107 protein-coding genes, 1 tRNA gene, 1 pseudogene and 1 riboswitch (2 of these 110 only partly in view) are annotated in these 115,343 nt (G+C 38.6%); of the genes and pseudogenes, 23 read left to right on the top strand and 86 right to left on the bottom strand.

Going from position 1 to position 115,343, the window contains the following annotated elements; all coding sequences use genetic code 11:
- Nucleotides 1-565, bottom strand: partial view of a DNA cytosine methyltransferase gene (locus EUBELI_RS08625; RefSeq protein WP_012740016.1) — the 5' portion only. 371 nt of this gene lie to the left of the window's left edge; only the first 565 of its 936 coding nucleotides appear in the window; it begins with the start codon at nt 563-565; its stop codon lies off the left edge, out of view.
- On the bottom strand, nt 566-763 hold the full coding sequence (locus EUBELI_RS08630; protein WP_012740017.1) for a hypothetical protein: 198 nt from the start codon (nt 761-763) through the stop codon (nt 566-568). It lies immediately after the preceding gene.
- 139 nt (nt 764-902) lie between these two features.
- On the opposite strand from EUBELI_RS08630, the gene EUBELI_RS13715 reads away from it, so the two are divergent.
- Nucleotides 903-2,063, top strand: coding sequence for an HNH endonuclease (locus EUBELI_RS13715; protein WP_012740018.1), 1,161 nt, complete (start codon nt 903-905; stop codon nt 2,061-2,063).
- Nucleotides 2,064-2,105: 42 nt separating this feature from the next.
- On the opposite strand, the gene EUBELI_RS08640 is transcribed toward EUBELI_RS13715, so the two are convergent.
- The 7 genes from EUBELI_RS08640 to EUBELI_RS08670 all read right to left on the bottom strand — a co-directional run bounded on the left by EUBELI_RS08640 (nt 2,106) and on the right by EUBELI_RS08670 (nt 7,110).
- Nucleotides 2,106-3,932, bottom strand: a complete 1,827-nt coding sequence (locus tag EUBELI_RS08640; protein ID WP_012740019.1) for a relaxase/mobilization nuclease domain-containing protein — start codon at nt 3,930-3,932, stop codon at nt 2,106-2,108.
- On the bottom strand, nt 3,911-4,273 hold the full coding sequence (locus EUBELI_RS08645; RefSeq protein ID WP_012740020.1) for a plasmid mobilization protein: 363 nt from the start codon (nt 4,271-4,273) through the stop codon (nt 3,911-3,913). The genes EUBELI_RS08640 and EUBELI_RS08645 overlap by 22 nt, the downstream gene beginning before the upstream one ends.
- Nucleotides 4,274-4,540: 267 nt before the next feature.
- A complete protein-coding gene (locus EUBELI_RS14390; protein ID WP_165437526.1) occupies nt 4,541-4,795 on the bottom strand; it encodes a hypothetical protein in 255 nt (84 codons plus the stop codon).
- A 27-nt stretch (nt 4,796-4,822) separates the two neighbouring features.
- Nucleotides 4,823-5,197 (bottom strand): TnpV protein, encoded by a 375-nt coding sequence (locus tag EUBELI_RS08655; RefSeq protein WP_012740023.1) that lies wholly within the window; start codon nt 5,195-5,197, stop codon nt 4,823-4,825.
- On the bottom strand, nt 5,190-5,531 hold the full coding sequence (locus EUBELI_RS08660; RefSeq protein WP_012740024.1) for a plasmid mobilization protein: 342 nt from the start codon (nt 5,529-5,531) through the stop codon (nt 5,190-5,192). The genes EUBELI_RS08655 and EUBELI_RS08660 overlap by 8 nt, the downstream gene beginning before the upstream one ends.
- Nucleotides 5,532-5,635: 104 nt before the next feature.
- Nucleotides 5,636-6,832: a site-specific integrase gene (locus tag EUBELI_RS08665; protein WP_015560979.1), complete on the bottom strand. Its 1,197-nt coding sequence runs from the start codon at nt 6,830-6,832 to the stop codon at nt 5,636-5,638.
- A 92-nt stretch (nt 6,833-6,924) separates the two neighbouring features.
- On the bottom strand, nt 6,925-7,110 hold the full coding sequence (locus tag EUBELI_RS08670; RefSeq protein ID WP_012740026.1) for a MarR family transcriptional regulator: 186 nt from the start codon (nt 7,108-7,110) through the stop codon (nt 6,925-6,927).
- A 395-nt stretch (nt 7,111-7,505) separates the two neighbouring features.
- Between EUBELI_RS08670 and EUBELI_RS08675 the strand changes: the two genes are divergently transcribed.
- Entirely contained in the window at nt 7,506-8,054 is a 549-nt protein-coding gene (locus EUBELI_RS08675) for a helix-turn-helix domain-containing protein (RefSeq protein ID WP_012740027.1), read from the top strand.
- Nucleotides 8,055-8,159: 105 nt separating this feature from the next.
- Here the strand turns inward: EUBELI_RS08675 and guaA are convergent, their stop codons facing one another.
- The 10 genes from guaA to EUBELI_RS08725 form a co-directional block, all read right to left on the bottom strand.
- A complete protein-coding gene (guaA, locus tag EUBELI_RS08680) occupies nt 8,160-9,734 on the bottom strand; it encodes a glutamine-hydrolyzing GMP synthase (RefSeq protein ID WP_012740028.1) in 1,575 nt (524 codons plus the stop codon).
- Between the two features lie 116 nt (nt 9,735-9,850).
- Nucleotides 9,851-11,425: an HAD-IA family hydrolase gene (locus EUBELI_RS13960; protein WP_165437542.1), complete on the bottom strand. Its 1,575-nt coding sequence runs from the start codon at nt 11,423-11,425 to the stop codon at nt 9,851-9,853.
- Between the two features lie 85 nt (nt 11,426-11,510).
- On the bottom strand, nt 11,511-14,381 hold the full coding sequence (gene uvrA, locus EUBELI_RS08690) for an excinuclease ABC subunit UvrA (RefSeq protein WP_049777985.1): 2,871 nt from the start codon (nt 14,379-14,381) through the stop codon (nt 11,511-11,513).
- Nucleotides 14,374-16,374 (bottom strand): excinuclease ABC subunit UvrB, encoded by a 2,001-nt coding sequence (uvrB, locus tag EUBELI_RS08695; protein ID WP_041688279.1) that lies wholly within the window; start codon nt 16,372-16,374, stop codon nt 14,374-14,376. Before uvrB ends, uvrA begins: the two co-directional genes overlap by 8 nt.
- Nucleotides 16,375-16,482: 108 nt before the next feature.
- The gene (locus EUBELI_RS08700) at nt 16,483-17,775 is read right to left on the bottom strand and encodes a S41 family peptidase (protein ID WP_012740032.1); all 1,293 of its coding nucleotides are present in this window, start codon (nt 17,773-17,775) and stop codon (nt 16,483-16,485) included.
- A 26-nt stretch (nt 17,776-17,801) separates the two neighbouring features.
- On the bottom strand, nt 17,802-19,013 hold the full coding sequence (locus EUBELI_RS08705; protein WP_012740033.1) for a murein hydrolase activator EnvC family protein: 1,212 nt from the start codon (nt 19,011-19,013) through the stop codon (nt 17,802-17,804).
- A 92-nt stretch (nt 19,014-19,105) separates the two neighbouring features.
- Nucleotides 19,106-20,014, bottom strand: a complete 909-nt coding sequence (gene ftsX, locus EUBELI_RS08710) for a permease-like cell division protein FtsX (protein WP_012740034.1) — start codon at nt 20,012-20,014, stop codon at nt 19,106-19,108.
- A complete protein-coding gene (gene ftsE, locus EUBELI_RS08715; RefSeq protein WP_012740035.1) occupies nt 20,004-20,690 on the bottom strand; it encodes a cell division ATP-binding protein FtsE in 687 nt (228 codons plus the stop codon). Before ftsE ends, ftsX begins: the two co-directional genes overlap by 11 nt.
- A gap of 22 nt (nt 20,691-20,712) precedes the next feature.
- Nucleotides 20,713-21,804, bottom strand: coding sequence for a PucR family transcriptional regulator (locus EUBELI_RS08720; RefSeq protein WP_012740036.1), 1,092 nt, complete (start codon nt 21,802-21,804; stop codon nt 20,713-20,715).
- 135 nt (nt 21,805-21,939) lie between these two features.
- Nucleotides 21,940-23,055: an ABC transporter ATP-binding protein gene (locus EUBELI_RS08725; protein ID WP_012740037.1), complete on the bottom strand. Its 1,116-nt coding sequence runs from the start codon at nt 23,053-23,055 to the stop codon at nt 21,940-21,942.
- Between the two features lie 286 nt (nt 23,056-23,341).
- Between EUBELI_RS08725 and EUBELI_RS13965 the strand changes: the two genes are divergently transcribed.
- A complete protein-coding gene (locus tag EUBELI_RS13965; protein ID WP_012740038.1) occupies nt 23,342-23,518 on the top strand; it encodes a YjfB family protein in 177 nt (58 codons plus the stop codon).
- Between the two features lie 83 nt (nt 23,519-23,601).
- On the opposite strand, the gene EUBELI_RS08730 is transcribed toward EUBELI_RS13965, so the two are convergent.
- From EUBELI_RS08730 to EUBELI_RS08750, 5 genes are all read right to left on the bottom strand, one after another.
- Nucleotides 23,602-24,555: a CPBP family intramembrane glutamic endopeptidase gene (locus EUBELI_RS08730; protein WP_012740039.1), complete on the bottom strand. Its 954-nt coding sequence runs from the start codon at nt 24,553-24,555 to the stop codon at nt 23,602-23,604.
- The gene (locus EUBELI_RS08735) at nt 24,546-24,923 is read right to left on the bottom strand and encodes a RidA family protein (RefSeq protein WP_012740040.1); all 378 of its coding nucleotides are present in this window, start codon (nt 24,921-24,923) and stop codon (nt 24,546-24,548) included. Before EUBELI_RS08735 ends, EUBELI_RS08730 begins: the two co-directional genes overlap by 10 nt.
- An 82-nt stretch (nt 24,924-25,005) precedes the next feature.
- Nucleotides 25,006-25,833 carry a CvfB family protein gene (locus tag EUBELI_RS08740; protein ID WP_041688798.1) on the bottom strand — a complete coding sequence of 276 codons (828 nt, stop codon included), beginning with the start codon at nt 25,831-25,833 and terminating at the stop codon, nt 25,006-25,008.
- A gap of 126 nt (nt 25,834-25,959) precedes the next feature.
- A tRNA-Gln gene (locus tag EUBELI_RS08745) sits at nt 25,960-26,032 on the bottom strand.
- Between the two features lie 90 nt (nt 26,033-26,122).
- A complete protein-coding gene (locus tag EUBELI_RS08750) occupies nt 26,123-26,533 on the bottom strand; it encodes a hypothetical protein (RefSeq protein ID WP_148231348.1) in 411 nt (136 codons plus the stop codon).
- A 211-nt stretch (nt 26,534-26,744) separates the two neighbouring features.
- On the opposite strand from EUBELI_RS08750, the gene EUBELI_RS08755 reads away from it, so the two are divergent.
- Nucleotides 26,745-27,287: a hypothetical protein gene (locus EUBELI_RS08755; RefSeq protein WP_012740043.1), complete on the top strand. Its 543-nt coding sequence runs from the start codon at nt 26,745-26,747 to the stop codon at nt 27,285-27,287.
- A gap of 123 nt (nt 27,288-27,410) precedes the next feature.
- On the top strand, nt 27,411-27,749 hold the full coding sequence (locus tag EUBELI_RS08760; RefSeq protein WP_012740044.1) for a P-II family nitrogen regulator: 339 nt from the start codon (nt 27,411-27,413) through the stop codon (nt 27,747-27,749).
- Nucleotides 27,750-27,915: 166 nt separating this feature from the next.
- Here the strand turns inward: EUBELI_RS08760 and EUBELI_RS08765 are convergent, their stop codons facing one another.
- From EUBELI_RS08765 to EUBELI_RS08775, 3 genes are read right to left on the bottom strand one after another with little or no spacing between them, the layout of a single operon-like run.
- The gene (locus EUBELI_RS08765) at nt 27,916-29,355 is read right to left on the bottom strand and encodes a DHHW family protein (protein ID WP_165437543.1); all 1,440 of its coding nucleotides are present in this window, start codon (nt 29,353-29,355) and stop codon (nt 27,916-27,918) included.
- Between the two features lie 39 nt (nt 29,356-29,394).
- On the bottom strand, nt 29,395-30,843 hold the full coding sequence (locus tag EUBELI_RS08770; RefSeq protein ID WP_012740046.1) for an MBOAT family O-acyltransferase: 1,449 nt from the start codon (nt 30,841-30,843) through the stop codon (nt 29,395-29,397).
- A gap of 2 nt (nt 30,844-30,845) precedes the next feature.
- Nucleotides 30,846-31,523, bottom strand: coding sequence for a YesL family protein (locus tag EUBELI_RS08775; protein ID WP_012740047.1), 678 nt, complete (start codon nt 31,521-31,523; stop codon nt 30,846-30,848).
- 165 nt (nt 31,524-31,688) lie between these two features.
- On the opposite strand from EUBELI_RS08775, the gene EUBELI_RS08780 reads away from it, so the two are divergent.
- On the top strand, nt 31,689-32,390 hold the full coding sequence (locus tag EUBELI_RS08780) for a hypothetical protein (protein WP_012740048.1): 702 nt from the start codon (nt 31,689-31,691) through the stop codon (nt 32,388-32,390).
- A 2-nt stretch (nt 32,391-32,392) separates the two neighbouring features.
- Here the strand turns inward: EUBELI_RS08780 and EUBELI_RS08785 are convergent, their stop codons facing one another.
- Complete coding sequence (locus EUBELI_RS08785; RefSeq protein WP_012740049.1) at nt 32,393-33,091, bottom strand: GNAT family N-acetyltransferase; 699 nt, start codon at nt 33,089-33,091, stop codon at nt 32,393-32,395.
- A gap of 128 nt (nt 33,092-33,219) precedes the next feature.
- On the opposite strand from EUBELI_RS08785, the gene EUBELI_RS08790 reads away from it, so the two are divergent.
- Nucleotides 33,220-33,738, top strand: a complete 519-nt coding sequence (locus EUBELI_RS08790) for a peptidylprolyl isomerase (protein ID WP_041688281.1) — start codon at nt 33,220-33,222, stop codon at nt 33,736-33,738.
- Between the two features lie 75 nt (nt 33,739-33,813).
- Here EUBELI_RS08790 and EUBELI_RS08795 read toward each other — a convergent pair whose 3' ends face one another.
- The 3 genes from EUBELI_RS08795 to EUBELI_RS08805 form a co-directional block, all read right to left on the bottom strand.
- Nucleotides 33,814-34,578 carry a TPM domain-containing protein gene (locus EUBELI_RS08795; protein ID WP_012740051.1) on the bottom strand — a complete coding sequence of 255 codons (765 nt, stop codon included), beginning with the start codon at nt 34,576-34,578 and terminating at the stop codon, nt 33,814-33,816.
- Complete coding sequence (locus tag EUBELI_RS08800) at nt 34,575-35,600, bottom strand: hypothetical protein (protein ID WP_012740052.1); 1,026 nt, start codon at nt 35,598-35,600, stop codon at nt 34,575-34,577. Before EUBELI_RS08800 ends, EUBELI_RS08795 begins: the two co-directional genes overlap by 4 nt.
- Before the next feature lie 223 nt (nt 35,601-35,823).
- Nucleotides 35,824-36,168 carry a DUF3899 domain-containing protein gene (locus tag EUBELI_RS08805; RefSeq protein ID WP_012740053.1) on the bottom strand — a complete coding sequence of 115 codons (345 nt, stop codon included), beginning with the start codon at nt 36,166-36,168 and terminating at the stop codon, nt 35,824-35,826.
- Nucleotides 36,169-36,328: 160 nt separating this feature from the next.
- Between EUBELI_RS08805 and fba the strand changes: the two genes are divergently transcribed.
- The 3 genes from fba to EUBELI_RS08820 all read left to right on the top strand — a co-directional run bounded on the left by fba (nt 36,329) and on the right by EUBELI_RS08820 (nt 40,466).
- Complete coding sequence (fba, locus tag EUBELI_RS08810) at nt 36,329-37,192, top strand: class II fructose-1,6-bisphosphate aldolase (protein ID WP_012740054.1); 864 nt, start codon at nt 36,329-36,331, stop codon at nt 37,190-37,192.
- 22 nt (nt 37,193-37,214) lie between these two features.
- Nucleotides 37,215-38,129: a class B sortase gene (locus tag EUBELI_RS08815; RefSeq protein WP_012740055.1), complete on the top strand. Its 915-nt coding sequence runs from the start codon at nt 37,215-37,217 to the stop codon at nt 38,127-38,129.
- 228 nt (nt 38,130-38,357) lie between these two features.
- Nucleotides 38,358-40,466, top strand: a complete 2,109-nt coding sequence (locus EUBELI_RS08820) for a glutamine synthetase III family protein (protein WP_012740056.1) — start codon at nt 38,358-38,360, stop codon at nt 40,464-40,466.
- Nucleotides 40,467-40,682: 216 nt separating this feature from the next.
- On the opposite strand, the gene EUBELI_RS08825 is transcribed toward EUBELI_RS08820, so the two are convergent.
- The 13 genes and pseudogenes from EUBELI_RS08825 to EUBELI_RS08885 all read right to left on the bottom strand — a co-directional run bounded on the left by EUBELI_RS08825 (nt 40,683) and on the right by EUBELI_RS08885 (nt 55,182).
- The gene (locus tag EUBELI_RS08825; RefSeq protein ID WP_012740057.1) at nt 40,683-41,168 is read right to left on the bottom strand and encodes an S-ribosylhomocysteine lyase; all 486 of its coding nucleotides are present in this window, start codon (nt 41,166-41,168) and stop codon (nt 40,683-40,685) included.
- The gene (locus EUBELI_RS08830; protein WP_012740058.1) at nt 41,168-42,124 is read right to left on the bottom strand and encodes an NYN domain-containing protein; all 957 of its coding nucleotides are present in this window, start codon (nt 42,122-42,124) and stop codon (nt 41,168-41,170) included. Before EUBELI_RS08830 ends, EUBELI_RS08825 begins: the two co-directional genes overlap by 1 nt.
- A gap of 22 nt (nt 42,125-42,146) precedes the next feature.
- Nucleotides 42,147-42,329 carry a DUF6472 family protein gene (locus EUBELI_RS08835; protein WP_012740059.1) on the bottom strand — a complete coding sequence of 61 codons (183 nt, stop codon included), beginning with the start codon at nt 42,327-42,329 and terminating at the stop codon, nt 42,147-42,149.
- A gap of 2 nt (nt 42,330-42,331) precedes the next feature.
- Nucleotides 42,332-43,570, bottom strand: a complete 1,239-nt coding sequence (locus EUBELI_RS08840) for an ATP-binding protein (RefSeq protein ID WP_012740060.1) — start codon at nt 43,568-43,570, stop codon at nt 42,332-42,334.
- Nucleotides 43,551-44,264 (bottom strand): P-II family nitrogen regulator, encoded by a 714-nt coding sequence (locus tag EUBELI_RS08845; RefSeq protein WP_041688282.1) that lies wholly within the window; start codon nt 44,262-44,264, stop codon nt 43,551-43,553. Before EUBELI_RS08845 ends, EUBELI_RS08840 begins: the two co-directional genes overlap by 20 nt.
- A 12-nt stretch (nt 44,265-44,276) precedes the next feature.
- Nucleotides 44,277-45,794 (bottom strand): DUF1538 domain-containing protein, encoded by a 1,518-nt coding sequence (locus tag EUBELI_RS08850; RefSeq protein ID WP_041688804.1) that lies wholly within the window; start codon nt 45,792-45,794, stop codon nt 44,277-44,279.
- A gap of 194 nt (nt 45,795-45,988) precedes the next feature.
- A complete protein-coding gene (locus EUBELI_RS08855; RefSeq protein ID WP_012740063.1) occupies nt 45,989-46,195 on the bottom strand; it encodes a helix-turn-helix domain-containing protein in 207 nt (68 codons plus the stop codon).
- A 222-nt stretch (nt 46,196-46,417) separates the two neighbouring features.
- A pseudogene (locus tag EUBELI_RS08860) lies at nt 46,418-46,630 on the bottom strand (DUF2992 family protein); the annotation flags it as partial.
- Nucleotides 46,631-46,632: 2 nt separating this feature from the next.
- Nucleotides 46,633-47,433: an AraC family transcriptional regulator gene (locus EUBELI_RS08865; RefSeq protein WP_012740065.1), complete on the bottom strand. Its 801-nt coding sequence runs from the start codon at nt 47,431-47,433 to the stop codon at nt 46,633-46,635.
- A 263-nt stretch (nt 47,434-47,696) separates the two neighbouring features.
- Nucleotides 47,697-49,187: a UDP-glucose--hexose-1-phosphate uridylyltransferase gene (gene galT / locus EUBELI_RS08870; RefSeq protein ID WP_012740066.1), complete on the bottom strand. Its 1,491-nt coding sequence runs from the start codon at nt 49,185-49,187 to the stop codon at nt 47,697-47,699.
- 27 nt (nt 49,188-49,214) lie between these two features.
- The gene (locus tag EUBELI_RS08875; protein WP_012740067.1) at nt 49,215-50,471 is read right to left on the bottom strand and encodes a galactokinase; all 1,257 of its coding nucleotides are present in this window, start codon (nt 50,469-50,471) and stop codon (nt 49,215-49,217) included.
- 105 nt (nt 50,472-50,576) lie between these two features.
- Entirely contained in the window at nt 50,577-51,971 is a 1,395-nt protein-coding gene (locus EUBELI_RS08880) for an MFS transporter (protein WP_041688284.1), read from the bottom strand.
- Nucleotides 51,972-52,140: 169 nt separating this feature from the next.
- Nucleotides 52,141-55,182 carry a glycoside hydrolase family 2 TIM barrel-domain containing protein gene (locus EUBELI_RS08885; RefSeq protein WP_041688286.1) on the bottom strand — a complete coding sequence of 1,014 codons (3,042 nt, stop codon included), beginning with the start codon at nt 55,180-55,182 and terminating at the stop codon, nt 52,141-52,143.
- Between the two features lie 210 nt (nt 55,183-55,392).
- Between EUBELI_RS08885 and EUBELI_RS08890 the strand changes: the two genes are divergently transcribed.
- Nucleotides 55,393-56,259: an AraC family transcriptional regulator gene (locus EUBELI_RS08890; protein ID WP_041688288.1), complete on the top strand. Its 867-nt coding sequence runs from the start codon at nt 55,393-55,395 to the stop codon at nt 56,257-56,259.
- A 269-nt stretch (nt 56,260-56,528) separates the two neighbouring features.
- Here EUBELI_RS08890 and rlmD read toward each other — a convergent pair whose 3' ends face one another.
- From rlmD to EUBELI_RS08905, 3 genes are read right to left on the bottom strand one after another with little or no spacing between them, the layout of a single operon-like run.
- A complete protein-coding gene (rlmD, locus tag EUBELI_RS08895) occupies nt 56,529-57,983 on the bottom strand; it encodes a 23S rRNA (uracil(1939)-C(5))-methyltransferase RlmD (RefSeq protein WP_012740071.1) in 1,455 nt (484 codons plus the stop codon).
- Nucleotides 57,973-58,917 carry a 3'-5' exoribonuclease YhaM family protein gene (locus EUBELI_RS08900; RefSeq protein WP_012740072.1) on the bottom strand — a complete coding sequence of 315 codons (945 nt, stop codon included), beginning with the start codon at nt 58,915-58,917 and terminating at the stop codon, nt 57,973-57,975. The genes rlmD and EUBELI_RS08900 overlap by 11 nt, the downstream gene beginning before the upstream one ends.
- Nucleotides 58,918-58,934: 17 nt before the next feature.
- The gene (locus EUBELI_RS08905; RefSeq protein WP_012740073.1) at nt 58,935-60,179 is read right to left on the bottom strand and encodes a S1C family serine protease; all 1,245 of its coding nucleotides are present in this window, start codon (nt 60,177-60,179) and stop codon (nt 58,935-58,937) included.
- Nucleotides 60,180-60,360: 181 nt separating this feature from the next.
- Between EUBELI_RS08905 and EUBELI_RS08910 the strand changes: the two genes are divergently transcribed.
- The 3 genes from EUBELI_RS08910 to EUBELI_RS08920 are packed head-to-tail and all read left to right on the top strand — an operon-like array spanning nt 60,361 to nt 64,901.
- Nucleotides 60,361-62,724, top strand: coding sequence for an endonuclease MutS2 (locus EUBELI_RS08910; protein ID WP_012740074.1), 2,364 nt, complete (start codon nt 60,361-60,363; stop codon nt 62,722-62,724).
- Between the two features lie 21 nt (nt 62,725-62,745).
- Entirely contained in the window at nt 62,746-63,447 is a 702-nt protein-coding gene (locus EUBELI_RS08915; RefSeq protein ID WP_012740075.1) for a response regulator transcription factor, read from the top strand.
- Between the two features lie 26 nt (nt 63,448-63,473).
- Nucleotides 63,474-64,901 carry a sensor histidine kinase gene (locus tag EUBELI_RS08920; protein ID WP_012740076.1) on the top strand — a complete coding sequence of 476 codons (1,428 nt, stop codon included), beginning with the start codon at nt 63,474-63,476 and terminating at the stop codon, nt 64,899-64,901.
- A 42-nt stretch (nt 64,902-64,943) separates the two neighbouring features.
- Here the strand turns inward: EUBELI_RS08920 and trmL are convergent, their stop codons facing one another.
- The 6 genes from trmL to EUBELI_RS14950 all read right to left on the bottom strand — a co-directional run bounded on the left by trmL (nt 64,944) and on the right by EUBELI_RS14950 (nt 68,733).
- The gene (gene trmL, locus EUBELI_RS08925) at nt 64,944-65,441 is read right to left on the bottom strand and encodes a tRNA (uridine(34)/cytosine(34)/5-carboxymethylaminomethyluridine(34)-2'-O)-methyltransferase TrmL (protein WP_012740077.1); all 498 of its coding nucleotides are present in this window, start codon (nt 65,439-65,441) and stop codon (nt 64,944-64,946) included.
- A gap of 14 nt (nt 65,442-65,455) precedes the next feature.
- A complete protein-coding gene (locus EUBELI_RS08930) occupies nt 65,456-65,929 on the bottom strand; it encodes a chemotaxis protein CheX (protein WP_012740078.1) in 474 nt (157 codons plus the stop codon).
- Between the two features lie 14 nt (nt 65,930-65,943).
- Nucleotides 65,944-67,104, bottom strand: coding sequence for a pyridoxal phosphate-dependent aminotransferase (locus EUBELI_RS08935; protein WP_012740079.1), 1,161 nt, complete (start codon nt 67,102-67,104; stop codon nt 65,944-65,946).
- Nucleotides 67,101-67,583, bottom strand: a complete 483-nt coding sequence (locus tag EUBELI_RS08940) for an Lrp/AsnC family transcriptional regulator (RefSeq protein ID WP_012740080.1) — start codon at nt 67,581-67,583, stop codon at nt 67,101-67,103. Before EUBELI_RS08940 ends, EUBELI_RS08935 begins: the two co-directional genes overlap by 4 nt.
- A gap of 19 nt (nt 67,584-67,602) precedes the next feature.
- Nucleotides 67,603-68,544, bottom strand: coding sequence for an AIR synthase-related protein (locus tag EUBELI_RS08945; protein WP_012740081.1), 942 nt, complete (start codon nt 68,542-68,544; stop codon nt 67,603-67,605).
- A gap of 81 nt (nt 68,545-68,625) precedes the next feature.
- Nucleotides 68,626-68,733 (bottom strand): synaptobrevin-B, encoded by a 108-nt coding sequence (locus EUBELI_RS14950; RefSeq protein WP_193359392.1) that lies wholly within the window; start codon nt 68,731-68,733, stop codon nt 68,626-68,628.
- A gap of 52 nt (nt 68,734-68,785) precedes the next feature.
- On the opposite strand from EUBELI_RS14950, the gene EUBELI_RS08950 reads away from it, so the two are divergent.
- The gene (locus EUBELI_RS08950) at nt 68,786-69,418 is read left to right on the top strand and encodes a hypothetical protein (protein WP_012740083.1); all 633 of its coding nucleotides are present in this window, start codon (nt 68,786-68,788) and stop codon (nt 69,416-69,418) included.
- Nucleotides 69,419-69,430: 12 nt separating this feature from the next.
- Here EUBELI_RS08950 and EUBELI_RS08955 read toward each other — a convergent pair whose 3' ends face one another.
- The 16 genes from EUBELI_RS08955 to EUBELI_RS09030 form a co-directional block, all read right to left on the bottom strand.
- On the bottom strand, nt 69,431-70,132 hold the full coding sequence (locus tag EUBELI_RS08955) for a 3'-5' exonuclease (RefSeq protein WP_012740084.1): 702 nt from the start codon (nt 70,130-70,132) through the stop codon (nt 69,431-69,433).
- Nucleotides 70,125-71,921 (bottom strand): sensor domain-containing diguanylate cyclase, encoded by a 1,797-nt coding sequence (locus EUBELI_RS08960; protein WP_012740085.1) that lies wholly within the window; start codon nt 71,919-71,921, stop codon nt 70,125-70,127. Before EUBELI_RS08960 ends, EUBELI_RS08955 begins: the two co-directional genes overlap by 8 nt.
- 43 nt (nt 71,922-71,964) lie before the next feature.
- Entirely contained in the window at nt 71,965-72,675 is a 711-nt protein-coding gene (gene trmD / locus EUBELI_RS08965) for a tRNA (guanosine(37)-N1)-methyltransferase TrmD (RefSeq protein ID WP_012740086.1), read from the bottom strand.
- Nucleotides 72,675-73,544 (bottom strand): GDSL-type esterase/lipase family protein, encoded by an 870-nt coding sequence (locus EUBELI_RS08970; protein ID WP_012740087.1) that lies wholly within the window; start codon nt 73,542-73,544, stop codon nt 72,675-72,677. The genes trmD and EUBELI_RS08970 overlap by 1 nt, the downstream gene beginning before the upstream one ends.
- Nucleotides 73,545-73,625: 81 nt before the next feature.
- Nucleotides 73,626-75,740 carry a glycoside hydrolase family 13 protein gene (locus EUBELI_RS08975; protein WP_012740088.1) on the bottom strand — a complete coding sequence of 705 codons (2,115 nt, stop codon included), beginning with the start codon at nt 75,738-75,740 and terminating at the stop codon, nt 73,626-73,628.
- A gap of 256 nt (nt 75,741-75,996) precedes the next feature.
- Complete coding sequence (gene ftsH / locus EUBELI_RS08980; protein ID WP_012740089.1) at nt 75,997-77,865, bottom strand: ATP-dependent zinc metalloprotease FtsH; 1,869 nt, start codon at nt 77,863-77,865, stop codon at nt 75,997-75,999.
- Nucleotides 77,866-77,882: 17 nt separating this feature from the next.
- Nucleotides 77,883-78,419 (bottom strand): hypoxanthine phosphoribosyltransferase, encoded by a 537-nt coding sequence (gene hpt / locus EUBELI_RS08985; protein WP_012740090.1) that lies wholly within the window; start codon nt 78,417-78,419, stop codon nt 77,883-77,885.
- Nucleotides 78,420-78,452: 33 nt separating this feature from the next.
- Nucleotides 78,453-79,913, bottom strand: a complete 1,461-nt coding sequence (gene tilS / locus EUBELI_RS08990; protein WP_012740091.1) for a tRNA lysidine(34) synthetase TilS — start codon at nt 79,911-79,913, stop codon at nt 78,453-78,455.
- 12 nt (nt 79,914-79,925) lie between these two features.
- Nucleotides 79,926-81,038: a PP2C family protein-serine/threonine phosphatase gene (locus EUBELI_RS08995; protein WP_012740092.1), complete on the bottom strand. Its 1,113-nt coding sequence runs from the start codon at nt 81,036-81,038 to the stop codon at nt 79,926-79,928.
- Between the two features lie 125 nt (nt 81,039-81,163).
- Nucleotides 81,164-81,493, bottom strand: coding sequence for an FtsB family cell division protein (locus EUBELI_RS09000; protein WP_012740093.1), 330 nt, complete (start codon nt 81,491-81,493; stop codon nt 81,164-81,166).
- Between the two features lie 7 nt (nt 81,494-81,500).
- On the bottom strand, nt 81,501-81,938 hold the full coding sequence (gene yabQ, locus EUBELI_RS09005) for a spore cortex biosynthesis protein YabQ (RefSeq protein WP_012740094.1): 438 nt from the start codon (nt 81,936-81,938) through the stop codon (nt 81,501-81,503).
- The gene (yabP, locus tag EUBELI_RS09010) at nt 81,935-82,219 is read right to left on the bottom strand and encodes a sporulation protein YabP (protein WP_012740095.1); all 285 of its coding nucleotides are present in this window, start codon (nt 82,217-82,219) and stop codon (nt 81,935-81,937) included. Before yabP ends, yabQ begins: the two co-directional genes overlap by 4 nt.
- Nucleotides 82,220-82,293: 74 nt before the next feature.
- Nucleotides 82,294-82,533 carry an RNA-binding S4 domain-containing protein gene (locus EUBELI_RS09015; RefSeq protein ID WP_012740096.1) on the bottom strand — a complete coding sequence of 80 codons (240 nt, stop codon included), beginning with the start codon at nt 82,531-82,533 and terminating at the stop codon, nt 82,294-82,296.
- A gap of 24 nt (nt 82,534-82,557) precedes the next feature.
- Entirely contained in the window at nt 82,558-83,100 is a 543-nt protein-coding gene (locus EUBELI_RS09020) for a stage V sporulation T C-terminal domain-containing protein (RefSeq protein ID WP_012740097.1), read from the bottom strand.
- 209 nt (nt 83,101-83,309) lie between these two features.
- Nucleotides 83,310-84,302: a hypothetical protein gene (locus EUBELI_RS09025; RefSeq protein WP_012740098.1), complete on the bottom strand. Its 993-nt coding sequence runs from the start codon at nt 84,300-84,302 to the stop codon at nt 83,310-83,312.
- Nucleotides 84,303-84,638 carry a PadR family transcriptional regulator gene (locus tag EUBELI_RS09030; protein WP_012740099.1) on the bottom strand — a complete coding sequence of 112 codons (336 nt, stop codon included), beginning with the start codon at nt 84,636-84,638 and terminating at the stop codon, nt 84,303-84,305.
- Nucleotides 84,639-84,829: 191 nt separating this feature from the next.
- Between EUBELI_RS09030 and EUBELI_RS09035 the strand changes: the two genes are divergently transcribed.
- A complete protein-coding gene (locus EUBELI_RS09035; RefSeq protein WP_012740100.1) occupies nt 84,830-85,333 on the top strand; it encodes a hypothetical protein in 504 nt (167 codons plus the stop codon).
- Nucleotides 85,334-85,376: 43 nt separating this feature from the next.
- Nucleotides 85,377-86,612 carry a glycoside hydrolase family 28 protein gene (locus EUBELI_RS09040; RefSeq protein ID WP_012740101.1) on the top strand — a complete coding sequence of 412 codons (1,236 nt, stop codon included), beginning with the start codon at nt 85,377-85,379 and terminating at the stop codon, nt 86,610-86,612.
- A 45-nt stretch (nt 86,613-86,657) separates the two neighbouring features.
- On the opposite strand, the gene EUBELI_RS09045 is transcribed toward EUBELI_RS09040, so the two are convergent.
- Nucleotides 86,658-88,397: a carbon starvation CstA family protein gene (locus tag EUBELI_RS09045; RefSeq protein ID WP_012740102.1), complete on the bottom strand. Its 1,740-nt coding sequence runs from the start codon at nt 88,395-88,397 to the stop codon at nt 86,658-86,660.
- A gap of 944 nt (nt 88,398-89,341) precedes the next feature.
- Here EUBELI_RS09045 and EUBELI_RS09050 point away from each other — a divergent pair.
- Nucleotides 89,342-91,453: a methyl-accepting chemotaxis protein gene (locus tag EUBELI_RS09050; RefSeq protein WP_012740103.1), complete on the top strand. Its 2,112-nt coding sequence runs from the start codon at nt 89,342-89,344 to the stop codon at nt 91,451-91,453.
- A 60-nt stretch (nt 91,454-91,513) separates the two neighbouring features.
- On the opposite strand, the gene EUBELI_RS09055 is transcribed toward EUBELI_RS09050, so the two are convergent.
- The 4 genes from EUBELI_RS09055 to EUBELI_RS09070 are packed head-to-tail and all read right to left on the bottom strand — an operon-like array spanning nt 91,514 to nt 94,594.
- Nucleotides 91,514-92,602, bottom strand: a complete 1,089-nt coding sequence (locus EUBELI_RS09055; protein ID WP_012740104.1) for an ABC transporter ATP-binding protein — start codon at nt 92,600-92,602, stop codon at nt 91,514-91,516.
- Between the two features lie 32 nt (nt 92,603-92,634).
- Nucleotides 92,635-93,480, bottom strand: a complete 846-nt coding sequence (cysW, locus tag EUBELI_RS09060) for a sulfate ABC transporter permease subunit CysW (protein ID WP_012740105.1) — start codon at nt 93,478-93,480, stop codon at nt 92,635-92,637.
- A gap of 14 nt (nt 93,481-93,494) precedes the next feature.
- Nucleotides 93,495-94,337, bottom strand: a complete 843-nt coding sequence (gene cysT / locus EUBELI_RS09065) for a sulfate ABC transporter permease subunit CysT (protein ID WP_041688819.1) — start codon at nt 94,335-94,337, stop codon at nt 93,495-93,497.
- Between the two features lie 23 nt (nt 94,338-94,360).
- A complete protein-coding gene (locus EUBELI_RS09070) occupies nt 94,361-94,594 on the bottom strand; it encodes a hypothetical protein (protein ID WP_012740107.1) in 234 nt (77 codons plus the stop codon).
- A 578-nt stretch (nt 94,595-95,172) separates the two neighbouring features.
- On the opposite strand from EUBELI_RS09070, the gene EUBELI_RS09080 reads away from it, so the two are divergent.
- Nucleotides 95,173-95,556, top strand: coding sequence for a GntR family transcriptional regulator (locus EUBELI_RS09080; RefSeq protein ID WP_012740109.1), 384 nt, complete (start codon nt 95,173-95,175; stop codon nt 95,554-95,556).
- A gap of 60 nt (nt 95,557-95,616) precedes the next feature.
- Nucleotides 95,617-97,020, top strand: a complete 1,404-nt coding sequence (locus tag EUBELI_RS09085; protein WP_012740110.1) for a PH domain-containing protein — start codon at nt 95,617-95,619, stop codon at nt 97,018-97,020.
- A gap of 59 nt (nt 97,021-97,079) precedes the next feature.
- Here the strand turns inward: EUBELI_RS09085 and EUBELI_RS09090 are convergent, their stop codons facing one another.
- Nucleotides 97,080-98,978 carry an AAA family ATPase gene (locus EUBELI_RS09090; protein WP_012740111.1) on the bottom strand — a complete coding sequence of 633 codons (1,899 nt, stop codon included), beginning with the start codon at nt 98,976-98,978 and terminating at the stop codon, nt 97,080-97,082.
- A 243-nt stretch (nt 98,979-99,221) separates the two neighbouring features.
- Nucleotides 99,222-99,294, top strand: a riboswitch (Fluoride riboswitch).
- Nucleotides 99,295-99,363: 69 nt separating this feature from the next.
- Here EUBELI_RS09090 and EUBELI_RS09095 point away from each other — a divergent pair.
- Nucleotides 99,364-100,569 (top strand): cation:proton antiporter, encoded by a 1,206-nt coding sequence (locus EUBELI_RS09095; protein WP_041688290.1) that lies wholly within the window; start codon nt 99,364-99,366, stop codon nt 100,567-100,569.
- A gap of 126 nt (nt 100,570-100,695) precedes the next feature.
- On the opposite strand, the gene EUBELI_RS09100 is transcribed toward EUBELI_RS09095, so the two are convergent.
- Genes EUBELI_RS09100 through EUBELI_RS09120 form a run of 5 tightly spaced genes read right to left on the bottom strand, consistent with a single transcriptional unit; the run spans nt 100,696 to nt 106,276 of the window.
- A complete protein-coding gene (locus EUBELI_RS09100; protein WP_012740113.1) occupies nt 100,696-101,751 on the bottom strand; it encodes a sulfate ABC transporter substrate-binding protein in 1,056 nt (351 codons plus the stop codon).
- A 24-nt stretch (nt 101,752-101,775) separates the two neighbouring features.
- On the bottom strand, nt 101,776-103,365 hold the full coding sequence (locus EUBELI_RS09105; protein WP_081458308.1) for a sulfate adenylyltransferase subunit 1: 1,590 nt from the start codon (nt 103,363-103,365) through the stop codon (nt 101,776-101,778).
- A 1-nt stretch (nt 103,366) separates the two neighbouring features.
- Nucleotides 103,367-104,266, bottom strand: coding sequence for a sulfate adenylyltransferase subunit CysD (cysD, locus tag EUBELI_RS09110; protein WP_012740115.1), 900 nt, complete (start codon nt 104,264-104,266; stop codon nt 103,367-103,369).
- Between the two features lie 11 nt (nt 104,267-104,277).
- Complete coding sequence (locus tag EUBELI_RS09115) at nt 104,278-104,592, bottom strand: 4Fe-4S dicluster domain-containing protein (protein WP_012740116.1); 315 nt, start codon at nt 104,590-104,592, stop codon at nt 104,278-104,280.
- Nucleotides 104,573-106,276, bottom strand: coding sequence for an adenylyl-sulfate reductase subunit alpha (locus EUBELI_RS09120; protein ID WP_041688292.1), 1,704 nt, complete (start codon nt 106,274-106,276; stop codon nt 104,573-104,575). The genes EUBELI_RS09115 and EUBELI_RS09120 overlap by 20 nt, the downstream gene beginning before the upstream one ends.
- Before the next feature lie 597 nt (nt 106,277-106,873).
- Between EUBELI_RS09120 and EUBELI_RS09125 the strand changes: the two genes are divergently transcribed.
- Nucleotides 106,874-107,701 carry an amidohydrolase family protein gene (locus tag EUBELI_RS09125; RefSeq protein ID WP_041688294.1) on the top strand — a complete coding sequence of 276 codons (828 nt, stop codon included), beginning with the start codon at nt 106,874-106,876 and terminating at the stop codon, nt 107,699-107,701.
- A gap of 153 nt (nt 107,702-107,854) precedes the next feature.
- Here the strand turns inward: EUBELI_RS09125 and EUBELI_RS09130 are convergent, their stop codons facing one another.
- Entirely contained in the window at nt 107,855-108,124 is a 270-nt protein-coding gene (locus tag EUBELI_RS09130) for a DUF1294 domain-containing protein (RefSeq protein ID WP_012740120.1), read from the bottom strand.
- Entirely contained in the window at nt 108,124-108,606 is a 483-nt protein-coding gene (locus EUBELI_RS09135) for a hypothetical protein (protein ID WP_012740121.1), read from the bottom strand. The genes EUBELI_RS09130 and EUBELI_RS09135 overlap by 1 nt, the downstream gene beginning before the upstream one ends.
- Before the next feature lie 229 nt (nt 108,607-108,835).
- Here EUBELI_RS09135 and EUBELI_RS09140 point away from each other — a divergent pair, with 229 nt between their 5' ends.
- On the top strand, nt 108,836-109,330 hold the full coding sequence (locus EUBELI_RS09140; RefSeq protein WP_012740122.1) for a QueT transporter family protein: 495 nt from the start codon (nt 108,836-108,838) through the stop codon (nt 109,328-109,330).
- 244 nt (nt 109,331-109,574) lie between these two features.
- On the opposite strand, the gene EUBELI_RS09145 is transcribed toward EUBELI_RS09140, so the two are convergent.
- The 4 genes from EUBELI_RS09145 to EUBELI_RS09160 form a co-directional block, all read right to left on the bottom strand.
- Nucleotides 109,575-111,716 carry a hypothetical protein gene (locus EUBELI_RS09145; protein WP_012740123.1) on the bottom strand — a complete coding sequence of 714 codons (2,142 nt, stop codon included), beginning with the start codon at nt 111,714-111,716 and terminating at the stop codon, nt 109,575-109,577.
- A 72-nt stretch (nt 111,717-111,788) separates the two neighbouring features.
- Nucleotides 111,789-113,171, bottom strand: coding sequence for an NHL repeat-containing protein (locus EUBELI_RS09150; RefSeq protein ID WP_041688296.1), 1,383 nt, complete (start codon nt 113,169-113,171; stop codon nt 111,789-111,791).
- A gap of 217 nt (nt 113,172-113,388) precedes the next feature.
- Entirely contained in the window at nt 113,389-114,693 is a 1,305-nt protein-coding gene (locus tag EUBELI_RS09155; protein ID WP_012740125.1) for a sensor histidine kinase, read from the bottom strand.
- A protein-coding gene (locus tag EUBELI_RS09160; RefSeq protein ID WP_012740126.1) for a LytR/AlgR family response regulator transcription factor crosses the window boundary here: on the bottom strand, nt 114,690-115,343 show its 3' portion. It continues 33 nt past the right edge of the window; 654 of the gene's 687 nt are visible here — the last part of the coding sequence; the start codon falls outside the window, past its right edge; it ends in the stop codon at nt 114,690-114,692. Before EUBELI_RS09160 ends, EUBELI_RS09155 begins: the two co-directional genes overlap by 4 nt.

The following is a 115,343-nucleotide window of genomic DNA, read 5'->3' on the forward strand; positions in this document are numbered from 1 at the left end:
AATCCTGCAATGTTTTATTAAGTTTTTTCTTTTCTGGAAATTCAAATCTTGCATTCTGATTATCAAAACATACAATATATGTTCTGTTTCGTGTCTGAGGTACTCCATAATCAGCTGAATTTAATATGTCACAGAACACATTATATCCAAGCACATCATGTAATATTCTGTATATTTCTTTATATGTTTCTCCATTATTATGTGTTCTCAAGGATCTTACATTTTCAAGAATAATTGCCTTCGGTTTCTTTCCTTTTTTTATTTTATCATCCACAATCTCTGCTATTCTGAAAAACAATGTTCCTCTTGCATCTTCAAACCCTTTTTGCTGCCCCATCATACTAAACGGCTGGCACGGAAAACCACCTATCAGTATATCGCAGTCTGGTATCTCCTCTAATGGAATTTCATTTATATCTCCAAGAACAATATGTTCTCCAAAATTAGCCTTATATGTCTGCACAGCATATTTATCAAAATCATTTGCCCATATTATATCATAGCCTGTATCTACAAACCCTTTATCAAGTCCACCAAGCCCACTGAAGAATGAAACTACTTTCATTTATTTTTCCTCCTCAAGCTTATTATTTTTTATGTAATCTCTGATCCACAATCCAATTTCCACAGAGGCAGTTTTCCCTTCATTACGCAATAATGTCATAAATTCATCTTTTACTGCCGGTTCAATTGAAATTTCTATTTTTGCAGTTTTTATTCTACCTGCCGGTCTTCCACAATTACTTTTCTTTTTATTAGTCATTGCATTCTCCTCCGTTTAATAAACATATTATATAATGTTTTTATCAGGGTGTAAATACATTCTTTATTAAAATTTATATATACACTTTCTTTTCTGCTTGATATAATAAATATAAATCTACAGAAGGGAATACAATTACATGTACAGACAAATCATTGATACATTAAACCAATTTCTAAATTACATACATATCCCTGGCACACCACTTAATCCAGATGCTTTTCAAGGAATATTGGTAAAGAAACTTTCAAACCAGAATATTATAAAAGATAAGCGAAGAATTAATGCCGGGGATACTTCTTCAACGGTAAACCAGACACATATTGATGTTACTGGTAAACAAGGCATGTTATTTTTCTTTGAAGAACTGAATAATGCAACAACCTCCGTACAAAGCATTGATATTGATATATACGATAACAATTTCAGATACCTTCATGAAATCGACCAGCCCTCTGCCAGGATGGATTTAAACGGAAACACTTACTATGTACGTTCCAATATCAATCTGCCACAATACTTAACAGATTTCAATTTTGCTCTTCACAGTTCTGCATATAAAAAATATGGTCATACTGGTGACCAGGTACAAATAAACATCCCAGATTCTGAAGAGGCTTTTACCCAGCTTCAGAGATTTGCATTCCAGGATGATGCTCTTGTTATGCTAAGATATGATTACTTGAGATATGTTGCTATTCTCATTCCGTGTGAATTATGTAACAACCTGTACTCTATTACAAACACACATGGTACCCATAATGTAAATTATGTAGCAATGAATCCTTCATATAACCCAGTATTAGCACATCAGATCCAGTATAATATTATTTCAAATGATGTAAGTTGCGATGATGTTGAAGCCATGACTTTGCAACGCACTCTAAATAATAACCCATGTGCCGGTACAGATGTTGAAAAGATTGTAAAAACCCGTGTTTCGCAAGGCTCTTTCCGCAGACTGTTACTTCTTGAACGCCATCACTGTAATCTTTGCGATATTTCCACCACATCTGTATTACGCGCAAGCCATATTAAAGAATGGGCTGAATCCTCCAAAGAAGAACGTATAGATGCAAACAATGGTTTGCTTTTATGCGCTAATCACGATGCCCTATTCGACAGACATCTAATATCTTTTGAACCTAATACAGGAAATATCTGCATTTCAGCATCAATTGACGATGATCAGCGAAATGCCTTAAATCTTTCTAAATCCGCCAGAATTTCTATGAATGATCGAATGAAGGCATACATGCAGATACACTACAAAAAATTTATTGAAAAAGAAAATCAGTAATTTTCCAATTGCGAGATGTACCTACATACATCTCGCAATGTTTTATCTCCGCATATCCCATATCTTGTCTTTTGCTTTTTCTGTATTAGTATCTCTACTAACTCTCTCATCATAAATCCTCTGAAACTCCTCATAAAGCTCATCTCCATCCTTTTTTATCCCCAGCCTTTTCATTACATCCGAGAACAACCTTATACTTCCACTCACATCAGCTATATCGAATCCGAATACATCTGCCTTAACTGAATCACTGATATTTTCATAACCGCCAAGCTCTGATATTCTCCTGACAATCCAACCAACTTTGTCCACAGGCTCAGTTTCTTTAGTTTCCACAAATTCACTTTTACCTGTTACATCAGTTGTACTTTCGTCCATTCTTGCCACATTCACATCAGACGAATTATGAACCTCTGGTATTCCTATACCCTCTAAACCAGTCTGTTGTTTTCTCGCACTATCTGTTTGCTCTTTCTGTCTGCCTATTTCATTCTGATTATTATTAGGATTCATTACCTCAACATTTGCATCAGGCTTAACAACTGCTGCCGCCACTTTCTCAACCTCAGTATTCTCTTCCATCCTCGGTATCTCAACATCCCTGTCAGCAACAATCTCCTCATTTCCCGACACCGCATAATAAGCCGTATACAAATCTTCTTTTATAATGTCATCAGCAAGCTGTATCTGTCTCTTAATTCCCTTTTTCTCCTGCTTAAGCTCATCCAGTTCTTCCTGCACTTCCATATGCCATATCTGATATTCCCGGTACTGCTCTTCATTCTTTATACTGCGTTTCCGGCTAGAGCTTTCTCTGTATATCTCCTTCTGCCTGTCCTCAATCTGCTGGATCTTTTCTTCCTGCTCACCTATGAAATCCACAAGATCCACAACACTTTTGATGTCATTATTTACAATCAGCAGATATTCGTCCTGTAACTGATGAAACCGCTTCAAATCCTCTGTATACTTTGCTCCACCAACCACAAAACGCTTTTGCTCTACAATCCTTAATCTGTATAGCTTTGCATAAAACTTCTTCTGGAATGGTGACAGCTTCGCCCTGTGTAACCCCCTGATATCCGACGAATAAAAGTAAGGCTTTGACATCCAGGGCATATCCACATAATGCCGTAACATATCTTCTGAAAACATCTCGTCCAGCTTTGCCAGTTTATGATAATACCGAAATCCCGGTGCCTGCACCTCCATCCATGCGTCTTTCTTAAATACATATCCAAGTCTTTTCATCAGATATTTAAAATGCTCCACATTCCCGGCTGCATATGCACACATCTTGGCATCCCTGAGAATTATCTCTTTCATGGACATTTCCTTTTCCCACTTGTCCCTGCTGATATTCTTTGGATTCTTGCTGTACTCTGCCGGCATTATGGAAAGTCCAAGTTCATCACAATATTTATTTGTAATCGGCTGCAGATGATTCTTCCAATTGCCTTTAGGTGAATTATATTTCTTGCCGGTTGTCATACTCACACTATTCCAGATCAGATGCCCATGCATATGTTCCCTGTCAGTATGAACTGCATACACCGCCTCATAATCATTACCAAGCACATCCTTTGCAAAGTGCTCCAGCACATACATTGCATGCTCTGCCGTCACTTTTTCTTCCGGTGAAAATGATATGATCACATGATAGCCCTGCCTTTTACCTGTCTTATGAAATATATTCTTCGTCTCCTCCATCTGCTCAAATGCCGTATCCGGCAGGCAGTTAATACTGCCCACCAGTACACATTCTTCTGTCTTATCCGGATTCTGTATATATTCCAAAGCATTCTTCAGGTGTGATGCCGGATTTCTGCCATCTGACTCCTGTATATTTAAGATCTTTGTAATCGCCATACTTCCAGCACCTCCCCAAACGTTTTCTTTACATCATCCAGACTGCTCTGCAGTTTATCAATATCGCTGTAATATAACTTTCCCTGTGAATTGCCAAGCTTTACCGTCTGATTAATATTATTTGCAATACCTGCTATGATACGGATTGCTTTTGCCCTGTCCTCAGGATAACTTGTATCTATGTTGCCGCCCGTCCGGATCAATTCTCTTATATAGGCACTTGCTGTCATTCCCGTCCGGTTAAGTGCCGCTTTTAGAATATCCATATCTTTCTCCGACAGCTTCACAGATACCTTATGATCTTTCCTGTCAGACTTGTATCTTCGCTTTCCATCTGCCATACGTTTCTCCCCTTTCGTAGTTTTCTAATGCTGTATCAAACCAATCTCTTTTTATCTGTACCATTGCTTTTTTCATCCTTTCCAAAAGTTCTGCTTATAGGTTTTGCAAGATGCGGAAAAGGTCGGACCTTTTCCCGAAAAAATATAAACGCCATCAGCGTTTACATAATTTTTCGTCTTGGCAGGAGCACCTGCACCCTGTATATAATATGTGGTGGTTAATGTACCACCACAATTACTGATATGGTGGCACTTTTTGCCATCACTTTACTGTTTTAGTGGCATTTTCCGCCACCACTTTTCCATTTTGATGGCACTTTCCGCCACCATGGCTTTTTTCTCGCTTATCTGAGTGGTGGCGCTTTTTGCCGTCACTTTGCTGTTTTGACGGCGCTTTTTGCCCCCACTTTTGCATTTTGACGGCACTTTTTGCCCCCACACTTTTTTCAGCTCTGATTTGTGCGGGGGCGCTTTCTGCCCCCACTTTGTGGTTTTGGGGGCGCTTTTTGCCCCCATTTTCATGTTTTGACGGCGCTTTTTGCCCCCACACTAATGAAACTGCATTACCACATCCATAATAACGATTTCCTCTGCCATCATCCTGGTCTGTGTTCTTAGCTGTAACTGTTCTGTAAAGGAATTTGGATTCTTTGGCTTATGCTTTTTCAGCCACTTAGCTTCAATATCATCGAGCAGCTCATATGCTGTATCATTGACTTCATCCGCTCTCTCTTCAAGCTCACCGAACCGCACCAGACTCTTATATCTCATTGGATATTCTTCCTTGATATATTTAATCCACATACGCCCATACTTTCCTACATCTATATCTGCCTTCTCTGTTCCTGCGACAAGCACCGGATAAAAGATTCCATCCCTTTCTTCATATGGGATACCTAGCTTTTCAAATGTTGTCTTACTCATAATGATTACCGCCTTTCTCATCACTCTGCAGAATATCAAGCACATGCTTTAATTGAACCAGCAGTTCTTCAACATCTATACCTCTGTCAGATTCATCTAATGTCTGTAATTCTTCCAGTATCGTATCAAGATGCACCTGTACTTTCTTTGCCACCTTCATTCCACCAACAACCCTGATTTCATGCTTCAGAAGACATTGGATGATATAATCCTGTTTTGAAAGTCCGCTGAGTGAAACCTTCACATTCAGCTCCTGCGCTTCCTCCGGTGACATACGAAACGCTACTACAACATTTCTCCATCTGTTCTTGGCATCCAGCCTTTTCTCGCTCATAATAATCTGCTCCTTCCGATATAAAATCTATTCTTTTAATTTCTGCTGCATATATCCAGCAAAACTTGTACCGGCATGATTCATAATGTTTTACATAGGCATTATCAGACTGCCTTGTACTTATCAATGCTTATAATTTTTTCCGCAGCCGCATCCATATCAATCATAGGTGCTGTTTCCTCTGTCTGCATGATTTCTACATCATCATCCTGATCTTCGCAATCCTCAAAGCTTGCATTGACAGCATCAAGTCTGTCCGCCATTGCCACCTGCTTTGACGGAAACAGATGCGAATAACGATATGTGATATCAATGCTCTCATGACCAACCCTGTCAGCTATTGCAACTGCGGAAAACCCGAGGTCGATCAGATGTGAAATGTGCGAATGCCTTAGATCATGGATTCTGATTTTCTTCACACCGGATAATTTGCAACCACGCTCCATCTCATGATGAAGAAAGCTCTTTGTTACCAGAAAAATCCTGTCTGTTGGTGTCTGGTCATATAACATTGCAAAATATTCCTGCATTTCTTCGGCAAGGAACTTCGGCAGCTTGATTGTTCTGTTGCTCTTAGGTGTTTTCGGTGTTGTAATAACATCCTGCCCCTGCAGCCGCTGATACGATTTATTTATTCTGACTGTGTTCTTTTCAAAATCAAAATCTTCCATCGTAAGTGCAAGCAGCTCACCTAATCTCATTCCCGTCCAGTACAGCATTTCAAATGCATAAAATGAAACCGGCTTATCAATCACCGCTTCTGAAAACTTCTTATATTCTTCAGTTGTCCAGAAAAGCATTTCCTTCTTTTCTTCCCTGCCCATATTTCCAGCCTGCCTTGCCGGATTTGATTTCAGATTATAAAACCTGCACGCATGATTGAATATCGCACTTAAGATGTTATGCATTGTCTTCTTATAAGTCTGGGAATAACATTTCCCATTCTCATAACGGAATGCTACCATCTCATTCTGCCACTTGCGTACATCTCCCGGTGTAATCTCATTCATCTTAAGATTCCTGAAATATGGAAGTATCTTTGTATCCACAATGTGTTCTTTTGTAAGCCACGTGTTGAGTTTGACATAATTTTTCACATCCTCTGTATACAACTTCCAGAACTCTCCAAATGTCATATCCAGATTATTCTCCTGCCGTATTTTGTAATTACGCTCATAATCAAGTGCTTCCCTCTTTGTTGCAAATCCTCTCTTCTTTATCTGTTTATTTTCCCCAGTCCAGTCCTTACAATAGAATTTGACAAACCAGGTGCCTGTCTTACTGTCTTTATAAGCTGGCATATTCATCATCTCCTTCTTTCCATATGAAGAAGCAGATGCCTAAGCCGTATCGCTTCTGCACCTGCCTCTATCACAATCTTCTTACCTGTTGCTTATCCTGCATCACTCATACCATAAATGCGTTCTTCAAAATATTTTCTGCTTACTTTTCCACGGATAACAATGTAACCCTTCTTTTCAAGTTCACTGTTGATCTGTCTCATAAGCTTGTATGCTGCTGATTTTGAAATTCCAAGAATCTGCATCACATCTCCTACTTCTAAAAACTTTTCGTTCATGCCCTTTCACCACCTTTCCATTAAAATTTGTTTTGGCGTTTCTCCATACCAGTTCTGCTGATGTCACAACCAGCCTCCTTACCTGAGATAATCTCCTGTAATACCGCCCGCTCCTGCTCGAGGTACTCGGTCCGCTTGGGGGAGTGTCTACATTCGCTCGATTCCTATGAATGTCTTGGCAAATGCCTGTTAGATTTCTGGTACCGCTCATTTAGTTATTTTTCAATACCATATCGTATAGATAATTGAATTGATATTATTCTATACCGTATAGTATTGAATTGTCAAGAAGTTTTTCTAATGTTCTCGTATAGAAAAACTTCCATTTTCATTTTTTCCGTGTTATACTGTCTTTAACAGTCCATCAGGGACAGATAAACGGAGGTGACTACACTATGACAATTGGTGAAAGAATAAAGAAAATACGGGTATTCCGTAAAATGACAATGGATGAACTGGGCGGTGCACTTGGATTTGAGGGCAAAAATATGTCGGTCCGCATATCCCAGTATGAAACCGGTGCACGCATTCCCGGTGAAGATATGATTCTAAAGCTTGCTGATGCATTGCACTGCAATTACAAGGCAATCTCTGATTACAGCCTTGGTACTGCTGAAGATATCATTGAAACACTTTTCTGGCTTGAAGAAAGTGCCACATCTCTCCCGGCACGTGGAAAAGGTACAAGATTCCCAGAGTACACAGCTCCCGGCAACCTGATTCATCTGACTGCAATGACACCTGCAAAATCTTCCGAGGCTGCCAGACCAACTTACAATGAAGATGATTATGAAAGTGCAGGCTCACCTGTCGCATTAACTTTTGAATATGGATTGGTAAATGATTTCCTTACGGAATGGTGTGAAATGAAAACGAAATTAAATAGTGGAGAGATTTCTCCTAATGAATATTTTGAGTGGAAAATAACATGGCCTCAGGCGTAAATGAAACTATTCACGCACAGCTCACTTTAGTACCATTTTAGTACCACAAGGCAAAAAACAAGCTCGCAAATGCCCATTTTACTAGGCTTTGCGAGCTTTTGAAAATTATTCAAACTCAATCGTTCCAGGTGGTTTACTAGTCAGATCATAGAATACTCTGTTGACCCCACGCACCTCATTTATAATTCTGCTCATGACTGTCTGGAGAACCTCAAATGGAATCTCTGCGCTCTCTGCTGTCATGAAATCAATTGTGTTGACTGCACGAAGTGCAACCGCATAATCGTAAGTTCTTTCGTCACCCATAACACCAACGGAACGCATGTTAGTGAGGGCTGCGAAATACTGGTTTGGCATCCATGCTGGAGCCTTGCCGTTAGCTTTCTTGTACTCAGCTACGGCCTTGTCAACCTCTGAACGGTAGATAAAGTCAGCATCCTGAACGATACGAACCTTATCAGCTGTTACCTCGCCGATAATTCTGATTCCAAGTCCCGGACCTGGGAATGGCTGACGGAATACAAGATGTTCTGGTATTCCAAGCTCAAGACCAGCCTTACGAACCTCATCCTTGAAAAGGTTGCGGAGTGGCTCAATGATTTCCTTGAAGTCAACGAAATCAGGAAGTCCTCCTACATTGTGGTGAGACTTGATTACGGCTGATTCACCGCCAAGTCCGCTTTCTACAACGTCTGGATATATAGTTCCCTGTGCAAGGAAGTCAACTGCACCAATCTTCTTGGCTTCTTCCTCAAATACACGGATAAACTCTTCCCCAATAATCTTTCTCTTAGCTTCTGGCTCTGTAACGCCTGCAAGCTTAGAGTAATATCTCTCCTGTGCATTAACTCTTATAAAGTTAAGGTCGAACTGTCCTTCTGGTCCAAATACGCTCTCAACTTCATCGCCTTCATCTTTACGGAGAAGACCGTGATCTACGAATACGCATGTAAGCTGCTTTCCAATAGCTCTTGAAAGAAGTCCGGCTGCAACAGATGAATCAACACCACCTGAAAGAGCAAGTAAAACCTTGCCACTGCCAACCTTCTCTCGGATTTCCTTAATTGTATTCTCAACAAATGCATCCATCTTCCATGTTCCGGCACATCCGCATACTCCACGAACAAAGTTGTGAAGCATCTTGGTTCCTTCCTGAGTATGAAGAACCTCTGGGTGGAACTGGATTGCATAAAGATTCTTCTCTGTACACTCTGCTGCTGCAACTGGGCAGTCTGCTGTGTGGGCAACAATCTTGAATCCTGGTGCAATCTGTGAGATGTAGTCAAAATGGCTCATCCACACAATAGTTTTCTCTGAGACATCTGAGAATAAAGCGCTGCTCTTATCTACAAATGTTTCTGTCTTTCCATACTCTCTTACTGGTGCCTTCTCAACCTTGCCACCAAGCACATGCTGCATAAGCTGTGCGCCATAGCAAAGACCAAGTACAGGTACACCAAGTTCGAAAAGTTCTTTAGTACATGTTGGCGCGCCATCTTCATAACAGCTGTTAGGACCACCCGTAAGGATAATTCCTTTAGGGTTCATGGCCTTAATCTGCGCCAGGTCTGTCTTGTAAGAATAGATCTCACAATATACATTACATTCACGGACACGGCGCGCAACCAGCTGGTTGTACTGACCACCGAAGTCAATGACAATAACTTTCTCCTGATCCATGATCAATCTCCAATCTTGTGTATTTATATATACATTATAGTTAAACTTGCCACTTATGACAAGCCTTAATTCTCCCCAATTCCTATCTTGCTAATTCTACTCCAGACAATCCTTATCTATGCATCTTTCTCCCCAATTCTCTTCTTCACATAAGAATCCATCTTCTCTCTGACCATCGCCATCTTTCTGTTGGTCTCCTCATTATCAGAATGAAAATGCATAAGCTTTGCAAGATAGCCCTGTTCCACAGTAATCCGCACACTCTCATCATACACAAGCTCATAAGCAAGTGATACATGACCAATAACAGTATCAGCCGGTGTGCGTCTTATTGCTTTGAGTATACAGTGTTCCTCATCAAACGCTTCTAACACTTCATCTGTAATATCACTCTTCATCAGTTCTTCAGTCGTAGTGTTATATATTTCTTCAAGTGGAGTATCAATATTAACCTTAAATATATCAACCTTATCAGCGTCACGAAGCACATTGCAGAATGCCTGCTCACGGCGATTAAGTCCCTGTGGAATTCTATACATATTGTGACACCTTATTGCAAGCTCAAGCATTTCAATGTCCGATTTATTCAATCTGTCATACAGAAATACTCCATCAGAACTATATCGATCCTCTAATGCTCCTGACTTGTAACCTGTACATTTGACCATACCTTTAAGAAAAGTACTGATAAGACCATCTTTGAACAACAGGTCTGCACCGAATTTTGCATGGTCAACAGAGTCCGCATCTGAAAATGTGTTATAACGCTTTATCTGTTCAAATCTTCCAACATCATGAAGCATTCCGGATAACCATGCCAGCTCAACATCATAGGCACACATTCCAGCTGCCTTTGCAATTCTTTCGCACAAAGCTGCAACTCTGTAAGTGTGGTCAATTTTTAATTTAATCTTAGGGTCATCTGCATTATAAGCTGCTGTGTATTCTGCAAATGCTTTCTTAACATGCACTCTGTCAACATACACACGGTTTATCTTGGCATTTTCATAATAACCTTCAACATCAGCCACCTTTCCCTCATTCCATGTGTCTATAATATCAGGCACATCAGATAAAGAATGGCACACAACTGAAGTCAGTCTTCGGATGTCATCGTTAATCTCAATAGTATCAGGTATATGAATCACCTTCATGCCTGCTGCATATCCTGCTTTAATGCCATTAATGCTGTCCTCAATGACTACACATTCTGATGGTTCACAGCCGATAAAACCTGCTGCCCTTAAGAATATGTCTGGCTCAGGCTTTCCATGCTCAACCTCATCTCCATATACAACACCAGAAAGATAATCCCACGCCCCTATTCTGTGAAGACTCTTTTCTGCACTGGACTTCTGTGTTGAAGTTGCTACGGCACATTTTAACCCGTTATCCTTAATATAATCAAGCAGCATATGAAGCCCCGGTTTAACTGGGACTTCCTCTGTTTCTCTGATTTGGTGAACATGGTCTGTCCGCATTGTACACATTTCCCAGTAATCCTGCGTTCCCTTATAATAGTCATCAAAAAAGCTCTGGCTAAGCTTTGCCGGTGCACCTTTAAAACTGTCGATAAGCCATAATGGCATTTCAACATTTTTCTGGGAAGCTGCCCACAGCCAGCCAAGATTAGACTGATTTTCCGTATCAATCATAACTCCGTCCATATCAAAGATAATCCCTTTTATCATAACTGCCTCCATTCAACTCCCCAAAATATTAAACCGACATACCTTGCATACTCTTCCCTGATATCAGTTGCTTCATTTCCTGTTCTTACTTCTCTTCCAGATACTTCTTAACATACTGTCCGGTATAAGACTTCTTAACCTTAACAATCTCCTCTGGTGTTCCTTTGGCAATAACAGTTCCGCCGCGGTCGCCGCCTTCCGGTCCCATATCTATAATATAATCTGCTGTCTTAATAACATCAAGATTGTGTTCAATAACAACTACAGTGTTGCCGCCCTCTGCAAGCCTGTGAAGAATATTGACAAGCTTGTGGACATCAGCAAAATGCAGACCGGTTGTAGGCTCATCAAGAATATATATAGTCTTTCCTGTGCTTCTTCTTGAAAGCTCTGTTGCAAGCTTGATTCTCTGTGCCTCACCACCTGAAAGCTCAGTTGATGGCTGTCCAAGCTTGACGTAAGACAAGCCAACCTCGTTGAGAGTCTCAATCTTTCTTCTTATACTTGGCACATTTTCAAAGAAATCAACTGCATCCTCAATAGTCATGTCAAGAACATCATATATACTCTTATCCTTGTATTTAACTTCAAGAGTTTCTCTGTTGTAACGCTTACCCTCGCAGACTTCACAAGGAACATACACATCCGGCAGGAAATGCATCTCTATCTTGATAATACCGTCACCGGAGCATGCCTCACATCTTCCACCTTTAACATTAAAGCTGAATCTACCCTTCGTATATCCTCGTTCCTTCGCGTCCTTAGTCGTTGCAAACAGGTCTCTTATCATGTCAAATACACCTGTATAGGTTGCCGGATTAGACCTTGGTGTTCGTCCAATTGGTGACTGGTCAATATTAATGACCTTATCAAGCTGCTCTATTCCGTCAATTCCATCATGGTCGCCTGCAATACATCTCGCCCTGTTAAGCGACTTTGCAAGGTGCTTGTAAAGAATCTCATTAACAAGTGAACTCTTGCCTGAGCCTGACACACCTGTTACGCATGTGACAACTCCAAGCGGAATATCTACATCAATATTCTTAAGATTATTCTCCCTTGCGCCTCTTACCTTAATCCAGCCAGCAGGCTTTCTACGCTCTGCCGGTACAGGTATCTTGATTCTTCCTGACAGATATGCGCCTGTAAGTGAGTCCTTGCACGCCATAATGTCCGCAGCAGTTCCTGTTGCGACAACTTCTCCACCATTTCTTCCTGCGCCTGGTCCGATATCCACAATATAATCGGCTGCAAACATAGTATCCTCATCATGTTCAACGACAATAACTGAGTTACCAAGATCGCGCAAATGTGTCAGAGTTCCCAGCAGCTTGTCATTATCCCTCTGGTGAAGGCCGATACTTGGCTCATCAAGAATATAAGCAACTCCTACAAGACCTGAACCAATCTGTGTAGCAAGCCTGATTCTCTGCGCTTCACCGCCTGACAGAGTTCCTGTAGCACGCGAAAGAGCCAGATAATCAAGCCCTACATCTACAAGGAACTTAATTCTCGCCTTGATTTCCTTAAGAATCTCTGCACCAATAAACAACTGTCTCTCTGATAGCTTCATATTCTCAAGGAATTCCTGAAGCTTTATAATAGACATGTTAGTAATCTCATATATGTTCTTATCTGCAATAGTAACAGCAAGTGAAGACGGCTTAAGTCTCTGTCCGTGACAGGCAGAACAAGGTCTTATTCTCATAAATTCCTCATACTGCTGCTTGGTATTATCAGAATATGTCTCTCTGTATCTTCTCTCCATATTCTTGATAAGACCTTCAAATGCGACATCATATACACCCTCTCCGCGCTGGCCTTTATATTTAACCTTTACAGAATGTCCCTTAGTACCATTGATAATAATATCCTTAATATCATCAGGATAATCCTTGAATGGTGTCTTTAATGAAAATCCATATTCCTCTGCAAGTGCATCAAGAACCGCCCTGCTAAAGCTGCCCTCATCCTTAGATGACTGCCATCCCATTCCGACAATAGCGCCTTCATCAATGCTGAGACTCTCATCCGGTATAAGCAGCTCTGCATCAAACTTCATTGTATAACCAAGTCCGAAACAGTCCGGGCATGCGCCAAATGGATTGTTGAACGAAAAGCTTCTTGGCTCAACCTCATCAATACTTATACCACAGTCTGGGCAGGAAAAGCTCTGGCTGAAATTAAGTGTCTCACCATCAATAACATCTACTGTCATAAGACCTTCGGCAAGCTTAAGAGCTGTCTCAATAGAATCTGTAAGTCGTTTCTGGATTCCGTCTCTTACAGAAAGTCTGTCTACAACAATCTCAATATTATGCTTCTTATTCTTATCAAGCTTAATCTCGTCTGTAAGCTCGTACATGCTTCCATCAGCAATAACACGCACAAATCCGCTCTTCTTTGCCTGTTCAAAAAGCTTTACATGTTCACCCTTTCGTCCACGGACAACAGGTGCAAGAATCTGAATCTTAGTTCTTTCAGGAAGTGCCATAATAACATCAACCATCTGGTCAACTGTCTGTTTGTTGATTTCGCGTCCACATTTTGGGCAGTGAGGAATACCAATTCTTGCATAGAGAAGTCGGAAATAATCATATATCTCTGTAACAGTTCCTACTGTAGAACGTGGATTCCTGTTAGTTGACTTCTGGTCTATAGAAATAGCCGGTGAAAGTCCTTCAATACTGTCAACATCAGGCTTTTCCATCTGTCCTAAGAACTGTCTTGCATATGAAGACAGTGATTCCATATACCTTCTCTGACCTTCTGCATATATTGTATCAAATGCCAGACTCGACTTTCCCGAACCTGAAAGTCCGGTAAGCACAACAAGCTTGTCTCTTGGAATATCAACGTCTATTCCCTTAAGATTATGCTCTCTTGCGCCCTTTATCCTTATACAGTTCTTATAACTGCCTCTTTCAATCTCTTTCTTTAACTTACTATCAGCCATGTTTCTTTCCTTCATAAATATATTTATTAATCTCAATCATCTTGTCACGAAGCTGTGCAGCCTCCTCAAAGTTAAGCTCTGCTGCTGCCTTACGCATGTTCTTCTCAACCTGCGTCTTAACTTTCTCAAGCTCTTTGATGCTCATAGATTCATAATCAACCTTAAGCTTTCCTGAAGCGTCACCCGGCTCCGCTGCCTTGCTTATGCTTATAAGATCTCTTACTGCCTTCTTGATTGTCTGTGGAGTAATTCCATGCTCATCATTATAATCCTGCTGAATCTTTCTTCTTCGTTCAGTCTCTGAAATAGCCTTTTCCATAGATTCAGTAATCTTGTCTGCATACATGATAACATGTCCCTCTGCATTTCTCGCAGCCCGGCCAATCGTCTGTATAAGCGATGTCTCTGTTCTTAAGAAGCCTTCCTTATCAGCATCAAGTATTGCAACAAGGCTGATTTCAGGAATATCCAGACCTTCTCGCAGCAGGTTGATTCCGACAAGAACATCAAAACCATCAAGACGCATATCTCTTATAATCTTCTGACGCTCAAGCGTATCAATATCTGCATGAAGATATTTAACCCGGATTCCTGCCTCTTTAAGATAATCAGTAAGGTCCTCCGCCATTCTCTTGGTAAGTGTAGTAACAAGCACCTTGTTCTTCTTGGCAGTTTCCTTGTTAATCTCAGATATAAGGTCATCAATCTGTCCTTCAATCGGCTTAACAGTTATCTCCGGGTCAAGAAGTCCGGTAGGTCTGATAACCTGCTCAGTTCTCATAAGCTCATGCTCTGCCTCGTATGTGCTTGGTGTTGCTGATACGAAAAGCATCTGTGAAATCTTGCTCTCAAACTCGCTGAAATTAAGCGGTCTGTTGTCCTTCGCAGATGGCAGTCTGAAGCCATAATCTACAAGCGTAGTCTTTCTTGACTGGTCACCGGCATACATGCCTCGAATCTGCGGAATAGTGATATGCGACTCATCCACAATAATAAGAAAATCATCTGGAAAATAATCCATCAGCGTATACGGAGGACACCCTGCCGGAAGTCCTGCCAGATGTCTTGAATAATTCTCTATTCCTGAACAAAAGCCTGTCTCCTGCATCATCTCTATATCAAAATTCGTTCTCTCTTCAATTCTCTGTGCCTCTAAAAGCTTATCCTCACTCTTGAAATACTTCACTCTCTCGGCAAGCTCTGCCTTGATGTTCTCAATAGCAGCGTCCATCTTCTCCTTCTCAACAACATAATGTGAGTTAGGGAATATCGCAATATGTTCAAGAACGCCTTTAACTTCGCCTGTAAGGGAATCTATCTCACTTATTCTGTCCACTTCATCACCAAAGAATTCAACTCTTATGGCATCACCTGATGATGATGAAGGATACACTTCAACAACATCGCCTCTTACCCTGAAGGTTCCTCGCTTAAAATCCTGGTCGTTCCTTACATACTGGATATCAATAAGCTTTCTTATGCAATCATCCCTGTCCTTCTCCATTCCCGGACGAAGTGAAATAACCATGTTCTTATAATCAACCGGCGCACCTAATCCATATATACATGAAACCGAAGCAACGATAATAACATCATTTCTTTCAGAAAGTGCCGCTGTTGCCGAATGTCTTAATTTATCAATTTCATCATTAATAGATGAATCCTTCGCAATATAAGTGTCACTCTGAGGTACATAGGCCTCTGGCTGGTAATAATCATAATAGGAGACAAAGTACTCAACCGCATTCTCTGGAAAGAACTCCTTCATCTCCCCATACAACTGCGCTGCCAGTGTCTTATTATGGCTTATAATAAGTGTAGGTTTCTGAACATTCTGTATAATGTTCGCCATTGTAAATGTTTTACCAGAACCAGTTACACCAACTAGAGTCTCAAACTGATTGCCTTCCTCAAAGCCCTTTGTAAGTGCTTCAATAGCCTGCGGCTGGTCGCCCATAGGCTTAAAATCCGAATGTAATACAAATCTGTCCATAATCCCTCCTTGTTTTCCAACATTTTTCTCATTATACAATATAACAGCCAAAAAGTACAGAACAAACATTCGATTTGTCCTGTACTTTATTCCATACTTCTATAATCTTTATTCTGCCGCGCTGACACTCATTTTCCCATTGAGATACTCTACTGCTGCCTTCAACTGCACATCTTCAGTCGCATCATCCGGAAGCTCCACAATACTGTCTGGTGTCACTCCCTTGCCGTGAATATCCTGTCCCTTAGGAGTAAAATATTTGGCAATTGTATACTTAACTGCACTTCCATCAGTAAGCGGACGGATTGTCTGCACAATACCCTTACCAAATGTCTGTGTTCCGATTATCTGTGCCTTATCATAATCCTGCATTGCACCGGCAAATATCTCAGATGCACTTGCACTATTGCCATTTACCAAAACTGCCATCGGAATATTAAGCTCATGATTATCAGAACCTGAATATTCCTGTCTCTTACCAGACTTAGTCTCTGTATACACGATAAGTCCGTTCGGAAGAATATAATCTAGCATATCAGCCACAGTCTTAAGAACTCCGCCAGGATTATTTCTTATATCAATTACAAGTCCTGTAATTCCCTGCTTCTGAAGGTCATCAACAGCCGATTTAAACTGCTCTGTTGTAACATCATCAAACTGCGAAATATAAATATAACCTATATTATTCTCAAGCACCTCTGATGAAACAGTCTTAATATCAATCTTGTCTCTTGTAACTGTGAAACTCAGCTTCTCGCCATTTCTCATAACAGTAAGGTTAACATCTGTACCCTTCTCGCCCTTAATAAGGGCAACTGCTACAGAAAGGTCCATTCCTGTAATATCCTCACCATTAACCTCTGTTACCTTATCTCCATTTCTGATACCAGCCTTATATGCCGGTGCATCCTCATATGCCTCTGATATAAGTATTGAACCGTCGTCAGCCTTCTGGCATACAGCACCAATTCCATAGAAAGAACCTGATGTTGACTCCATCATTGACTTATATTCTTCAGGCGTATAATAAACAGTATATTTATCACCATATGCAGCAAGATATGCCTTAAAAATGTTGTCTGCAGCCTTTTCATCATCTACATCATCAAAGTAGAATCCATCTCCAAGCAGCGAATCCAAAGCATTCAGCTTACCTTCAACCTTAGTTCCGATTCCTTCATTATCACTTGTTCCAACATCCTGGACATATATACGTCCGTCAATTCCAATATGAAGATTACCACTTCTTATAAGTCCCATGAATACGCATGACAACGCCAGTATCACAACCAGCAGTGTTGCCACAACACCAATAATAACGCCTTTGCCTAAAGCATGTTTTCTCTTTCGTTCCTGTGCGGCCCCTTCCGAAGAAAAAGGTCTGTTATTATCATATTCCATTGAGTCCTCCTATTAAGTTGAATTATTTATTTAAAATATGGCATAGGATTAACATATGAATCATTGAGCCTTACATCAAAATGCAGATGTGCGCCAAATGAATTACCCGTATTACCCATAACACCAAGCTTCTGTCCTTTCGTCACCTGGGCTCCTACTGTTACATTTAAACTATCAAGATGCAGGTATCTCGTATACAGTCCATTACCATGATAAATCATCACATAATTACCCGCTGTTGAGTAACCCTCGCTCTGTCTGTGTGCAATAACAACTTTACCGTCATAAGCTGCATATACAGGATCACCTGAAACTCCTGCCCTGACCGCTCCAATATCCACACCTTTATGCGGTGAAGTTCTGTCAGATGTATCTCCGTATGGAGAAGTTATTCTTGTACTTGTTGTTGGCCATTTGAAAGTTCCGCCATCATATCTGTTAGACGGAGTAACTCCGCTTGCTTCCTCTGCCTTAATCTTGGCTGTTATAGAAGCAATCTCTGCATCGAGCTTCTTCTCGTCAGCTTCGAGCTGTTTCTTATAAGCCACCTGATCAGCCGTATTCTTACTCAAAGCATTAAGCTGGGCATTCTTCTCATTCTGGACAACCTCAAGTGCATCAACCTGTGCCTGAAGTGCCTCCTGACTGGCAGTCAGAGTCTCTTTATCTTCTTCAAGCTTTACTTTAGAAGATGATATAAGATTAATCGTTGACTGATATTCCTCAAGCATCTGTCTGTCATACTCTGATATCTTATTAATATACTCAAATTTATTAAGCATATCCGCCATACTCTGTGATGATAAAAGCACTTCAACATATGTATAATCATTATGCTCATACATAAACTGGATTCGAAGCTTCATAGCCTCATACTGGCTTTCCTTATCAGCCTCAGCCTGCTCAAGCTGTGCCTGTGTCTCCTCAATCTCAGCCTCTAATGTTGCAATCTGGGTATTAATATCATCTAATGACGCTGACAATTCTCCCATCTGGGCATCCAGTCCCTGAATAAGAGATGTAAGGTCTGAACTCTGTGCCTTAAGCTGAGCAATCTTGTCTTCTGTTTCTTTCTTTTTATTCTGTATATCATTCTGCTGGTTCTGGGCATTCTTCAGATCCGATTTATTATCTCCAAATGTAACCTGTGCAAAACAATACGGTATAAGCAGCATTACAATCATGAGTGCCGCTGTTATTTTCTTTATTAAATTGTTACAAAACAGTGCTTTCTCCATACAGCCACTCCTTTACCATAATTAAAATGTTTTCTAAAAACAAACAGGGACTTCTGCATCCGTTTGCAAAAGCCCCCAAAAACTATCCGAAACTATACATCGGCATGCTTTCTTACAGCGAAGAAACTTCCTATAAGACCAATACCAATTCCAAGAATAACTGCTACCGGAATAAGTACCTCAAATACTTCTGATGCTGGCATAAATGCTAATATATTCTGTAAAACAGAGAATTTTCCAAGAACAAAATTAACAACTCCACCATAAATATACCTCAATATTGCTACCGGAATAATAGCACCTATAAGTCCTATAACGATACCTTCTACGAAGAATGGCGCATTAACAAATGCATCCGTAGCTCCTATATATTTCATGATTGATATCTCATCTTTTCGTACTGTAATACCAATTACAATTGTATTAGTAATAAGGAATATAGATACCGCAAGAAGAACAACAATTACTGCAACTGCAACATAACTTACAAGTCTTGCTGCACTGGCAAGTCCGCTTGCTGTAACCTCTGAACGGTTAACCTGTCTTATTCCATCCTTATTCTCTAGGTACTTAACCAGTGTACCCTGATTACTTGCATCCTTAAGATATATTTCATAAGAAGAAGAATTAGCTAAAGGATTATCATCCTTGAATCCTTCTGCAAGTTCAGGATATGCAGCGAAATACTCACTCTTAAAGCTTTCCCATGCATCATCTGCAGACACATACTGAACTCTTGATACTTCTTCTCTTTTACTGATTTCATCTCCAAGCTTCTTAATATCTGTCTCACTGAGATCTTCGTCAAAGAAAACTGTTACACAGACCTCTGTCTCAGCCTTCTTAATCATATACTGGAAATTAACCACTATAGAATAGAACACTCCAAAAAGGAATATACATGCTGTAATTGTTGCTATTGATGCCAGTGAGAACATCTTATTACGATGGATGTTCTTAAATCCATCTTTAATATGATATGCTAATGACCTAATCTTCATAGAAATAACCACCCTTTTCCTGATCGCTGATAATCTTTCCTTCACTCATAGTAATAGTTCTCTTCTTCATCTGCTGAACTATCTCCATATTATGGGTAACTACAAGTACTGTTGTTCCCTGCTTATTAACCTGATTAAGAATCTTCATGATTTCATTAGAATTGGCAGGATCAAGGTTACCTGTTGGCTCGTCACACAACAATATAGCCGGCTTGTTAACCAGCGCTCTTGCAATTGCGATTCTCTGCTGCTCACCACCTGATAACTCATTAGGAAAAGCCTTATATTTGTCAAGAAGTCCTACCATGGAAAGCATCGCAAGTACTCTTGACTTAATCTTTCTGTTAGGAGCTTCTACTACCTTCTGTGCAAATGCGATATTCTCATATACATTTCTGTCTGGTAACAGACGGAAATCCTGGAATACTACACCAATATCTCTTCTAAGATACGGAAGCTTCTTTCTTGTTATCTTATTGAGATATTTCTTATTAACATATATCTTACCTGATGTAGGATCTAATTCCTTAAGTAATAGTTTGATAAGAGTCGACTTACCTGAACCACTCTTACCTACTATAAATACGAATTCACCTTTCTGGATGTGAAGATTAATTCCATTAAGCGCAGCAACGCCAGTGGAATATGTCTTCGTAACATCTTCCATGATTATCATGTATCATTTCCTCCAAAAATCACTAAAATGTATCTTTACTTTCCATATACTTCATGTACTTAACTACCATAAGAGCAATCTTAAATGTTATTGCATCATCAAACACTCTGAGGTCAAGCCCGGTTATCTTCTGTATCTTATCCAGTCTGTAAACAAGTGTATTTCTGTGAATGTAAAGCTGTCTTGATGTCTCTGAAACATTAAGGCTGTTCTCAAAGAACTTATTAATTGTTGACAGAGTCTCATCGTCAAAATCATCAGGAGCCTTTCCTTCAAATATCTCCTTAATGAACATCTGACATAATGGTATAGGAAGCTGATATATAAGACGGCCTATTCCTAATCTGTTGTAAGCAACAACATTCTTATTGCTGTAGAAAATCTTTCCCACATCAAGTGCCATCTTTGCTTCCTTGTAAGATCTTGAAACCTCCCTTATATCATTAACAATTGTACCATAAGCAACATGTGCCGCACTCATCGCCTCAGTGTTTAACATATCAATTATAACATCAGCTGTCTTGTCAAGTTCATCATATGACTCATTGCCTTTAACTTCCTTAACAAGAATTATACTCTTCTCGTCAACTGCTGTAATGAAATCTCTTGTCTTATTAGCAAAAAGTGTTCTTACTGTCTCTAACGCACTTGTATCCTTCTCATGCTTAGTTTCAATAATATATACAACTCTCTTCACATCTGTTTCAATATGAAGCTTTTCTGCTCTTGTGTACATATCAACACGAAGAAGATTATCAAGCAGAAGATTCTTGATAAAGTTATCTTTATCAAATCTTTCTTTATATGCAACCAGAAGATTCTGAATCTGGAAAGCAGCCAGCTTTCCAACCATATATACATCATCGCTTGTGCCTCTTGCCATAATTATATACTCAAGATTTCCTTCATCCTCAACCTTAAAAAACTGAAAACCATTAACTGCCTGACTCTCTGCTGGCGAATCAATAAAACTAATCGCATCCGCGAGGCATTCTGAAACATTATCAAAAGTCTTGGCTGCAACATTCTTATCTGCATCCACAATGCACAAATCCACTCGTGAAATAGCCTTAAGTCCATCTACAGTTGTCTGTAAAATTCTATTAGATATCATTGTTATCCCTTTCTGTCTACCACATTCCCTTTATTCGCACATATTCTATCTTATTGTAAAGCAAAATGAATAAAAAAAAAAGAGAAAATGCAAATTTATTGCATTTTCCCTTAATAATTAAGATTAATTTAATAATTAGTGTGTGATAACGATTTCTGTTTCCTTATCAAATACATGAAGTCTTTCAACATCCATAGCAAATGTTACTTCATCACCTGGTCTTGCTGTTGTACGAGGATTAACCTTTGCTGTACATGTTACATCACCAATCTCATAGTGAAGGTTTACTTCTGAACCAAGTAATTCGTAAACCTTAACTGTAGCTGTGAACTTAGAATCAGCATTCTTAGCAATAAACTCTGCATCATCCTTAACATCTTCCGGACGAATACCAACTACAACAGTCTTTCCTACATAGTTACCATCAATAAGCTTCTTGCTCTTATCAGCTGGAAGTGTAATTGTAACTGTATCAGAAAGTCTAAGGTCAACCTGTGAACCATTAGCAACAACTTCTGCATCAATAAGGTTCATCTGAGGTGATCCGATGAATCCAGCAACGAAGATGTTGTTAGGTGTGTTATAAAGGTTCTGAGGTGTATCTACCTGCTGAATAATACCATCCTTAAGAACTACAATTCTTGTACCAAGTGTCATAGCCTCTGTCTGGTCATGTGTTACATAAATAATAGTTGTCTGTAATCTCTGGTGAAGCTTAGAAATCTCAACACGCATCTGAACTCTTAACTTAGCATCAAGGTTTGAAAGAGGCTCATCCATAAGGAATACCTTAGGGCTACGAACGATAGCACGTCCCATAGCAACTCTCTGTCTCTGACCACCTGAAAGAGCCTTTGGCTTACGGTCAAGAAGATGCTCAATATCAAGAATTTTAGCAGCTTCATGTACTGACTTATCAATCTCAGCCTTAGGAACTTTTCTTAACTTAAGACCGAATGCCATGTTATCATATACAGACATATGTGGATAAAGAGCATAGTTCTGGAATACCATAGCGATATCTCTGTCCTTAGGCTCTACATCGTTAACCATCTTGTCACCAATCCATAACTCACCTGAGCTGATTTCCTCAAGACCTGCAATCATACGAAGTGTAGTAGACTTACCACATCCTGAAGGTCCAACGAAAATGATGAACTCCTGATCAGCAATTTCAAGATTAAAATCCTTAACAGCTACGAAACCGTTAGGATATACTTTACAAACATTCTTAAGCGATAAACTTGCCATTATTAAATATCCTCCTAATATAAATGCGCCTTTGCGCTTTTGATGTGATTATAATACACTAAATGGGACTTTTTTACCACATGACATTTTTACAAATCTTTTCCTCGTTTTTTTTGCAAATTTACCATAGTCAGTCCTCTTATGTATAAATTGTACAAAATTAACAGTTGTTTATCTGCAAACATCACTAATGCAAGTTTATTATTATTTTATAATTCATCATTGAATTAAACTATCCACATGTATATAATTAAATACAGAAAAACTGACAGAACGGAGGGATTATATGATAATTGGTGGTCTTTATACCAGCATCAGCACTTCTGATATCAATAATGATATCCAGGTTGCTATACTTAGAAAAAGTCTTGATACAATTGAGACTTCCGGTGCTGAGCTCACTAAAATGATGGAAGCCTCTGTCACACCAGAGCTTGGACAGAACATAGATATAAGCATTTAATTTTTTCTTTACATTGCAATTATTATGCCAGAAGCCCCTGTATATGGACAAACCATCATCCATATACAGGGGCTTCTGATTATTTAACCTGCAAATTCTATTGCTATCATATAACATATGCATATTGCCAGTCCCACTACAACCGGTGCAGATAAATATTTCTTTATACCTTTTATTCCTTCCGTCCGCACTTTTATGTTTTCCAGTCTTCCATGTCTCTTTGCCATTATCCTGATGCACAAAACCGCCAGCATCATAAACGCTGTTGCCAAAGCCAACAAAACAATCAGCTGCATTACTGTAGCCAGAGCACCTGCAGATGCCGCAAGTTCTCCTTCTCCTTCAAGTGTCCCCACTGCTTGTCCATCTGATGCATATATTCCTGTCATCTTAAGCAGCTGTACCACGCCTATAGAATATGTATTTATCGCAAAATGCGCAATTACCGATGACCAAAGTGAACCGGTAGCTTCGACCATATATGCAAATACAATTCCTATTGCAAATGCATACAGTCCCTGATTAATATTAAGATGGAAGCATCCAAATATTAATCCACTCATAATTGCAGCGCCAGACATACCGGCTTTGCGATAAGAGCCGAAGAATATACCTCTGAATACCAGTTCCTCTACAAGAGGAGGAATTACTGCTAGAAGTATAACCTGCATAAAAAACGGATATGTAAGCAGTGTTGTTGTTCCCTCTTCAAGATAATTGGTAGAAAACAACATCGTAATGCTGTTTAAAAACAACACCATAGGAATCATACAATATCCGGCAGCTAAAGATAATATTCCATCGACGAACCCTATCCTTTTATATGGAATGTCTTTCATGGGATCAATCCTGTTTACTACCATATATATAATAGCAATAACCAGAATTATTCCTTCTGATATCACATACTGTATCCAGTCCGGCATCGGTATTCCCATATTGACTAGTACTGCCATTACACTTCCTGCAAGTATAGACAGCGCAATATATCCAACTATAAATATAGGAAAGAAAACATTAACTTTTCTTACTTCCATGCAATTGCTTCCACTTCAAGAAGAACATCCTTAGGAAGTCTTGCAACTTCTACGCATGAACGTGCTGGAAATGGCTCCTTAAAATATTTCTTGTAGATTTCATTAATCTTACCGAAATCATTCATTTCTTTAATAAATACTGTTGTCTTAACAATATTCTCTACCTTAGAGCCTGAAACCTCAACAAGATTACAGAGGTTCTGGAATGCCTGCTCAGCCTGAGCCTCAACTCCACCTTCTGCGATTTCACCTGTAGCTGGTATTACAGGGATAACTCCTGATGTATATACCATATTGTTAATCTCGATAGCCTGTGAATATGGTCCGATTGCACTTGGTGCCTTGTCTGTACTGATTACTTTCTGCATAATAATCTCCTTATTTCAACATATTTTACGTTACAAACGCATTAAGCATATTGTACCGCAATCATCATATTCATTCAAGAAGCTATTTCTTAAGAACTATTGAATCCTGTGTTATCTCAATTTTTCCTTCTTTAAGCAGTCTTCCTACAGCTCTCTTGAAAGCATTTTTACTCATATTAAAATGTTTCTTGATAATCTCAGGATCTGCTTTATCAGTAAATCCCAGACTTCCGCCCTTCTTTACTATAGCATCATATATCTGTACTGAATCCTCGTCCATCTGGATATATGCCTTCTGCTTAAGGCTTATAACAAGTTTTCCATCTTCTCTTACTCTTGAAACACGTCCATGAATAACCTCACCGACACTAAGGGGCTCAAATACTTCTGACATAGGAATAAATGCGTCGTACTTATCTTCAACTGCAACATACGCTCTGTAATCTGGAGTTATTCCTATTATAGTACCTGTAACCGCACTATCTTTTACAAGTGTTTCTGACTTTTCAAGATATTTGTTAATTCTCATAGTGGCTGCAAGTCTTCCACTCTTATCTATATAGAGAGCAACAAGATACTCTGAACCTTCTGATACATGTGTTGTCTGTTCCTTGTATGGCATGAGCAGATCTTTTTCAAGTCCCCAGTCAAGAAATGCGCCAATACCTGTAATCTGTGATACTTTAAGCCTCTTAAGTTCTCCAAGCTGAATCTTTGGCTTATTAGTAGTTGCAATAAGTCTGTCGCTTGAATCCCTGTAAACAAATACAGTGAGAGCATCTCCCACTTCAACATCATCTGGAACCTGTTTTTTAGGAAGAAGGACTTTATCTTCTTCTGTTCCAAGATATACTCCGAAATCTGTTACCTTTACAATGTTAAGACACTGTGTTTTTCCTAACTCTATCATAACAACACCTATGCTGGCAGCTTCACCAGCCCTTTCATAATAATATATGTTCAAATGCGCTGTTTCCATAAAAACAGCAGCTACTCGCACAAAAAAACCTCCCGTATGACTACGAGAGGTTTCTAGCTGGGCTTGAGGGATTCGAACCCCCGAAATGCTGGAATCAGAATCCAGTGCCTTACCACTTGGCGAAAGCCCAATATCGTGACGACATGCTGTATTATACATGAATGTTTTTAGGAATGCAAGCACTTTTTTAAAAAATTTTCAAAACTGTTATAATCCCTGTCTACTCCGTCATCTTGAGGGTTACTGTACCATCTGCATCAGTACCAAGGTTAGGAACCTTCTGCATCTTTTGTGCAGTTCCAATAAAGAACTTGTACTGGTCAAGTACCAGATCCTTCTCCATATCAGATACAGCTTTCTTAATATCAACATCTTCCATGCTGCTTGTAGCTGCTACAAGATTGAATCTGCTTCTGCTTGTAAAGTCAAATGTAAATTTCTTAGGATCAGAATGTGCAGGGGCTGTTGACTGATGTTGCGCTGTCTCTCCTCCTGCTGTAACGCCAGCATCTGTCTCTTCCTGTGTTACAGCAGCTTCCTGTACGCCTGACAACTGTTCATTATCTGACACACTCACTGCTTTATAGCTGTTATTATAATACGAATTTATATTAATTCCACTTACTGACATAGCTGACTCCTTTCCGCCTTTATTACATCCTTGTGCTTTATTTATCGGCAGATGCATCTGATAATTTACCACCTTTATTTTAAAAAATCCAGTAATCCTTATTAAATTTTTATAAATCCCCCCTTTTCCGTTGACCTCCTTTACATATTAACTTAGAATAAGAACATATATTCATCAACAAAGATTTTATATTAAGGAGTACATTAATAATATGAACAAAAAGAACTCATTATTCGTGCTTATTGGCATTTTCCTGATTTGTACAAGATTCTGGATATCAATCGGTTCCGTACACATTGATATCACTAATGACATTGTGGGATATATTTTAATATTTATTGGCATGAAAGATTTAAAATCACTCAACTCAAGATTTAAGAAAGGCATGATTCTTTCTGTTGCCGGACTTATCAGTGCTGTGCTTTCCCAGTATCTCATATCGCGCGACTGGCCTTCATCACCTGAAACAATGTATTCAATAGCAATCGGTATAAGTGTTGTATTTGCAATCTATTTCACTTATTACTACACTGAAGCTCTTATAATGGAAGCCCGTATACAGGAAAAGAATGCTGTAACAAGGAATTATCAGATAACATGGCTTTTACTGTCAGCAGGAATTTTTATCCACTATTTTGCTTTTAAAGCATCAACAACTGTATACTCAATACTTGTTGAAGCTCTTATAATAGTAATCACCATATATTATTGTTTTTCTGTTTTTTCTACAAGCAAGCAGCTATATGAGGATTAATTGCTTAACATTTTTTTATGATTACAGTTACAAGATTAACATTATTCGTTTATACCTGAATAGCGTTGACTTTTAATCTTTACAGTGTTTTAATAATGTCGTCAGTACGAAAGGATATTATCTATGAAGAAATTAGAGATTATTATCAGACCTGAAAGACTGGATGATTTAAAGAACATCCTTAATAGTAACGGTGCTCATGGTCTCATGATATCTAACATCATGGGATACGGAAGCCAGAGAGGTCACAAGCAGGTATATAATGGTGTTGATTTCGGTGGCAATCTGCTTCCTAAAGTAAAAGTTGAGTCTATTGTATCCGATGAAACTTATGAAGCAATCATCGATCAGGTTATTGACCAGATTAATACCGGTGAATACGGAGATGGTAAGATTTTCGTATATGATGTATATGATGCCATAAGAATCCGTACCGGTGAACGCGGAACAGACGCATTGTAATTATAATATTATTTTGTTATCAACGGAGATAACAGTCAGGATTGATGTTCTGACCGTTATCTCTTTTTTGTATATAACTTTCGGTATCTGTATCCCATAACCGTACAGATATATAAATCGGGGCCGCAGGAAACTACCCAGCCTGCGACCCCAGCCCCTTTTTTAGTTATTTGCTTATCGTCTTCAATTCATCTATTCTATCCCGCGTAGAAGTAATAGAAATATTGTTTACAAAAACAACATTTTCTATTCCTTTATTATCAACCAGTTCTGTTATCGTCCCATTAAAATAACGGTAATCAACAACATATACATTTTCAAAATTCTCAACAAGGAATGGTATCATTGCGTTTCCAAATGACTCTTTTATTACAAGCACCGAAGAGCCGTCTGTTACATCCGGGTTATTAATCTCCGTATATGCATTGTCCCCACCTATAAATGTGCTGTATTTACTTGTTTTATTCCATTTAGATACATCTGTAATTATATTATAATCAACAAAATCATTTTCATTATTAATCATTTTTAACGCATTAGTTGAAAAAGGTTCATATGCATACAAAGTATCCGGATGGTTACTAAGTGAAGTAACCCTTGTCTGTGTATAATAACTTCCCACAAATGTACCCATATCATGTTCTTTAAAACTATCAAGAGAATATGCATTTTTACCAAGCTGAGCCATAAATGCAGTGTATGCATAATAAGCTCCCAGAGCTGTCCAATGATGATCTGTCCTGAAATATATATATTCATTCCTGTGGCTTCTCATCAATTCATATATATAGCATTTACCAACATTGCGGTTCATTTTACTATACATGTACAATATAGCTTTTCTCTGGTTGCTGCTGTTTATACTGTTTCTGGTTGCATCATCAAGCGTTATGTCAATTGCTGTCGGTATTATCATATCATATACCGTAGCTTTACCTTTAAGCACTTGTGCCATATTATTCACAATTGCCACATATTCATCAGAAATACTGTTAGAAAACGAATAATAATCATATGCGCTGTCACCAAGCACATATACTGAACCAAGTGATTCACCCGTTTTTGCGGATGCGTTAGTCCCAATTGTATCTGGTTCAACATCATTTCCTATTTCATCAGGGTTAACAATCACAGAATTATCATAAGAATAATTAATCTCTTTATCAGAATCCTGCGATTCTGTCATCCTTTCACTAACGATGTTTTCAATATAATCAAATTCATTCTCGTCAATGTCAGCATCCGGAATTTCATCTCCTTTTATAACTTCGCCATGAATAAGATTTTTACGGATTCCATAAAGTCCGGTCATGCGTTCGTTACATGTAATAAACCCATCCCTGCCTGGAAATGTATCTGAAAACCATGTATCAACTCCTGAGAAATATGTTCCATCCAAAAAACTCTCCATCGAAAATTGAGGAAAGCTGCTTAGTTTTCTTTTCTCAGTTACCGACTCCGACGGCCGCAATGGTATCATAAGTGACACAAATGTACCAAAAACAAGCATTGCCATAAAAATGATTATTTTAACCAGAGCGCCCTTCTTTATAAGATACTGCTTATATTTAGTACTTGTTTTATCAATATTATCAATATTCTTCATAAATGTAATTCCCATACTCTAAATTATCATATGCCAACTCTAAAATCTGAAATAAATAAATGGATTATAACTGTTTCCTACGAGTGCTATTGTTGATAAAATTAATAATATTACCGGCAGAACAATGTTCAGGACATTATAACAATATGTTATACAGACTCTTCCTGAAGCTGCTGACGAACGCATTTTCTGCACAATATATCTGTATAATGGCATTGAGGCTGTTATTGCGACAATAACAAAGAATATATTATTAATTATAACAGTATTAGTTTCTATATTTGTAAATTTATTGCCATTCATTCCAAACATAGACCTTAGACACATTCCTAGCATAGAAAAATCTGAAAATCTAAAAAGCACCCAGCCAAAGAATACTACTATAAATGTATATGCACGCCTTATAATCTGTCCTGCTGCTTTAGGAATCCTGTCAAACAGCTTTAACAGGATAACTTTCTCCAACACAAGAAATACAAAGAAATACATTCCCCATAATATAAAATTAGCAGAAGCGCCATGCCATAGTCCTGTAAGACTCCATACTATAAACATGTTAAGTATCTGCCTTGCAAGTCCTTTTCGGTTTCCTCCCAGTGGAATATACAGATAATCCCTGAAAAATGTTCCCAGCGATATATGCCATCTTCTCCAGAAATCCGTTATTGAATCTGCTACATATGGGTAATTGAAATTTTCTTTATAATGGAAGCCTGTCATTTTTCCCAGTCCTATTGCCATATCTGAATATGCAGAAAAATCAAGATATATTTGCAGTGCGTACAGAAGCATTCCGAACCAGCTTCCAAGTACCGTAACGCTTCCAAGCCGCGCAATGCTCTCTGGAAGTACACTGTCAACAATAGATGCACATGTATTTGCCAGAAGCGTTTTCTTTGCAAGCCCGGTTGTAAACCTTGATATTCCTTCATTCATATCATCAATTCCGGTTTTGCGTTCCCTAAGGTCATCCTTTATATCTTTATATCTGACTATAGGACCTGCTATACACTGATGAAAAAGTGAAGCATATAAAAGCACTTTCCAATACTGTGTGTCAGCTTTAACCTCTCCGCGATACACATCAACGACATATGAAATCAACTGAAATGTATAAAAAGATATTCCAACAGGAAGTAATACCTGAGGTATTATTTTTGGAACACCTGTTATAAATCGTGATATTTCACAAATAAATCCAAGATACTTGAAAAAAGCCAGAATACACAAACTAGCCGCAATATCTGCCGCCAATATATATCCTGACTTTCTTGAATTTCTGAAATGCTCTACCCACAATGCTCCCATATAATTAATCAATGCCATGAACATCATTACCAGCAGATACTTCGGTGAAGTCCATGCATAAAACATAAGTGAAAAAACAAGCAGACAGATATTCTTTTTCTTAATATCCGATATAACTGCATAGCACAACAGATTAACCGGAAGAAAAATATATATAAATAATAGGCTTGAAAAAACCATTGTTATTCTTCCTCTTCTTTATCCTCATTAGTATCTTCTTCTGTTCCTGCTTCCTGTACTGATGGAACAGATTCCTTTTCAAGCTGTTTGAATATGCTTGAGAAAATATATGAATCAACATACAGAATCAATGGTATAGTCACAATAAATGCTGTGAAATAAAGACATGAAAAATATGTAAGCCCAACAGTAGCTATTAACATAATAATAGTCTGTGGAAGATGATGTACACTTATTATAAGAGCATTTTTTAATGTCACTATTATATTATTGTCATATCTTGACAGCATTGAAAATGAATACAGCATAACTGCTGCCCATACCGCCATAACACCAACTACAACAAATACAAATATAACGCCAGCCCGAGAGCCCTGTACAAATCCCCACTGGGCACTGGCTCTTAAATCAACAAAAAGAAGGAAACCAATTACAACATGTATAAGCTCTAATAAAAATCCCTGCGCGAAATTCATCTTGAATGATTTCCAGAAATCCTTATATACATAGCTTTCTTCATCCCTTACAAGCTTAATGCCAGAATAAAATGCTGCTGTAAGCGCTGCTCCGATTGTAATAACCGGAACACAGAATAATACTGTAATAACTGCTAATATAATAAAATCTCCTGCTTTTGTAAGACCTTTAAATAATTTACCATCTAATCCAAATCCATTCATAATTATATACCCCTTTTTTGCTTAAACACTATGATTATACAAAACCTTACATAAAAATCAAAGAAAATTTCAAATATATTTCTTAAATGTTTATAAAAGCTGTTTTTTTGAGTTTATATATGTGTTAAACTGTATGCTATCTTACGATTAATTTAAGGAGAATTTATGGCTAACAGCAACAACATACACGATGAAGTAAAGGAACAGCGTAAGAAGTTAAAAGATCTTACATTTTCCGGAAAGATTGAATACATCTGGAGCTACTACAAAATTCCTATTATTGGCATTCTGCTTGCCATACTTTTTGCAGGTTCCCTTACTTATTCTATTATAAGAAACAATTATGACACTGTCTGTTTTATAGCGGTTCTGGACGGAAGAATAACCGGATATGATGATGATACGGACGCTCTTACTACAGGTCTTACAGATTATCTTGGTATTGACGGTAAAAAAGAACAGGTTGATATATCATATACATTTTCACTTGTAGAAAAGGAAATGGATCAGGAAGCTGCTGTAACAGCCAACAGAATATATACCTATGCATCAACCAATACTCTTGACGGGTATCTATCTGAAAAAGAATATATTGATTATTTCTGTACTGACCGTAATATATTCTTCTGGGATTTAAGAGACCTGTTCTCAACAGAAGAACTTAATGAACTTTCTGATTATATTATTTATTACACTAATTCATCAGGAGAATCATTTCCTATAGCTGTTGATATTTCTGAAGCCCCTGTTATCAAAGGCAGTGACCTTAATATGAAGCAGCCTTGTTACGGCATCATATCAACATCCAAGTATTCTGAGAATGCCGCCAACTTTATAAGATTTGTATTCAATATGGAAAAGCCTTGATATCACAGAACTTTTCTATATATATTCATCCCGTCTGTATCGCCTGCATACAATGTGAAACCCAGTTTCAATGCAAGCTGTATGGACGGGATATTTGTTTTCACTGTGCATATGTATAATTCTTCTAAGCCTAACCTGTCCTTAGCAATATTCACTATATGGTTCATAACTTCCCATGCCACACGCTTTCCCTGCCAGCTTTTTTTCACAAGATACCCAAGCTCCTGAAAGTTCTGTCCATCTATGCTGCGGTTTTCAATGCCTGCCCTTGCCACAAGTTCACCTGTTTTCTTATCAAACACAAGCCACAGACCGTACCCGAAGAAGCCATACATATTCTCAATGTATTTTATTGTAAATGCTTTCTCATCCTCATATTCATATAATGGCTCAACATACGGGCAGTCTGAAAGTGTCTGATATAATTCGTATAAATGAGGTAAATCTCCCACTGTCATCTCCCGTATAATAAACCTCTCCGTTCTGGCAATTACAAGCGGCTCATTGTATTTTCTGGCACATACAAGTTTTAACAGGTCGTCATCAATATCTTCCTCATCATATACAACATATGAAGCTTTTCCAAGGTATGCTTCTCCAAGCCCTATATCAGGAATCTCCAGTGTTCCATCTGGTTTTAACATATCTTTGTCATTAATTATTATTTTTCTGCCTTCGCCCATATCAATACATTTTCTCATATATGCCTCTTCATAATTGTTTCTAAAGTTTTAATTTGACTTTTTATACTGTAGTATTTAGAATTAATTACATCACATTTTGCTCATGCAGACAAGCGGGCAATTTAATGAATTTCAGGAGGAATAATATGGCTAATCCAATAGTTACATTTACAATGGAAAACGGCGATGTGATGAAAGCTGAGCTTTATCCGGAAATCGCACCTACATCAGTTAATAATTTCGTTAATCTTGTTCAGAAGGGATTCTATGACGGACTTATATTTCACAGAGTAATCGCAGGTTTTATGATTCAGGGTGGTGACCCTGAAGGAACAGGTATGGGTGGTCCTGGCTACTCTATCAAGGGCGAATTCGCATCTAACGGATTTAAGAACGACTTAAAGCATACAAGAGGTGTTCTTTCAATGGCTCGTTCTATGAGACCTGATTCTGCAGGTTCACAGTTCTTTATCATGCACCAGAACGCTCCACATCTTGACGGAGATTACGCTGCTTTTGGTAAGCTTATCGAGGGTGAAGATGTTCTTGACAAGATTGCAGGCGTAGACACAGATTACAGCGACAGACCTAGAAAACCACAGGTTATGAAGACTGTTACTGTTGAGACATTTGGCGAGGAATATCCAGAACCAGAGAAGTTATAATTAAATTATATTAAACAAAATCGGCGGGTACATATCACAATTCTGTACCCGCCTTTATTATTATATGTTTATCATCTAGAAATGTCCGCCGTAGCCACTGTTTCCACCGCCTCCGCCACTGCTGCTGCTGTTATTATTATGCTCGATATGTCTTGTAACAACTGTTGTATTAATAAACACATCTCTTCTGTCATTAACCTTGAAGTTATGATCTTTCGTATATTCTGTAGTACTTACAGTCATTCTTGCCTTGGCATTATGCATCATTGTAAGAACTGCAGCAACTGCAACTCCTAATGCAATAAGAAGCTTAATCCACATTTTATATGTAAGTTTCTTGACTATGCTTGTAGTCATACACATATTCATCTTTTTTACATATGTAGAAAATGCTTTATAATAATCTTTATCTGACAGATATCCTTCACATTTTTCTCCTATGTCATCAATTGTACTCTGTGAAACATCAGTTCCTGCCTTGCCCTGTGTATACATTCTGTCGGCTCTTGATTTCATATCAACACCATATATTACGGCATTCTGCGAATATCCGTTATCATCAAGAAACTGCTTAAGATAACTGTCCATCGTACTGCCATCATGTCCGATATTAGTTGTAATAATAACGATATCACATTCTGAATCCGCAGACGCTTTCTTACACTGGCTCTTTAACTTACTTATCTCATCAGCAGTAAGAATTCCTGCATTGTCATATACATATTCCTTTGAAGAATCCGCATAGACATCACTTTTCATGCTGAATAACACACCAACGCACATAATGCACGCCATAATTACGCTCATGAGAGCTTTCATTTTTCTACTAATCTTCATCATATGAACAACAGCCCTCCAAACATCGTAATAATAAGTGTAACAAGGAATATTCCCGCTCCATAGCCAAATGCTTTCTTTCCGCTTATCGGTCTGTCAGCAACTATCTTTCCTGTCTGTCCGTTAAGCATGAACTGGAAATTCTTCTTGTTAAACCTGTAATTAAGTACCCATACCGGAAATAATGCATACTGGCTTCCTGTTGGACGCATTGTTATGTCATTGTGGATTATATTGACAGATGAATAACCGGTAATTGTTGACATTGCAATATCTGTTATATATTTGTCAGCTCTTCTTGTAGCTCTCTCCTGTATCTGGTCTGCCGTATAATTATATCTTTCTGAAAGATATCCTGACAGATATGGCATTGAAAATGCAGTTAATTCGTTATAGTTAAATGGTTCCAGCTTATCCATCGCATCATCAGGCATTTTCTCAGATGCATCAGCCGGAATCTTCTCAAACTTTGCAGATATATTTCTGAACACCTGAAAATGATCTGTGTATATATACTCTGTATCACCTTTTCTTGTTGTCCTTACCCTTTCTGCATTAGCATGCATATCAGTCTGTGCCGAATAATCATACAGCCAGTAAGGTACATACAGTCCGCTTATTTTCTCAATTGTTGAATTTCTTGATAAAGCAGATGGTGTGAGCGGTCCTTTCTTACACCAGTTTTTGTAAATCTCTACTGCTTTATCCTTGTTAATCTTAAATGGTATAATTGTTGATGGCTTGAATTCACCTTTAAGTCTGTCCTCCACAAGTGTCGGATTACCACAGAATGAACAAAATGTTGCCGATGTATACTCATCTGCTACAAGCTCTGCACCACATGTATTACAATGGTACATCTTCATCTCTTTGTCATATTCCCCCTGTGTGCTGTTCTGTGAATATTTCTGTTCATATTCCCGCACATCAATCTGCATTCCACATGACGGACAGCCTAATTTCTGTGTTGTACTGTCAAACTCCATAGCAGCACCGCACCCAGGACATTTGTAAATTGTTGGCATATTCCCCTCCTTAATCCACGCATGTTCATAAATTGTTCATATCTAATTCAATAAGATTTAACACTATGCACATTGTTTCTTCACTTTTGTTCAATATAATTCAATCATAAGAACAAGACATTTTCTACTATATGTTTTTCATAAATCGAGTTGTTAATGAACAGCTCTCCTCCCTCTTTCACCGTCTGCTTCTCCGGCAGACGGTGTTTTACTTTGCAGATTATTATAACATAATGAACGAAACAACTATAAGAACAGCTCCAACTATCATTACAATCTGTCCTCTCTTCTTATCCTTTTTTAACTTCTCATTATCTCTTCTTGCCTTCTCGTCGTCAGGCATCATCTGTTCATCATATGTAATTCTTACATCTCTCATATCATAAAATATATTAAAATTATGTTTAGCCGTAAAATATGTTGCAGCTCCTACAATAACAACAACCAGACCTATCAGAAACATCATAAATCCCATAAATGGCAATATACTATTTCCAGCATAAGCTTCATTATTGTAAAAATCTACTTCAAGACTTATCTTGTTGATAAAAAATGATAAATAATCCATGCCAATCTCCTTTCCTAATTAAAATTCAATATACAAAATGCATTATACATCATATTTATTTATATTTATACATAAATATCAGTTAAATATTTCTTTTCATTTTTAATGATATGAGATATAATATTGTCATGCAAAAATCGTGCAATGGAGGTAAAGAAATATGTTAGTTTCAGCAAAAGAAATGTTAGACAATGCTCTTGCCGGCAAATATGCTGTCGGTCAGTTCAACATCAATAACCTTGAATGGACTAAGTCTATTCTCCTTACTGCACAGGAGATGAATGCTCCTGTAATCCTTGGTGTATCTGAGGGCGCCGGTAAGTATATGACAGGTTTTGAGACTGTTGCAGCCATGGTTAAAGCTATGGACAAGTCTCTTGGAATCACTGTTCCTGTTGCTCTTCATCTTGACCACGGAACATACGAAGGATGCTACAAATGTATCAAAGCAGGCTTCACATCTATTATGTTTGATGGTTCTCACTATCCAATTGACGAAAATATCAAGAAAACAACAGAACTTGTTAATGTAGCACACAATCTTGGTCTTTCTATTGAAGCAGAAGTTGGTTCAATAGGTGGCGAGGAAGATGGTGTTATCGGAATGGGTGAATGTGCAGACCCTGATGAATGTAAATCTATTGCTGATCTTGGCGTAGATATGCTTGCAGCAGGTATTGGTAACATTCATGGAAAGTATCCGGCTAACTGGCCAGGATTAAGCTTTGAAACACTTGCTGCAGTTAAGGAAAAGATTGGTGATATGCCATTAGTTCTTCACGGTGGTACAGGAATTCCAGCAGATATGATTCAGAAGGCTATTTCTCTCGGTGTATCTAAGATTAATGTTAATACAGAATGCCAGCTTTCATTTGCTGATGCAACAAGAAAATATGTTGAAGCAGGCAAAGATCTTGAAGGAAAGGGCTTTGATCCTAGAAAACTTCTCGCTCCTGGATGTGAAGCTATTAAAGAAACTGTACGTGAGAAGATTAATCTTTTCGGTTCAGCTGGAAAAGCATGATAAAAACTGATTGGAGATTATTATGAGTGATATTAAAACAGAGGATAATGATGATTTTATTGTGTCCTCCTCTGATTTAGAAAAGGATGAAGCAGACATCGCTTTTGAAGCGAAAGAAAAAAAGAAAAGAAAATCAAAAATTATAAGCCGTATAATACTTGTTGTTTCTGCATGTATATTTATATTTGCAGCATATAATCTTATATCTATTCTTCTTGAATATAAGAAAGGAAATGATATTTATGACAACATAGGTGATACGGTTCTTGACGACACTCCTGTCAATATCAGCATAGGAGATGATGCGGAGATTACTATTCCATTTAAATATGATCATCAGGCACTGCTCGATATCAATTCTGATGGACTTGGTTTCTTATATATTCCTTCTCTTGATACCAGATTACCTATCGCTCAGACTACTGACAATGATTTTTATCTTACACACACATTTGACAAAACATACAATAGTAACGGATGTGTATTTGAAGATTACCGAATAACTGATAAGCTTAATGCCAACCATATAATTCTTTATGGTCACAGCATGAATTCAGGTGCAATGTTTGGAACTCTCCACAAATACAAATCATCATATTTTTATAATTATGATGGCAATGATGTATTCTATATTTACACAGAAGATATCATTAAAGAATATAAAATATTCACCGCATATGTAAGTGAACCAATCAGTGATACATATACATTTAATTTTATAAGTCTTGATGGTCTGCGCTCATATGCTAACAGGATGAAAGCCTTATCTTTATATGATACCGGAGTTAATGTTGACAAAGCAACACAAGTGGTAACACTTTCGACCTGTACAAATAATGGTAAACAACGTTTTATCATTTCGGGAATGTATGTAGGTGAAACTACAATCGAAGATTTTGAGAAGTCTTCTGAAGGAACAACATCTGCCAATAATTAAAGATAACTAGCACAATATATGCTAATATACTTAATTAATATAATTTTTTTCAAAAAGAACTTGCATTATTATGTAATATGAGTTATTTTATTTAAAGACAGCAAGCTGTCGCTAATTAAATAAGGTAGAACAAAGGCGTTCCATTTATATATTTGTATAAGTATATACTTGGGCGCCATTTTTTAGTTTTACTAATAAAAAGATAAGAAAAGGAAGGATGAGAAAGTTATGAGTGAAAGATTCAATGTAGCTGACATCTTCGGCGAGAATGTGTTTAATGACACAATTATGAAAGAACGTTTACCAAAGAACGTTTACAAAAACCTTAAATTAACAATGGAAGGTGTGCAGGAATTATCTTTAGCAGATGCTGATGTTATCGCTAATGCTATGAAAGACTGGGCTATCGAGAAAGGTGCAACTCATTACACACATTGGTTCCAGCCTTTAACAGGAACTACTGCTGAGAAACATGATTCATTTATATCAGCACCTAAGTCAGACGGAAAGGTGCTTATGGAATTCTCAGGCAAGGAATTGATTAAGGGTGAACCTGATGCTTCATCATTCCCTTCAGGTGGTCTTCGTGCAACATTCGAGGCCAGAGGATATACAGCATGGGATTGTACATCTCCTGCATTCGTACGTGAAGGTGCCCAGGGTGCTACTCTTTGTATCCCTACAGCATTCTGCTCTTACACAGGTGAGGCTCTTGACCAGAAGACTCCATTACTTCGTTCAATGGATGCCATCAACGAGCAGGCTCTTCGTATTTTAAGACTTATGGGTAACACAACATCTAAGAAAGTTACTCCTTCTGTAGGCGCTGAACAGGAATACTTCATCGTAGACAGAGAGAAATATTTACAGAGAAAGGATCTTATCTTCTCTGGCCGTACTTTATTTGGAGCTATGCCTCCTAAGGGTCAGGAACTTGATGATCACTACTTTGGTTCTATCCGTGAAAGAATCGCAGCTTTCATGAAGGATGTTAATGAAGAATTATGGAAGCTTGGTGTATCTGCTAAGACACAGCATAACGAAGTTGCTCCTGCACAGCATGAGTTAGCTCCTATCTATGCACAGTGCAACATTGCAACTGATAACAACCAGCTTATGATGGAAGTAATGAAGAAGGTTGCTTACAGACATGGTCTTGTTTGCCTTCTCCATGAGAAGCCATTTGCAGGTGTTAATGGTTCTGGTAAGCATAACAACTGGTCTATCACAACTGATGATGGCATTAACATGCTTGACCCAGGTAAGACACCACATGAAAACTTCCAGTTCCTTCTTGTACTTGGTGCAATTATGAAGGCTGTTGATAAGCATGCTGACCTTCTTCGTGAATCTGCATCTGATGTTGGTAACGATCACAGACTTGGAGCTAATGAAGCACCTCCAGCTATCATCTCTATGTTCCTTGGCGAGCAGCTTGAAGATGTAGTTATGCAGTTAATCGATAAGGGTGATGCTACAAGCTCTATCCAGAAAGGTAAGTTAAAGACTGGTGCTTCTACTCTTCCAGACCTTAACAAGGATGCTACAGATAGAAACAGAACATCTCCATTCGCATTCACAGGTAACAAGTTTGAGTTCCGTATGGTTGGTTCTTCAGATTCTATCGCTCCTGCAAATGTTGTTCTTAATACAATCGTTGCAGAAAGCTTTAAGGAAATCGCTGATGAATTAGAGGGTTCTGAAGATATGCAGATGGCTGTCCATGATATGATTAAGAAGCTCTTCACAGACCATCACAGAGTTGTATTCAATGGTAACGGTTACTCAGATGAATGGGTAGCAGAGGCTGAAAGAAGAGGACTTCCAAACATCAAATCTATGGTTGAGGCTGTTGGTTCACTTGTTAAACCTGAAACAGTTAAGATGTTTGAAGGATTTGGTGTATTCACAGAAGCTGAATTAAAGTCAAGAGCTGAGATTAAGTACGAGGCTTACTCTAAGGCAATCAACATCGAAGCTAAGACAATGATAGATATGGCTGGCAAGGAAATCATTCCTGCTATTATCTCATACACAACAGAACTTGCTAACTCAGTACTTTCAGTTAAGGAAGCTGGCGCAGACGCTTCAGTTCAGGCAGACATCCTTACAGAAGTATCTGGTTACTTAAAGGAAATGAAGGCAGCTTCAGCTAAGCTTGCAGAGACAGTTGCTACAGCAGCTACATTTGAAGGAAAAGCACAGGCTGAATACTTCAGAGATACAGTAAAGGTTGCAATGGACGAATTAAGAGCTCCAGTAGATAAAGCCGAGATGATAGTAGATAAGGAATTCTGGCCATTCCCAAGCTACAGCGAATTATTATTCGAGGTATAATACATAACTAATTGTTATAAATCACTCTCATAAAAATCTCCAGCATTAGACCGGCAAAGCCAAATCTAATGCTGGAGATTTTTCACCCCTTGAAACATCCACTGTGTAGATTGCCAGTCTGGGGGTATCGGGCTGTGGCTTGATTTATTACGAGTTGTGCAGGAGTAATCCATGAAAGCCACAGCCCGATATCCCCAGACTGGCACCACCTACACGCTACTGTGGATAACTCAACCTCTCCTCAACCGGATTATCCAGAACCTCCTCCTTAAACTTCCTCATATATATCTTCGCAAGCTTAAGATTGTTATCCAGATAATTACCACAGTCTCTTGGTGAATATCCAGGAATTGGTGTATTATCGTCATAATTAAGAACATAGTCGGCAGCTTCTCTTAATATCCCGATAATATCCTCTGACTTTAAATCTCCTGCAAATATAACATAAAAACCTGTTCTGCAGCCCATAGGTCCGAAATATATAGTTTTCTCAGCCCATTCTGCATGATTTCTTAAAAATGTAGCAACAAGATGTTCAATTGAATGAATCCCCGGAGTATCCATAGGTGGCTCTTCATTAGGTCTTGTAAATCTTAAATCAAATGTTGTAAGACATACATCTCCGATATAATCCTTTCTTGATACATATACACCTGTCAGTAAATCAAGATGATTCACCGTAAAACTTGCTATCTTGTTCATTATGACTCCTTCTTTCTTATAAATACTATTCTTTTGTTATCTGTTGTTTCTATTAGCAGTTCTTTTATGCTTGATACAAATTTTGTCAGAGTTGAATATCCATATTCCTTTGCCTTGAATTTCGGATACTGACTATGTATTCTCTGTCCAAGTATTGCAAGCTCAACTCCTGTTGCCTTGCTTGCTCTGACATTATCTATTGCGTATTTAACAACCTGTTCTTTAATATTGTCATCTTCTTTGAGCTTTACCAGTACTGCATTATTAACCTTATATGTCTTGAACCCATCCATCTCATTGATAAATGTGGATAATGAGCTATACCCATAATTACGGACATCAAAGTCAGAATATTTTTTCTGCAAACGGCTTCCTATCTCTCCTAAATCCGTCTGCTTTCCCTTATTATCATTTTCCTGGATAATCTCAATAATAGCATTTTCGATTTTGGAAATTCGTATAATATTGTGTGATCTGTTAGGCCTCTGCTTATTATTAATAGCTGTAATTTCTTCATCCTCCTGATCCTGTAAAAGTTCCAGATCAGTAAATACTGAACATGCTGCCCTGAATGACCTTGGTGTTTTGTTCTCACCCATTCCAATAACTTCCATGCCAGATTCACGCAGCCTGCTTGCCAGTCTTGTAAAATCTCCATCACTTGATACAATACAGAATCCATCCACATTTTTCGTATACAGAATATCCATAGCGTCAATTATAAGTGTTGAATCAGTAGCATTCTTGCCTACTGTGTTGCGAAACTGCTGTATTGGTGTAATTGAATTCTCCATCAATTCTTTCTTCCATTTGCCCGCCTGCGGACTTGTCCAGTCCCCATATATTCGCTTGTACGTTATAACTCCATACTTAGTCATTTCATCTAATATATTAGAAATATATTTTGATGAAATATTGTCCGAATCAATAAGAACCGCATACCTCTTATCGTCCATAGATTCCCCCTTAATATAAACATTACATCTGATGACGTACTATCTTATATTCATCATTGCTCTGATAATATGGACACTGCTTATATGAAGAACTTAAAAGTCTTGCGTAATCGTCCTCGTCCATATCAACATCACATACATATCCTTCAATCTCCTCGTCATATACAAGGTTGTTGCAGTAATCGCAATTATATTGTGATGACATATTTATTCCATCTCCTTATTATCTGCTGTCTGGCTGCCTGACGCACCGTTGAGTCTTCCCATTTCCTCATATCTTTCAAGGAAATTATGCTTAACACCATACTGCTTATATGCAATAACTGTATCAAGATTAACGTTTTCAACACTTCTGAAAATGTTCTTCTCAATGTAAGGGCTTACCTTAGTCAGGTCTTTGATAAGCTGCTTAATCTCGCCTCTCTTAGAACCCTTTTCTGTTCCGCCACATGAAGCACAGCTCTCTGTAAGCCTGCATGCACACTGTATAAATGCAAGATTATTATAATCTCTCCAATGTATTATATCTGCTTCTCTTATAAGGTAAAGCGGTCTTATAAGCTCCATGCCCTCAAAATTAGTGCTGTGAAGCTTTGGCATCATAGTCTGAATCTGCGCACCATACAACATTCCCATAAGAATTGTCTCAATAACATCATCATAATGATGACCTAACGCTATCTTGTTACATCCAAGCTCTTTAGCCTTACTATACAGATATCCTCTTCTCATTCGGGCACACAGATAACATGGAGACTCCTCTATATCTGCAACCGTATCAAATATCTCTGATTTGAACACGGTTATAGGAATATCAAGAATCTTTGCATTATTAAGAATAACCTGATAATTAATATTATTGTATCCCGGATTCATAACCAGAAATACAAGTTCAAAATTATTCTTTCCATGCCTCTTAAGCTCCTGAAAAAGCTTCGCCATAAGCATTGAGTCCTTACCGCCTGATATACAGACTGCAATCTTATCTCCATCCTGTATAAGGTCGTATTCATTAAGTGCCTGTGTGAACTTTCTCCATATAGGCTTTCTGAACTTCTTGACTATGCTCCGCTCTATTTCCTTAACTCTTTCTTCACCTGAAAGCTCATTCTCTGCCTGTGCTTTCTTGACATAATTCTCGAACTTCCACTTCATATAAGCGCCCCAGCCGCCATACAGACTGTAGACCTCATAACCCATTTCTTCAAGAATATCTGCCAGATCATCACTGTGCAGACCCGTATAGCACAGAAGATATATAGGAACACTCTTATCAAACTGCTGTGTGAATTCCTCCGGTGTTTCTTCAAGCACCTTAATCAGTTCCTCCCAGTACCAATTTCTTGCTCCGGGATATGTTTCCTTCTCGAATTCCTGCTTGTCTCTTACATCAAGCAGAACCTTTTCTCTTTCATCATTCTGGTAATCAATTATTGTTTTCATCATCAACCTCTTCATCCTGCGAATCCTCAAGAATACGCAGTCCTGCCGTACTTGTAACAGGAAGTGAGAACACAATAGTTCCTGCCTTGCTGTCTACGCCGGCTTTGTCCATTATAGCACGCATAATAGCATTTTTCTGTGATGACTTTGCAACAATAAGAATTACTTCCTTCTCTGAAACAAGCGAAACTCCAAGGAACTGCTCTGCCCGCTTCATTCCAACACCCTTTCCATGAAGCACCGTTCCACCTGTTGCACCGCCTTCTTCCGCTGCTCTCATCACCTGTGTATTATATCCATAATTAGCTATTGCAACAATAAGTTCATGTTTAGTATCCTTCAATGTGCTCTCATCTCCTTTCTTATATTCCTGCCCGTCAATTAAGAATCCCAGCTCTCTCTTGCCGCCAATACTGCTTAGCGGCATTATAAATGCGATTCCGGTTCCAGGCACATCTATTCTTAACTTACTCTGAAGCCCCTTCTTAACATTCTTCCATGTCTCCTCTGTAACAAGTGACATATGAATACCCTTCTCGTCATCCTCAAGTCCCAGTAAATCAAGCACATCACTTGACGCTGTTCCACGGCCTAATGATATATCAGCTGCTTCAACATTATAATCCTTATAGCATTCAACAAAACGCGGCATATTTTTTCTGCTGCATATCGTTACCATTACATATACTTTGCTCATATCCATCTACCTCTATAATTCAATAATTGTATCATCCGAAAACTCTGCAAACATATCCACAACAGGTGTAACAGTCTGTGGCACATTCTCTTTCCTGCTGTCCTTGATTCTGTATATAACACCAAGTATCTGCAAAGTTATAAGAGGTGTCATGGCAACCATGGCAACAACACCGAATGCGTCAGTTACAATATTACCGCCTACTGCGAGACATGCTCCCTGTGCCAGTGGCAGTAAAAATGTAGCTGTCATCGGACCTGACGCAACTCCTCCGGAGTCAAATGCTATGGCAGTGAATATCTTAGGAACAAAAAGCGTAAGTATCAGTGCTATTCCATAACCCGGAATAAGAAAATATAATATTGAGATGCCTGTCAGCACTCTTATCATCGAAAGACCAACAGATACTGCCACACCAACAGAAAGACTTATCTGCATTGATTTGCCTGATATGCTTCCCGATGTCAGTTCTTCTACCTGATGCATAAGCACATATACAGCAGGCTCTGCCTTAACAATGAAATATCCTATTATCATGCCAGTAGGTACGATAATCCATCTAAATGATAATGAAGCAAGCACTGATCCAAGATAATTACCTGCTGGAATAAATCCAACATTAGCACCTGTAAGAAAAAGTACAAGTCCAATATATGTATACACAAGTCCAACGCATATCTTCATAAGCGACTTCTTATTCATCTTTGGAGCAAATATCTGAAACACTACGAAAAATACAATTATCGGAAGAAGTGACAGTGCTATTTCTTTCAGATATTTCGGTATCTCATACAGGAACAGCTTACCAAGTTCAACAGAATCGCCTACTTCAGTAATTGCTGTTGTTGTAAAATTACCCTCTGTACTATAAACCATTCCAAGAATAAGAACTGCGAGTATTGGTCCGATTGAACATAATGATACAAGACCAAAACTATCATTGCCGGCATGTTTGTCGTTTCGGATAGAAGAAATACCCACACCAAGAGCCATTATAAATGGTACAGTCATCGGACCGGTTGTTACTCCCCCTGAATCAAATGCAACTGCAAGAAAGCCTTTAGGAACAAACATCGCAAGTGCAAAAACAATTGCATAAAACACCAGCAGAAGCGGTGCTAACGGTATTCCAAAAAGTATTCTTAAGAGTGCAGCAACAAGAAATACACCTACTCCAACTGCTACCGATAATATAAGCACCATGTTAGGTACTGCCGCCACCTGACCTGCAAGCACCTGCAAATCCGGCTCAGAAACTGTAATTATAACTCCAAGGATAAATCCAATCGCTATAATCATCCATAATTTCTTAGTCCTTAACATGCTTCCACCAACTCTTTCTCCCATTGGCGTCATGGACAATTCTGCCCCTAAAGAAAAAAACACCATGCCAATAATAACCAGCACGGCTCCAACAATGAATTCAACCAGTATACTAGGTGAAAGAGGTGCTATTGTGAAGCCAAGAAGCAACACTATAAGCATTATTGGTACTACCGCACTAACAGACTCCTTTGTCTTTTCCTTCATCTTCTCTCTTACCACTGTATTCTGGTAACTAAATTGTGTCCTTAATAATCCAGCCTTCAATAAAATCTCCCTTTGCTCTTAAATATCAGTTTCGGGTTACATAGTAATATATTAACATCTAATAATTGTACTGGCTACTTAAAATTTTATAAAAAGTGCTCTAATCAGAACACTTTTTATAAATTAAAACTCAATTATAAATTGTCATTTTCTTTCTCTCTGAGCAGTTCCTCATACTTTAACTGGTATGCAATCAGCCGTGGAATGTATTCTGGTGGAGTTCTTCTTGATGCCTCCCAGTCCTCTAATGTACGCACAGGAATGCCTGTGTGCTGTGAAAATTCTTTTCTAGTCATTCCAACGCTTTCTCTAAGCTGTTTTATTGTCTCTGCTATAGTCATAATATATCCCCTCTCAATGCATTTTTATAATTTTAATAAAATATAGCTTTGATAACTGGTTTCATTTTTTCAATCCATTCATTATTAACAACATCATAATAACAATCTTTTTCATAGCTGGTCTCCTCAAAACAATTGTATTGATATAAAATTATTATACATCATATCATATAAAAATTTCAATTCTATAAACAGCATTTAACCATTATATTCTATTATCATTTATAAAACCCATCTATAACCACAATTTTGCTGTTTCAGTTCAAACATTCGCAGTTCGTCCGCTTCTTTTTTCTCACGGCTCCTCACTTTACGCTCCTGTTTATTCTGTTCCTGCTGTAATTTCAATGCCTGCTGCGATTTTGTGCCGATGCCTGTTTCCTGCATCTGTTTTTTCGCTTCACGTTGCATCCTTTCTCTGCCTCCATGTTTGATAATTAAGATAATATATCTGTACGGCTTGTATTTCGGTATTCGCTTGGTGTAACTTTGTATCGTTCCTTAAATACCCGATTGAATGTTCTCTGACTTTCAAATCCGCTATCATAGCATATATTTGTAATGGCATCACTGGTATTTTCCAAACGATAGCAAGCATAATTTAGTCTTGTATCATTCAGATATTGATTGAAATTACGATGGAATGTTTTGGAGAATGTTCGTGATAAAACATACTTGCTCACTCCCAAATCTCTTGCCATATCATCTAGCGAGAAATTCTTTCTAAAATTACCAGACACGTACGATACTGCCTGATAGACAAGATCTTTACTTCCCACATCTCCTTTCTCGACCAGTTTCAGCTTTCCAATGCATCTTGCAATCACAATCTGCAGATATGCCTGTATAACTGCTATATCCATGTGATCTGTATCTAAGATGGCATTAATTGCCCGGTATACTTCTGGCTCCACCATCTCTGCCTTTATAATAGGGTAATCCGGTGCCATCGTCTGTATTATTTCAGCATATTTTCCAATCGCAAACGGTGGAGAAATAATGTAAACTGCCTTATTCACTCCCGGCGAGAAAATCTGATAATGATGGATAATATCCGGAAATACAAAGCCGATATCTCCCTTTTCCATGTGATATAACTCTTGACCAACTCCAAGCTCCAGTGTTCCATTTGTCACACATACAATCTCCAATGCATTATGTAAATGCGGAGCGACATGCTTCGATTTTCTTTTTAAAGTTAATATTTCTTCTTTTGTATCAATAAATGATAAATGCATTGGTTACGCCCCCTTTGCAAGATTTGTCTACTTTTTCTTTCGATTTGGCAAGCAATCTCATTGTATTCATTCTATAATCAGCTTGTAAATAAGGAAAGGAGGACTTCCAAATGAACAAGTTTAAGAATTATATGAACAACCTTTTAGTATTCTACGCTGATTACTTTGAACATGTATATCATGCATAAAATACTAAAAGGACTGCTTTGTTAAAACTGAACACCTAGTTTGCAGACCATTTCGCAAAAATGAAATGGTTCTTTTTATAAATCATCAATAAATCTATTGAATGCTGCAATTCCATCTGGTGTCCTTTTATAAACACCCGCATCCTCTAAAACCTTTGTAAAGACAATTCCAATTTCCTTTTGCACGATAGAATGAATATTCTCCGATGTAATGTCATACTTAGGAATCCATTCCTCTGCCCAGTCTGCGTGAGAAGCCATAGCTTCATTCTGCCTTAGATCTTCTCCACTCAAGATTGCCCGCTCCAAGTCTGACATTTCTTTTTTCAATCTCGCTGGTAGCACCGCAAGTCCCATAACCTCAATCAGACCAATATTTTCTTTCTTTATATGATGATACTGTGCGTGCGGATGATAAAGTCCCATCGGGCACTCCTCTGTGGTAATATTGTTTCTAAGCACAAGATCAAGCTCATACAGGTCTCCACGCTTTCTTGCTATTGGTGTGATGGTATTATGCGGAACGCCGTCTGTCTCGCTAAATATATATGCCTCCGGATCCGAATAGCCTCTCCACTTTTCTAAAATATGATTTGCCGCATCCACAAGCTCATTTATCTCTCTTCCTTGCAATCGTATCACAGACATCGGCCATTTCACGATTCCGGCATGTACATTGGGATATCCGTCCAAAACAACTTCAGATTCATATGGTGCCTTTGCCATTGCAAATACATAGCCTCCACCTTGAAAATGATCATGGCTTAAAATTGATCCTCCTACAATCGGCAAATCTGCATTTGAGCCTAATGTATAGTGCGGAAACTGTCTTACGAAATCCAACAGCTTACCAAATGTTGCCTTGTTAATCACCATTGGTATATGATTATAATTAAAAATAATACAATGCTCATTGTAATAAACATACGGTGAATATTGCAGGTAATAATCTTCCTCACACAATGTAAGTGGAATAATTCTATGATTCTGTCTTGCAGGATGCATAATATGTCCTGCATAGCCCTCATTTTCCCGACAAAGCAAACATGCAGGATATCCAGACTTCTTTGTCATTCCCGCCTTTATAATATCTCTAGGATCTTTCTCTGGCTTTGACAGATTTATAGTTATATCCATCGTTCCAAAATCTGTTTCTGTCGTCCACTTTTCATCCTTCTCAATACGATCTACACGAATGTAATTTGTTATCTGGCTGAACTGATAATAAAACTGAGTTGCATGTTTAGGTGAATTTTCATATTTTTCGGCAAATTTTCTGCGAACAGTTGACGGAGCTGGTGTCAAAACTCCCATAACTTTTGTATCAAAGAGATCTCTCTGCGCAATCGTATCATCTTTCATGACTCCATTTGCAATAGCATATGCAATCATATCCTCTAAGATCAGGTGCAGTTTTCTCGGCTCTACATCTTCTTCTGATGCCACATAGTCATTTAATCCAAACAACTCCAACAATGAATTTGTTACATAGACCTCATCTGCAAGATCAATCAGACCGTTTTTCAATCCATAATTTACCAGTTCGTTAATCAAATGATTAATCATCACACATTTCTCCAATCCATCGTAATCCTAAATTACCTTAATGCCACCATACTTACGAATCTTCAACACATCGCAAGCTCCGCTTCCAAACACTTCTTCCATCCCAGTCTTGTAATGTTCCACAAGCTCGTTTGGAACAAACGCCTGAATTGTTCCTGCGAAACCACCTCCGTGCACTCGGCATACGCCTTTATCTTCCAATAGGATTTCACTCACCGCCAGTGCTACCGATACATTCTGATGGCTGACATCATGACATGTAAATACATTTTGAAGATACTTAAAGGATGAATCTCCCGATTTCTTTACCAATAAAAGGAACTCTGAAAAGTTGTCTTTCTTTAAAGCATCTACTTCCTTTTGTACCCGTTCATTCTCACATATAAAGTGTAAAGCACGAAGTGCCGCCCTATCTCCTGCCTCTGCACGTATCTTAGATAAATTACTAAGGATTTCTTTCTTTGATACTTCTCCTAATACTTCTTTACCGAAACATGCTGCCGCCTGTTTCATCTCCATCGGTATTGCTGCATAGTCCGGTGTAAGATCTGCGTGAGAACCCTTGGTATCTGTAATACATAAACTGTATCCATGTACATCAAGATCAAATTCAACACGCTCCACCTCTGGTTTTTGAGGATTCTCAAAATTGATATGCACCAGACTTCCAACCGAGCAAGCCATCTGATCCATCAATCCACATGGTTTTCCAAAGTACACATTCTCTGCGTACTGTCCGATCATAGCAATCTCAATCGCTGATATATTGCCTTGATTGTACATGTAGGATAAGATAGTTCCAATCAGAGTTTCAAATGCTGCCGAGGAAGATAACCCTGCTCCAATCAGCACATCGCTGGTAATATATGCCTGAAATCCACCGATTGTATGCCCATTCTCTTTTGTCTTTGCTAATACGCCACGAATCAATGCTTGGGTGCTTCCTTCTTCTTTATCTTTCTTATCTAAGTCATCCAAATGAATCGCAATCAGATTATTATAACCGTCCGATACAATACGGACTACTTGATCGTCTAATTTTTTTGCAACAGCGATAGCATCATGGTTAATAGATGCAGCCAAAACCTCCCCATGCTGATGATCCGTATGATTTCCTCCAATCTCACTTCTGCCCGGAGCACTATATATCCAAACATCATCATCGCCGAATCGTGTAATATACTGTTCAATGGCTTCTATATATCGTTTTCTTTCATATGGAAGTTTGTCTTTGTCCACATAAATATCAGTCAATACATCATCACACATTCTCCCGTTAATCATCTCTATTATTGTGTCCGCCTTCAAAATATACACCTCCTTCTTGCACAAAAAGCATTGCCATTCTCGAATGTTCAATTAGACAATGCTTTTCATTACATATAACCCCTAATACTCTGTTGCGTCTGTTACTTCATCAGACTTAATTCCCTTTTCAGCTTTTAATTTTTCATTTGCAGCTTCTACGTTCATTCTGGAAAGAACAATCATAATTAACACATCAAATATCAATGGCAACCATAAATACATAAACTGCATCATATCAAGTGCTGACTGCGGCTGTGTTGCATTTGTTCCGACATAACCACTAAGCTCTAATAACCAGCCACATACTGCAGTTCCAATTCCTCCACCAATCTTTACACCAAGTGATGTACAAGAATACATAGTTCCATCAATTCTCTTTCCCTGTGTCAGATAAGTATACTCTGAACAAGATGCAATCACTGCGTTCATATCTCCCTGCCATGGTCCCTGTCCAAGGGCTGCAAGGGCTGTAAATGCCAGCATAAGAGGAACACTTCCCATATATCCAGCTACAACAACCAACGCTCTACCAATAACGGCAATGATATATCCCCTAAGATTCAACTTGTACATACCCTTCCATTTACCAACGAATGTCGGAGTAAAGATAAGAGCTATAATAAGTGGGATATTCACAGCCCAGGCGAACTGACCAAAGAGGTTTTTATTCTTCAGCACCCATGTCATATAGTAGATACCGGCACCAATCATAGCACTGTAGAGCTGCTGTAAAATATAAGTTCCACAGATCATCATATAATACTTGTTCTTTACAAGCAGCTTAAATGCATGAACCAATCCATACTTTTCTTCATCGCCCTTAACTTCTCCCTCGTTAAGCTCCTCCTCTGGAAGTTCTTTTACGGAGAGTGCTGAGATTGAATTTACAATCAGACCGATAATTGCATAGATAATTGCTACAGTTCTCCATGCTGCCGCATCCCCACCACAATAATCAACAAATTTTACGGTTACAGATTGAATCAAAAGACTTGTAGAAAATGCAAAAATAAAACGACAAGATCCCATCTGCACACGCTCTTTGCTGTTCTTTGTAATCAAAGAAGTCAATGCGGAATATGCAATATTATTTGCTGTATAGAACACTCCATTTAACAATGTGTATGCAATAAAGAACCATGCATATTTTGCTGTATTTCCCCAGCTTGTAGGAACAGCAAAACAACATACCAGCGTAATTGCACAACCAATGTAACCATAAAGCATCCATGGCTTTGCCTTGCCCAGCTTACTGTGCGTCTTATCTATCATCGAGCCAAAGAATATGTCTGTAAATCCATCAAACAGCTTAGAAAGTGCTATCAGCGTACCCACTATACCTGCTGCGAGTCCAACAGAATCTGTCAGATAAATCATCACAAATGATGTTAAAAATGCATATACTACATTTCCTGCTATATCGCCGGATCCGTATCCGACTTTGTTATACCATTTTAAATACTTTTTTTCTTCCATAGAATCACTCCTCATCTTAATTAGGTTTAGAATTTCATGTGTCGAACAGTCTGATGCTATATTATTCTAAATGTTTTACTTTTGTTCTTTTGTATCCCAAGTATCACCATATGTCCGGACTTATATGGCAATATTTAGGGAAATGCTGTGTCAACAAGTTACATTATTATTATCCCTTCACATACGGAACCAGTGTAAACCGGAACCGGAATAATCTATCATCAAATCTGTACGCATCTAACACGTCTGGTCCGCAACTGTTAGAGCCTATTCCATTCTGTGCATAATCAAGACAGAGTACCGTACTGTCCGATTCTATAAGTTCATAATTATGTGCTTTTTTCTCCAACTCCTCCTGCGTATAGAAAGAGGCATTGAATGAAAATGCATCTTCTTCTGCTATAGCTGTGATACCATATTGGCTGTTGCCAAGCTCCACATAATCACAGTCATAGTGACTTCCGTTTTCCTGTGGACGAATATAATCTTCATGCATATCTGAAACCTTAAGACGATACAATCCATGGCTTGCTGCTCTATGCTTGTCCCGGTAGCTTTCCTGCGGTCCCATACCGAAGAACCCTGCATCTGTAAGTTTCTTATCTAAGAACATCCTCACACCAAATCTTGGAAGATCAGGGAATTCATCATTCTTTTTCACTGCGATATCAGCTCCAATTCTTCCGGCTGCATCAATCGTCCATATGAGTGTCACATCAAGAATCTTCTGCACGGTTGGTGCTACAACCGAAGCCTGACTTACAACAGTCACTCCGTGCTTTCCTTGAATCACCTCTGAATTATATGCTCTTGTATATGCTTCATTGTAGTGTGCTTTCCTCCACTCCGCCTTGATATACATATCATTATCCGTCGGCGCTCTCCAGATATTCAGTTCCATCGGATTCTTCAGATATTCTCTGCCTGCAAATATTAAACTGTCAAAAAGTGCTGTCCGTTTGTTGATTATATAGGAAAACTCTCGTCCCTTTATGTTGATCTCTGTATCATTCTCCTGCACCTGAATACGGGTATCCGGTACTTCCTTTGTAAGCCAGCTTAATGCCTGCTGATTCTTTGCACCCTTACTGCTTACATCTATCTCATCAAAGCCTAAGACATACGCCTTGGAAAGAAGCGGGATGTCCTTCTTCAGCTTATAGAACAGCTTCAGATATACCTTTCCATTCTCCGGGATTGAAAGCTTTAAGGTTGTACTTCCATCACAATGCGGTAAAATGGATACTTCGGAAAGCTTCCCCTTCCCTATTACAAGCCCATCCTGTGACAACTCATAAGTAATCTCTGCATAATCCTTCAGATCATCAAAATCCATATAGTTGTGAAGCACTAATTCTCCACTTGCTGCATCATACGATACTACTCTTGCCGGTCGGTATACATTCTTGTACTCCAAAAGTCCGGTGTGTATCCTTCTGTCCGGATATACCAGACCATCCATACAGAAGTTGCTGTCATGGATTACTTCGCCATGATCGCCACCATAGGCATATATCGTCTTGCCATTTTCGGCTACACCATGGACGATTGCATGATCGCACCACTCCCACACGAAACCACCGCACATCTTATCCTCTGCCTGTATCATCTGGAAATAATCTTCAAAATCTCCAGGACCATTTCCCATACTGTGGCAGTATTCCACCAGAAGGAATGGTTTGCTACCATCCTTTTCCAGGTATTCCTCTATCTCAGTAAGCGCCGGATACATACGGCTGTATAAGTCCAGATTCTCGTAATCATAGGTTACATCGTAATTACGGTATCTGGCACTCTCATACTGCGTGATCCGCTCCGGATCAAATTCCTTTGTCCATGCCAGTGCCTTCTCAAAATTGCAGCCATAAGCACTTTCATTTCCCATAGACCACATCACGATACAGAACCGGTTCTTGTCACGCTCCACCATCAGCTTCACACGGTCAACAATCGCAGCTTCCCATGCCGGATCATCTGCTATCTTCTCATTCCAACGCTTAAAGCGGTTGTAATCCGTATCCTCTTTTCGATACAGCATAAATGGTCCGTGTGCTTCAATATCTGCCTCGTCGATCACCATAAATCCATAGCGGTCGCACATTTCATAAAAAAATGGTGCATTTGGATAATGGCTGGAACGGATTGCATTGAAGTTATGCTGCTTCATCAAGGTAAGATCTATCTTGATTTGCTCCATGCTGATTGTAAAGCCAGTAACTGGATCGGAATCATGGCGGTTCACACCACGAAACTTGATCTTCTGTCCGTTTAAGTAGATTACCTGATCTTTGATTTCTATCTTGCGGAGTGCTATATGATCTACAATCACCTCCTGCTCTGTCTCAAAAATAATAGTGTAAAGATAAGGATTCTCTGTATTCCAGAGCTTATAGTCAACAATCTCAAAAGTAGCTTTACCGTTTTTGTCAATCACTCCCTCGGAAACAACTGCGCCATTCTTATCCTCGATCTTTACCCGAACCTCTACCGGTTCATGAAAGCTTACTGTAAGATCTATCTTTGCAATGTCTGCATCCAATTCTGTTGTAATATGATAATCTCGAATTGCCTTTTCCGGACGCTTTAAAAGATAAACATCACGAAAAATTCCACTCATACGGAACTTGTCCTGATCCTCAAGGTACGAACCGTCGCACCACTTCATCACAAGCACAGAAATCCGGTTCTCTCCTTCCCGCAATACGTCTGTCACATCAAACTCACTGGTCATGTGGCTCACCTGACTGTAACCTACATAGGTGCCGTTTAACCATACATAAAAGCAGCTATCCACACCTTCAAAGTTAAGATATGCCTTTGGTGCTGCATCATCCCTTGCATAGTCAAAGGTATGCACATAAGCTCCACATGGAATATCCTGTGGCACATATGGCGGATCAAACGGAAATGGATAACGGATATTTGTGTATTGATGTGTATCATAACCTGCCATCTGCCATACACTCGGAACTGCAATCTCGTCAAAGCTCTCAACCGAATAACCATCCTCATAAAAGGCATCCTTCATATCATAAATACTGTCAAAATACTGAAACTTCCATGTACCATTCAAAAGCTGCATTCTGTCTGACAGCTCTCTGTGCTCTACCAAGTCATCCATCCGCTTTGAAGCCGGCATGTAATAGGCTCTTGCCAGCATCGTATTGTCATGTAATACGCTTAAATCCTCATAGTAACGTGGCACGATCATAAATACCCCTCCTTCATTCATACAGTTTATACACTTTTTTGTTGCTTGTAACCCTGCTAACAATTTTCTCCTTACTGTCTGCTTTTTTCCTTCTCGCTTTTGTTAAATTTATGTTACCTTAATCCAGTTCTTATGTCTATAAACTAGAATAGACAAAATATGCACAAAATGATACAATAATCCCATCAATCAGAAAAGGAGTGCTGCCCTATGTACATGAACACCGGTTATTTGAACCATTCACATATGGATTTTAAGGATAAAAGCCGACCACTGATTGTCGGTAGCTGCGGAATCTATCGTTTGTCCGAGCACCCAAAGATACCAACCTATCGCCCAAGAGGACGTGTTGATTTTCAGATTATATATATTGCAGCCGGATGCGGACATTTTCATTTTGATACTGTTGATAACGAAACAATTGTTCCCGCTGGTAACATTGTCATATTCCGCCCAAAAGAGCTTCAGAAATATGAATACTATGGGGAAGATAAGACAGAAGTCTACTGGATTCATTTTACTGGAAGTGATGTAAAAAACATCTTAAGAAAATATGGTTTCCCAGATAACGAGAGAATATTCCCAGTTGGTACATCCATGGAATATGAGCGTGTATTTAAGAGAATTATTATAGAATTACAACGTTGTCAGGATAACTACGAAGAAATGCTCACATTATTGCTCCGTCATCTTCTGATCATATTCCAACGTGAGCTTACCAGAGAGCATGTTTTAAAAAATGAATATCTCAACCACGAGATGGATACCGCCGTGACATATTTTAACGAAAATTATAACCGTGATATCAATATAGAAGAGTATGCTACATCCAAGGGGATGAGCGTCAGTTGGTTCATAAGAAACTTCAAGAAGTTCACAGGTTCTACTCCTATGCAGTTTATTGTTGCGCTCCGTGTCAACAACGCACAGGTTCTACTAGAAGCAACAAATTATTCTATTAATGAAATATCAAAAATTGTGGGATATGATAACCAGCTATATTTCAGCCGATTATTTCATAAGTTGAAGGGGGACTCTCCTAGAGATTATCGAAAAACCAGAAAGTCGGAAATATAAAACTCGTGTAGTGTCCACATAGTAGTCATAGTACACGCAAGAGAAGTAATTACAGTATTATGACTGTTTTTTACAGGTGTAAGAATAGAGAATTGTTTCAGAATTGTTAATTTTCTTCTTTTCGCTCTTTCCACACTGCGAATTTGGACATTACAACAGCGCGTAGCACAGCAGACGTCCAAAAAGGAGCGTACCAACCCATCTATAAAACATTTCGGGCTGACACGCTCCATATATACTTCATATATGCTCCATATAAGCTTATGAAATTATTCCATCCGAACCAAAAGGCACACACATTCAACGTGCACCGTATGCGAAAACTGGTCCACAGGCTGTACCTTAACAGTCTTGTAACCCTTAGCCGCAAGGAGTCCTAAGTCACGGGCGAGTGTTGCCGAATCGCAGCTTACATACACGATACGCTCAGGCGACATCTTGACAATCGTGTCAAGAAGCGACTCATCGCAGCCCTTTCTTGGCGGGTCAACGACTACGACATCAGGAGTAATGCTCTTTCTTGCTTCCTCACGCTGAGCCTCTGTTGCAGATGTGTCTGTTGCCAGCCGCGCCATTTCTTCATAAAAATGTGGTACGACCTCCTCAGCCTTTCCGACAAAGAATTCAGCATTATCAATGCCGTTAATTGCCGCATTGTTCTTAGCATCTTCTATGGCTTGCGGAACAATCTCAACACCATATACCTTTCTTGCATTCTTGGCAAGGAATAACGATATTGTTCCTATTCCACAATACAAGTCCCATACAGTCTCATTGCCTGTAAGTCCTGCGTATTCAAGGGCTTTTCCGTACAACTTCTCAGTCTGTCTTGGATTAACCTGAAAGAACGAAAGCGGTGATATCTGATACTTAATGTCACCGATATAATCTTCAATATAACTTTTTCCCCACAGAGTCTCGCACTGTCTGCCAAGAATGACATTAGTGTTCTCCGTGTTGTAATTAAGCATAATTGATTTGATGCATTTGTCTGTACTTATATCTGAATCAAGCGACACTTCTGTAAGGCGCCCTACAAGCGATTCCTTTAACTTATCAGACATCTTGGTGCCGTTAATAACAAGACAGACCATTATCTCGTCTGTGTGAAAGCCTGTTCTTATAAGGACATGACGCACAAGCCCTTTTCTGGTCTGTTCATCATATGGTGCAACACCGTTGAGCTCCATCCAGCTCTTTATCACAGCAAGAATATATTGGTTCTCGACAGCACCAATCTTGCAGTCTGTACATGAGATAATAGAATGAGTTCTTCCTGCATAGAAGCCCATCACAACGCTTCCATCTTTGGCAGTTCCAACCGGATACTGTGCTTTATTTCTGTATCTGAAAGGCTCTTCCATTCCGATAGCCGGGAAAAACTCATAGCCTTCTATCTTACCGATTCGCTTGAGATTATCGTCAACCAGCTTTTCCTTAAATCTTAGCTGTGCCTGATAACTCATCTGCTGAATCTGACAGCCACCGCACTGTCTCGCAACAAGACAGGCAGGAGTCACTCTGTCAGATGAAGCCTCGATAATCTTTTCAAGCCTTGCATAGCCGTAATTCTTCTTGGCTTTAATAATCTTTGCCTCAATCTTATCTCCGATTATCGCATCCTTAACAAAGAGAGTATATCCGTCAACCTTGCCGATACCCTCTCCTCCGGTTCCTATATCTTCTATTACAAATGTTACTTTATCATCTTTCTTAAAACTCATTAGTTGTCCTTCTTATATTAGAATCAAGCCATCTGTTATAACCAAGCCAGTCGTTGGTATCCTTGGCTTCAAGCGCTTCTCTTAGTGTCTCAAGCTTTGCATCCATATTATCAGCCATAGATAATGCGACAGCCTCTGCTATTGATGGCTTCTTAGGTGAGCCGTACTCAAGCTCTCCGTGATGTGAAAGTATGCAGTGTCCAATCTGCATTGCAAGCATATCAGGGAATCCGTCTATCTGCTTAACCTTCTCCATAACCATCTCATATCCAATAACGATATGTCCTAAGAAATTACCCTCGTCAGTGTAATCATTCTTAGGAAATTCAGATAATTCCTTAACCTTGCCGACATCATGCAGCATTGCACATGTTATAAGCAGATCCCTGTTAAGAAAATCATAGTTGCTGCTCATCTTGTCACATAATCTTGTAACACTTAAGCTGTGCTCTAACAATCCGCCAGCGAAACCATGATGTACTGTCTTGGCTGCTGATACACATTTGAACTTCTTTGCAAATGCTTCATCTTTAAAGAAAGAATATAACAGCTGCTTCATATATGTACTCTTAACACTGTCTACATACTTCATCAGTTCTGCAAACATATTATCAATATTATATCTTGAAGATGGTACATAATCTGCTGCAACATATTCATTCTCTGATGCAATTCTTGCTCTCTCTATCTTAAACTGTAATGCTCCGTTATAGCTTGTTACCTGTCCTGTTACCGCAACATAATCATTAACATCAAATTCAGCAATTCCGCCTGAATTAAGGTCCCATATCTTAGAGTCAATCTGTCCTGTCTTATCAGCAAGCATTACATTGGCATATTCCTTGCCTGTCTTAGTAAGTGCTATTGATTTTGATTTGCACAGATATACCTCTGAAATTCTCTCACCATCTTTAAGAGTCTCTATATAACGCATAAATCCTTCTGCCTCCGTTAATTAAGTTGTTTTAGCTGTACACTTACTGAAAATGCTACATCTGAATAGCCATCTTTTCCCTGCCTCATAGCTGTCACATACATAGCTTCTCCATCAGCGCACTGATATAGTTTCTCACTAAACTGCTGAATTGTCAAAATACTTTGTCCATTAATTGCACTAATTACATCTCCTGCCTGCAATCCTGCATAATAAGCCGGTGAATCAATATCCACATTAGATATGTATACACCACTCGGAAGTCCGTATTTGGCTGCAAGCTCCTCTGTTACATTCTGTCCTGTAATACCACAGTACATGATTCCATGCTCATTAATCATAGTCTCAATCTGTGCCTTAAGGTCAGATATTCCAATGAATTTCGTACTTGTATCTGTTGAAGCCTTAGATACACCAACTACATTTCCTTCAGAATTAAACAATATTGCAAAACCGCCCGCCGTAATGCTTACACTTGTCTCAAAAACCTCATAACCGCTGTCTTTACTATACTCAACCTTAGAACCTGCAATTGTTCCGTATGACACACCTTTCGAAGTCTCATAAAGCTTTCCTGATGCAATAACAAGATCCCCCTGCTTTAACATATAAGAATTATCAAGCTGTGCAACTGCGATACTGTTACGTTGTTCAGCTGTAAGCTTAGATGCATTAATACTCACAATCCCTATTCCTGAAGCCGTGTTTCTGCATACAAATGCAGCTTCTGTCTGGACTTCATCAGAAAGCCTTACTATATAATTCATTCCAGGTTCTAAAAGGCTTGAGCTTGTAAGCACAAGATATGTTGAATTAACATTGGCAACCACAAGTCCTGCCACCTCTGTCTGACTGCTTTCAATTGTCGGAACATCAGAAAATGGCTGTTCAATGTCAACAGAAACCACACATTTATTAACATCCTCAACTTTTGCGCGAAGAGCTGCCATAGCAGCCTCATAATTATCTTTCAGGTCCTTCTCTGTCAATATATCTGAATATTCTGCCGTCTGGTTCTCTGCAAGTATGTAATTATCCTTCTGGATATATATGACATTCTTGTCCTTATTCTTTTCTTCAATCCTTTTCTGCAATACCGGATATAAAAATACCATAAACAAAGTTGCCGCTATTACGACAGAAACAGCAAAAAGCAACAGCTTGCCTATTCTTATAAGCCACTTGTATTTCTTAGCCGGATGAAGAACTACCTGTTCTGTATACAGGTCATACTTTTCCTTATCATCTTCATTAGTTCCCATTTCGGACTCCTTATGTAATTTTCGTCTCTTATGAATACAATTATATCATAGTTTATATTACGATTATGAACAATTTATGACTTACATGTAAATATTTATAAGCAAAATATAGTTTTTTTACCTTAAATGCTGTAAACTTATAAAGTATGAAAAGATTGTTTTTAGTTTTTGGAGGTCTTTCGTGAATAAGAAATCTTTATCCACTTTGGAATTTTATAAAATTACCGACCAGCTTGTTTCCTATGCATGCTGTGACGGAGCTAAGAAAATACTTCGTAACTTAAAGCCTATGACTGATATAACAGACATCAACTTACGTCTCAATGAGACTAATGATGCACTTTCAAGAATTTTTCAGAAAGGTACTGTTGATTTCAGCCAGACTAAGGATATACGTGCTTCTGTTGCGAGACTTAAGGTTGGAAGCTCCCTTAATATATCAGAACTTCTTAATATAAGTGCCATCCTTTCATGTGCAAAGCATGTTAAGGATTACTATGAGCATCGTGAAGATTCTATATCAGGAATGCTTGAAAACCTTGCAACTGTTGATGCTCTCAATTCCCAGATTAAGAAATGTATTATCTCTGAAGATGAGATAAGTGATGACGCAAGTTCCAACTTAAGAAGTATCAGAAGAAGCAAATCAATAGCCAATGACAGAATACATTCTGAACTTAACAAATTGCTTAATTCTCCTACTTACAGGACTTATCTTCAGGATTATGTTATTACCACAAGACAGGGACGCTACTGTCTGCCTGTCAAAGCTGAATATAAGTCAGCATTTCCTGGTATGATACATGACCAGTCATCTACTGGTTCTACTCTCTTTATTGAGCCTGCAGCAGTTGTAAAGCTCAATAATGATATCCGTGAGTTAGAGCTTAAGGAAGCAGCAGAGATTGAAGTTATTCTTGCTGACTTAAGTGCAAAAGCCGGTGAACACACAGAGGAGCTTCTGTGTGATTATGAAATACTTGTCGAACTTGACTGTATATTTGCAAAGGCACAGCTTGCCAGACATATGCATGCAAGCCGTCCAGTCATGAATACATCAGGAATTATCAATATCAAAAAAGGACGTCACCCTCTTATTGAGTCACATACTGTTGTTCCTATTGACATCTATCTTGGAACAGATTTTAAGCTTCTTATCATCACCGGTCCTAACACAGGTGGTAAGACTGTTTCATTAAAGACTGTAGGACTCCTCACACTTATGGCACAGTCAGGTTTATTCATTCCGGCTCTTGACCATTCAGACATTGCCGTATTTAAGAATATATACGCTGATATTGGTGATGAGCAGAGTATTGAACAGAGTTTAAGTACATTTTCATCACACATGACCAACACTGTTAAGATTCTTAAAGAAGCTGATGAAAACTGCCTTGTACTTTTTGATGAGATTGGTGCCGGAACTGACCCTACAGAAGGTGCTGCCCTTGCTATCGCAATCCTTAATGACCTTAAGATGCGCGGTGTTACAACCATGGCAACAACTCACTACAGTGAAATCAAGCTTTATGCGCTTTCTACTGAAGGTGTTGAAAATGCAAGCTGTGAGTTCGATGTTGAATCGCTCCGTCCTACTTACAGACTGCTTATAGGCATTCCGGGAAAAAGTAACGCATTTGCAATCTCTAAGAAACTCGGACTTCCTGATTATATTCTCTCTGACGCATCAGAAAGACTTAACGCGGAAGATGTACATTTTGAAGATATCGTATCTGACCTTGAGCATGCAAGAATTTCTCTTGAGAAGGAGCAGGCTGAGGTTGAAAGTTATAAGGCTGAGATTGCCTCTCTTAAAGAAAAGCTTCAGGCTAAGAATGAAAGGCTTGATGAAAGAACTGACAACATTATCCGTAAGGCCAATGAACAGGCTGCTGCCATCTTAAAAGATGCCAAGGATTTCGCAGATGAAACTATCAAAGCCATGAACAAGCACGGAATGACAGTTGCTGAGCTTGAAAAGCACCGTACTGCTGTCCGTGAGAAGATGAATAAGAATCAGGCAAAGTTAAAGGTAGAGCCTGCCAAGGTTAAAGCACACAAGGCACATGATATATCTGAATTCAAGACAGGCATGCATGTAAAAGTTCTTACTATGAATGTTTCCGGTACTGTTTCTGCAATTCATCCAGCCAAGAAGCAGGTTACTGTTCAAGTAGGTGCATTAAGCACTAAGATTGATATCAAGAATCTTGAAATTCTTTCAGACTATAAAGAGCCAAAGGAAGCTCCATCTAAGGCTGCTGGCGGTTCCGGTAAGATTAAGATGAGCAAATCAGCAGGAATATCAACTGAGATTAATCTTCTCGGCTGTACAGTTGACGAGGCTGTTGCCCGCCTTGATAAATATCTTGATGACGCTTACATTGCCAGGATTCCACAGGTCCGTATCGTTCACGGTAAAGGAACCGGCGCATTAAGAAACGGTGTAACCGCTTATCTTCGCGGTGTTCCATATATAAAGAGCTTCCGCCTCGGCGAAATCGGCGAGGGTGATGCTGGTGTAACTATTGTTGATTTCAAATAATTATTATTGGGGGATATTATTATGGCATCTAAACAGCGAATACTTATTGTAGATGATGATGAAAATATTGCAGAACTTATATCTTTGTATCTTACAAAAGAATGTTACGAAACAAAGATTGTGTATGATGGAGAAAGTGCTCTGTCTGAGCTTTCTGTATTCAAGCCCAATCTCATTCTTTTAGACCTCATGCTTCCCGGTATTGACGGCTATCAGGTGTGCCGTGAGATAAGAAAGAATAACAATGTTCCTATAATTATGCTCTCCGCCAAGGGCGAAACATTTGACAAGGTACTAGGACTTGAGCTTGGTGCAGATGACTATATTATCAAACCTTTTGAAACTAAAGAGATGGTTGCCCGTGTAAAGGCTGTGCTTAGAAGATACCATATGCCTCAGAGTATCGGTGTTGATTCTTCTAATGCCAAATGTGTCAATTACCCCGACCTCTCTATCAACCTCGATAATTATTCGGTTAATTATATGGGCAAAAATGTCGAGATGCCACCTAAGGAACTTGAGCTCTTATATTTCTTAGCATCTGCTCCTAATCAGGTGTTTACAAGAGAACAGCTTCTTGACAATATATGGGGATATGAATATATCGGAGATACAAGAACCGTTGATGTACACATTAAGAGAATCCGTGAGAAAATCAAGGATCATGTCCACTGGAATATTGAAACAGTATGGGGAATTGGTTACAAGTTCGTAACTAAATAAAAAGGGCAGGACAAGGAGGCTTAATATTGAAGGGCTTAAGTACACTGGGGAAGCACATTTTTTTATATATAGCTATATCCATTATAGGATTTATTATTGTATCTACTGTATGTTATAAAATTGATTACAAACGCATATACAACTATTATTCAGACAGATTATATCTTCAGGCCAATGAAATAGCCAATGAATATGCTCTTGATTATTTCAGTGAAACAAGGCTCCGCTCCATAGAACTTGAACTTCATTCCGTATCCGTGCTTAATGACACGCGTATTATTTTTATAACTCCGTCAGGTGATGTCATTCTTGATACTAACGACAGCACTAAAGATAAAAGCAATAATGATGAAAAGATATTATATTCTATTGAAGATTTTGACTATGGAGACCTTCACGGAAAACACGATATACTCTGGAATTTTTATAATTTGTTAAATGAACCGACACTGAGTGTTTTTGCTCCAATATCTAACTCCTTTGAAATAAAAGGTTATGTTGTAATTAATATTCCTGATTCTGTAATCACAGACAGGGTTTATGATACATTTAACACTAACTACCTTACACTTATTATTACCCTTTTCCTTTCAGCTTCTTTCCTCGGATTGTATTTCATTCAGGTTCATAAGCCAATCAAGGAAATCACAAAGGCAACAACTGAATATGGTAAAGGTAATCTTTCTTATCATATCAAGCCAATGCTTAATGACGAAATAGGACGACTTGGAATGTCACTTGACTATATGGCTTCCCAGCTTAATGAATCTGATAAGTTTCAGCAAAAATTCTTATCAAACATTTCTCATGATTTCAGGTCACCTCTAACATCAATTAAAGGCTACTTAGAGGCAATACAGGACGGAACTATTCCTCCTGAAATGCTTGATAAATATATTGGTATCATGCTTTTTGAGACAGAACGTCTTACTAAGCTGACCAGCAACATACTTACACTTAACGAACTGGATCCTAAATCTGTATGCCTTGATATAAGTGTATTTGACCTTAATTCTATAATCCGTCATACTGTTGAAACATTTGAAGGAACATGCAAGAAAAAAGGCATTAAATTCAATATAACATATGCCAACAGCATACAAAATGTCAAGGCTGATAAAGGCAGAATACAACAGGTAATTTACAATCTTATTGACAATGCAATTAAGTTCAGCAAGGACGGCTCATATATTTATATTACCGTAAAAGAAAAGGGCGAGAAAGCTCAGATATCCATAAAGGATACCGGCTGTGGAATTTCCAAAGAAGACATTGATAAAATCTGGGACAGATTCTATAAGTCAGATTCTTCAAGGGGACGTGATAAGAAAGGTTCCGGTCTTGGTCTTTCAATAACTAAGGAAGTTATTCAGGCACATGGTGAAAACATTGATGTTGTAAGTACTTTAGGTGTCGGAACAGAATTCATATTCACACTTGAACTTGCAAAATAAAAAACACACGGACATGCATAACTTGTATGTCCGTGTGTTTTATTATTCCTTCCAGTTAAGTCTGTGAAGATGTCCCTCACAATTCATGTGTGAAAAATCATGCTGTCGGAGTGCTTCGTAAAGAACGATTGCCACTGAATTAGAAAGATTAAGTGATCTTATATCTCCTATCATCGGAATTCTGATACATGTATCCTCATTATCAACAAGTATCTCCTCCGGTATCCCCGCACTTTCCTTTCCAAACATTATATAACAGTCTTCTTCATAATTAACTTCTGTATATGTCTTATGTGCCTTGGTTGTAGCCATATATACCTTAGCACCCGGATTCTTAGCAAGAAAGTCATTATAATCATCATACTCAGTAACATCAAGCTTATCCCAGTAATCAAGTCCTGCCCTCTTTAACATCTTATCATTAATCTTAAATCCTAATGGTCCTATAAGATGCAGCCTCGCACCTGTTGCCACACATGTTCTTCCTATATTGCCAGTATTAGCCGGCATCTCTGGTTCATGTAAAACTATATTCAACATATCCTCTGTCCTTATCAGTCACCTTTTACTGCAATATCTAATTCTAATATAAGATCATCGTTACATGTCATCGGTATACATACATTTCTGGCATATGACTGCGATATCTTCATCGCACCACGGCATACCGTAGGCGGTGTAATATCAATTCCAATTCCTTTTGTAGAAAGAATCGTTGCTGCATTACCCATTATCATATTACCAAGCTCACTTATTGCGCTCATAGCCATATCATCCAGCTCTGGCACTGGCATTCCCATCATCATTCCTGAAGCAACCTGACATGCTTTAGACGTAGTAAATGATATCATAACCTGACCACGCATCTCGCCTGTAACACCAATCATTATAATAACCGAATCACTCTGGAACTCAGTAGTCTTTACATATGGTCTGCCTATCTTCATTTCCATCTGGCAGGCATCACGCATAATTGTACTTGCTGCCATCAGAAAAGGATTGATATGGTCAACATTAATCTCTGCCATATTTCTTATTCTCCTTACTTAAGTGTATTGATAAACTTCTCTATTCTCTCAAGTCCTTCTTTAAGATTGTCAATAGAATATGCATATGATATTCGTAAAAACCCTTCTCCACAGTCTCCAAATGCTGTTCCTGGCACTACAGCCAGCTTCTGTTCCCTAAGCAACCTGTTAGCAAACTCTTCCGATGTGAGTCCAAATTTCTTGATTGATGGAAATACATAAAATGCTCCAAATGGCTCAAAACAATCAATCCCCATTTCTTTAAAAGCATGCATAAGATATCTTCGCCTCTGATCATAAGCAGTAACCATCTTCTCAACTTCCATATCACAATTCTTAAGTGCCTCCACTGCTGCAAACTGGCTGTTAGTCGGTGCGCACATAATTGCATATTGATGAAGCTTAGTCATCTGGCTTATTATTTCCTTAGGGCCACATGCATAGCCCAGTCTCCAGCCTGTCATTGCAAATGCCTTAGAAAAACCATTAATTACTATTGTTCTCTCTTTCATCCCTGAAAGACTTCCTATTGAACAATGCTCTCCGTTATATGTAAGAGCTGAATATATCTCATCCGATATAACAAATATGTCCTTCTCAATTATGACAGGTACAAGCTCTTCCAATTCCTCCCTTGTCATAACAGCACCTGTAGGATTATTAGGAAATGGCATAACAAGTACTTTAGTTTTATCTGTTATACTGGCAAGCAGCTCTTCCTTAGTAAGCTTAAACTCGTTTTCTTCCTTTAATTCAATAATTACAGGCTTTGCATCAGCCATAACTGCACATGGAAGATATGATACATAGCTAGGCTGTGGAATAAGCACCTCATCACCCGGATCGCACATACATCTTAATGCAACATCAATTGCCTCACTTCCACCTACTGTTACAAGAACTTCTTTGATAGGATCATAATGTAAATCCATCTTTCTCGCAAGATAATTACATATCTCTTCTCTTAATTCCTTTAGACCTGCATTAGATGTGTAAAATGTTCTTCCTTTTTCAAGGGCATATATACCTTCTTCTCTTACATTCCAGGGAGTATCAAAATCAGGTTCACCTACTCCTAAAGAAATAGCATCCGGCATCTCGCTTACAACATCAAAGAACTTTCTTATTCCTGATGGCTGTATACCTGTTATTTTCTGTGATAATGGGTTTCTCATGGTGTAATCAGCATCCTTTCGTCTTTAGCCTCGTCCTCTATTATTGTTCCGTAGTCCTTATATTTCTTAAGTACAAAATGTGTTGATGTACTAAGGACTGAATCTAATGGTGCGAGTTTCGCCGCGACGAACTGAGCCACTGACTTCATTGATTTACCTTCTATAATAACAGTAAAATCAAAGCCTCCTGACATGAGATAAACTGATGTTACCTCATCGTATTTGTAAAGGCGCTCTGCAATACTGTCAAAACCTAATCCTCTCTGTGGAGTAACCTTAACCTCAATAAGTGCTGTCACTTTCTCTTCACCAGTCTTATCCCAGTTAATGACCGCATTATATCCGCAGATAATATGTTCCTTCTCCATATCCGCTATTTCATTAGCGACCTCTGCTTCAGAATAACCAAGCATAATAGCCATCTCCTTAAGGTCTATCCTTCCATTCTTCTCAAGAACATCAAGAATCTTCTCTCTCATAACGCAATCCTCCTGCTAATTATATAAATCTGTATATCTCATCCTGCTCAGGAAGACCTAAATATCTGTCTTCCTCAGTATTGTGAATAATCCTGTTATTGCCATCCGTTATCTTACCAATAACAGCAGCTTCAATGCCATTCTGGTGTAACATATTAATAATATCACATCCATTTTTACATGTCATTAATAAACATCCCATTGAGTCCAATATATATGGATTAACATTAAATAATTCACAGATTTCAATAATTTCCTGTTTCACTGGAATCTGCCTTAAATCAACTTCAATCCCCACACCTGAATACTCTGCCATATCCCAGAGTGCTGCAAATATCCCCCCCTCGGAAACATCATGCATTGCTCCGTATGCACTTTCCTGCATAAATATTTCAGCCTCTTTTGCTACCAGTAACTCTGTTTCATCCCCAAGAGCTTTATTAATTATGTCCTCACTATATACTTTTAGTATCTCATCTCTCTTGCAGTCTATCACTGTCCTTATGCCGCTCATACCTATATGTTTTGTAACAACAATATCCTGTCCTGCTACAGCCTTATTCTGTACTCTTTCCTGGTGTCCAATCGCCATAACGGATACTACCGGGGAATTCACCTTATCACTTACTGTAGTATGCCCTCCTGCAATACCTACTCCTGCGATACAGCATTGTCTGTCAAGTTCCTTTATAATTTCTTTAAGGCGGATTTCTCTTGATTTCTCATCAATAATAACCGTATCCATAATGCAGTCTGCAACGCCACATGCTGCACTTATATTGTTCACAGCGCGGTATACAGCCAGCTCACCCGTTGACACAGCTGCAAGAACAGGTTTCCCCTGCATATTTATATGCGCTGCATCCTGTCCATATGCAGGTTTAACCGTATTCCCTCTTTTTCCAAGCAGCTTAAAAACCGATCTTCCTAAGATTGTATCTGATATTTTACCTCTTTTCATAACATTTGTCTCTCCAAAAATGTTGCATTAAATCAATATTAATTCTATACTCTTATATAGATTCTTTCTTGAATCACATAACTAAGGGATAAGATATGCTACCATTGGAACAACCATTGCAACAATAAGTATCAATATTAATATTGCAGTGAACCAGCTCTTAGTTTTCTTATTATTAAAGTTAATCATAATTACCTCCACACAATATAACAGCGGGGTTACACGAAAAGGAATAACATTCATGCATTTCATACTGCCATATTTTATTATAATTCTGATTGTCTTACAATTCGCAATTAAAAAAAGCACCCGAAACCATAAAACAAGAAATGAAGAATTTCTTGACCGTGAGACAAAAGCGAATCAGGTACGCCGTAAAGACATCAGCAGACTTAATTATATATCAATTCCCGATAATCTGCCACTAATTAATTCAGGTAATGATACATTTGACAGATTAATGGCTGAAGACTCCCGTATGAAGCGTTCTTATGATACAATTCAGTCTCTACGGGACAAGAAAATACTCAACCTTACCGGAATAAGCAATACAGAGTTAAAGTTATCTTATGGAGCTGCCAATTTAAAAGACCTTACAGAATATGACGATAACTTTACGTCACTTGTAAAAGCAATCGCTTTTATAGGTCATAATCTTCTTGATTATAAAGATATCGAAGATGCTGCTGCATATCTTGAATATGGCATATCCATTAAAAGTGATATATCATCTAACTATATAGACCTTGCCATCATATATGCATCATACGGCAGAAAAGAACTGATTAGCGCTTTAAAAGAACAGGCATCACAATTAAAAAGCCTTTCCCGGGATTCAATAATCAGCCAGCTTGATGACATACTAAAAAAATAGCACAGCGTGGAATCATTTTCCATACTGTGCTATTATTGTATCTATCTGTCTTGAAGCCATGCTTTTAGTCATTTCTTCCATAGGAATCTCAAGCTTTATATTGTGCTTTTCTACAAGTGCTGCGAGATATCTTTTCTGTGGCAGTGTTATTGGTGAATCCTTCTTCACTGTATACACAAGTTTTGTTGTATTACTAAAGCCTTCATCGTCCGGCTTTATTTCTTCTAACTTTGCATATAACAGGCTTGCACTGACTGCATCATCGTATGCTCTGTGTGACCTGCCTGGATCTATATTAAAATACTGGCACAAAAAGGAAAGACTCTTGTGTTCCACTTCCGGCAAAATCCTTCTGGCTAACTTCAATGTATCAATCCCATCATCATTGATAGTAAGACCATTATTGACTGCCGCCTTTTTAAGAAAACTAAAATCAAATATAACATTATGACCTAATACAGGCCAGTCACCTATGAACTCTGTTATTTCACCTATAATATCCTCTATTCGTGGTTTACCTGTAAGTTCCTCATTATGTATGCCTGTAAGCTCTGTTATGCGCTCACTTACACTTATTCCCGGATACACAAGCGTAGAATACTTCTGTGTTATCTGACCATCTTCCACTCTTGCCATTCCAACTTCAATAATTCTGTCAACAGCCGGATTAAGACCTGTAGTCTCAATATCCAGTGCAACATATCTGTTAATCATGTTTTCTCTCTTTCAGGAATATTCTTCCTATGTAATCACCTATAATAGCAAGGAAATTCATGTCGCTCTCTGCCCATTTCTTATCAAGCTTATATCTTCCATAAGAAATAATATTGTTATTCTTCTTAATATCTCCACCTATAATGTACTGGACAGCCTGAACAATTCCGTATTCAGAATACACTTTATATACTGCTGGAGCCTTTGTTTCAAAAAAGTTGATGTTATCTATTACAAATATGCCATCTTCCCTAAAGTTGGGAATATAATTATCTTCCTTGAAAAAGCTTCCGTCATCATCTGTCATACGCTGGTCACCATACAGAATATGCTTTGTCAGCTCAGTTCTGTCATATATTGCAATAGTATTAATATTAAATGCTACTGCCACAATATCTATCAGTTCCTTTCTTCTTGCGTCATCAGCTTCCTTGTATTCCCTGATAATGGTATTAACAACCTCCATCTTATGGTACTTGTAAAACACTTTATCATTAAGGTCAACAATCCTTCCCATTCCATATACATATTCCCTATGTATATCCTCATGGTAAATGATATATCTGTCTTTTCCCTTTTCTTTAGCAAGGTAAAGAACCTTATCAGCTATCTTAAATAATTCATCATAACTCTTGGCATCATTAGGATAAGTTGCTGAACCAATTGAACATGTAATCTTAATATTACGCGGATCATCATGATACAGCCATTTTGTATTATTGCGGATTGTTCTTAAAACATTCCTTATACCCTCGTTATCATTAAGTCCTTCCATAATGATAAACATCTCATCTCCGCCAATTCTTCCACACAATCCTCTGCTTCCAACTGCATCTCTTAAGATATCTGCAACCTTACAAAGAACTTCGTCACCAAACATATGTCCATATGTATCATTAATAGTCTTAAAATCATCAACATCAATAATAGCAATTGTTACAGTATGTCCCGGCTGTGAATCTATCAGCTTTCTTACATAATCAGTAATAGCGCGCTTATTAAGCAAATCTGTACCAGGATCTTTCATATCAGATATTATATTGAGTTCTTCAACTACATGATTATCTGAACTCTCAAGTATTATAATAGTACCTATAACGATACTGTTTCCATATTCATCAACAATCGTATTACCTCTCACAAGACATTTATCCAGTCTTCCAAGCTTATTAAGAGTATTAATAGTAATCTCCCGCTTGAATAACTTCTCACCATTAGCAAGTGCCTTGCAAAATCCATCAAGTTCTTTTACCTCATTCAGCCCAAGTGCATCAGTCTTTATCTTATCTTCTTCCCATGCATTTAATGTTCCACGGTAAAAAGACAAAGTCTGGTGTCCATCTGATGTCATAAATATATTAAAGTCATCATTAAGAATATCATAAGAAAACAGGACATTCTCACACATGCCAAGATAGCTAGAATATCTCTTAATCTGCGAATTAAGGTTATCTATCTGAGTAGTAATTAATGCGGCATCAATAATATTAATTTCATACATATGACCTCTTGTCTCAGATACACCGCCATCTGTAATTCTTGTAAGCATCCAGTGATATTCGCCTGTCTGATATAACATTCTTACAACAATATACTTACCGGATTCAGCGTAATCCTTTAATGCTTCTGTGAATCTGCTGACATCGACAGGGTGTATATATCTTGTATATATAAAAAGTGCTTTATTGCCTGAAATTGCTTCAAAATTTTCATCTGCTGTTACAATTGACATTGTCTCATCAATAAGAATGTCTGAATTAACAGTCTCAGCTTTAAAAAAATCCACCATAGCTTAAACCCCTATTTTATAATTAATTGTGCCTCTCCCTATATCATCTGAATTCATCAGAATGTTTCTTAACATATTCTTCATACAAATCCGGTCTGTACTTTTTCGTTCTTTCAATCGACTTCTCATGTCTCCATTTTTCAATATTAGCATGATGTCCTGACAAAAGTACTTCGGGAACCAATTGTCCATTATAGTCTGCTGGTCTTGTGTATTGCGGATACTCAAGCAGCCCATCGGAAAAGCTCTCCGTTTCAGCTGATTCCTCATTATTAAGAACTCCCGGAACCAGTCTTGAAATAGTATCTATAACTACCATTGCCGGCAGTTCTCCACCTGTAAGAACATAGTCACCGATTGATACATAATCTGTTACTATATTCTCCAATGCCCTCTCATCAATACCTTCATAATGTCCACACAAAATAACGAGATTATCTTCCTTTGCAAAATCTTCTGCCATCTTCTGTGTAAATGTATACCCCTGAGGTGTCATATATATAACACGCGGTCTTTTTCCTATATTCTTGACGATATCCTCATAACAGTCGCAGACAGGAGCAGCTCTCATAACCATTCCTGCACCACCACCATAAGGATAATCGTCAACCTTTAAATGCTTATCATTAGAATAATCCCTTATGTCATGTGCTGTTACAGACATAACCCCCGACTTTATGGCTCTGCCTGTAATACTTGTATTAAGCCCATCCATTATCATATCAGGGAACAATGTCATAACATGAAAATCCATTATTTAACTACTCCTGCAATTGCATTAAGCAAGAATGCATAATATCCACTCTTAAGATTATATCCGCTATCAGTATAAGATGAACCCAGATAACCTGTTCCATCTTTAAATACACCTGCCACATCAACATAAGTAATTCCAAGTGATGCTGCATTGTCTGAAAACTTACTGTTAAGAGCATCTATATTAGTCTGCTTAACCTTGCTTGATGATTCAAATCTCTTGCTTATAGGAAGAACTGAAAGGACATAAACCTCTGTATCCGGAAGCTTACTCTTTAATTCTTCTATAAATGTTTTCTCGTAATTATATATATCATCGACAGATCTGCTTCCATAATTAAGGTCATTAATACCAACCATAATATAAACCGAATCTGGTGAACCAGCTACAAACTGATCCATATATTCTGAAAGCTTGTCACTTGTCATAGAATTGGATGCAATAACCTGCGATTCAGAAGCAAACCCAAATCCTGAAATTCCACTTATAACGAAGTCGCCAATAAACATAGCATTCTTATAATGGTCAGATGAACTATTCTCCTGAACCTCAGGTGTTCCGGATACCGTAAGGCTTCTTCCTGTAGCAGCCTTAGTTGTAGCCGGTGTTGATTCCTGTTGCTGCTGTGCCGAAGATGTCTCCTGCTGGCTTGTAATCTGCTCCTGTGTTGTCACCGGTGCTGTTGTTTCATCATTATTCTTCTTATTATTCTTATGTCCACAGCTCTTTAAAACTATTGCAAATATAATAACTGCCACGACTACCACTGCCAGTCCGGCAATATAATTTCTGTATCTGTTCCACATTCTTTTCTTGCGGTTAAGACTAATCTTTGGTTTATCATTATTAGAATTATATGATTCCATTATAATATTCCTTTCTGTTTCGATGCTGTCTCATTGCATTATAACATTAGTCCTGCCCTTGTGCAAATACAACATACAGCATCACCACTTCATCTTATGAAGAACCACAGCTGAAGTCTTTCTTAATCCAATATCAAGCCAGCCATTCTGAAGGTGATAACCAAGCCTGTCTGTACTGTATCCACCTTCAAATGTAACTAACAGCTGCTCAACATCATCATCAAAACCAAGACCAACTTCCCATGCAGGAATTCTGGCTCTCACCTCATCATCGTTATTATTAACAATAATGATTGCAGCGTCATCACTTGTAAACCTTCCATATGCAACAACATTATATGCTGAATACAGTGACTTATATGAGCCTTTTCTTAATACATCATTCTCTTTATGCATCTTTATTGCAGTCCTATGGAAATCAATCAGTTCCGTATCCTCATGTCCCCATGGATAAGTTCTTCTGTTATCAGGATCAGTGAATCCACACACACCTGCTTCATCGCCATAATATACAGTAGGCGCACCTGGTAATGTCATCTGCATAACAACAGCCTCTTTAAACACTGCCTTGTTGACATTATTATTGGCAGCCTCCGGTCCCAGTGTATTAGTTCTTCCAACGGTCCTGTTAGTTCTTGTTAAAAACCTTGAATGATCATGATTAGACAGTTCATTCATAGATATTGCAACACTCTGTCCGCCCATTCTTGCCATATTATGATGCATGGCACCAAAGAAATAGTCTGGGTTACCGTATGAGTCAGGTCTTGCCTCATCACTGTGCTTTTCCATTCCTGTAAGGAACCATGTAACAGGCTCCATAAAAGCATCATAATTCATAATGGTATCCCATTCATCACCCTGCAGCCATTCATATGAATCACCATAATGTTCTGCAAGAATAATAGCATCAGGATTAGCCTTCTTAACCTCTTCCCGGAATCTCTTCCAGAAATAATGGTTATATTCAGGACTGTAGCCTAAGTCAGCCGCCACATCAAGTCTCCATCCATCAACATTATAAGGCGCAGAAACCCATTTCCTGCCGATAGATAGAATATATTCTTCAAGCTCTTTAGAGCCCTCATAATTAAGCTTAGGAAGTGTATCATGTCCCCACCAGCCGTCATACGAATTATTATCAGGCCACTGGTTTGAATAAAACTTAAAGAAATTGTGGTATGGACTTTCATACCTTTCATAAGCTCCCGGTGCATATTCATCTGCACTGTCCCTGTAAATGTGTTCCTTATCCAGCCACTTGTTGAATGAACCACAGTGGTTAAACACTCCATCTATAATAACCTTCATGCCTCTTGAATGAATTTCCTGCACAACCTTTGCAAAAAAATCATTGCTAGCCTCAAGGTTCGACTTTCTTGTAACTCTGCTAATATATCTCGTCGCATGGGTATTATCAGTGTCACCCTCTCTCAGCACTTCTCCTTCATCGTCCACAATTACGCCAAAATGTGGGTCAATATAGTCATAGTCCTGTATATCATACTTATGATTAGAAGGCGATACAAATAACGGATTAAAATATATAACCTCAACTCCTAATTCCTGTAAATAATCAAGCTTATCAAGCACACCCTTAAGGTCGCCTCCATAAAACTCTCTTATTCCCATCTGTGCAGGATACTTATTCCAGTCCTTAACCTGACAGACATGCTCTCCTATATAGTTATATTCATCATCAAGAACATCATTGCTTTTATCACCATTGCAGAACCTGTCAACAAATATCTGGTACATAACAGCACCCTTTGCCCATGCAGGTGTCTTAAAACCTGGTGTAATCTGGAAATTATAATACGGATTAAGCTCTTTAATCGCCCCAATCTGATTGTAATAACACACCGTTCTGCCAAGCTCTACCTTAAAATAATAATATATTTTGTCAGTTCCGACATTAATCTTAGCTTCATAATAATCGAACAGGCTCTCTGATCTTACTCTTGTCATAACACGTTCAACATTATCCACAACCAGATATGCTTTATCAACATTATATCTTCCAGTACGCAGTCTTATAGTCACCTCATCACCCGGCTCTGGCTCTGCCGGATTTCTGTAATCACTTGTAACATCCGAAAACAACGCTCTTGGGTGTAGCGTTGGTCTTGCACTGCACATATAAAAAAGTCTTTTTTCCCAGGCAGCTAAGTTTCCCATTTCCCCGGTTATTCTCATAGAGAATCCTCCTTAGCATATACTATTCTGATTTTATATCTAAAAGTACATTTTAGCAAGTGAAAAGGATTTTTAAACAGCAAAAAAGGCAGCCATGGGGTGACTGCCTTTTTCAGAGAAGGTATTTCTTTTCGATAAGCATTACTGCTTTATCTATAATGTATTGGGGGTTTTTACATTAATTATAATATCTTATTTCCCACAATAAGTGTTCACAAACATCACTAAATTTATTCAAAAAAATTGTGCATATTTACTATGCAATTGTTGTTCCCATAATACCATCATCATCTGTACCGCTTCCATTATCAAAAAGCGCTTCAAATTCTTCTCTCGTTACCTTTTCTTTTTCAAGAAGAAGTTCTGAACTCTTCTCTAATACATCCATATGCTCAGATATTATCTTCTTAGCCTGTGCATAACAGTCATCAATAATGTTCTTAACCTCTTCATCAATGGCTGTAGCAATATCCTCGCCATATGGTCTTGTATGTGCAAGGTCTCTTCCAATGAATACCTCATCTTCATCACTGCTTGCATAATTGATAAGACCAAGTCTGTCAGAGAAGCCATACTTGGTAACCATATCTCTTGCTGTCGCAGTTGCCTGCTTGATATCCTGTGACGCACCTGTTGTAATATCATCAAATATCAGCTCCTCAGCAACTCGTCCACCAAGACTTACAATGATATTCTGTAACATCTTGCCCTTGGTATTAAACATCTCATCCTTCTCAGGAAGTGGCATTGTGTATCCCGCTGCTCCCATTCCGGTTGGAATAATAGAGATAGTGTGTACAGGTCCGACATCAGGGAGTACATGGAAAAGAATTGCATGTCCTGACTCATGATATGCAGTAATCTTCTTTTCTTTCTCTGATATAATCTTGCTTCTCTTCTCAACACCGATACCAACTTTTACAAATGCATAGTTGACATCCGCATTAGTAATGAACTTTCTCTTGCTCTTAGCCGCATTAATGGCAGCTTCATTAAGAATATTCTCAAGGTCCGCACCTGTAAAGCCTGCTGTAGTTCTTGCAAGGCTATCAAGGTCAACATCATCACCTAAAGGCTTCTTGGCTGCATGAACATTAAGAATCTCAAGACGTCCTCTTACATCAGGTCTTCCTACTACTACCTTTCTGTCGAAACGACCCGGTCTTAATATAGCAGGATCAAGAATATCAACTCTGTTAGTAGCCGCCATAACGATAATTCCTTCATTAACTCCGAAACCATCCATCTCTACGAGCATCTGGTTAAGAGTCTGCTCTCTCTCATCATGTCCGCCACCCATGCCGGTTCCTCTTCGTCTTGCAACGGCATCAATCTCATCAATAAATATGATACAAGGTGCATTCTTCTTAGCTTCCTCAAACATATCCCTTACTCTTGATGCACCGACACCAACGAACATCTCAACAAAATCAGAACCTGATATGCTAAAGAAAGGTACTCCTGCCTCACCGGCTACAGCCTTTGCAAGTAAAGTCTTACCTGTTCCCGGAGGGCCTGTAAGAATAACTCCCTTAGGAATTCTCGCTCCAAGGTTAGTGTACTTTACAGGATCTTTAAGGAAATCAACGATTTCTTCAAGTTCTTCTTTCTCTTCATTAAGTCCTGCCACATCCTTGAATGTAACCTTATTGGCATCACCACTTATCATTCTTGCACGGCTCTTACCAAAATTCATCATCTTGGCATTACCGCCACCGCCAGCCTGTCTAGTCATCATCAGCATAAGTGCTACAACAACGATAAGACACATACCAAATGGCAGAATAGTTGTCATCCATACACTGTCTCTTTTAACATCCCTTACAGTATATGTAATATTTTTATCATCAAGCTTTTCCTGTACAGAAACAACATCAGATACATTAAGAGTATCCCTGCTTCCATCAGTAAATGTAATTGTAAGTGTACCTGTTGGGACTTCTGCATTCTGACTTATAACAACATCTGTAATCCTGCCGCTCTTTAAATCAGATTCAAAATCCTTATACTTATAATTACTTGTTCTCTGGCTCATCTGTGCGATAACAGCCCAGACAATACCAATTATAATAATCATGAAGAAAATGCTTCCAAATCCTCCAGACCTTTTTTTCTTAGTATCCATCACTTCCTCCTTATTAATTATGCCTCTTCGTCAAGGTGTAAAACTCCTACAAAAGGAAGGTTTCTATAGCTCTGGTCATAATCAAGTCCATAACCGACAACAAATTCATCAGGAATGTTAAAGCCATTATACTTAACATCCACCTCAACCTCTCTTCTTTCAGGCTTATCAAGCAGAGTACATATACATATATCTGCCGGCTTTCTCTCCTCTAACATAGGCATAAGTCTTGCAAGAGTATTACCCGAATCGATAATATCCTCAATAACAATTACATGCTCTCCCTCAATGCTCTCATCAAGGTCCTTCTTAATCTTAATCTGACCGCTTGATGATGTCCCGCTTCCATAACTTGATACCTGCATAAAATCAAACTTAACAGGTACAGTAATTCTCTTGGCAAGCTCGCATGTAAATATAATACTTCCCTTAAGAATACAGATAAGTTTAACCTCCTTACCCTCATAGTCTTTACTTATCTGCTCTCCAAGCTGTGCAATCCTTTCATTCAGCTTTTCCTCAGATATAAGGACACTGATAAATGGTTCTTTCATCGTTTCTCTCCTTTGTCAATCTTAATATTCACTCTATTGTATAGTTATATCCAGCACATTCCTTGTTTCATCATCGATCAGGGCGCACTCACTTCTTCTTACCCCGACAGCCCATAAAACTCCCGAATCATCAGAAACAACAAGCACATTATCTCTCATATCGGCAGGTACTTTACGGTCAATGAATTCTTTTTTCAGCTTGCGCCATGTTCCCGCCCTGTTCACAACAATCCTGTCGCCGTCAGTACGGTGTCTTATGCAGAGCTTTCCTTGTATTTTATCATAATCAAAGGATTTCGCATAGCAACTATTAGCGTAATTTCTTTTTTTTTCATAATTAGAATGAAGTGAAATTACAATATGCACCTTTCTTAATTCCGTCTTGCCATCATTATTATAATAAATGTTTTCTTCTATGGTAATATTTTCACCTGAATTAAGTCTTTTAAGCTCCTGCGGCGTAAGTACATGTATGAGGTCCGAAGAAACCTGTGTCCGAGATTCCACATTTTTCCTTCTTATTGTGATATCCTCATACCCTTTTACCGCACACAGTCCATAACATATATCTGCACTGCTGCCAACCTGTTTTCGTATAAGCTCATCTACAGCATTCACATGAACCTTATATATATCCTTTGCTGTCTGTGTAAGTGCATGTACTGCCTTGTAGATAACTCTCTTTCTTATGACCTCATGAAGTCCTGCAAACTCCTCCCCATAAAGCCTTAAAACCACCGTATCTCCCACATATACATGCTTATCATAAGCCTTTTTGGCCTCTGCCTCAATAAAATCAAAATTCTTCTGCAGCTCCTCTGCTGCATCAGCAATATTTTCAACAGTGTGTGCATTAACCTTTTCTGTCATGTACGGAATAACAACATTTCTTAAAGAATTACGCGTATAATCATTGCACAGATTCGTTGCATCAGTAACATATGGCTGGTTAAAGTCTTTAAGTACTTCTTCAACCTCTGCTCTTGTCACTGAAAGCAGAGGTCTTATAATATTATCCCTTACCGGTCTGATTCCACCTATTCCTTTAAGTGAAGTTCCTCGGGAAAGATTCATAAGAACCGTTTCTGCCTGGTCATTCATATGGTGTGCAACCGCAATCCTTGCATTACGCCCTTTACATGCCTCATTGAATATACGGTACCGTTCTTTCCTTCCTGCTTCCTCAACACTCATTCCAAGCTGCTTTGCAAGCCCGGCGGCATCTATATGATATGCCATGAATTCAACACCCATGCGTTCACACAAGGCTCTGGCAAACTCCTCATCATCTCCTGCCTCCTGCCTTATGCCATGATTGACATGCACCGCACATAACTCTGTCTGTAGACGCCTCCTCTCAATATACCCCTTAAGCACCATAAGCAGACATACAGAATCCGCGCCGCCTGAAAGACCGACAACCACTCTTTCGCAGTCCGTAAGCATATTATTCTGTTCAATATATCTGTAAATCTTATCTATAATTTCATTCATGCAAGAATTATATTATACGTTCACATAAGTGTCAAACACTCCCAGTACCATAACTGTACAGTCATCAAAAGCCTCCATATTATGATTCTTGAGCGACTCCTCAAGAATCTTTTTTGCAATACCTGCCGGCTTCTTTACATTTATATTATTAATAATCTCCACCATCTGTTCCTCCTTATTAATTCCAGACAGATTATCAAGCACACCATCACTTATCATTATAATATAATTACCATCATAAAGCTTTTTAGTCGTACAATCGTAGTCCACCTGCTCTAACACTCCCATCGGAAGCGTTGTTGACTTAATAATCTCAACCCAGTTTTCTCTTTTTATAAATGTGGATACCGCTCCAAGTTTAATACAGTTAATAACTCCCGCCTGACAGTCAATAATACTCATATCCATAGTTACCGGATTGTTAAATGTAGTTCCCGCAATATACGCAGAATTAATAAGATCAATCGCTGTCTTTTCCTCGAATCCCGCTTCAATGCAGTTTTCCATAAGCTCAATCACCATGCGGCTCTCTGCAAATGCCCTTTTACCACTTCCACAGCCATCTGCAATTGCTGCAACCATTTTCCCACAGTTCAGCTTCTTTAGCAGGAAGTTATCCCCACTTGTATTCTCTTCCTCTTTACATTTTCTCGCCATACCTGAAAGAATCCTGAAACGATTCTCCTGATAGAACACATACTGGTCCGGTTCTTCATTTATAATCACCCTGTTGTCCTGATTAGAAAAGAATTTTGCCTTAAATACACTGCTCACCGTTTCTCTTAATACACGCTCAGACACACACCCCTTCATAAATGTTTTCGCAGTTACAAGTATCTCGCGCCTCTTTCCGTCAACCAGTTTTACATCCTTAACAGATATCCCCATTGCCATACATTTACGCTCAAATTCCCTGCGCTCCTGTTTATCCGGCGCTTTAGCATCAAGATTCATTGCAACACATTCCTCTAATATATCTGCAGCCAGAATCAATTGTCTTTTAAACCCCGTCTGCTTCTGATTAGTTTCTCCATATGCATCTCCAAGATTTCTGAATGTTCTGGCTGTTTCCTGCAGACGGTTAATAGTATAAGTATATCCGGCATCTTTATATGTATTTTTCATTCATATCCACTTCCTTTCCGGCACTACACCAATGTGAAGTATATATGACTGCTTATAAATAAAATGTCGAAGCATGAAAGATTCAAAGAAATCTTCCAGCTCCGACATAATATTTGGTATGAATTTTACTTGTTATTAGGCTTAAACACCAGTTCGTCAGGATATATAAGCCCGAATTTATTCTTGGCAATCTCCTCAACGAACTTCTTTGTCTTGACATACTTCTCATATTCAGACAATTCATCACTTCTTTTATTCTCGTCATCAATCTTGGATTGTAACTCTGTAATCTGAGCCTGATAATCAGCATTCTTTTCTTCAAGTCCTGCCTTGCCTCTCCACAGAACAACGCCAAGTGCCACGACAACAATAATTGCAATAATCATTCCTGCCAGCGTTGACCTTCTCTGCTTCTTAAGCCTTTCTGCACGCTCTCTTCTAGATTCTAATTTCATATATTCCTCACCCTTGTGCTTCCTTCTTACCCATATCTTTCCTGCGTTTCATATACATTTTAAGGCTTCTTACTGGTATTGTAATAATACGCACCACATTTTTCAATATAAAACATGCCGGTTTTAGTAAAATTTTTATAATTCTTACTGACCACCTTATATAAAAACTGCTTAAAAACTTAAAATACAGAAATGCCCCCACAGCAATCCCCATAATTATGAATCCGCGGATAATTCCGTCTGCAACCTTAAAGCACATCACAAATACACTTAATCCGGCATATATTCCATATATAATATCTTCCACACTCATAAAAGCAATTGTTTTATGCCGTACAATTCGTCTGAAAGCCCTTATATTATCGTATATCCATGCAAGCAGAACACCATTAAAGAAGCTTACCACAAGTGCATAAAGCTCCCAATATATAATCTCATTAATCATCGAAGAAGCCTGCTCATGAACGAATCCTGCTTATTCTTCATGCCAGCCTCCGAATAACATACAGAATCCACTCTTCCGTCAAGGTCTAATTCACCCTTCTCGACAGAAAGCCTGTTAACATGCAGTCCTTCCCCTTTGATTGTAATATGCCCATAATCAGATTCAAGTACAACCTTAACCGGATCAAATGACACTACATCTGTTATTCCTGTAAAATCAATTCTTTTCCTGTCCTCCATATTCAGCCTGTGTGGACGCTTCACCCTTACCTTTTCCTCCATATACCCTCCTTATAGACATTCCGTTATATGAGAATATATGCATGACCATAATATATGATTACAGGTACTTTGAATTAAAGATATTCAAACATTTCCTTTGCTTCTTCTTTCTTAACAGTATCCTTGACATCTGTAACCCTTGCTCTTACATTCTTGTTACCAAACTGGATTTCAATAATGTCTCCGACTTTAACATCATAAGATGCCTTCACAACCTTGTCATTAACCATTACTCTTCCTGCATCACATGCATCGTTGGCAACAGTCCTTCTCTTTATAAGTCTTGATACTTTTAAATATTTATCTAATCTCATGTTCTTCTCCTTAATCTTCTCTTTCTACGACTCCATATGCTTTCCTAAAAAGTTAGCTGCCGTCTTTACCATTTTCTTTTCATTATCTGTAAACTTTGGCTTCATGTCAATAGACATCATAAGCACAGTACCTAAAACATCTCCCTGACATATTATCGGATACATAATTTCCTGCTTAAACTGCGCCTCATCAGTGACTTTCACAAATCCATCCTCTCCTTCACCTGCAGCAATGGTACATCTTCCCTCCATTGCCTGATTAAGCTCCTTTGTGACAGGCTTATTCATCAGATTCTTCTTATCGTCACCTGATGCAGCAATAACCTGTTCCCTGTCAGTTATACATACTGTCATTCCGGTCGCATCCGACAGTGATTCTGCATATTTTCCTGCAAATGTGCTAATATCTCCTATCGGTGAATATTTTTTCAGAATAATCTGCCCCTCAGCATCCGTAAATATCTCCATCGGGTCAGTTTCCCTTATATGAAGTGTCCTTCTTATCTCCTTTGGAATGACAATTCTGCCTAAATCATCTATCCTTCTTACAATTCCTGTGGCTTTCATATTAATAATTCCTCCCGATTCTTACATACTTTCCATAATTTATAATGTATGGGTAGTATGTGGAAAACAGGAAGAATTATGCATCTCATGTAATAATTTTCATATGGCCCCCAGTTTCAAAAGTTTAAATTTTTTCATTTTTTGAAACCGCTCTGTAATGTTTATTATACTGTCTGCAAATAATATATACAAACTGCTATATTCTTACCTTATTTCCTGCTATATTTAACTGATTTCACAACTGTCTCAATACAGTTAATTGCTAATGCAAAAATAATAATTGCCAGGAACAGCTTATTAAAATGCATAAAAATTTTCGAAATCATTTCTGCATTTTCTCCGAATAACTGCTCAACTCCATCAAAAAATGCAGAATTCATAATTCTTCCGTTTAACAACCAAATGAATGTTAATAAACCATCAATAAGATTGGTAATAATTGTAACAATCATTACTCTTTGGGTATAGCTTCCATCAATAAGTTTCACACTTTCTTTTGCAATACCTAAGATACCAAATGCAAGAATCAGATACCATGTTTGTCTGATGTATTCCAGATTAAAGAGCGGTTCATACACACTGACACCATTCTTTACAAAAGCAATACATATAATCTGCGGACAAACAAGAAATACAAGAGTAAATATAACTGAAAAGATAATTCCAATAATTGAATCTGCTTTTGAAATCTGATTCGTTTTCTGTGGAACAGGCGGCAGATTATCTATCCCATTACTTAAACCTTCCACCTTAATTCCTCTTTTATAGAAGAACGCAAACAACAATGTAACAAATGCAAATCCTGTCAATACACCGCCAAAAATTCCACCTATAATCCTGAATATGGCTATATACCAGATAGTATGCGATATCACTGCTGCCATAATCTGTGCGAGTAACATCCCCCCGATAACACATGCCGTTACAATTTTCAGTACATACACATACAGATTGTAATAAGGCTGACCAATTAAACAATCCTGTGTTTCACTCTTGTATTTCGAAGCAAGTTCTGCCGGAGTTCCCAGTTCTGTCAGAACAACTCTGATATCATGTTCAGTTGGCATAACATCTCCGCATCGTTCCTCTAGCATATCTTGTATTATTGTCTCTAATTCTGCCGATACATCTTTTTTCAAATCAGCCTTCATATATTTTGTAACTGCATAAACATATCTTTCAATCAAATCATTTTTCACCATTTATTCCACCTCCATAAGAGCATTAATTGACTGGGAAAATTTTTCCCAGTGTGCTTTAATTTTTTTATAAACCAGTTTTCCATCTTCTGTAATGATGTAATACTTTCTCGGCTTCGTTTCATCTGTTTCCCATTCACTTTTTAAAAGTCCCTGACTTTCCAGTCTTCTCAGTAGCGGATATAAAGTATTCCCTTCTATTGAAATCCCCTTTCCTTCTAATTCTTTTATAAGTGAATACCCATACATCGGCTTGTTTAGCTGTGCTAACACTACCATGATAAGTGTTCCTCTTCGAAATTCCAGAATCAGTCCTGAAACAATTTCATCGCAATTCATTCAATCTCTTCCCTTCTTAATTATCCAAATCAACAATATTCATCAGATTGTAGTGTGTCACACACACTATCATTTTAATTCATCATACTGTATGTCACACACTATGTCAATATTTTTTTCTTATAAAAATATTGTGATTTATACGCAATACATTTATCATATTAATATGAAGTTATATTGGAGGTTCATTTATGAATGGGGTAAATGGTTATGATAATTTTGATGGACCAACATCGGCATATGTTAAAAGAAACCGGAAAACCAGTTTTGCATATAAGTTTAAGAAAATGCTTTATGAAAGAAAAAAAGCTGAGGTAGAAAAAAGCATTTCTTTTGACGATAATCATGCAATTGAGGAAGTATGTCAGTATGTTCAGGAACAATGGGGATTTAAAGAAGCTGACAGAAATTCTGCTGAGTATAAATTCATGTATAAGCAGATAAAGCATGACATAAATAGCGAAATTAACCTGTTTCTGTATGTGCGTGAGGATAATGACGCACATATGGATATTGAAATAGAAACTACCACTGGTTATATTACAGGCGGCGTGACCGGAAAGAAGTCCTCAATTAAGGAATTTAACAGAATTTTGCGTGATGTATTCATATATTATGGTGTCATGCAGGACGACATAATCGAGAAAACCAAAAGATACAAGAATCTTGTGAGTATTCTGATGCAGGAAGCTTAAAAGGAATACTGTTTTTCTAACAAATAAAAACGGAGTTATATATATGGACACTATACATTCAGACATTTTCCCAGACGGAACTCCTGTTGATGGCTGGTTTCACAATACCAGCATTCCAGAACTTACCAAACTGGGAAAGCAATATATTATTACAGATTATGGTATACATGATGACGGCAGAATATACACAGATAATTTCCAGAAGCTGATAGACCTTGTATACAATGCTGGTGGCGGTGTAATCGTTATTCCGCATGGTACATACATAACTGGAGCTTTATTTTTCAGACAGGGAGTTAATCTATATATTGAAGGTGGTGCAACACTTATGGGAAGTGACGACATCAGCGATTATCCGGTCTGTGAAACAAGAATAGAAGGTGAAACCTGTCAGTATTTTGCTGCACTTATCAACGCTTCTGGAATTGATGGCTTTACATTGTGCGGTAATGGAACGATAGACGGTAATGGCTTACGAAGCTGGAAAGCCTTCTGGCAGCGAAGAACATGGAATTCCAACTGCACCAACAAAGACGAACAGCGGGCAAGGCTTATCTATATGGCTGGTTGCACCAATGTTACTGTTGCCGGATTGCACATTTGTAATTCGCAGTTCTGGACTAATCACCTTTACAAATGTTCTCATATACGTTACCTTAACTGCCGCATTACAAGCCCGTCTGCTCCTGTCAAAGCGCCTAGCACTGACGCAATAGACATTGATGCCTGCACTGATATTCTTATTAAAGGCTGCACAATTAATGTAAATGATGACGCAGTTGCTTTAAAAGGCGGCAAAGGGCCATTTGCTGACAGTGACAAGAACAATGGCGCTAATGAGCGCATAATTATTGAGGACTGCACATTTGAATTCTGCCATGGATGCCTTACATGTGGCTCAGAATCCATACACAATAAGAATATAATAATGCGTCACATCAAGGTCGACTCAGGTTACAATCTGCTCTGGCTGAAAATGCGTCCCGACACGCCACAGCATTATGAATACATCACTATAGAATATGTTCAGGGAAAGATATTTAATTTCATCAACATTAATCCGTGGACACAGTTTTTCAACCTTAAGGGAAAAACTGATATTTCCCCGTCTTCCACAGAACACATTATAATAAGAAAGAGTACCTGCACCTGTAATGTTTTCCGCAACATAAAAGAAGCACCTGAACAATACACACTCACAGATATCCAGATAGATGACAATATAATAGAAGAAATCGGAACACCTTCCGATAAATCAAAACATACCGGAGCAGAATAACTGCCCCGGTATATTTTATTATGTATAGCTTATTATATTTACCAATTAAGCTACTGTCTTCTCAGAGTTCTTCTCGCTCTTTGCATAGCTCTTTACTGAGTTAACTACGATGATTACACCAAGTACAATAAGGAGTATAGCAATTATAAGCTGAAGTCCGTTAGCGATGAATACGCTTCCCCAAGATGTCTGTCCAGCAGGAATTGTAACAGAAGCTGCTAACTTGATAGCCTTAACCATTGCAATTGTTCTCTGTACAAGTGCTGTAAATGTTACACAAAGCATGATGATAAGAGGAGGGAAAAGCATTTTGTTGCTTCGTCCTGTAACCTTTAAGAATACGCAGAGTGTAAGAATTACAAGAGCGCTTAATAACTGGTTAGCTGAACCAAATAATGGCCAGATATTTGCATATCCAATCTTAGTAAGGATGAATCCACATACTAATGTTACGATTGTTGAGAAGTATGTATTGCACAATAACTTTCTCCATCCTTCTGCATGTTCCATATCATCTACGCTGAAGAGTTCCTGGAAACTCATACGACCGATACGGGCAACTGCATCAAGTGATGTAAGAGCAAGAGCAGATACACACATTGTCATGAATACTGTTGCAAAATGTACTGGAACACCAAACATTTCAAAGAATCCTGCTACACCACTACTGAAGATTGCGAATGGTGTCTTAGCTGGAAGCGCTCCGTTAGTGGCAGCTGCACCAGCAACACAAAGGGCAAGTACTGCAAGTAAACTCTCAAGTACCATTGCGCCGTAACCAACCTTAAGCATATCCTTCTCGTTCTCAACTGTCTTAGAAGATGTACCAGAAGATACAAGGCTGTGGAAACCAGAAACGGCACCGCAGGCAACAGTTACGAAAAGAATTGGGAACATTGTTCCAAGCTTTGCATTATTGAATCCTGTATATACAGGAAGATTCATTGAAGGATGTGCAACTACAAGACCAACTGCTGCACCTACGATCATGCAGATGAACATGAATGTTGTCATATAGTCACGAGGCTGCTTCATTAACCACATTGGCATAACTGCAGCGAAGAAGATATATACAAATGTGATATAACTCCATACATCTTTGTTGAACTCAAGTGGGAAGAACATACCAACAGCAAATGCTGCGATAATAAACACAATACCAAGTACTGCTTCTTTCCAGCCTGAAAGATTTAACTTCTTCTGGATAAGACCGAATACTACGGCAAATACCATAAACATGATAGATACCATACCAGCTGAACCATTTGTCTTAGCTGCTGCTGATAAAACAGTAGCACCATCAGCATTTACTGTGTAAGCATTAAATGTACCTGCAACCATATCTGCAAATGCTGCGATAACGATAAGTGTGAATAACCAGCAGAAAAGTAAGAAAATCTTACGACCAAACTTACCGATGTACTTCTCAATGATCATACCCATTGACTTACCTTCATTCTTAACTGAAGCATAAAGTGCACCAAAGTCTGTAACTGCTCCGAAGAATACACCACCGATGAGGATCCAGAGTAAAACTGGTAACCATCCAAATGCTGCTGCCTGAATAGCACCTGTTACAGGACCTGCTCCTGCGATTGATGAGAACTGATGACTGAAAACTGTCCAGCCATTAGTTGGAACGAAATCCTTACCGTCGTTATATTTAACGGCTGGTGTCTCTGCCTTAGGGTCGATACCCCATTTCTTTGCTAACCAACGGCCATAAACCATGTATGCACCAAAAAGTACAACTGCCGCGATAAGCACGATTACTAATGTGTTCATAATGTCACTCTCCTATAAAAATATATTTCACCAGTCAAACGCAGTGGAAGCGGTGCTATGATTCTCATCGCTTACATAGCTCGTAGCTCATATGTCAGAACTGCGTTCTGACATTGTCGCGGTGCTCCTCGGATGTTCCAACATGAATCTGATTGTATGCAAGCATACATCAAATTCCCGTTGTTCCATCCTCATCGCTACTCGCACAAAAAAACCTTCGTCGATGCACTAATCCATTACTGGATTATGTGCAAAGACGAAGGTATATTATTTCTACTTCCGCGTTACCACTTTGCTTGCCGGATACTCCGACCACTCTACTGCCACTTGGTATATTCTTCTCTTATGGCATGCCCTTTTAACGATGGGTACCGGTTCCAACTACTAGACATCTGCCTGTCTTTCACCAGAACTGCTCGCAGGTGAGGGCTTAATCATTCCTTGCTGCCATCTCTCATCAACTGACGGCTTTCTGTGAGCGGTGATATGAAGAAGTCATTTCCTGTTCTTCGCATTTGACTGTTGATTTGTACATTAAAATATTCCTTTGTTGATAATTTGTCAATAAGAAAATTAAATATTTCTTAAGAATTCTTAAATTTCTTAATAAAATTAATATCTTTCACGCTGTTTCTGTTTATATATAGCCAGATTGCTTTAATATTATTAAGCAAATCCACCCTTTTGATTATTTACCTGAATATTATTATGCTTTGATAGGTTAATTCTTATTCTAACATTGTAGTCATATCTATTTTCTACCTATAAGATGCTTCAAAATGCGACTACCTATCGGTATCACATTCTCCCTATATTTTTCCCCCCCATATTTAAGATATTCTTGTTGAAAATAGTAAATATTTGCTATAAAATAGAGATAGTTTATTTTCGTGATAAAATACTTCACTAACTTAACAATTTTATATTTTATAGGAGATTATTCTATGAACTACGATGCTAATGTTTTTAAAGCCAAGGCTAATATTAAAGCCCGTCGGATATGGCTTGTTTTCTCACTCCTTTTGACCGCCAATTATGGTACTGATGCAGCTAATGGAATCTATCCAAAAAGCAGCTACATAATATTTGTTGCACTTTGCTGGATACCTTTCTTTATTGGAGAATTATTTTTCAGAATCAAGGGAAAAGCAACTGATGCGTACAGATTATGTCTTGTTATTGGTTATGGTATTTTCTATACATTTGTAATATGCACAACTGATTCTCCGATTTCATTCACATACATTCTCCCGGTTATGAGTCTTCTCGTTCTATATAAGAACAAGAAATTCATGATTAACTGCGGTATTGCTAATGTACTCTCTGTTATTGTCAGTGATGTGTACAGATATGTTGTTCTCGGATGCAGGTCTGATGCAGATATGAAGAATTACCAGTTACAGGTTGCATGTCTTCTTCTATGCTACATCTGCTATGTTATGTCTATCAGACACCTTAATGAATCCGATGGTGCTTTGAATGGAAGTATTAAAGCTGATCTTGACAGAGTTGTTTCAACTGTTGAGAAAGTTAAGACTTCAAGTAATTCTATTATGAGTGGAATTACTGTTGTACGCGAACTGGCTTCAGAGAATAAGCATGGTTCTGATGTTATCATGCTTGGCATGAACGAACTTTCAAGCAATAATGAAGATTTAAGAAGCCATACTGCTTCTTCCACTGATATGACAACTGACATAAGCTCACAGGTAGAACATGTTGCTCAGCTTATTGACGATATGGTAAGCCTTACTTCTGAGTCACAGGAGCATGCATACACAAGCTCAAGCGACCTTGAAAACCTTATTACAACAGCAACTACAATGTCTGAGCTTTCTTCAGAGGTTGAGCATATCCTGCATGATTTTGAATCAGAATTCAAGACCGTTAAAGACCAGACAAGTGCTATCGACAATATATCCAGCCAGACCAATCTTCTTGCCCTCAATGCTTCTATTGAAGCTGCAAGAGCCGGGGATGCAGGTAAAGGCTTTGCTGTTGTAGCTGAACAGATTCGTGCATTAAGCACAGAAACTAAGACCTCTTCCAGTGAAATACAGAGTGCATTAGACCGTCTTGCTGTAATCTCCGATAAAATGCTTTCTTCTATTGGAGAGACTTTATCACTTATACAGGTTACTCTTGACAAGATTAAACAGACAAGTGAAAGTATCAGTCTTATCACATCTGATTCTACTCAGATTGAAGACCATATACATATTATTGATACAGCCATTAAAGATGTTGAATCTGCTAACAAGCAGCTTGTAAGCAACATGTCCCAGGTATCAGATATAGTTGATACCATGACAGAGTGCATAACTAATTCAAGAGATATCAGCAGCCGTATTGTAAGTAAATATGACGAAAGTGCTACTAATATCAATACCATGGAAAATACAATACAGGCTCTTATGTGTGAACTTGGTGTTGGCGGTTTCATGGGTATTGAAGATATTAAGACAGGCATGAAGGCATCCGCAATCCTTAAAGGTACTCATGGTGAAAATGTTGAATATCACGGAACCATTAAGACACATAATGACAACAGCATAACTCTTGAACTTGAGAAGGCACTGCCTGCAGTTAATTCAGCAATTGAATGTGACATGTTAGTAACAGTTGAAAATGTAATATACCATTGGGAAAACGCTAAGATTGCAGCTGATAAAAAAGCATCTGCAACAACGGGCATTGTTACAATCACAACAAGACCGCAGATTCTTAACCGTCGTAAATATCCTAGAATTGATATGAATAATCACTGTACAATTACAGTAAAGGGTACAGACGAAACATTTGAAGGAAAACTTGATAATCTGAGTGCCAATGGTTTTGCATTTCTCTCAAAAGACAGATTTTTCTCTAATAACAAAGGCAAAATCATTACTGTTTCAATTGATAATTTTGATTTGCCTACACATTCTGTATTAGAGGGTCAGATTATAAGATGTTCTGATAATGACGGCATCTACATAGTAGGCTGCCAGATGCCAGAGGATAACTACTACATTATGGAATATGTAGAGCAAATGATACGGACTCAAAAAAAATAATAACTAAAATCATAAAATGGAGAAAAGCATATTAATCAGCTTTTCTCCATTTTGTATATTCTAGATAACCATCCAGTCTTCGAACTTATTTGCATTTTCAACAATGTTGACAATTCCATCTGCGCCGTAAGTAAATGCCCTGTGAATAAATACATTTACTTCCTCACCCTTCTTTATCGGAGCTTCCTCTACATTTCTTGTCCCGACAACCTCTATGCCGTTGACATTGACAGTTATCTCGACTTCCTTTCCCATGAAAAGCTTACCTACAACCACGCCCTTCTCAACAGAAGCGGCTGAATCAACTTTCTCATCAAGCCTTGTGATGTTGACATTCTCCGGTCTTAATACCGCCTTAACAGAATCATCAAGCTGGTTAAAACCTTTAATCTTATTAATCCGGTCAACATGTACCGGATGTCCCATGAATTCCGCCATAAATGCTGTCTCAGGCTCTCTGTATATCTGTCTTGGCGTTCCAATCTGCTCTATATGTCCCTTGTTAGTGACAATAATTTCATCAGCAACCTCAATTGCCTCATCCTGGTCATGTGTTACAAATATACTTGTGATTCCAACCTTTGTAATCATGTCACGAAGCCAGCTTCTTAATTCCTGTCTTACCTTCGCATCAATTGCTGCAAATGGTTCATCAAGAAGCAGAAGCTCCGGATTAGGTGCTAATGCCCTTGCAAATGCTACTCTCTGTCTCTGTCCACCTGATAACTGGCTAGGGTATCTTTTCGCCATGCCCGAAAGTCCGACAAGTTCAATAAGCTCATCAACACGTTTCTTAATGTCCGATTTTTTCCATTTATTAACTTTTAATCCAAATGCAATGTTATCATACACTGTCATATATCTGAAAAGTGCGTAGTTCTGGAAAACAAAACCTATTCCACGCTTACTTGCCGGCACATCATTAACAACCTTGCCATCAATAATAATATCACCTGAATCCGCAGTCTCAAGACCTGCTATCATTCTTAAGATTGTAGTTTTGCCACTTCCGCTAGGTCCAAGCAGTGCAATAAGCTTGCCCTTCCCTATTCCAAGATTAATATTATTCGAAGCTTTAAATGTGCCATATGTCTTATTGATATTACGAAGCTCTACATATTTTTCTGTGTCCTGCTGTAATTCTGCCATAATCTGTTCCGCCTTTCTGTTGTAGTGCGTTTCTATCCTTCCTGCCGCTCTTTCTCTGCCTTAGCTGCCTGCTGCCCCTTGTATTCAAGTACACTTCGAAGCACAAGTATAATAACCGCCATCAGCACAAGAATTGCTGACACTGCAAATGCTCCCGTAAAATCATATCCCTGATACAGAAGTTCAATATACAACGGCATCGTGTTAGTTCTTCCGCGCAAATGTCCTGAAAGAACGGATACCGCGCCAAACTCGCCCATTGCTCTCGCTGTACACAGTACAATACCGTAGAGAAGCGGCCATTTGATATGTGGGAATGTAACCTTCCAGAATATAGTCCAGCCATTTGCACCCATAAGCGCTGCAGCCTCCTCCTCGTCAGTTCCCTGCGAGGTAAGAACCGGTATCAGCTCCCTTGATATGAATGGAAACGTTACAAATATAGTCGCAAGCACGATACCCGGAACTGCGAATATAATTCTTACTCCCATAGCCTTAAGATATGGATATATAAAACTCTGTCTACCGAATGTAAGCACATATATAAGACCTGCTATAATCGGTGAAACTGTGAGTGGTAAATCTATTAAAGTAGATATAATCTTCTTGCCCTTAAACTGGAATTTCGTAATAAGCCATGAAGCAAATATTCCGAAAAATGTGTTACACACAACCGCAATAAGCGAAACCTCTATTGTCAGCTTAATCGAATGAAGTGCGTATTTGTCGGTAACAGCTGCCAGAAACACCTTTATGCCCTTAGAAAATGCTGTATACATTACATAGCTGAGGGGCAGAATAAGCATCACAAATAAAAACAACACACTTATACCTATTAGAATCCATTTTAACGGACCTGAATCTTTTCTGATGTTCATACGCTAACCCCTTTCTATGAAATTCCACTTACAATCTTCGATGTCCTGCTCTGTAACACTGCATTTATAAAGAGAATAATAAATGCGATAAAAAGCATTACTAGCGCTATTGATGTTGCACTTGCGTAGTCATATTCCTGTAATTTTGACATAATCATAAGCGGTGCTATCTCTGTCTCATACGGTGTATTTCCTGCTATGAATACGACACTGCCGTATTCGCCAAGTCCTCTTGCGAATGACATTGTGAATCCACCGATAAGTGCTGGAAGTATCTCTGGAAGTATTACCCTGAATACTGTCTGTCTGTGGGTTGCACCAAGCATGTTGGCTGCCTCCTCGTACTGGATATCCACCTTTTCCAGCACCGGCTGGACCGCCCTCACTACGAATGGTATTCCAACGAATATAAGTGCGAATATAATTCCCAGCCTTGTATATGCAATCCGGATTCCAAATTTGCCAAAAAATGCTCCAAGCCAGCCATTAGTTGTTGTCAGATGTGTAAGTGCTATACCCGCAACAGCTGTCGGCAGTGCAAATGGAAGTTCAATTATTCCATTCATAATCTGCTTACCCGGAAAGTTATATCTTACAAGAACCCATGCAAGAATTGTTCCCATAACTGCGTCTATAAGTGCCGCGATTAACGCAGTCTCAAGACTTACTCTGTAGCTTGAAAGCACCCTCGGCCTTGTAACTGTCGTTATGAATTCCGTAAACGACAGCTTTGCCGAGAATATCACAAGGGTACATAAAGGGATAACAACAATTAATCCTAACATTGCAATTGTTATTCCAAATGAAAGACCAAAGCCTGGTATTACTCTTTTTTTCTTTCTTTTCTTCTCTTTCATTCTGTCGTTTCCCCTTCCCTTAATCACTTCTTCTCATATATCTTGTCGAACACTCCGCCATCCTTGAAGTGCTTCTTTGTAGCTTCATTCCAACCTCCAAAATGTGCTATGTCCGTAAGTTCTACATTGGTTACTATCCACTTTCCATCTGCTGAAAGCTCTGTGATTGTGTTACCTTTCGATTCTGTGGCATATTTTTCAAGGATTGCTTTATTAGATGGTCTGTAATAATTCAAGAGTGGCTTATCATCTTCCACGGCGTTACAGTTAACTGCAATAACCGGTTATTTCCAAAGGAAGAATCAAAGTCATTCTTTCTTCTGAAAACATACAACAGCAGCAACAGCTTTCCTGTGTACCTGATGTCTTAGATAAATGTTTCATAATCAATTCCTCCTTCTTAATTCCTACTAAGTTTATATGTTACTATGTTGTAAATTATATACCTACTATGTTTGTATGTCAATATGAATTTTGAGGTTTCTGTCTTTTTGGACTTCCTACTGCCCTCTCTCCACTTTAACGTCCAATCCGCCGCGCCTTTGCTTCTCTTTTGGACTTTCTACCGCCTTCTCTCCACTCCAACGTCCAATCCACCACACTTTGGCTTCTCTTTTGGACTTTCTAATGCCTTCCCTCCTCTCTAACGTCCAATCCGCCGCGCCTTGGCTTCCCTTTTGGACTTCCTCGTGCCTTCCCTCCTCTCTAACGTCCAATCCACAATGCTTTGGCTTCCTTTCTTGACTTTCTGTTATGCTTGTATTATAATCCGTAATACAGACACAACAAATACACTAATAGCAACACATTTTTAGCAAGAAGAAAGGAGCCCGATATGGTTATAGAACTTGATTTTGCGAGCGACACGCCCATATATGTACAGTTAAGAAATCAGATTGTTAAAGGAATCGGCAAGGGAGAACTCAAGGCTGGTGAGAAACTGCCGACCGTCAGACAGCTTGCTTCTGACGCAGGCGTTAATACAATGACCGTCAATAAAACCTACCAGATTCTTAAAGCTGAAGGTTTTATTAAAACCGACAGAAGGCTTGGTGCATTTGTCGCCGAGAATATTAATATGGATATTGAATTCAGGGAAAAGCTTGAATCAGAGCTTGAACTGCTATCCGCAGAAGCAAGCATTACAGGAATGGATAAAGAAGAATTCTTAAAAATGTGCGAAAACATTTATTCCAAGATGAATCCCTGCACAATGTAATATGCCTGTATTCACACATGCATTAACACACACAGTCCCACTATACAAGGAGGTTTCCTTATGAAAATCGCAATGTTTATGCTATTCTTCGTATGCAACATGTTCACAGTCCTGATCATGAGATTTGCATATGAATCCAACTACCGATACAACAACGGAATGCTTATCGGAGTCCACATTCCAGGCGACCATGTTAACGATGACGATGTCACCCGACTTATGACACGCTTTAAGAAAAGCATGAAATATTTTCAGAATATCAATGCAGTACTCTCAATAGCCATATGCTTTCTTAATTTTGTGAACATAATCATTTTCGTTATTATGTATACAATCTGGATTCTCGTGTTCGTTTTCGGAATTATGTATATCCAGCTTTCAGCGCATCGGAAAATGTATCTGTTAAAGATACAGAATGGCTGGTTTGTGGAATCCCAGAAACAGAAGGTCTTTATAGATACTCGTGCTTGTGCAAACGCAGATGCAACTCCAGTCAGTTTCAGATACCACATCATCATAATTGCCGCAGAACTGCTGGCTTTGATTCCATTCTATTCATGGACAGACAGAGCATATTTTTCAATGATTATTGTATTTGCAATATGTACTGTCATAGTTTCAGTATTCGGGTTTGTGTTCCATATTTATATGAACAGACGACAGAATCAGGCATACAGCCTTAATTCGGACATTAACAACATTGTTAATCTGACTATGAAGAAATACATTGCTTCAGCAATGCTTGTAATGTCACTTCTTAACTTCGTGGCATGGATAACATTTGTGTTAATGTGTATTATTCAGGATACTGTTGGTGACTTAAGTTTCTGGATGTACATTATTCTGCAGTTGTTAAGCGGCTGCACGCTCACTGTCATTCTTATTCTTGCACGCAACAGAAAGAACGAAATGCTTAAGGCTGACACACAGCCGGTATTTGTTGATGATGATGACTACTGGAAGACTGGATTTTACTACAATCCTAATGACCCGCACCTTTTCGTACCCGACAGGCTGTGTTCGACCAACTACTCGCTTAACTACGCCCGCACAGGTGCTAAGATATTCACCGGAAGCATAACGGCTGTTATTCTTGGATTACTAATATGGACAACTATTGTATTAATTCCATACATTCATGTTACTATCGACATCAGGACTACTGAAAGCACTGTAAATGTGTCTTCATGCGGTTATACAAGCAGAATTAACATTGACAACATTACCGAAATTACTCTGATGGATTCACTGCCTGATGACCATTTTTTCAGATATAACGGCGGTGCCACAGAAAGTTATCTTGTCGGAAAATTTAAGGGCAATACTTATGGAAAATGCAGTCTCTACATTTTTAAAGATGTGTCTCCTGTGCTTATGATAAAAACTGCTGACCAGACTGTGTTCATCAATTCCAAAAAAGATGGCGAAATTGTTAATCTGTATAATACAATTAAGGATAAATAATCCGTGACAAAAAGGACGATAAGAATTAACTTCTTACCGTCCTTTTTTCTGCAATTCTTCTATTCGCGTGACTTGCGCTTCTTCACATCATGCTCCTCATACGCCACACTCACTTTCTTACCGCTGAATGCAACTCCGAACATACCAATCCCAGACACGCCATGCTTTTCAAGATTGGCTGTGTAACTTTTCTGCTGAATCTGTCTGACTGCACTGCCAGCCATCTTCTCAAGCTCAGCTTCCTTACATGCTTTGAATTCTATGATATATCCGTGTCCGCCACGGCTCTTCGGTTGCAGCTCTATGTCAAATCGTCCCTCACCTGACTCCCTGTTAGACGAGATATAATAATTGTCTGACAATACCGCAAGCATTCCAAATACCACCCCATGATAGAAATCCTCATGTGCCGTATCAAACACGCTTGCAGACTGCAAAAGATACTGCTGCAAGGTTTCTGTTAATAAATGTGCATTTCCCGTACGGATTGATTCCGCAAAGTTTCTTAGCAGCGCACCTGTAAATATGCCGTTATATCTGTCAATAATCTCCTTCTGGAACACGCTCTTTATCTCATAATTAGGTATCGACAGCGCGCATATCGGATTGTCGTACAGAGAGCCAATATGCTCTGACACACGCAGATATCCGGCAACCAGAAGGAAGCTGTATATTGTATCAATGTCTCCATTAATCTCAGGATATATGATATCTGTGTCAACAATTGCCTGAACAGTACTGCCCTGCAGCAATCTTAATAAGTTGTCTGCAAATGTGGTATCAGCACTATTAAACAGCTCGCCGATTATCTCATTGCCACTTGTTCTTGACCAGAAGGCTTTGGGAACACATTTGTTATTGAAGTAATTAATAACCGACCACGGATTATATATTCCGGTTCTGCCAAACATATAGCCGTCATACCATTCCTTAATCTCACCCAGCCGGTCAGACACGCCGTAGTACTGCGCCATAGCAGAAACTTCCTCTTCCGTGAATCCAAAATATTGCGAATATTCATCATCAAGAATTGTATTAACCACAAGATTGTTAAGCCCGCTGAACAGGCTTTCCTTAGCTATGCGGAGAATTCCCGTGAGAATCCCCAGTTCCAGACTTGGATTGTCCTTTAAGACAGCCGACAAAAGATTTCTCATAAAGCCAATCACTTCATCATAGTATCCAAATATATGTCCTTGCTGGATTGGCGTATCGTACTCGTCAATTATCACGATTACATTCCTGCCATAATGCTTTGAAAGCATTGCCGACAGCTTCCCCAGTGCAAACTGATAATCTATTATCGTTGCCTCATCATCAAGTATTGACTTAAGATACTTCTTATCATAGTCACTTAATCTGGCGCTTGTCGTCAGTTCAATATGTCGCAAAAATTCATTCCTTAATGTAAAGCAGAGACTTGCGTACATGTCCTGCCATGTTGACTGGTGGGCGTCTTTAAATGTAAGAAAAATCACCGGGTACTGCCCCTGCTTCTCCTTATACAGCGCGCCCTCTCGCCATATCTTCTTATTCTTAAAATACACTGATGTATCCGTATCAGTCTTTTCAAAAAATGTGCGAACCATGTCCATAGTAAGTGTCTTTCCGAATCTTCTCGGTCTTGTAAATAAATACACCTTACTGTGATTATCTATAATGTCCCTAATAAGCAATGTTTTGTCTACATAATAACATTCATTCGACACTTCTTTATAAGATGTTATTCCAACCGGGCAGGGACGCTTCCTGTTGTATACAGCGCTGTCTTCCCTGACATAAAGATTCCTATTCTCCCTTAAACAATCCGGTCTGTCCACATCGTCAGGTATCATCCAGAACTTGCCTTCCTTATAAGCTCCCGGCAGCTTTCCCTCTGTACACAACTGGTTAATTCTTCTCGGCGTCACGCCCCATCTTGCGGATAATTCCTTCGCCTTAATATATCTAATATCCATAAAGCCCCTCTTTTCTGTGCATTACTGCACATACTGAAATCCGTGTCATGTACACAGATTCCACACCGCCTCTTACTTAATTCACAACATTTATATACATCTATATTATATTCTACGCAATTTTTCGGAAATATCAAGGCATTTTCAAGAAATATTATTTTAATTTTCGGAAATTATATATTTTTCTTTAAATATTATATATTTCCTCATTTACATTTGACAATCCTGCCCCAAAGTATTATAAATATCAAAGGGAATGAAGTACTCCCTTGGGAAACCTAAACTGCTTATTCAAGCTGATGACTTCTACGATTTTATGTCGCAGGAAGCATCAGCTTTTTTTGCGTTCATAAATGCATTTACTACATTTTTAAGGAGGCTTATTATGCTGACATCTTTATCACTTATCTTTCTGGTTGGGCTCGTCATGGGCGCAATCTGCCAGAAGCTGAAACTGCCAAGAATCATCGGTATGCTTGTTACCGGTATTGTCCTCGGGCCATATGTCCTTGATTTTCTTGACCCATCAATCCTTTCAATATCGGCTGATCTGCGAAAAATGGCTCTTATCATTATTCTTATCAAGGCCGGCCTGTCGCTTGACTTAAAAGACCTGAAAAAAGCCGGACGAAGTGCAATTCTCATGTCCTTCGTTCCGGCTTCCTGCGAAATCATCGGTTATATTCTGCTTGCCCCTGTAATTCTTGGAATTAACCACGCCGAAGCTACCGTGATGGGCGCGGTTCTCGCCGCTGTTTCTCCTGCGGTTGTCGTTCCCCGAATGGTAATGCTGATTGAGAAACGCTACGGAACTGCCAAGGCAATTCCACAGATGATACTGTCTGGTGCTTCGTGCGATGACATATTTGTAATAGTGTTATTCACAACATTTTTAAATGTGGCACAGGGTGGCAAGGCAAATGTTATGGATTTCGTAAATATTCCTGTGTCTATTATACTCGGCATAATTCTTGGCATAGTAACCGGATTGGGACTGTATCTGTTCTTTGAAACATCATACGCCCGCAAACATACCGTAAGAAACAGCATGAAGGTTATCATCGTACTTGGCTTCTCTTTTCTTCTTATTGCAATTGAGGGCTGGCTTGAGGGCAAAGTGTCTGTTTCAGGCCTTCTTGCTGTTGTCGCTATGGCATGTACGCTTAAGTTTAAATGTGTCCCCGCCGTATCAGCCCGTTTGTCCGAAAAATTTGGCAAGCTGTGGCTCGCTGCTGAAGTAATATTGTTCGTGCTTGTCGGCGCGGCTGTCGATATCCGCTACACACTGAAAGCTGGACTTCCAGCCTTGCTTATGATTCTCGCCGCACTTGTTTTCAGAGCTGCCGGAGTGCTTCTCTGCACCGTAAAGACAAATCTTACATGGAAGGAACGGCTTTTCTGTGTAATTGCCTATCTTCCTAAAGCAACCGTCCAGGCAGCCATCGGCTCTGTTCCTTTAGCCGCCGGACTCTCCTGCGGACAGATAGTGCTTTCCGTAGCTGTGCTTGCAATCATAGTTACTGCTCCGCTTGGCGCGCTTGGCATCGACTGTACTTATAAGAGGCTGTTGACGGAAGACAAAACCCACTAAAAGCCATTATACACGATAACTTGTGCTATGTTAGTAGGCTTCATGCGTCTGCGCATAGTCAGATTCACACAAAAAAGACCACACTCAGCCAGCTCAAAGCCGGTTAAGTGTGACCTTACATTTTAATTAATCATATATCTTATCAAATATTCCGCCATCAGAGAAAAACTTCTGTGTAGCCGCTTCCCAACCGCCAAAATACCCGATATCTGCCATGTCAATGTCGCTGACAATCCATTTGCCATCAGATAGAATCTCTTTAATATTTCTTGCGTCACTTGAAGATTCGTATTCCTTCTGGATGTCCTTGTTTACAGGTCTGTAGAAGTTCTGTGCTTCAAGTCTCTGCGCATCATCAGTGTACAGGAAAGAAAGATAGGCGTCTGCCAGTTCCGCAGTTCCATTCATCTGTGTGACCTCGTCAACCTTCGCAACCGTTGGCTGGCACAATACAGATGCGGACGGAACAACAATCTCATACTCGCCCGGATATTCCTGTAATGCGAAAAATGCTTCATTTTCCCATGCAATCAGAACATCCCCCTGTCCGTTCTCTGCAAATGTTGTAGAAGAACCTCTTGCACCCGAATCAAGCACTGCCACATTCTTGTAAAGCTTGGTAACACTTGCCTGAACCTGTTCATCAGTCTGTCCCTGCTTCTTAAAATAATACCATGCCGCAAGGAAATTCCATCTGGCTCCTCCAGAAGTCTTAGGATTAGGGGTAATAACCTTAACCCCGTCATTAAGAAGGTCATCCCAGTCCTTAATATTCTTAGGATTACCCTTTCTTACAAGAAAGACAATCGTAGAAGTGTAAGGCGAGCTGTCATCAGAATAATCATCAATATATCCGTCATCAATCAGCCCTTCGTTCCTTATAACATTAACATCACCCTCAAGAGCAAGCGTGACAACATCAGCTCCAAGACCGTTAGCAACCTCTAGCGCCTGCTTTCCAGAACCGCCATGAGACTGGATAACCTCAACCTTCTCACCAGTCTTATCATACCAGTAATCTTCAAAAAGCCTGTTATACTCCTTATAAAACTCTCTGGTAGCATCATAAGAAACATTAACAAGTTCCGTCTTCTTCTGCCCACACCCGGAAAGTCCGGTAAAAGTCAGGCTGAAAATCATACCTAAACATATTAACTTTTTAAAAAATCCATATTTTTTCATCTCAACCTGACCTCTGTACAATACTTACGCATTCTTCTTAATAAACTCAGCCACATCCGCAGTAGTTGCGTCAACCTCAGACTCCCAGCCTGCAAGGACTTCTGCACCATCAATCTTAATATCTGCTTTCTCTTTAAGTGCAAGAATAACAACAATACCTGCATTTACAAGGTGAGTCACAACATTTGTATAATCCTCGCCTTCTGCCGGAGCATACAGATATACATGCTTGCTGTCAAGAAGAAGCTCCTTCTCAACCTTCTTTAAGAAATCAACATTAATCTTGTCTGAAAGAACAGCCTCAACAACAACAGGCTTCTGGTTGTTAAGCTCCGCTCTGAAAGCTGCGTCAACTTCCTTAACATCGCTTGCTGCCTCATTAACTTCACGGACAACGCCGCAGGCACTAGTCATATTAGTAACACGGTCTATGAGGATAAGCTCCCCCATAGTCTTGTGAAGGTTGAATTCATCAACAACAATTACATCAGCAAGAGAAATCTTACATACAGCGATTTCATTTTTATTAAGAAGAGCTGCTGGCTTCTCCTCGCCTGTATTGACATCAATAGTATTGACAATCTCAGTAACAACGCCCGGAATAAGTCTTGTTCCAAGCTTTACAAAAAAGTTCTTGTTATTAGTAAGAACATCATCGTCCATCCAGAGAATTGTAGCTGTTATCTCTGTTGCAAGCTTAAGGTCTGCTCCTGCTGCAAGAACTGAACCTCTTGAGACATCAACCTCGCGGTCTAACTGGATAGTAACAGGCTGTCCAATAGATGCGCTCTGGGCTTCCTTATCACCAACATGGATGCTCTTGACATGAACATGCTCCTTAGTTGGAAGAGTGATAATCTCGTCACCAACAGATACGCTTCCTGCCTCAATCTGTCCCTGGAAACCACGGAATTCATGATTTGGACGGCATACTCTCTGAACAGGCATGTAGAAGCCTTTTTCTTCCTCAGTATCATCAACATCAATCTGCTCAAGGTATGGAAGAAGTGCCTCGCCCTTATACCATGGGATATTAGCAGACTTAGTTGTAACATTGTCGCCCTCTGTTGCCGAAACAGGGATAACAACTACATCTGCAAGTGAAAGTTCCTTAGTAAGCTCTGCTATCTGTGCATTAATCTCGTTGAAACGCTCCTCACTGTAACCAACAAGGTCCATCTTATTAACTGCAAATACAAAATGCTTAATTCCCATGAGTGCGCAGATTCTTGCGTGTCTCTTAGTCTGGATAAGCACGCCCTGCTTTGCATCAACAAGGATTACTGCAAGGTCTGCAAATGAAGCACCAACCGCCATGTTTCTTGTGTACTCCTCATGTCCCGGAGTATCAGCAACGATAAAGCTTCTGTTGTCAGTTGTAAAATATCTGTAAGCAACATCAATAGTGATTCCCTGCTCTCTCTCAGCCATAAGACCATCAAGAAGAAGTGAATAATCAATCTTGCCTTCGCGGCTTCCAACCTTGGAATCAAGCTCCAACGCCTTCTCCTGGTCAGCATACAATAACTTTGAATCATATAAAATGTGTCCGATAAGTGTAGATTTTCCATCATCAACACTACCGCATGTAATAAATTTAAGTAAACCTTTCATTCTAGAAGTACCCCTCTTTCTTTCTTCTTTCCATGCTTCCTGCTTCCTCATGGTCTATAACACGGCTTGTTCTCTCTGATTCAACCGCACTTAAAGTCTCTTCGATAATCTCGTCAAGAGTTTCTGCGTCTGACTCAACACCGCCTGTAAGTGGATAACAGCCAAGAGTTCTGAATCTTACCTTCTTCATCTGTGGCTTTTCGCCTGGAAGAAGTCTCATTCTGTCATCATCAACCATGATGATATTGCCGTCACGGTATACAACAGGTCTTTCTGCTGCAAAATAAAGAGGTACAATATCAATCTTATCTCTCTGGATGTACTGCCAGATATCCTTCTCAGTCCAGTTAGAGATAGGGAAAACTCTCATGCTCTCGCCCTTGTGAATCTTAGTGTTGTAAAGCTTCCACATTTCCGGACGCTGGTTCTTAGGGTCCCATGCCTGTGCTGTATTTCTGAAAGAGAAAATTCTCTCCTTAGCTCTTGATTTCTCCTCGTCTCTTCGTCCTCCGCCAAATGCTGCTGTAAAGCCGTATTTGTTAAGTGCCTGCTTAAGAGCCTGAGTCTTCATGATATCAGTGTAAGCTGAACCGTGGTCAAATGGGTTGATTCCCTGCTTTACACCCTCTTCGTTAGTGTATGTAAGCATCTCGATTCCAAGCTTTTTCGCTGTCTCATCCCTGAACTTAATCATTTCCTTGAACTTCCATGTTGTGTCAATGTGAAGAAATGGAAAAGGTGGTTTCTCAGGATAGAATGCTTTCATTGCAAGATGAAGCATAACTGAGCTGTCCTTTCCTATAGAATACAGCATTACCGGCTTTTCGCATTCTGCTGCAACTTCCCTTATAATATATATCGCCTCTGCTTCGAGTGCGTCCAAATGTGATAAATTACCCATGATATTCCTCCCTAATATTTATTAGATTCCTGTCTGTTGACCTCAAGCGTCTTAACTGTTCCGTCCGGCGAAGTCACCGTCCATGTATTGATACTTCCCTTCTGCCTGAATGAAAGTGTGCTTCCTTTGCCGCCTACATCGGCACCAAGGAAGAAATTAATCGCCTCAAAACGACATTCCTTAAGACAAGATGTACAGCCCCAGCAGTCCTTGACATGCTTTATAAATGCTTTTCCATCTGTATCTTTCTTGATAAGGTTGCCAGGACAGGCTTCAACGCACTTCCCGCAGCCAACGCATTTTAACTTATTTATCTGAATGCTCATAGCTGTCGCCTCCTCTCACAAGGTCTCTTATGATTATCTTAATCTCGCCATTCTCCTTGCGGGAGTTGACATATTTTAACCAGTCATCACTCTTAGCCGGATAATCCATATTCTCCGCAAAGCTGTGCCAACGGGTTTCTTTTCTTGCTTTCAAATGTGCTATAACACTTCTGCACACCGTAAGTCTTTCTCTTATCTCATAGATTCTAAGCAAGTCATCTGCATCCTGTGCCGCAAGATTATCAATGCTCTGCTCTAAGAATTTAATCTTCTCATCTGCAAGCTCAAGTCTTGCTTCATTGTACTGATAATCAGTGCTTATGCCACCTGCGTACTGGTCCATAATCTTCTGCATTGCTTCCTCAGTCTGCTCGATATCAACAAGTCCCTGCTTATTATTAAGAAATCTCTCATACTCGCTCTTCTTTGCAAATGCGTTCTCAGACAATTCTGAATCTGCCACCTCATTTACAACAAAGCCCTTTCCTGAGCCTTCAAGCCTTTCAGCTATTGCCTGTGCTGCAATCTCGCCCTCTGCCAGAGCTCCTGTTACATATTTCTGAGGACATCCGCCTGCAACATCACCCGCTGCAAAAAGCCCGTGAATTGTAGTCTCGCGGTTGTTATCAACCCAGTAACCACTCGCTGTATGACCTCCGACTATGTATGGCTCAGTTCCCTCTATCTCAACATTTTCTTCAGAAGGACCGCCCGCTGCCTCAAGCCACTTAAGCGTCTGGCTCGGTGCCATGTTAAGATATGCTTTGTAAAGGTCTTCCTCCTGCTCCCTGCTTATTCCCTTAGTTCCAAGATAGCAAGGACCTCTGCCCTCGCGGTTTTCCGTAACTGTTCCATAAAGTCTCTGTGAAGTTGTAAGACCATATTTGTTCTCATACACTTCGCCGTTGGAATTAAGCTGCTTTGCCGGAACTCCCTGTGCGATAGTTCCTGTCGGAGCAATCGTATCTTTACATCTTAAAGCAATGAATCTCATCTCAAATGTGGTCATCTCCGCACCTGCATTGATTCCCATTGCATATCCGGCTCCTGTATTGAACGGTGGATACCACATTTTATGTCTTGAAAATCCCGGATTGTTAGGTCTGTAAAGACCTGCCGCTCCGCCAGTAGCCACAAGAACTGCCTTCGCATTTATCTCATAGAACTCTGCATTGTTGACATCAAATCCGTATGCACCCTTAATCTCATTATTCTCCACTATGAAATCTGTAATATTAAGGTGATTGATTACCGTTACATTGTCCTGCTTCTTAACTGCATCTGCCAGTATCGGCTTGATATTCTCACCATTTATCTTAATATTGCGGTTTCCTCTCGCAACATAATCTCCATTCTCATCTTTAAGGATTACAAGTCCTAAGTCCTCCATTATCTTAGTGACATGATTAAGCCTCTCAGACATTGAAAGAAGCAAATCCTCTCTTACTATTCCATCTGCATCTTTCTTACAATAATCAACATAGTCCTGTGGCACCCTGCCTTTAGTGATGTAGGCATTAATTGCATTAACACCTGCAGCAAGACATCCGCTTCGTACAATGTTAGCTTTCTCAACAATCAGTACATCAAGGTCTTTCTTCCCTCCAAGTGTGATACCGGCAAAACACCCTGCCGTTCCACCACCTATAATAAGTACATCTGTGTCAATAATCCTATTCTTCAACCTCCATGTACCTCCTTGCAAAATCTAATTCCATATAAACATAGTATCTTGGTATGTAAATCATTATATTCTCAATTTCCTATTTGTCAATAGGATTTTTGCAGATTCTTGTTGACTTATTCTAACTCTGAACTCCAGTGGCACACCTTTTGGACTTTATTGTGCCTATTTGCTGCCTTCCAACCACTTCAGCGTCCAATCCGCCATACTCTCGCTCTCCTTTTGGACTTCATCCTGCCTATTTACTGCCTTCCCACCACTTCAGCGTCCAATCCGCCATACTCTCGCTCTCCTTTTGGACTTCATCCTGCCTTCTCACCACTCTAACGTCTAATTTGCCACCCTCCACCTTGGAGTTAGAACATCCTATCAAAAAACACTTGATTTTCAGACACAAATATATACATAATTAAGCAATGCCAATATGTTTATGGCAATTTTGCATACTCTGAAGCTGAATGGACATCATATATATATCAGTGGACAGCTCCACCTGCAAAAGGAGGCAGGTGTGAAAAATGTAATTTTTCACACACAAGATTTGTGCTTCGCACAAACTTGAAATGCGCTAAGAAGCAGCGCAAGAATGGAGGTTTTATGATAATAGATTTTCATACACATACATTTCCAGATGAACTCGCTGACAGGGCTGTTGGTACATTAGCCCACAGTGGCGGAATCCATAACTATCTTGACGGAAGAGTGGACTCACTTAAGGAATCCATGAAGAAGGCAGGAATTGATTACTCAGTGCTGCTTCCTGTGGCAACCAAGCCTAATCAGTGCGACACAATCAATACACTTGCTTTAAAGACTAATGAAACAAGTAAGACAACCGGATTAATTTCATTTGGGGCAATACATCCGGCTTGTGAGAATTTCAGAGAAATATTGAACTGGCTTTCCAACAATGGTTTCAAAGGCATCAAGCTTCACCCGGTTTTCCAGAAAACCAATATAGATGATATGCAGTCATTAAGACTTATCGAATATGCATCAGCACTCGGGCTTATAATACTTATACATGCTGGCTTCGATGTGAGTTTTCCGGGCTGCGATGAATCAAGCGTAGACAGACTTACAGCAATGATTCAGGAAGTAAAACCAGAAAAACTCGTACTCGCACACATGGGTGGCTGGGGACAGTGGAACGAAGTTTCTTCCATATTAGAAAAGGATTACATGAAAAATGTATATCTTGATACCTCATCATGCATCAAGAAACTCAATCATAATGCCAGCCTTCCAATAGAGAAATTCAAGAAAATGGTCAACATCCACGGTGCAGACCACATATTATTCGGCTCTGACAGCCCGTGGGACGACCAGAAAGACGCAGTAGATTTAATAAAAGAATGTAGATTTTCAGAAAAAGATACAGATGACATACTTGGTAAAAATGCGGTTACACTCCTTAATTTATAGACTATTTAAAAAGTTTTGCGGTTATAACCCGAAAAAGTATTTGACTAAAGAACTTTTTGCGGTTATAACCTGAAAATTTTTACAGTTTATTTTTTGACAACGCACATATTCACCAGACACAAATCAAGCAGGCTGTCCCATATAACAGCCTGCTTACAATTTAACCACCAATAAAATCATCCCTACCACATGCACAACCAGCATCGCAGGAACCGTATACTTAAAATACCACTTCCGCGTCTTATGCCTGAACACATGCATTGCAATAAAAGCTCCAAGCGAACCGCCGATTAGCGCTGTAATAAGAAGAGTCGCCTCCCTTATACGCCATTTGTTGTGTATCGCTTTCCACTTATCAATTCCATACAAAGCAAATGTTACTACATTAATAATCAATAAATATATTCCTATAATCTTAAGCATTACCTCTCTGTAAACGCATAATTCCAAGTCTTTGCGCCGTCTGGCTTATTCTGAACAATTGACATATTCCACTTGTCATTGCCATTAATTGAGTAATATGGCGACTTCACACTGTCCGACATATAGATTATGACGCTGTCTCCTTTCGCATCTGGTGTATCCATTGTACCATAGAATACGTAAGATGCATATGAATACGCCTCATCTCCCGCCTTTACATAACTGATATATTCAGAATTTGTCTCAGGTTCATACTCCTCTACACTCATTTCGCACTTATCAATCACAAGACTACGGTAATATACCTTAAGATACTCTTCAGCCTCCTTCTGTGTCTGCTCCGAAACCTCTGCCCTGTTATTATCCTTAACCTTGAAAATCACTGGTTTAATAAGCACTATAATAACAATGACTGCAAGCAGAAATACTGCAAATGCAATAGCAAGAGTTACCCTTTTCTTAACAACATTTTTATCATCCATAAATCTTGCCCTCCTTTTTCAATGTCTCTTATTAAAAATGTGCTTCTTTATTTACCACAATTATATAACACGAAACTTACATCCAGCTTACATTCGCATATAATATACATTTGTACTTGCCAATCTCATGATAATCTGCTAAACTACACAGGCTGTGTTATGACACAGTAACAAATCGTGTGTTCGAGACCTTCCACACGCAAAACAAAACTAAAGGAGATAATTGAATATGAAGAAAAAAGGAATGAGTGTGAAATTCATCACACAGGCCGCTGTTATCGCAGCAATCTATGTCGTACTTGTAGTAATCTTTAACTACATCAGTTTCGGACCAGTGCAGTTCAGAATTGCGGAGGCACTCACAATACTGCCTTACTTTACACCTGCAGCAATCCCTGGATTATTTGTTGGCTGTATAATTGCTAACATCCTTGGTGGCGCAATTGTATGGGATGTAGTATTTGGAAGCATTGCAACACTTATCGGTGCAATCGGAACATACCTCTTAAGAAAAAATAAGTGGCTTGCCCCAGTTCCACCAATTGTTGCTAACACAATCATTGTGCCATTCGTGCTTAAGTTCGCTTATGGTTCAGAAGGCATGTTTGCAATGTTCTTCGTTACAGTTGGTGCTGGCGAGATAATTGTTTGCGGAATTATCGGAATGATACTTTTATATGCACTTACACCAGTAAGACATGTAATATTCGGTGATGAAAAGTAATTCTAAAATACCAGCCCGCATACCGATTAATATGGTAACATAATATAAAACACTCAACTATAATAATTTATAAGACAAGGCAGAAGAAATACTTGTAGGAAATCCCTGCAGGTAAATCTTCTGCCTTTTCATATTAAAGGCAAGGCTGCACTTCTCATGTAATCCCCCCTATATGATATTCCCACGGATATCTTATTAAGATTATTATGTCACTTTTTGTAACATATATCAAATCTTTCATTAATCAAAAAAGTTTTACAACTTTTGAATTAAGAATCACTCCGGCAAGCACCACTCCAACTATTATGCATATTTGTAAAACCGATATTCCACCATAAAAATCAATATATGTTACAATTCCCGGAAATGTATAATAATGCAGTACATTAACACCTATTTTATAAATATAATACAGAACATTTATGGACAGACACGCCAACACGCCCACTCTGTAATTAATTTTTGCCGACAAATATGTAGCAATTGATGCAAATATATTTATTCCTAATATAGCCGTAACTATATTAACAATTATGTAACCTCTTACAGATATGTTAAAAGGATAATCTGCAAATGCCTGAATGCTTTGAATTAATATATCATACCTTTGAATATCTAACACCTTGGTAACACTATGATAATAGTAACAATATACACCTGCACACATTACTGTATTAACCACTGCATTAATAAGCAGCTTCCTTATTATCCACCTCTTTCTGTTCCTTCCTGTCCTTACCAATGCAAGAACATTCTCGTCCTTTTCAAATGAAATCACTCCTACATTAAGCAGGCATGCTGTTATAAGACATATGCACATCAATAGTTCCTTATTATCACGCTGTCTTTCATCAAATAATTTATTATATTCATATTGATTTATAAGAGAAACATTTACGCCGTCATCATGCTTTTCATTTACATAATGAACCAGATTAATTTCATGATTAAGTATTACCATCTGTGCATTATTGTCTTTCTCTGCCTGCATTAATTGATATTCCTGTATGAGTTCTTCCTCCAGACTATATAATTCGCTTTCTGATAAGGCACTATTATTCTGACAAAATGTATACACCGTACTTTCAACCATATTATACTTGAGCTTATATGCAAATGTATAACTGCTGACTATAACAATCATAAGGCAATACACTATCAGCATCCGCCGTTTTATCAGAATTTTCCACAATTCCTTCATAAAAACAGGAAAATTTGAAAATATCCTGTTAAACTGTAGGCTGATTTTCCCAAGAAGCCTTTCGATAACCCCTGCCTTTCGCTGTGTCTTTTTGAGACTACATGCGAAAGCCATCATCGTTGATAATAATATTATTATCAAACCTACCAATACTGTGCTCTCCTGTACATCACTTATAAAATATGTGTAACCCCAGTTCTCATATTTAAACCATATTGTATTATCTACAAGATTACTGATATTAATATATTTAATACCTCTGAATATGCTTTTTGCTGAAATCAATTTAGCAAGCAGAAGTTCTATTCCAACTATTATTACAGAAAATGATAAACCTATATTCTTATTATCAAATAAATTAATTAAAGCATATAAAAATACTGACATTGCAAATGTAACTGCCACTGTCTTAAAAGCAACAGTCAAAACCAGTCCCACTCTGCTCATCCCCATAGAAACAAGATAAATTTCTGAATCCGACCCTGACATTCCATGAATTGAACTCCAGTCATTATATACAAATAATGAAGTCATTGTAATCGCTGTATACGATAATAGTACTACAGCAATAGACAATATAAGCAGCACGATTATACGCTTCAGCTCTAATATCATCCTGCCATTAGGAGCACTTTTTACAATATACTGCATTTTTTTCGAATCTGACTGCATTCCATAGATAAATATAAGCATTATTACAATGATAAAATATCCCATATATTTATATTCTGCCATACTTCTCAGCCATACATCACTACTATAATCGACATCATAATCATATGCCTTCTGCAAATCATTCTGTGTCTTTATTAATTCCAGTCTGCTTTCCCCTGATTGTGCATACATGGCATTATTTTTATATCTGTCTATATTCACCAGCTTATTCTCTATATTAATCTTATAATTTCTGACAAATTCCACTTTTTCAGAAAAGAGCGTTTTAGCTTCTATATACTGTTCATTATCTGTAATATCAGGATTATCTGATTCATATTGTCTTATATATCCATGATAATCACTTATATTTCCCTCATTTAATTCCCTGTTATATTCTTTCAGCATATTATCATATATTTTGTATGAATACTGTCCGTTATTAATAATGCAGAATAAAACTATATTAAGCACAATTATGAGAACTGCTGTCAGAATTCTTTTTAAAGATATTACCTTAACTAATTCCATTCGCATCCCCCTTGTTCCCTCTCAATTTACATAATGCCAGCCTTACCGTTTTCACGAAAGACTGGCATTTTATTATTTACTCCATTGATATATTTTTTTCGCAGTACTTCCCTGCATATCTTTATCAGATAAATCTATAGCGTAGACAGAATATGTATTCACATATGGTTCAACTTTATTATCAAAAAATTCGATATTATTATTTTTCCAGCCTTTTGCATTATTACGCTGCATTCCTACATAGATATTATTGTTATCAATACCTTTAATTTCTATGCCGGAAAATGTTCCATCGCTTGATCCGTCACCAGCAAAACTGCATGTCCACACTACCTGTTTATCCGCATTTACAGCCTTTATATTCCCTTCATTATGTAAAGCCTCATAGAAGTATATATCCCCATTAATATATCTTAGTGATGATATTTCTAATGCTTCCGGATTGTTATATATTTCCTCTGTTTTTCCATCAACTGATACTTTAATAATCCGCTTATTGTCTGTAACAAAATATAACGAATCATTATCATCCGCTGTTATAGAAGTCACTTTACTTATTATACCTGTCTGGCTGCCAAGTATATCTGTTGCATTATCAGTATTAATGTTAAGCTTTTCCTCAAATTTTCCATTATAGATGTCATATCTGTAGATTCTGTACTGCACCGGAGTATTCTTTGAACCATATCTTGTATCTCCACCGGCTATATAATATACACACTTATCTCCGACGCATACCTTACAGCATGCCATATTAAACAATTCGTAATCTATTGGAAATATAAAGCTGCCTAATTCTTCCACTTTAGAATTACCATTAATTGCAATTCTGTTACAGCTCACCTTAGTATTGTAATCATCCTCAACAAGATTCTGTGCATTCGTTGGCTGTACAGAATAATAATACAGGTAATTCTCATGCATGGCAGCCACCGTTGAAGTATTCGCAGATGCTATTCCCACAATCTTTCCGTCTGACGCAAGACATGCTACCTTACTTTCATTATTAAACTTTTCATCATATTCCATAAGATAATCGCCAGACTCGTCCCTTTTTATCATATAAATATGATTATCCTTATACCATACCATATTACCAAGACAATTTACTGATACACCATTTAAGTCATATGGATCATAATCCATCTTATCTGCTGCAAATGCTTTGCACTTACTATCCTTATGTGAGCATGTCATATCCGGACACATCGGAACTGCTTCATTATCAGTCATATCATAAAAATACAGAATTCCATTTGTCAAAAAAATGAATCCGTTATCAGTAAATGCCGCACTGTTGCTCACAGATTTTTCATATAAATCATGATTATATGTGTAATTAATTGTCTGCTCCTGCGTAACATGATTGTCTGCATCCTTAGCCGTTGTACATCCACATAATATTGTTGATATACTTAGTGCTATCATTGTAAGATTTTTAAGCCTTTTATTCATGCCCATACCTCCTCTTTCAATCAATGTTCTTTTTCTTCTTCAGTAATCACATCCTTAGACACAAAAAAATCAGCTATAACCAATGCAACTGAATGAATCATATACATAATTCCTTTCACTTTATACATTGATTATAGCTGATTTAATTTTTTAAAAAAGTAGTTTGGCATATTCGGTAATATATGGCATATTCTGCACAATTTTATTTATCAAAAAACTATTGACAAACCTTTTCTAATGTGCATCTGCACATCAGATAATTATCTCCCTGCTGTTCATAGTTGATAGTTCCATTATATTTATCAATAATATCTCTGATATTCATAATTCCGAAACCATGCATGTTCTTATCCTTCTTGGTTGTATTCATGTGTGGATTGTTATTTAACACATTACCACTTGTGGTATTACCTATGTCTATATACATGCTGGCATTATCCTCTGCTATCTGGAGCTTAATTGATGGCTTCTCACATTGTCCTGCTGCTTCAATAGCATTATCACACAGATTCTCAAGAAGTATATATAAGTCCATATCATCAACACCTGCAATATTCCACAGTACATAACATGCCATGTCAATTCCAGCCTCACGGCACTGGTTAATCTTTCTGTTCAGCAGATAATTAAGCACAATATTATTACTTACAATCTCTGTAACATTAATGTTATTATAACCTGTACGATATTTATCAAGCACCTCAAGTGCCTTTGAATACTTCTCATCCTGAATAAGCTCACTGATAAGGATCAGGACATTATTAATGTCATGTCTTTGCTTACTGTTCTGCTTCTGCATATCAAGTATCGATTCAATATCTTTCTCCTTCTGCTGATATGCGCTAAGCATAACCTGCTGACGGGTTTTCTGTTCATATACCTTCTGTTCCATAATAAGCAGTAATACACTTATAACATTAATTATTATAATGCCCGCCATGGCAATAAATGTATATATTACATTCATCTCATAGCTCTTATCTGAACGATATACCATAAAACAGCATACTATGACCGATATAGCTGGTATCAAGGACATTATAAGCATGTATTGATTATCTTTTTCCTTTAAAAACACCTTTAATTTTATAATGAATCCCAAAAACAGCATAAGTAATATCTGTACAAATATAACACTTACATATCTTGAACCCGTTCCATATCTATGTGCATTAAGAAAATCTTTCTTAACAACAAGTGATACCAATCCACCACCTAGTAACGAACTTCCAGCCAGACAGCATATCATCATGACGTTGTAGAATATCTTCTCAATAACACTTCCGCCCAATACTACAAAACTGAATATCAGTGAATATACCATATATACATATATTGCCACACTCTCAAAGTATACAATATGGTTAGATACAGTAAGATATATGAATGTAATCAATATCCCGGCAGCACTGACACATTTCTTATTATACTTATCCTTACAACCAAGACTAATAATAAGGAACACGGTCACAACTACACTCTGAAACAGATTTATGAAACTTTCGAATATTATATCTGTCATATGAACATTCTCCTTATCTCATCGACTCTGCTTCTGCTTATGTGATAGACTGTGCCATCCTTCATAATAAGATTATCCTTTTTTCTTTCTTTAACATAATCCTTATTGACCATCTCGCCCTGTGATATCTTAATGAAACCGAACTGCTTTAGCTGCTCTTCATATGTACTTAGGTTGGCTCTTATTTTTCTCTCGCCATTAACACCTTTGAATATAAGGTCATGTTTTATAACATTCACAGACACAATATCTGAAAGTCTTATTATATCGCCTTTCTCAATTACAAGTATTTTCTTTTTTCCTCTGAGAAAATCCATAATATTATACATTGTCTGTACAATATCGTTTTCAATATTATTCTTTCTTATAAAATCAATAGGAGTAAGACCGAATACCTGATACACATAATTGCTATGTGATGTGCAGAATACTATTCCTGCATTTTTATTTAATCTGCGTATCTCCTTTGCAATATCTAATCCGCTTGACTTTCCACACTCAATATCAAGTATGAATATATCTGTGTCTTCTATCGCTTCATCAAGCATTTCTTGCGGAGACTGATATATCACAACTTCTGCTATATCAGTCTCTGGCATGTGCTTTGCATATTCAGTCTTTATATATTTACCTATTAATCTGCCATGCTC

This window comes from [Eubacterium] eligens ATCC 27750, assembly GCF_000146185.1.
In the GTDB taxonomy this organism is placed as follows: Bacteria; Bacillota; Clostridia; order Lachnospirales; family Lachnospiraceae; genus Lachnospira; species Lachnospira eligens.

Excerpts from the sequence above, each read along its gene's own strand:
- EUBELI_RS08755 (WP_012740043.1), top strand. The coding sequence starts at position 26,745 with ATGAACAAAAAGAACTCATTATTCGTGCTTATTGGCATTTTCCTGATT.
- EUBELI_RS08885 (WP_041688286.1), bottom strand. The coding sequence starts at position 55,182 with ATGATCGTGCCACGTTACTATGAGGATTTAAGCGTATTACATGACAAT.
- EUBELI_RS09050 (WP_012740103.1), top strand. The coding sequence starts at position 89,342 with ATGAACTACGATGCTAATGTTTTTAAAGCCAAGGCTAATATTAAAGCC.
- ftsH (WP_012740089.1), bottom strand. The coding sequence starts at position 77,865 with ATGGATACTAAGAAAAAAAGGTCTGGAGGATTTGGAAGCATTTTCTTC.
- EUBELI_RS08760 (WP_012740044.1), top strand. The coding sequence starts at position 27,411 with ATGAAGAAATTAGAGATTATTATCAGACCTGAAAGACTGGATGATTTA.
- EUBELI_RS09040 (WP_012740101.1), top strand. The coding sequence starts at position 85,377 with ATGGACACTATACATTCAGACATTTTCCCAGACGGAACTCCTGTTGAT.
- EUBELI_RS09020 (WP_012740097.1), bottom strand. The coding sequence starts at position 83,100 with ATGAAAGCCACAGGAATTGTAAGAAGGATAGATGATTTAGGCAGAATT.
- uvrA (WP_049777985.1), bottom strand. The coding sequence starts at position 14,381 with ATGGCTGATAGTAAGTTAAAGAAAGAGATTGAAAGAGGCAGTTATAAG.
- EUBELI_RS08675 (WP_012740027.1), top strand. The coding sequence starts at position 7,506 with ATGACAATTGGTGAAAGAATAAAGAAAATACGGGTATTCCGTAAAATG.
- EUBELI_RS09095 (WP_041688290.1), top strand. The coding sequence starts at position 99,364 with ATGCTGACATCTTTATCACTTATCTTTCTGGTTGGGCTCGTCATGGGC.
- EUBELI_RS08855 (WP_012740063.1), bottom strand. The coding sequence starts at position 46,195 with ATGACTATAGCAGAGACAATAAAACAGCTTAGAGAAAGCGTTGGAATG.
- EUBELI_RS08845 (WP_041688282.1), bottom strand. The coding sequence starts at position 44,264 with ATGAGCAAAGTATATGTAATGGTAACGATATGCAGCAGAAAAAATATG.
- EUBELI_RS08950 (WP_012740083.1), top strand. The coding sequence starts at position 68,786 with ATGCATTTCATACTGCCATATTTTATTATAATTCTGATTGTCTTACAA.
- EUBELI_RS13965 (WP_012740038.1), top strand. The coding sequence starts at position 23,342 with ATGATAATTGGTGGTCTTTATACCAGCATCAGCACTTCTGATATCAAT.
- EUBELI_RS08705 (WP_012740033.1), bottom strand. The coding sequence starts at position 19,013 with ATGGAGAAAGCACTGTTTTGTAACAATTTAATAAAGAAAATAACAGCG.
- EUBELI_RS08815 (WP_012740055.1), top strand. The coding sequence starts at position 37,215 with ATGAGTGATATTAAAACAGAGGATAATGATGATTTTATTGTGTCCTCC.
- EUBELI_RS08665 (WP_015560979.1), bottom strand. The coding sequence starts at position 6,832 with ATGCCAGCTTATAAAGACAGTAAGACAGGCACCTGGTTTGTCAAATTC.
- EUBELI_RS08890 (WP_041688288.1), top strand. The coding sequence starts at position 55,393 with ATGTACATGAACACCGGTTATTTGAACCATTCACATATGGATTTTAAG.
- EUBELI_RS08640 (WP_012740019.1), bottom strand. The coding sequence starts at position 3,932 with ATGGCGATTACAAAGATCTTAAATATACAGGAGTCAGATGGCAGAAAT.
- EUBELI_RS08700 (WP_012740032.1), bottom strand. The coding sequence starts at position 17,775 with ATGGAATATGATAATAACAGACCTTTTTCTTCGGAAGGGGCCGCACAG.
- EUBELI_RS08750 (WP_148231348.1), bottom strand. The coding sequence starts at position 26,533 with ATGTCAGTAAGTGGAATTAATATAAATTCGTATTATAATAACAGCTAT.
- EUBELI_RS08875 (WP_012740067.1), bottom strand. The coding sequence starts at position 50,471 with ATGATTAACGGGAGAATGTGTGATGATGTATTGACTGATATTTATGTG.
- EUBELI_RS09135 (WP_012740121.1), bottom strand. The coding sequence starts at position 108,606 with ATGGATGATAAAAATGTTGTTAAGAAAAGGGTAACTCTTGCTATTGCA.
- EUBELI_RS08800 (WP_012740052.1), bottom strand. The coding sequence starts at position 35,600 with ATGCCAACAATTTACAAATGTCCTGGGTGCGGTGCTGCTATGGAGTTT.
- EUBELI_RS14950 (WP_193359392.1), bottom strand. The coding sequence starts at position 68,733 with ATGATTAACTTTAATAATAAGAAAACTAAGAGCTGGTTCACTGCAATA.
- EUBELI_RS09145 (WP_012740123.1), bottom strand. The coding sequence starts at position 111,716 with ATGGAATTAGTTAAGGTAATATCTTTAAAAAGAATTCTGACAGCAGTT.
- EUBELI_RS08720 (WP_012740036.1), bottom strand. The coding sequence starts at position 21,804 with ATGATATCTAATAGAATTTTACAGACAACTGTAGATGGACTTAAGGCT.
- EUBELI_RS09105 (WP_081458308.1), bottom strand. The coding sequence starts at position 103,365 with ATGAAAGGTTTACTTAAATTTATTACATGCGGTAGTGTTGATGATGGA.
- ftsE (WP_012740035.1), bottom strand. The coding sequence starts at position 20,690 with ATGATAATCATGGAAGATGTTACGAAGACATATTCCACTGGCGTTGCT.
- EUBELI_RS08915 (WP_012740075.1), top strand. The coding sequence starts at position 62,746 with ATGGCATCTAAACAGCGAATACTTATTGTAGATGATGATGAAAATATT.
- hpt (WP_012740090.1), bottom strand. The coding sequence starts at position 78,419 with ATGAAAGAACCATTTATCAGTGTCCTTATATCTGAGGAAAAGCTGAAT.
- EUBELI_RS09045 (WP_012740102.1), bottom strand. The coding sequence starts at position 88,397 with ATGAACACATTAGTAATCGTGCTTATCGCGGCAGTTGTACTTTTTGGT.
- EUBELI_RS08820 (WP_012740056.1), top strand. The coding sequence starts at position 38,358 with ATGAGTGAAAGATTCAATGTAGCTGACATCTTCGGCGAGAATGTGTTT.
- EUBELI_RS09015 (WP_012740096.1), bottom strand. The coding sequence starts at position 82,533 with ATGAGATTAGATAAATATTTAAAAGTATCAAGACTTATAAAGAGAAGG.
- EUBELI_RS08945 (WP_012740081.1), bottom strand. The coding sequence starts at position 68,544 with ATGAAAAGAGGTAAAATATCAGATACAATCTTAGGAAGATCGGTTTTT.
- EUBELI_RS08795 (WP_012740051.1), bottom strand. The coding sequence starts at position 34,578 with ATGATGAAGATTAGTAGAAAAATGAAAGCTCTCATGAGCGTAATTATG.
- galT (WP_012740066.1), bottom strand. The coding sequence starts at position 49,187 with ATGATTAATCATTTGATTAACGAACTGGTAAATTATGGATTGAAAAAC.
- EUBELI_RS08935 (WP_012740079.1), bottom strand. The coding sequence starts at position 67,104 with ATGAGAAACCCATTATCACAGAAAATAACAGGTATACAGCCATCAGGA.
- EUBELI_RS08905 (WP_012740073.1), bottom strand. The coding sequence starts at position 60,179 with ATGGGAACTAATGAAGATGATAAGGAAAAGTATGACCTGTATACAGAA.
- EUBELI_RS08780 (WP_012740048.1), top strand. The coding sequence starts at position 31,689 with ATGGCTAACAGCAACAACATACACGATGAAGTAAAGGAACAGCGTAAG.
- EUBELI_RS08825 (WP_012740057.1), bottom strand. The coding sequence starts at position 41,168 with ATGAACAAGATAGCAAGTTTTACGGTGAATCATCTTGATTTACTGACA.
- cysD (WP_012740115.1), bottom strand. The coding sequence starts at position 104,266 with ATGGGTAATTTATCACATTTGGACGCACTCGAAGCAGAGGCGATATAT.
- EUBELI_RS08955 (WP_012740084.1), bottom strand. The coding sequence starts at position 70,132 with ATGATTAACAGATATGTTGCACTGGATATTGAGACTACAGGTCTTAAT.
- EUBELI_RS09155 (WP_012740125.1), bottom strand. The coding sequence starts at position 114,693 with ATGACAGATATAATATTCGAAAGTTTCATAAATCTGTTTCAGAGTGTA.
- EUBELI_RS08655 (WP_012740023.1), bottom strand. The coding sequence starts at position 5,197 with ATGAGTAAGACAACATTTGAAAAGCTAGGTATCCCATATGAAGAAAGG.
- EUBELI_RS08730 (WP_012740039.1), bottom strand. The coding sequence starts at position 24,555 with ATGGAAGTAAGAAAAGTTAATGTTTTCTTTCCTATATTTATAGTTGGA.
- EUBELI_RS08840 (WP_012740060.1), bottom strand. The coding sequence starts at position 43,570 with ATGATGAAAACAATAATTGATTACCAGAATGATGAAAGAGAAAAGGTT.
- EUBELI_RS08785 (WP_012740049.1), bottom strand. The coding sequence starts at position 33,091 with ATGAGAAAATGTATTGATATGGGCGAAGGCAGAAAAATAATAATTAAT.
- EUBELI_RS08830 (WP_012740058.1), bottom strand. The coding sequence starts at position 42,124 with ATGGACGATAAGAGGTATGCGGTTCTTATTGATTCGGACAATATTTCA.
- EUBELI_RS09100 (WP_012740113.1), bottom strand. The coding sequence starts at position 101,751 with ATGAAAAAATATGGATTTTTTAAAAAGTTAATATGTTTAGGTATGATT.
- EUBELI_RS08835 (WP_012740059.1), bottom strand. The coding sequence starts at position 42,329 with ATGTCATCACAATATAATTGCGATTACTGCAACAACCTTGTATATGAC.
- EUBELI_RS08725 (WP_012740037.1), bottom strand. The coding sequence starts at position 23,055 with ATGGCAAGTTTATCGCTTAAGAATGTTTGTAAAGTATATCCTAACGGT.
- trmL (WP_012740077.1), bottom strand. The coding sequence starts at position 65,441 with ATGTTGAATATAGTTTTACATGAACCAGAGATGCCGGCTAATACTGGC.
- EUBELI_RS08670 (WP_012740026.1), bottom strand. The coding sequence starts at position 7,110 with ATGAACGAAAAGTTTTTAGAAGTAGGAGATGTGATGCAGATTCTTGGA.
- EUBELI_RS08645 (WP_012740020.1), bottom strand. The coding sequence starts at position 4,273 with ATGGCAGATGGAAAGCGAAGATACAAGTCTGACAGGAAAGATCATAAG.
- EUBELI_RS09090 (WP_012740111.1), bottom strand. The coding sequence starts at position 98,978 with ATGGATATTAGATATATTAAGGCGAAGGAATTATCCGCAAGATGGGGC.
- EUBELI_RS09080 (WP_012740109.1), top strand. The coding sequence starts at position 95,173 with ATGGTTATAGAACTTGATTTTGCGAGCGACACGCCCATATATGTACAG.
- rlmD (WP_012740071.1), bottom strand. The coding sequence starts at position 57,983 with ATGAGTTTTAAGAAAGATGATAAAGTAACATTTGTAATAGAAGATATA.
- EUBELI_RS13715 (WP_012740018.1), top strand. The coding sequence starts at position 903 with ATGTACAGACAAATCATTGATACATTAAACCAATTTCTAAATTACATA.
- uvrB (WP_041688279.1), bottom strand. The coding sequence starts at position 16,374 with ATGGACAGATTTGTATTACATTCGGATTTTAAGCCTATGGGCGACCAG.
- EUBELI_RS08940 (WP_012740080.1), bottom strand. The coding sequence starts at position 67,583 with ATGAGAGAGAAGATTCTTGATGTTCTTGAGAAGAATGGAAGGATAGAC.
- EUBELI_RS08850 (WP_041688804.1), bottom strand. The coding sequence starts at position 45,794 with ATGAAGGAAAAGACAAAGGAGTCTGTTAGTGCGGTAGTACCAATAATG.
- EUBELI_RS14390 (WP_165437526.1), bottom strand. The coding sequence starts at position 4,795 with ATGAAAATGGGGGCAAAAAGCGCCCCCAAAACCACAAAGTGGGGGCAG.
- EUBELI_RS08960 (WP_012740085.1), bottom strand. The coding sequence starts at position 71,921 with ATGGTGGATTTTTTTAAAGCTGAGACTGTTAATTCAGACATTCTTATT.
- EUBELI_RS08865 (WP_012740065.1), bottom strand. The coding sequence starts at position 47,433 with ATGCATTTATCATTTATTGATACAAAAGAAGAAATATTAACTTTAAAA.
- cysT (WP_041688819.1), bottom strand. The coding sequence starts at position 94,337 with ATGAAAGAGAAGAAAAGAAAGAAAAAAAGAGTAATACCAGGCTTTGGT.
- EUBELI_RS08805 (WP_012740053.1), bottom strand. The coding sequence starts at position 36,168 with ATGGATTATTTATCATTTTTTATCAACAAGATAAGTCTTGAAGTAGAT.
- EUBELI_RS09130 (WP_012740120.1), bottom strand. The coding sequence starts at position 108,124 with ATGCTTAAGATTATAGGAATATATTTATTGATTATTAATGTAGTAACA.
- EUBELI_RS08660 (WP_012740024.1), bottom strand. The coding sequence starts at position 5,531 with ATGAGCGAGAAAAGGCTGGATGCCAAGAACAGATGGAGAAATGTTGTA.
- EUBELI_RS08930 (WP_012740078.1), bottom strand. The coding sequence starts at position 65,929 with ATGGCAGAGATTAATGTTGACCATATCAATCCTTTTCTGATGGCAGCA.
- EUBELI_RS08770 (WP_012740046.1), bottom strand. The coding sequence starts at position 30,843 with ATGGTTTTTTCAAGCCTATTATTTATATATATTTTTCTTCCGGTTAAT.
- EUBELI_RS09025 (WP_012740098.1), bottom strand. The coding sequence starts at position 84,302 with ATGGTGAAAAATGATTTGATTGAAAGATATGTTTATGCAGTTACAAAA.
- ftsX (WP_012740034.1), bottom strand. The coding sequence starts at position 20,014 with ATGAAGATTAGGTCATTAGCATATCATATTAAAGATGGATTTAAGAAC.
- tilS (WP_012740091.1), bottom strand. The coding sequence starts at position 79,913 with ATGAATGAAATTATAGATAAGATTTACAGATATATTGAACAGAATAAT.
- guaA (WP_012740028.1), bottom strand. The coding sequence starts at position 9,734 with ATGGATCAGGAGAAAGTTATTGTCATTGACTTCGGTGGTCAGTACAAC.
- yabQ (WP_012740094.1), bottom strand. The coding sequence starts at position 81,938 with ATGATTAATGAGATTATATATTGGGAGCTTTATGCACTTGTGGTAAGC.
- EUBELI_RS13960 (WP_165437542.1), bottom strand. The coding sequence starts at position 11,425 with ATGATAAAAGGGATTATCTTTGATATGGACGGAGTTATGATTGATACG.
- yabP (WP_012740095.1), bottom strand. The coding sequence starts at position 82,219 with ATGGAGGAAAAGGTAAGGGTGAAGCGTCCACACAGGCTGAATATGGAG.
- EUBELI_RS08790 (WP_041688281.1), top strand. The coding sequence starts at position 33,220 with ATGGCTAATCCAATAGTTACATTTACAATGGAAAACGGCGATGTGATG.
- EUBELI_RS09030 (WP_012740099.1), bottom strand. The coding sequence starts at position 84,638 with ATGAATTGCGATGAAATTGTTTCAGGACTGATTCTGGAATTTCGAAGA.
- EUBELI_RS09140 (WP_012740122.1), top strand. The coding sequence starts at position 108,836 with ATGAAGAAAAAAGGAATGAGTGTGAAATTCATCACACAGGCCGCTGTT.
- EUBELI_RS08735 (WP_012740040.1), bottom strand. The coding sequence starts at position 24,923 with ATGCAGAAAGTAATCAGTACAGACAAGGCACCAAGTGCAATCGGACCA.
- EUBELI_RS09115 (WP_012740116.1), bottom strand. The coding sequence starts at position 104,592 with ATGAGCATTCAGATAAATAAGTTAAAATGCGTTGGCTGCGGGAAGTGC.
- EUBELI_RS08995 (WP_012740092.1), bottom strand. The coding sequence starts at position 81,038 with ATGAAAAATACATATAAAGATGCCGGATATACTTATACTATTAACCGT.
- EUBELI_RS08765 (WP_165437543.1), bottom strand. The coding sequence starts at position 29,355 with ATGAAGAATATTGATAATATTGATAAAACAAGTACTAAATATAAGCAG.
- EUBELI_RS08775 (WP_012740047.1), bottom strand. The coding sequence starts at position 31,523 with ATGAATGGATTTGGATTAGATGGTAAATTATTTAAAGGTCTTACAAAA.
- EUBELI_RS09125 (WP_041688294.1), top strand. The coding sequence starts at position 106,874 with ATGATAATAGATTTTCATACACATACATTTCCAGATGAACTCGCTGAC.
- EUBELI_RS09055 (WP_012740104.1), bottom strand. The coding sequence starts at position 92,602 with ATGGCAGAATTACAGCAGGACACAGAAAAATATGTAGAGCTTCGTAAT.
- EUBELI_RS09150 (WP_041688296.1), bottom strand. The coding sequence starts at position 113,171 with ATGAATAAAAGGCTTAAAAATCTTACAATGATAGCACTAAGTATATCA.
- EUBELI_RS08880 (WP_041688284.1), bottom strand. The coding sequence starts at position 51,971 with ATGGAAGAAAAAAAGTATTTAAAATGGTATAACAAAGTCGGATACGGA.
- EUBELI_RS09085 (WP_012740110.1), top strand. The coding sequence starts at position 95,617 with ATGAAAATCGCAATGTTTATGCTATTCTTCGTATGCAACATGTTCACA.
- EUBELI_RS09000 (WP_012740093.1), bottom strand. The coding sequence starts at position 81,493 with ATGAAATTAGAATCTAGAAGAGAGCGTGCAGAAAGGCTTAAGAAGCAG.
- EUBELI_RS08975 (WP_012740088.1), bottom strand. The coding sequence starts at position 75,740 with ATGAGAATAACCGGGGAAATGGGAAACTTAGCTGCCTGGGAAAAAAGA.
- fba (WP_012740054.1), top strand. The coding sequence starts at position 36,329 with ATGTTAGTTTCAGCAAAAGAAATGTTAGACAATGCTCTTGCCGGCAAA.
- trmD (WP_012740086.1), bottom strand. The coding sequence starts at position 72,675 with ATGGATTTTCATGTTATGACATTGTTCCCTGATATGATAATGGATGGG.
- EUBELI_RS08900 (WP_012740072.1), bottom strand. The coding sequence starts at position 58,917 with ATGCGTTATATAGAGACTCTTAAAGATGGTGAGAGAATTTCAGAGGTA.
- cysW (WP_012740105.1), bottom strand. The coding sequence starts at position 93,480 with ATGAACATCAGAAAAGATTCAGGTCCGTTAAAATGGATTCTAATAGGT.
- EUBELI_RS08740 (WP_041688798.1), bottom strand. The coding sequence starts at position 25,833 with ATGATAGAGTTAGGAAAAACACAGTGTCTTAACATTGTAAAGGTAACA.
- EUBELI_RS09035 (WP_012740100.1), top strand. The coding sequence starts at position 84,830 with ATGAATGGGGTAAATGGTTATGATAATTTTGATGGACCAACATCGGCA.
- EUBELI_RS08970 (WP_012740087.1), bottom strand. The coding sequence starts at position 73,544 with ATGGAATCATATAATTCTAATAATGATAAACCAAAGATTAGTCTTAAC.
- EUBELI_RS08630 (WP_012740017.1), bottom strand. The coding sequence starts at position 763 with ATGACTAATAAAAAGAAAAGTAATTGTGGAAGACCGGCAGGTAGAATA.